The 114,225-nt window shown below is 64.5% G+C and carries 101 protein-coding genes and 1 pseudogene (2 of these 102 running past the window's edge); 62 read left to right on the forward strand and 40 right to left on the reverse strand.

All coding sequences use genetic code 11. The features are described from left to right. The 5 genes from J3A72_RS13010 to J3A72_RS13030 all read left to right on the forward strand — a co-directional run. Positions 1-1,501, forward strand: partial view of a tryptophan halogenase family protein gene (locus tag J3A72_RS13010; RefSeq protein ID WP_075076929.1) — the 3' portion only. 32 nt of this gene lie to the left of the window's left edge; the window shows 1,501 of its 1,533 coding nt (coding positions 33-1,533); the start codon falls outside the window, past its left edge; it ends in the stop codon at positions 1,499-1,501. 163 nt (positions 1,502-1,664) lie between these two features. Continuing rightward, a complete protein-coding gene (xylB, locus tag J3A72_RS13015; RefSeq protein ID WP_075076928.1) occupies positions 1,665-3,158 on the forward strand; it encodes a xylulokinase in 1,494 nt (497 codons plus the stop codon). 43 nt (positions 3,159-3,201) lie between these two features. Further along, complete coding sequence (gene xylA, locus J3A72_RS13020) at positions 3,202-4,536, forward strand: xylose isomerase (protein WP_075076927.1); 1,335 nt, start codon at positions 3,202-3,204, stop codon at positions 4,534-4,536. 31 nt (positions 4,537-4,567) lie between these two features. Next, the gene (locus J3A72_RS13025; RefSeq protein WP_075076926.1) at positions 4,568-5,977 is read left to right on the forward strand and encodes a sugar porter family MFS transporter; all 1,410 of its coding nucleotides are present in this window, start codon (positions 4,568-4,570) and stop codon (positions 5,975-5,977) included. Then, positions 5,974-8,532 carry an exo 1,3/1,4-beta-D-glucan glucohydrolase gene (locus J3A72_RS13030; RefSeq protein WP_140222832.1) on the forward strand — a complete coding sequence of 853 codons (2,559 nt, stop codon included), beginning with the start codon at positions 5,974-5,976 and terminating at the stop codon, positions 8,530-8,532. Before J3A72_RS13025 ends, J3A72_RS13030 begins: the two co-directional genes overlap by 4 nt. A 67-nt stretch (positions 8,533-8,599) precedes the next feature. Here J3A72_RS13030 and J3A72_RS13035 read toward each other — a convergent pair whose 3' ends face one another. After that, positions 8,600-9,658: a LacI family DNA-binding transcriptional regulator gene (locus tag J3A72_RS13035; RefSeq protein WP_014647205.1), complete on the reverse strand. Its 1,059-nt coding sequence runs from the start codon at positions 9,656-9,658 to the stop codon at positions 8,600-8,602. 107 nt (positions 9,659-9,765) lie between these two features. On the opposite strand from J3A72_RS13035, the gene J3A72_RS13040 reads away from it, so the two are divergent. Genes J3A72_RS13040 through J3A72_RS13070 form a run of 7 tightly spaced genes read left to right on the forward strand, consistent with a single transcriptional unit; the run spans position 9,766 to position 21,781 of the window. After that, positions 9,766-11,925: an alpha-glucuronidase family glycosyl hydrolase gene (locus tag J3A72_RS13040; protein WP_075077008.1), complete on the forward strand. Its 2,160-nt coding sequence runs from the start codon at positions 9,766-9,768 to the stop codon at positions 11,923-11,925. Continuing rightward, positions 11,922-13,910: a sialate O-acetylesterase gene (locus J3A72_RS13045; RefSeq protein WP_014647203.1), complete on the forward strand. Its 1,989-nt coding sequence runs from the start codon at positions 11,922-11,924 to the stop codon at positions 13,908-13,910. The genes J3A72_RS13040 and J3A72_RS13045 overlap by 4 nt, the downstream gene beginning before the upstream one ends. A 53-nt stretch (positions 13,911-13,963) precedes the next feature. After that, positions 13,964-15,658, forward strand: coding sequence for a glycoside hydrolase family 43 protein (locus J3A72_RS13050; RefSeq protein ID WP_075076925.1), 1,695 nt, complete (start codon positions 13,964-13,966; stop codon positions 15,656-15,658). Beyond that, the gene (locus J3A72_RS13055) at positions 15,655-18,348 is read left to right on the forward strand and encodes a glycoside hydrolase family 3 protein (protein WP_080469299.1); all 2,694 of its coding nucleotides are present in this window, start codon (positions 15,655-15,657) and stop codon (positions 18,346-18,348) included. The genes J3A72_RS13050 and J3A72_RS13055 overlap by 4 nt, the downstream gene beginning before the upstream one ends. A gap of 59 nt (positions 18,349-18,407) precedes the next feature. After that, the gene (locus J3A72_RS13060) at positions 18,408-19,892 is read left to right on the forward strand and encodes an MFS transporter (protein WP_075076924.1); all 1,485 of its coding nucleotides are present in this window, start codon (positions 18,408-18,410) and stop codon (positions 19,890-19,892) included. A gap of 16 nt (positions 19,893-19,908) precedes the next feature. Next, positions 19,909-20,946 (forward strand): glycoside hydrolase family 43 protein, encoded by a 1,038-nt coding sequence (locus J3A72_RS13065; protein WP_075076923.1) that lies wholly within the window; start codon positions 19,909-19,911, stop codon positions 20,944-20,946. Between the two features lie 4 nt (positions 20,947-20,950). Next, complete coding sequence (locus J3A72_RS13070; protein WP_230374610.1) at positions 20,951-21,781, forward strand: aldose epimerase; 831 nt, start codon at positions 20,951-20,953, stop codon at positions 21,779-21,781. Between the two features lie 113 nt (positions 21,782-21,894). On the opposite strand, the gene J3A72_RS13075 is transcribed toward J3A72_RS13070, so the two are convergent. The 4 genes from J3A72_RS13075 to ptsP form a co-directional block, all read right to left on the reverse strand. Beyond that, positions 21,895-23,148, reverse strand: a complete 1,254-nt coding sequence (locus J3A72_RS13075; protein WP_075076921.1) for a carbohydrate porin — start codon at positions 23,146-23,148, stop codon at positions 21,895-21,897. A 13-nt stretch (positions 23,149-23,161) separates the two neighbouring features. Next, positions 23,162-24,868 carry a fructose-specific PTS transporter subunit EIIC gene (locus J3A72_RS13080; RefSeq protein WP_075076920.1) on the reverse strand — a complete coding sequence of 569 codons (1,707 nt, stop codon included), beginning with the start codon at positions 24,866-24,868 and terminating at the stop codon, positions 23,162-23,164. A gap of 86 nt (positions 24,869-24,954) precedes the next feature. Beyond that, positions 24,955-25,911 (reverse strand): 1-phosphofructokinase family hexose kinase, encoded by a 957-nt coding sequence (locus tag J3A72_RS13085; RefSeq protein WP_032955983.1) that lies wholly within the window; start codon positions 25,909-25,911, stop codon positions 24,955-24,957. Continuing rightward, complete coding sequence (gene ptsP, locus J3A72_RS13090) at positions 25,908-28,418, reverse strand: phosphoenolpyruvate--protein phosphotransferase (RefSeq protein ID WP_075076919.1); 2,511 nt, start codon at positions 28,416-28,418, stop codon at positions 25,908-25,910. The genes J3A72_RS13085 and ptsP overlap by 4 nt, the downstream gene beginning before the upstream one ends. A 157-nt stretch (positions 28,419-28,575) precedes the next feature. Between ptsP and J3A72_RS13095 the strand changes: the two genes are divergently transcribed. The 3 genes from J3A72_RS13095 (at position 28,576) to J3A72_RS13105 (ending at position 30,707) form a co-directional block, all read left to right on the forward strand. Then, positions 28,576-29,559, forward strand: a complete 984-nt coding sequence (locus J3A72_RS13095; RefSeq protein ID WP_014647193.1) for a LacI family DNA-binding transcriptional regulator — start codon at positions 28,576-28,578, stop codon at positions 29,557-29,559. A gap of 345 nt (positions 29,560-29,904) precedes the next feature. Beyond that, positions 29,905-30,351: a Rap1a/Tai family immunity protein gene (locus tag J3A72_RS13100; protein ID WP_230374602.1), complete on the forward strand. Its 447-nt coding sequence runs from the start codon at positions 29,905-29,907 to the stop codon at positions 30,349-30,351. Between the two features lie 122 nt (positions 30,352-30,473). Further along, positions 30,474-30,707: a hypothetical protein gene (locus tag J3A72_RS13105; protein ID WP_014647190.1), complete on the forward strand. Its 234-nt coding sequence runs from the start codon at positions 30,474-30,476 to the stop codon at positions 30,705-30,707. Between the two features lie 7 nt (positions 30,708-30,714). On the opposite strand, the gene J3A72_RS13110 is transcribed toward J3A72_RS13105, so the two are convergent. The 3 genes from J3A72_RS13110 to J3A72_RS13120 all read right to left on the reverse strand — a co-directional run bounded on the left by J3A72_RS13110 (position 30,715) and on the right by J3A72_RS13120 (position 32,215). Beyond that, on the reverse strand, positions 30,715-31,284 hold the full coding sequence (locus tag J3A72_RS13110) for a cysteine hydrolase (RefSeq protein WP_075076917.1): 570 nt from the start codon (positions 31,282-31,284) through the stop codon (positions 30,715-30,717). 3 nt (positions 31,285-31,287) lie between these two features. Further along, positions 31,288-31,926 carry a DUF6766 family protein gene (locus tag J3A72_RS13115; protein ID WP_075076916.1) on the reverse strand — a complete coding sequence of 213 codons (639 nt, stop codon included), beginning with the start codon at positions 31,924-31,926 and terminating at the stop codon, positions 31,288-31,290. 100 nt (positions 31,927-32,026) lie between these two features. Further along, positions 32,027-32,215: a hypothetical protein gene (locus tag J3A72_RS13120; protein WP_075076915.1), complete on the reverse strand. Its 189-nt coding sequence runs from the start codon at positions 32,213-32,215 to the stop codon at positions 32,027-32,029. A 148-nt stretch (positions 32,216-32,363) separates the two neighbouring features. On the opposite strand from J3A72_RS13120, the gene J3A72_RS13125 reads away from it, so the two are divergent. From J3A72_RS13125 to J3A72_RS13160, 8 genes are all read left to right on the forward strand, one after another. After that, on the forward strand, positions 32,364-33,527 hold the full coding sequence (locus J3A72_RS13125) for a zinc-dependent alcohol dehydrogenase (protein WP_075076914.1): 1,164 nt from the start codon (positions 32,364-32,366) through the stop codon (positions 33,525-33,527). 10 nt (positions 33,528-33,537) lie between these two features. Next, positions 33,538-34,041 carry a hypothetical protein gene (locus J3A72_RS13130; protein ID WP_075076913.1) on the forward strand — a complete coding sequence of 168 codons (504 nt, stop codon included), beginning with the start codon at positions 33,538-33,540 and terminating at the stop codon, positions 34,039-34,041. A 102-nt stretch (positions 34,042-34,143) separates the two neighbouring features. After that, positions 34,144-35,085 carry an acyl-CoA dehydrogenase gene (locus J3A72_RS13135; RefSeq protein WP_075076912.1) on the forward strand — a complete coding sequence of 314 codons (942 nt, stop codon included), beginning with the start codon at positions 34,144-34,146 and terminating at the stop codon, positions 35,083-35,085. After that, complete coding sequence (locus tag J3A72_RS13140) at positions 35,073-35,831, forward strand: PIG-L family deacetylase (RefSeq protein ID WP_014647183.1); 759 nt, start codon at positions 35,073-35,075, stop codon at positions 35,829-35,831. Before J3A72_RS13135 ends, J3A72_RS13140 begins: the two co-directional genes overlap by 13 nt. Next, a complete protein-coding gene (locus J3A72_RS13145; protein WP_046430711.1) occupies positions 35,828-36,415 on the forward strand; it encodes an SAM-dependent methyltransferase in 588 nt (195 codons plus the stop codon). The genes J3A72_RS13140 and J3A72_RS13145 overlap by 4 nt, the downstream gene beginning before the upstream one ends. Then, on the forward strand, positions 36,412-37,131 hold the full coding sequence (locus J3A72_RS13150; RefSeq protein ID WP_075076911.1) for a glycosyltransferase: 720 nt from the start codon (positions 36,412-36,414) through the stop codon (positions 37,129-37,131). The genes J3A72_RS13145 and J3A72_RS13150 overlap by 4 nt, the downstream gene beginning before the upstream one ends. An 88-nt stretch (positions 37,132-37,219) precedes the next feature. Next, on the forward strand, positions 37,220-37,648 hold the full coding sequence (locus J3A72_RS13155) for a BLUF domain-containing protein (RefSeq protein WP_075076910.1): 429 nt from the start codon (positions 37,220-37,222) through the stop codon (positions 37,646-37,648). Positions 37,649-37,783: 135 nt separating this feature from the next. Continuing rightward, complete coding sequence (locus tag J3A72_RS13160) at positions 37,784-38,182, forward strand: BLUF domain-containing protein (RefSeq protein WP_075076909.1); 399 nt, start codon at positions 37,784-37,786, stop codon at positions 38,180-38,182. A 16-nt stretch (positions 38,183-38,198) separates the two neighbouring features. Here J3A72_RS13160 and J3A72_RS13165 read toward each other — a convergent pair whose 3' ends face one another. Further along, complete coding sequence (locus tag J3A72_RS13165; protein ID WP_229653767.1) at positions 38,199-38,579, reverse strand: response regulator; 381 nt, start codon at positions 38,577-38,579, stop codon at positions 38,199-38,201. A gap of 219 nt (positions 38,580-38,798) precedes the next feature. On the opposite strand from J3A72_RS13165, the gene J3A72_RS13170 reads away from it, so the two are divergent. The 3 genes from J3A72_RS13170 (at position 38,799) to J3A72_RS13180 (ending at position 40,769) form a co-directional block, all read left to right on the forward strand. After that, on the forward strand, positions 38,799-39,143 hold the full coding sequence (locus tag J3A72_RS13170) for a hypothetical protein (protein ID WP_100450505.1): 345 nt from the start codon (positions 38,799-38,801) through the stop codon (positions 39,141-39,143). A gap of 159 nt (positions 39,144-39,302) precedes the next feature. After that, complete coding sequence (locus tag J3A72_RS13175; protein ID WP_075076908.1) at positions 39,303-39,824, forward strand: ferritin-like domain-containing protein; 522 nt, start codon at positions 39,303-39,305, stop codon at positions 39,822-39,824. 36 nt (positions 39,825-39,860) lie between these two features. After that, positions 39,861-40,769, forward strand: coding sequence for a manganese catalase family protein (locus J3A72_RS13180; protein ID WP_075076907.1), 909 nt, complete (start codon positions 39,861-39,863; stop codon positions 40,767-40,769). 99 nt (positions 40,770-40,868) lie between these two features. Here J3A72_RS13180 and J3A72_RS13185 read toward each other — a convergent pair whose 3' ends face one another. Continuing rightward, a complete protein-coding gene (locus J3A72_RS13185) occupies positions 40,869-41,198 on the reverse strand; it encodes a KGG domain-containing protein (protein WP_075076906.1) in 330 nt (109 codons plus the stop codon). A gap of 303 nt (positions 41,199-41,501) precedes the next feature. Between J3A72_RS13185 and J3A72_RS13190 the strand changes: the two genes are divergently transcribed. From J3A72_RS13190 to J3A72_RS13200, 3 genes are read left to right on the forward strand one after another with little or no spacing between them, the layout of a single operon-like run. Next, positions 41,502-41,969 (forward strand): BLUF domain-containing protein, encoded by a 468-nt coding sequence (locus tag J3A72_RS13190; protein ID WP_075076905.1) that lies wholly within the window; start codon positions 41,502-41,504, stop codon positions 41,967-41,969. Further along, positions 41,966-42,733, forward strand: a complete 768-nt coding sequence (locus tag J3A72_RS13195) for a DUF72 domain-containing protein (RefSeq protein ID WP_046430677.1) — start codon at positions 41,966-41,968, stop codon at positions 42,731-42,733. Before J3A72_RS13190 ends, J3A72_RS13195 begins: the two co-directional genes overlap by 4 nt. After that, on the forward strand, positions 42,726-43,460 hold the full coding sequence (locus tag J3A72_RS13200; protein WP_075076904.1) for a DNA-formamidopyrimidine glycosylase family protein: 735 nt from the start codon (positions 42,726-42,728) through the stop codon (positions 43,458-43,460). Before J3A72_RS13195 ends, J3A72_RS13200 begins: the two co-directional genes overlap by 8 nt. A 39-nt stretch (positions 43,461-43,499) precedes the next feature. On the opposite strand, the gene J3A72_RS13205 is transcribed toward J3A72_RS13200, so the two are convergent. Continuing rightward, complete coding sequence (locus J3A72_RS13205) at positions 43,500-43,997, reverse strand: DUF892 family protein (RefSeq protein ID WP_005416567.1); 498 nt, start codon at positions 43,995-43,997, stop codon at positions 43,500-43,502. A gap of 247 nt (positions 43,998-44,244) precedes the next feature. On the opposite strand from J3A72_RS13205, the gene J3A72_RS13210 reads away from it, so the two are divergent. The 3 genes from J3A72_RS13210 (at position 44,245) to J3A72_RS13220 (ending at position 47,570) form a co-directional block, all read left to right on the forward strand. Beyond that, positions 44,245-44,421: a DUF3606 domain-containing protein gene (locus J3A72_RS13210; protein WP_014647169.1), complete on the forward strand. Its 177-nt coding sequence runs from the start codon at positions 44,245-44,247 to the stop codon at positions 44,419-44,421. A 13-nt stretch (positions 44,422-44,434) separates the two neighbouring features. Then, positions 44,435-46,984, forward strand: a complete 2,550-nt coding sequence (gene ligD / locus J3A72_RS13215) for a DNA ligase D (protein ID WP_075076903.1) — start codon at positions 44,435-44,437, stop codon at positions 46,982-46,984. A gap of 136 nt (positions 46,985-47,120) precedes the next feature. Then, entirely contained in the window at positions 47,121-47,570 is a 450-nt protein-coding gene (locus J3A72_RS13220) for a BLUF domain-containing protein (protein WP_075076902.1), read from the forward strand. A 9-nt stretch (positions 47,571-47,579) separates the two neighbouring features. Here the strand turns inward: J3A72_RS13220 and J3A72_RS13225 are convergent, their stop codons facing one another. Then, on the reverse strand, positions 47,580-47,810 hold the full coding sequence (locus tag J3A72_RS13225) for a hypothetical protein (RefSeq protein ID WP_075077006.1): 231 nt from the start codon (positions 47,808-47,810) through the stop codon (positions 47,580-47,582). Between the two features lie 225 nt (positions 47,811-48,035). Here J3A72_RS13225 and J3A72_RS13230 point away from each other — a divergent pair, with 225 nt between their 5' ends. Further along, entirely contained in the window at positions 48,036-49,529 is a 1,494-nt protein-coding gene (locus J3A72_RS13230) for an FAD-dependent oxidoreductase (RefSeq protein ID WP_075076901.1), read from the forward strand. 21 nt (positions 49,530-49,550) lie between these two features. Here the strand turns inward: J3A72_RS13230 and J3A72_RS13235 are convergent, their stop codons facing one another. Both J3A72_RS13235 and J3A72_RS13240 read right to left on the reverse strand, forming a co-directional pair. Continuing rightward, complete coding sequence (locus tag J3A72_RS13235) at positions 49,551-49,973, reverse strand: low affinity iron permease family protein (protein ID WP_075076900.1); 423 nt, start codon at positions 49,971-49,973, stop codon at positions 49,551-49,553. After that, positions 49,970-50,224 (reverse strand): hypothetical protein, encoded by a 255-nt coding sequence (locus J3A72_RS13240; RefSeq protein ID WP_075076899.1) that lies wholly within the window; start codon positions 50,222-50,224, stop codon positions 49,970-49,972. Before J3A72_RS13240 ends, J3A72_RS13235 begins: the two co-directional genes overlap by 4 nt. Before the next feature lie 275 nt (positions 50,225-50,499). On the opposite strand from J3A72_RS13240, the gene J3A72_RS13245 reads away from it, so the two are divergent. Further along, the gene (locus tag J3A72_RS13245) at positions 50,500-53,145 is read left to right on the forward strand and encodes an excinuclease ABC subunit UvrA (RefSeq protein WP_209572028.1); all 2,646 of its coding nucleotides are present in this window, start codon (positions 50,500-50,502) and stop codon (positions 53,143-53,145) included. 59 nt (positions 53,146-53,204) lie between these two features. On the opposite strand, the gene J3A72_RS13250 is transcribed toward J3A72_RS13245, so the two are convergent. Beyond that, positions 53,205-54,008, reverse strand: coding sequence for an SDR family oxidoreductase (locus J3A72_RS13250; RefSeq protein ID WP_075076897.1), 804 nt, complete (start codon positions 54,006-54,008; stop codon positions 53,205-53,207). 155 nt (positions 54,009-54,163) lie between these two features. Between J3A72_RS13250 and J3A72_RS13255 the strand changes: the two genes are divergently transcribed. Then, positions 54,164-55,063, forward strand: a complete 900-nt coding sequence (locus J3A72_RS13255; RefSeq protein ID WP_229653766.1) for a GlxA family transcriptional regulator — start codon at positions 54,164-54,166, stop codon at positions 55,061-55,063. Positions 55,064-55,117: 54 nt separating this feature from the next. Continuing rightward, on the forward strand, positions 55,118-56,314 hold the full coding sequence (locus J3A72_RS13260; RefSeq protein ID WP_080469302.1) for an ATP-binding protein: 1,197 nt from the start codon (positions 55,118-55,120) through the stop codon (positions 56,312-56,314). 54 nt (positions 56,315-56,368) lie between these two features. Here the strand turns inward: J3A72_RS13260 and J3A72_RS13265 are convergent, their stop codons facing one another. Beyond that, positions 56,369-57,322: an alpha/beta hydrolase gene (locus tag J3A72_RS13265; protein ID WP_049407332.1), complete on the reverse strand. Its 954-nt coding sequence runs from the start codon at positions 57,320-57,322 to the stop codon at positions 56,369-56,371. A gap of 168 nt (positions 57,323-57,490) precedes the next feature. Between J3A72_RS13265 and J3A72_RS13270 the strand changes: the two genes are divergently transcribed. The 8 genes from J3A72_RS13270 (at position 57,491) to J3A72_RS13305 (ending at position 65,111) form a co-directional block, all read left to right on the forward strand. Next, positions 57,491-58,060, forward strand: coding sequence for a TetR family transcriptional regulator (locus J3A72_RS13270; protein WP_075076896.1), 570 nt, complete (start codon positions 57,491-57,493; stop codon positions 58,058-58,060). Positions 58,061-58,122: 62 nt separating this feature from the next. Then, positions 58,123-58,599, forward strand: coding sequence for a nuclear transport factor 2 family protein (locus J3A72_RS13275; RefSeq protein WP_075076895.1), 477 nt, complete (start codon positions 58,123-58,125; stop codon positions 58,597-58,599). Between the two features lie 79 nt (positions 58,600-58,678). After that, positions 58,679-59,407 carry a hypothetical protein gene (locus J3A72_RS13280; protein WP_075076894.1) on the forward strand — a complete coding sequence of 243 codons (729 nt, stop codon included), beginning with the start codon at positions 58,679-58,681 and terminating at the stop codon, positions 59,405-59,407. A 233-nt stretch (positions 59,408-59,640) separates the two neighbouring features. Continuing rightward, on the forward strand, positions 59,641-60,288 hold the full coding sequence (gene paoA, locus J3A72_RS13285) for an aldehyde dehydrogenase iron-sulfur subunit PaoA (protein ID WP_075076893.1): 648 nt from the start codon (positions 59,641-59,643) through the stop codon (positions 60,286-60,288). Continuing rightward, the gene (locus J3A72_RS13290) at positions 60,285-61,235 is read left to right on the forward strand and encodes a xanthine dehydrogenase family protein subunit M (RefSeq protein ID WP_075076892.1); all 951 of its coding nucleotides are present in this window, start codon (positions 60,285-60,287) and stop codon (positions 61,233-61,235) included. The genes paoA and J3A72_RS13290 overlap by 4 nt, the downstream gene beginning before the upstream one ends. After that, positions 61,235-63,439, forward strand: coding sequence for an aldehyde oxidoreductase molybdenum-binding subunit PaoC (gene paoC / locus J3A72_RS13295; RefSeq protein WP_075076891.1), 2,205 nt, complete (start codon positions 61,235-61,237; stop codon positions 63,437-63,439). Before J3A72_RS13290 ends, paoC begins: the two co-directional genes overlap by 1 nt. An 8-nt stretch (positions 63,440-63,447) precedes the next feature. After that, positions 63,448-64,509, forward strand: a complete 1,062-nt coding sequence (locus J3A72_RS13300; protein ID WP_075076890.1) for an XdhC/CoxI family protein — start codon at positions 63,448-63,450, stop codon at positions 64,507-64,509. Continuing rightward, positions 64,485-65,111, forward strand: a complete 627-nt coding sequence (locus J3A72_RS13305) for a nucleotidyltransferase family protein (protein ID WP_075076889.1) — start codon at positions 64,485-64,487, stop codon at positions 65,109-65,111. The genes J3A72_RS13300 and J3A72_RS13305 overlap by 25 nt, the downstream gene beginning before the upstream one ends. 104 nt (positions 65,112-65,215) lie before the next feature. Here J3A72_RS13305 and J3A72_RS13310 read toward each other — a convergent pair whose 3' ends face one another. From J3A72_RS13310 to J3A72_RS13320, 3 genes are all read right to left on the reverse strand, one after another. After that, positions 65,216-65,686 (reverse strand): hypothetical protein, encoded by a 471-nt coding sequence (locus J3A72_RS13310; protein WP_075076888.1) that lies wholly within the window; start codon positions 65,684-65,686, stop codon positions 65,216-65,218. Continuing rightward, complete coding sequence (locus J3A72_RS13315; RefSeq protein ID WP_075076887.1) at positions 65,687-66,043, reverse strand: hypothetical protein; 357 nt, start codon at positions 66,041-66,043, stop codon at positions 65,687-65,689. Between the two features lie 455 nt (positions 66,044-66,498). Further along, the gene (locus J3A72_RS13320; protein ID WP_075076886.1) at positions 66,499-67,254 is read right to left on the reverse strand and encodes a tetratricopeptide repeat protein; all 756 of its coding nucleotides are present in this window, start codon (positions 67,252-67,254) and stop codon (positions 66,499-66,501) included. 372 nt (positions 67,255-67,626) lie between these two features. On the opposite strand from J3A72_RS13320, the gene J3A72_RS13325 reads away from it, so the two are divergent. From J3A72_RS13325 to J3A72_RS23045, 4 genes and pseudogenes are all read left to right on the forward strand, one after another. Further along, the gene (locus J3A72_RS13325; RefSeq protein ID WP_075076885.1) at positions 67,627-71,769 is read left to right on the forward strand and encodes an RHS repeat-associated core domain-containing protein; all 4,143 of its coding nucleotides are present in this window, start codon (positions 67,627-67,629) and stop codon (positions 71,767-71,769) included. A gap of 4 nt (positions 71,770-71,773) precedes the next feature. Next, on the forward strand, positions 71,774-72,334 hold the full coding sequence (locus J3A72_RS13330; protein ID WP_140222830.1) for a hypothetical protein: 561 nt from the start codon (positions 71,774-71,776) through the stop codon (positions 72,332-72,334). A 200-nt stretch (positions 72,335-72,534) separates the two neighbouring features. Then, on the forward strand, positions 72,535-72,846 hold the full coding sequence (locus J3A72_RS13335) for a hypothetical protein (RefSeq protein ID WP_140222829.1): 312 nt from the start codon (positions 72,535-72,537) through the stop codon (positions 72,844-72,846). 214 nt (positions 72,847-73,060) lie between these two features. Further along, positions 73,061-73,219: pseudogene (locus J3A72_RS23045) on the forward strand (conjugal transfer protein); the annotation flags it as partial. Positions 73,220-74,224: 1,005 nt separating this feature from the next. On the opposite strand, the gene J3A72_RS13345 reads toward J3A72_RS23045, so the two are convergent. From J3A72_RS13345 to J3A72_RS13380, 8 genes are all read right to left on the reverse strand, one after another. Further along, positions 74,225-74,770, reverse strand: coding sequence for a hypothetical protein (locus J3A72_RS13345; protein ID WP_126412179.1), 546 nt, complete (start codon positions 74,768-74,770; stop codon positions 74,225-74,227). An 826-nt stretch (positions 74,771-75,596) separates the two neighbouring features. Continuing rightward, positions 75,597-76,643, reverse strand: a complete 1,047-nt coding sequence (locus tag J3A72_RS13350; protein ID WP_072167141.1) for an ATP-binding protein — start codon at positions 76,641-76,643, stop codon at positions 75,597-75,599. A 22-nt stretch (positions 76,644-76,665) separates the two neighbouring features. Continuing rightward, positions 76,666-78,516, reverse strand: a complete 1,851-nt coding sequence (locus J3A72_RS13355; RefSeq protein WP_024956856.1) for a hypothetical protein — start codon at positions 78,514-78,516, stop codon at positions 76,666-76,668. After that, a complete protein-coding gene (locus J3A72_RS13360; RefSeq protein ID WP_049401583.1) occupies positions 78,509-79,225 on the reverse strand; it encodes a hypothetical protein in 717 nt (238 codons plus the stop codon). The genes J3A72_RS13355 and J3A72_RS13360 overlap by 8 nt, the downstream gene beginning before the upstream one ends. A 375-nt stretch (positions 79,226-79,600) precedes the next feature. Then, positions 79,601-79,924, reverse strand: a complete 324-nt coding sequence (locus tag J3A72_RS13365; protein WP_024956858.1) for a hypothetical protein — start codon at positions 79,922-79,924, stop codon at positions 79,601-79,603. A gap of 720 nt (positions 79,925-80,644) precedes the next feature. After that, on the reverse strand, positions 80,645-80,884 hold the full coding sequence (locus tag J3A72_RS13370; RefSeq protein WP_126412177.1) for a hypothetical protein: 240 nt from the start codon (positions 80,882-80,884) through the stop codon (positions 80,645-80,647). Positions 80,885-81,796: 912 nt separating this feature from the next. After that, entirely contained in the window at positions 81,797-82,543 is a 747-nt protein-coding gene (locus J3A72_RS23240; protein WP_126412175.1) for a Pycsar system effector family protein, read from the reverse strand. A 597-nt stretch (positions 82,544-83,140) separates the two neighbouring features. Beyond that, entirely contained in the window at positions 83,141-84,673 is a 1,533-nt protein-coding gene (locus J3A72_RS13380) for an adenylate/guanylate cyclase domain-containing protein (RefSeq protein ID WP_064238533.1), read from the reverse strand. A 133-nt stretch (positions 84,674-84,806) separates the two neighbouring features. Here J3A72_RS13380 and J3A72_RS13385 point away from each other — a divergent pair, with 133 nt between their 5' ends. After that, the gene (locus J3A72_RS13385) at positions 84,807-85,727 is read left to right on the forward strand and encodes a TIR domain-containing protein (RefSeq protein WP_088428977.1); all 921 of its coding nucleotides are present in this window, start codon (positions 84,807-84,809) and stop codon (positions 85,725-85,727) included. 2 nt (positions 85,728-85,729) lie between these two features. Continuing rightward, positions 85,730-86,431 (forward strand): adenylate/guanylate cyclase domain-containing protein, encoded by a 702-nt coding sequence (locus J3A72_RS13390; protein WP_024956864.1) that lies wholly within the window; start codon positions 85,730-85,732, stop codon positions 86,429-86,431. A gap of 168 nt (positions 86,432-86,599) precedes the next feature. Here J3A72_RS13390 and J3A72_RS13395 read toward each other — a convergent pair whose 3' ends face one another. After that, positions 86,600-88,564 carry an AAA family ATPase gene (locus J3A72_RS13395; protein ID WP_049402765.1) on the reverse strand — a complete coding sequence of 655 codons (1,965 nt, stop codon included), beginning with the start codon at positions 88,562-88,564 and terminating at the stop codon, positions 86,600-86,602. 101 nt (positions 88,565-88,665) lie between these two features. Next, entirely contained in the window at positions 88,666-89,742 is a 1,077-nt protein-coding gene (locus J3A72_RS13400) for a site-specific integrase (protein WP_049401586.1), read from the reverse strand. Between the two features lie 104 nt (positions 89,743-89,846). Here J3A72_RS13400 and J3A72_RS13405 point away from each other — a divergent pair, with 104 nt between their 5' ends. The 3 genes from J3A72_RS13405 (at position 89,847) to J3A72_RS13415 (ending at position 92,837) form a co-directional block, all read left to right on the forward strand. Continuing rightward, complete coding sequence (locus J3A72_RS13405; RefSeq protein WP_049402764.1) at positions 89,847-90,821, forward strand: DNA-binding protein; 975 nt, start codon at positions 89,847-89,849, stop codon at positions 90,819-90,821. 147 nt (positions 90,822-90,968) lie between these two features. Continuing rightward, positions 90,969-91,574: a hypothetical protein gene (locus J3A72_RS13410; protein WP_033836002.1), complete on the forward strand. Its 606-nt coding sequence runs from the start codon at positions 90,969-90,971 to the stop codon at positions 91,572-91,574. A 234-nt stretch (positions 91,575-91,808) separates the two neighbouring features. Further along, the gene (locus J3A72_RS13415; protein WP_049402763.1) at positions 91,809-92,837 is read left to right on the forward strand and encodes a hypothetical protein; all 1,029 of its coding nucleotides are present in this window, start codon (positions 91,809-91,811) and stop codon (positions 92,835-92,837) included. Positions 92,838-93,426: 589 nt separating this feature from the next. Here the strand turns inward: J3A72_RS13415 and J3A72_RS13420 are convergent. Both J3A72_RS13420 and J3A72_RS13425 read right to left on the reverse strand, forming a co-directional pair. Beyond that, positions 93,427-94,050 carry a TetR/AcrR family transcriptional regulator gene (locus tag J3A72_RS13420; protein WP_209572153.1) on the reverse strand — a complete coding sequence of 208 codons (624 nt, stop codon included), beginning with the start codon at positions 94,048-94,050 and terminating at the stop codon, positions 93,427-93,429. Positions 94,051-94,055: 5 nt separating this feature from the next. Further along, complete coding sequence (locus tag J3A72_RS13425) at positions 94,056-94,391, reverse strand: hypothetical protein (RefSeq protein ID WP_043033500.1); 336 nt, start codon at positions 94,389-94,391, stop codon at positions 94,056-94,058. A 26-nt stretch (positions 94,392-94,417) separates the two neighbouring features. Between J3A72_RS13425 and J3A72_RS13430 the strand changes: the two genes are divergently transcribed. Continuing rightward, positions 94,418-94,771 (forward strand): hypothetical protein, encoded by a 354-nt coding sequence (locus J3A72_RS13430; RefSeq protein WP_043033501.1) that lies wholly within the window; start codon positions 94,418-94,420, stop codon positions 94,769-94,771. Between the two features lie 215 nt (positions 94,772-94,986). Here J3A72_RS13430 and J3A72_RS13435 read toward each other — a convergent pair whose 3' ends face one another. From J3A72_RS13435 to J3A72_RS13455, 5 genes are all read right to left on the reverse strand, one after another. Then, on the reverse strand, positions 94,987-96,105 hold the full coding sequence (locus tag J3A72_RS13435; RefSeq protein ID WP_049402762.1) for an NADH:flavin oxidoreductase/NADH oxidase: 1,119 nt from the start codon (positions 96,103-96,105) through the stop codon (positions 94,987-94,989). A 52-nt stretch (positions 96,106-96,157) separates the two neighbouring features. Then, positions 96,158-96,685, reverse strand: coding sequence for an SRPBCC domain-containing protein (locus tag J3A72_RS13440; protein WP_223224789.1), 528 nt, complete (start codon positions 96,683-96,685; stop codon positions 96,158-96,160). 177 nt (positions 96,686-96,862) lie between these two features. Beyond that, complete coding sequence (locus tag J3A72_RS13445) at positions 96,863-97,372, reverse strand: lactoylglutathione lyase family protein (RefSeq protein WP_033836000.1); 510 nt, start codon at positions 97,370-97,372, stop codon at positions 96,863-96,865. A gap of 519 nt (positions 97,373-97,891) precedes the next feature. Then, positions 97,892-98,182, reverse strand: coding sequence for a hypothetical protein (locus J3A72_RS23055; protein WP_049402761.1), 291 nt, complete (start codon positions 98,180-98,182; stop codon positions 97,892-97,894). A 151-nt stretch (positions 98,183-98,333) separates the two neighbouring features. Then, a complete protein-coding gene (locus J3A72_RS13455) occupies positions 98,334-99,137 on the reverse strand; it encodes a helix-turn-helix transcriptional regulator (protein WP_043033503.1) in 804 nt (267 codons plus the stop codon). A gap of 97 nt (positions 99,138-99,234) precedes the next feature. On the opposite strand from J3A72_RS13455, the gene J3A72_RS13460 reads away from it, so the two are divergent. Further along, entirely contained in the window at positions 99,235-100,143 is a 909-nt protein-coding gene (locus J3A72_RS13460) for a DMT family transporter (protein WP_064238531.1), read from the forward strand. A gap of 968 nt (positions 100,144-101,111) precedes the next feature. On the opposite strand, the gene J3A72_RS23060 is transcribed toward J3A72_RS13460, so the two are convergent. Beyond that, on the reverse strand, positions 101,112-101,357 hold the full coding sequence (locus tag J3A72_RS23060) for a helix-turn-helix transcriptional regulator (protein WP_043033505.1): 246 nt from the start codon (positions 101,355-101,357) through the stop codon (positions 101,112-101,114). A 94-nt stretch (positions 101,358-101,451) separates the two neighbouring features. Here J3A72_RS23060 and J3A72_RS13475 point away from each other — a divergent pair, with 94 nt between their 5' ends. Continuing rightward, positions 101,452-101,730 (forward strand): hypothetical protein, encoded by a 279-nt coding sequence (locus J3A72_RS13475; protein WP_033835997.1) that lies wholly within the window; start codon positions 101,452-101,454, stop codon positions 101,728-101,730. A gap of 43 nt (positions 101,731-101,773) precedes the next feature. On the opposite strand, the gene J3A72_RS13480 is transcribed toward J3A72_RS13475, so the two are convergent. From J3A72_RS13480 to J3A72_RS13490, 3 genes are read right to left on the reverse strand one after another with little or no spacing between them, the layout of a single operon-like run. Beyond that, positions 101,774-104,767 carry a Tn3 family transposase gene (locus J3A72_RS13480; RefSeq protein WP_043033507.1) on the reverse strand — a complete coding sequence of 998 codons (2,994 nt, stop codon included), beginning with the start codon at positions 104,765-104,767 and terminating at the stop codon, positions 101,774-101,776. Between the two features lie 24 nt (positions 104,768-104,791). Next, positions 104,792-106,063, reverse strand: coding sequence for a site-specific integrase (locus J3A72_RS13485; protein ID WP_005413373.1), 1,272 nt, complete (start codon positions 106,061-106,063; stop codon positions 104,792-104,794). Then, a complete protein-coding gene (locus J3A72_RS13490; RefSeq protein WP_012480230.1) occupies positions 106,060-106,473 on the reverse strand; it encodes a helix-turn-helix domain-containing protein in 414 nt (137 codons plus the stop codon). The genes J3A72_RS13485 and J3A72_RS13490 overlap by 4 nt, the downstream gene beginning before the upstream one ends. Positions 106,474-106,563: 90 nt before the next feature. Between J3A72_RS13490 and J3A72_RS13495 the strand changes: the two genes are divergently transcribed. The 6 genes in view from J3A72_RS13495 to J3A72_RS13520 are tightly spaced (at most 55 nt apart) and all read left to right on the forward strand, a layout consistent with a single transcriptional unit that may run on beyond the window. Continuing rightward, a complete protein-coding gene (locus tag J3A72_RS13495) occupies positions 106,564-108,522 on the forward strand; it encodes a cytochrome c/FTR1 family iron permease (RefSeq protein ID WP_075077248.1) in 1,959 nt (652 codons plus the stop codon). Between the two features lie 24 nt (positions 108,523-108,546). Continuing rightward, positions 108,547-109,164, forward strand: coding sequence for a cation transporter (locus J3A72_RS13500; RefSeq protein ID WP_005413376.1), 618 nt, complete (start codon positions 108,547-108,549; stop codon positions 109,162-109,164). After that, on the forward strand, positions 109,161-109,517 hold the full coding sequence (locus tag J3A72_RS13505; protein ID WP_075077247.1) for a hypothetical protein: 357 nt from the start codon (positions 109,161-109,163) through the stop codon (positions 109,515-109,517). The genes J3A72_RS13500 and J3A72_RS13505 overlap by 4 nt, the downstream gene beginning before the upstream one ends. A 55-nt stretch (positions 109,518-109,572) precedes the next feature. Further along, on the forward strand, positions 109,573-110,850 hold the full coding sequence (locus tag J3A72_RS13510; RefSeq protein WP_043033510.1) for a TolC family protein: 1,278 nt from the start codon (positions 109,573-109,575) through the stop codon (positions 110,848-110,850). Continuing rightward, positions 110,847-111,797 (forward strand): efflux RND transporter periplasmic adaptor subunit, encoded by a 951-nt coding sequence (locus tag J3A72_RS13515; RefSeq protein ID WP_021201906.1) that lies wholly within the window; start codon positions 110,847-110,849, stop codon positions 111,795-111,797. The genes J3A72_RS13510 and J3A72_RS13515 overlap by 4 nt, the downstream gene beginning before the upstream one ends. A gap of 8 nt (positions 111,798-111,805) precedes the next feature. Next, positions 111,806-114,225 carry the 5' portion of a CusA/CzcA family heavy metal efflux RND transporter gene (locus tag J3A72_RS13520; protein WP_049402758.1) on the forward strand. It continues 772 nt past the right edge of the window, so only the first 2,420 of its 3,192 coding nucleotides appear in the window; its start codon is at positions 111,806-111,808; its stop codon lies beyond the right edge, outside the window.

Here is a 114,225-nt window from a genome sequence, read left to right on the forward strand (position 1 = left end):
CATCCGCAAGGTGGTCATTGCCGGTGGCGGTACGGCGGGATGGCTGGCCGGCTGCGCGCTGGCGCATCAGTTCCGTGACCAGCTGCAGATCACGCTGGTCGAGTCCGAGCAGATCGGCACGGTCGGCGTCGGTGAGTCCACCGTGCCGCCGATCCGCACCTTCCATCGCTTCCTGCAGATTGACGAGCAGGAGTTCCTGCGCGCGGTGGCCGGCACCTTCAAGCTGTCGATCTCGTTCGAGAACTGGCGCCTGCCGGGGGATCGCTTCTTCCATCCGTTCGGCACCATCGGCCACGGCACCTGGGCGGCACCCTTCCATCACTTCTGGCTGGACAGCCTGCGCCGCGGCATGCCCTCGGAGCTGGGCGACTTCAGCCTGGAGAGCATCGCATCGCATGGCGACCGCTTCTCGCTGCACACCCAGCCGCAGGCCAGCTATGCGTATCATTTCGATGCCAGCCTGTATGCGCGGTTCCTGCGCCGCAGGGCTGAGGCCCACGGCCTGCGCCGGATCGAAGGCAGGATCGCCCAGGTCAGGCAGCACGCGCACGACGGTTCGGTGCAGGCGCTGGTACTGGACGACGGCCAGGTGATCGAGGGTGACCTGTTCATCGACTGCACCGGCTTCCGTGGCCTGCTGATCGAGCAGACGCTGGGCACCGGCTACGAGGACTGGCACGAATGGCTGCCGTGCGACCGCGCCGTGGCGGTGCAGACCGAAGCGGTGGCGCCGCCGGTGCCCTATACCCGGGCGATCGCCCACGAAGCGGGGTGGCGCTGGCACATCGCGCTGCAGCACCGCGTTGGCTGCGGGCTGGTGTATGACAGCCGCCACCTGTCCGATGACGAGGCCGCAGCGAAGCTGCTGCGCGATGCCGGGGCTCCACCTTTGCGCGATCCATGGAAGGTGCCGTTCCGCAGCGGGCGCCGGCTGAAGGCCTGGAACAGGAACGTGGTGTCGCTCGGGCTGGCCAGCGGCTTCATCGAACCGCTGGAGTCGACCAGCATCCATCTGACGATCAGCGCGGTAGTGCGCCTGATCCAGCTGTTCCCGTTCGACGGCATCAGTGCGTCGCTGGTGAAGCTGTACAACGATGTCAGCCGCCAGGAAATGGAGCACGTGCGCGACTTCATCATCCTGCACTACCACGCAACCCAGCGCCCCGAACCGATGTGGAAGGCGTGTCGCGAAATGCGCGTGCCCGAATCGCTGCAGCAGCGGCTGAGCGCGTGGCGCGAGCGTGCACATGCGTGGCAGGACCCCGGCGAGGTTTTCCGCGTGGAATCCTGGACCAGCGTGCTGCTCGGGCAGGGCATCGCGCCGGGTCCCGCCCACCCGCTGGCGCGGGCCGTGAGCGACGCCGATCTGCGCACCCTGTTGAAGGGCATCCAACAGCCCGTGCAGCAGGCTGCCGCGCAGATGCCGGCGCAGGCGGAGTTCATCGCGCAGTACTGCAGGTCCGGCGTGGACGTGTGGCGTTCGACGGCAGCAAGCGCGTAGCAGGGTTTTGCGTTGCAGCACGCTTTTTCCGCTGCAGCTGGTTACAGTGCGGCAACACCGCTGGCGATGACGCGCGCGGTGGCAACGAGGGGGCCGGACACCACGCCCCCTTTTTGAGTCCACGGAATGTTAGCGCTACCTTTTTTGATCGGAGGCGGTTTCGATGGGTCTGGTTGCAGGGATCGATGCAGGGACGCAGAGCCTGAAGGTGCTGGTCTATGACCCGCGGACGCAGGTGGTGGTGGCCTCGGCCAGCGTGCCGCTCGCGCTGGACAGCGGTGCCGACGGCAGCCGTGAACAGGCGCCTGCCGGCTGGGTGTCGGCCCTGCGCGACTGCTTTGCCAGGATCGACCCCTCGCTGCGCGCTCGCATCGTCGCACTGGCGGTATCGGGGCAGCAGCATGGGTTCGTGCCGGTTGATGATGCCGGCGAGGTGCTGGCGCCGGCCAAGCTGTGGTGCGACACCAGCACCTCGGCCGAATGCATCCAGATCATGGACGCCGTGGGCGGGTTCCAACGGACCATCGCGCTGGCGGGCAACCCGATCCTGGCCGGCTACACAGCGTCCAAGCTGCCCTGGACCCGGATCCGCCGTGCCGACGCCTATGCGCGGCTGGCGACCATCCTGCTGCCACACGACTACCTGAATTTCGTGTTGACCGGACAGCGGTTCTGCGAGCTTGGCGATGCGTCCGGAACCGGCTGGCTGGACGTGCGCACACGCACCTGGTCGCAGGAACTGCTGCGCGCCACCGATCCTGATCGTGATCTTGCCGCCTGCCTGCCGCCGATCGCAGCACCCGATGCCCTGTTCGATATCGCGCCGAAGGCAGCGGCCGAGTTGGGGCTGCCGGCGGCCGTGAAGATTGCCGTTGGTGGCGGCGACAACATGATGGCGGCAATCGGCACCGGCTGCGTCACGGAAGGGCGGCTGGCGATGAGCCTGGGAACCTCCGGAACGCTGTTTGCGTATTCCGGCTCGCCAATGATCGATCCGGACGGCGCGTGGGCGGCGTTCTGCTCGTCCACCGGTGGCTGGCTGCCGCTGATCTGCACCATGAACTGCACCGTAGCCACCGAACGCGTGGCCAGCGCCTTCGGTTTCAGCACCCGCGACGGCGATGCGCACCTCCACGCGACGCCGCCGGGCGCAGGGGGGCTGGTGATGCTGCCGTTCCTCAATGGCGAACGTACCCCCGACCTGCCGCTCGGCAAGGGCGTGCTGGCAGGCCTGGACATCGCCAATTTCACCCCGGCGCACCTCTACCGCGCCGCCATGGAGGGCGCGACCTACAGCCTGAAGTACGGCTACGACGCCTTCGTCCGCGCGGGCATGCAGTTCGATCGCATCGTGCTCACCGGCGGTGGCAGCAACAGCGCGGCCTGGCGTCAGCTGGTGGCTGATGTGTTCGGCCTGCCGGTGGACGTCCCGGTCCAGGCCGAAGGCGCGGCGTTTGGTGCGGCACTGCAGGCGCTGTGGGCGCTCGCCCGGGCGCAGGGAGACGCCGCCTCGATCAGCGACATCACCGCGCGCCACGTCACCGTCGATCCGGCGCTGTCTGCACGGCCGGATCCGGCCCGCAGCGATGCCTATGCACGGGCCTACGCACGCTTCCTCAGTCATCTCGATGCCATCACGCCGCTGCAGCGCGGCTGATGGCTCCTCCACGACACCCCGTACAACGACAGGAGCACGCACCATGAGCACGCAGCCCTTCATCGGCGCCAAGGAATACTTCCCCGGCGTCGGCCGCATTCCGTTCGAGGGCAAGGGCTCGGACAATGCGCTTGCCTTCAAGGTCTACGATGCGAACCGGGTCATCGGTGGCAAGACCATGCAGGAGCATCTGCGCTTCGCCGTGTGCTACTGGCACACCTTCTGCAATGCCGGGCACGATCCGTTCGGCCCGGGTACCCGGCAGTTCCCGTGGGAGGCAGCCTCGCCACTGGCCACGGCCGAAGCGAAGGTGGACGCGGCGTTCGAGTTCTTCACCAAGCTGGGCGTGCCGTACTGGTGCTTCCACGATATCGACCTGGCGCCGGATGCCGACGACATCGGCCAGTACCAGAAGAACCTCTCGCACATGGTGGCCCTGGCCAAGGCGCGCCAGGAGGCCACCGGCGTCAAGCTGCTGTGGGGCACGGCCAACCTGTTCTCGCACCCGCGTTACATGAACGGCGCATCGACCAACCCCGACTTCGCGGTGGTCGCGCGCGCAGCGGTGCAGGTCAAGGCCGCGCTGGAGGCCACGGTCGAACTCGGCGGCGAGCACTACGTTTTCTGGGGCGGACGCGAAGGTTATGCGTCGTTGGCCAATACCCAGATGAAGCGCGAGATCGAACATTTCGCGCGCTTCCTCACCATGGCCCGCGACTACGGCCGCAGCATCGGCCTGAAGGGCAACTTCCTGATCGAGCCCAAGCCGATGGAGCCGATGAAGCACCAGTACGACTTCGACAGTGCCACGGTGGTGGGCTTCCTGAAGGAGCATGGGCTGGACAAGGACTTCAAGCTCAACATCGAAGCCAACCACGCCACGTTGTCCGGGCACACCTTCGAGCACGACCTGCAGGTTGCGTCCGACCATGGCCTGCTCGGCAGCATCGATGCCAACCGCGGCAACGCGCAGAACGGCTGGGACACCGACCAGTTCCCCAGCGATCTGTACGACACGGTGGGTGCGATGCTGGTCGTGCTGCGCCAGGGCGGGCTGGAGGGCGGGTTGAACTTCGATGCCAAAGTGCGCCGTGAGTCGACCGACCTTGAGGATCTGTTCATTGCCCATATCGGCGGCATGGATGCGTTCGCACGCGGGCTGGAGGTTGCCCATGCACTGCTGACCGAGTCGCCCTGGGAGCAATGGCGCAAGGAGCGCTACGCGAGTTTCGACAGCGGCGCCGGCCAGGAGTTCGAGCGTGGCGCGCTCAGCCTGCCGGACCTGGCGGGCCTGGCCGCCCGCCTCGGCGAACCGCACCAGGCCAGCGGCAAGCAGGAGCGTTACGAAAACCTGCTCAACCAGTACCTGCTGCGCTGAGCGCGGCAACGGTGCACGCAAGGGGACGGGAATGAACCAGGCAGCAGGCAGCGGTGAGAACACCCGGCTGATCGTACTGATCAGCGTGGTAGCGACGATTGGCGGTTTTCTGTTCGGCTTCGACAGCGGCGTGATCAACGGCACCCAGGACGGCCTGCACCAGGCGTTCCGGTCCGGTGAATGGATGCAGGGGTTCGAGATCGCGTCGATGCTGCTGGGCTGTGCGGTGGGCGCGTTCAGTGCCGGCCGCCTGGCCGACCGCCTCGGCCGTCGCAACGTGCTGATCCTGTCGGCGGTGATGTTCCTGCTGTCGGCACTCGGTGCCGGGGCGGCGGCCTCGTCGGGCTGGTTCATTGCGGCGCGGGTGGTGGGTGGGTTCGCGGTAGGCGCGGCGAGCGTGATCTCGCCGGCCTACATTGCCGAGGTCGCTCCGGCCCGCTATCGCGGCCGCCTGGCCACGGTGCAGCAGATCGCGATCATCACCGGGCTCACCGCTGCCTTCCTGTCCAACTACCTGCTGGCGGCCGCAGCGGGCGCGTCGACCGAGCCGCTGTGGGCCGGGCAGGCTGCCTGGCGCTGGATGTTCTGGATGCAGGCCGCGCCATCGCTGGTGTTCCTGCTGCTGTTGCTGACCATTCCTGAGAGCCCGCGCTACCTGGTGGTGAAGCGGCGCAAGGACGACGCGCTGCGCGTGCTCACCCGGCTGCTCGGCAACGACAAGGCCCGCGCCACGCTCGAAGAGATCGATGCCTCGCTGTCCAACGACCACCATCGCCCGCGCCTGTCCGATCTGAAGAGCCTGGCGACCGGGCGGATCCGCCCGATTGTGTGGGTCGGCGTCGGGCTGGCCTGCTTCCAGCAGCTGGTCGGCATCAACGTGGTGTTCTACTACGGCGCCGTGCTGTGGCAGGCGGTCGGCTTTTCCGAAAACGACGCGCTGCTGATCAACGTGCTGTCCGGCGCGCTGAGCATCGGCGCCTGCGTGGTCACGGTGCTGCTGATCGACCGGATCGGCCGCAAGCCCCTGCTGTGGTTCGGCTCGGCCGGGATGTCGCTGTCGCTTGCACTGGTGGTGGTCGCGTTTGCAAGTGGTTCACTGGCCGACGGGCATCTGCAGCTACCCGGGCGCATGGGCACGCTGGCGCTGGTGGCGGCCAATGCCTATGTCGTGTTCTTCAACCTGTCGTGGGGGCCGGTGATGTGGGTGATGCTGGGCGAGATGTTTCCGAACCAGATCCGCGGTTCGGCACTGGCGGTCGCCGGCGCAGCGCAATGGACCTCCAACTTCGTGGTCACGGTGACGTTCCCGATGCTGCTGGCCGCGGCCGGGCTGGCGGCCACCTACGGCATCTACCTGGTGGCGGCGATCATCTCGGTGATTTTCGTGGTCCGGCATGTGCACGAGACCAAGGGCAAGGAACTGGAGCAGATGGAAGGATGAGCGCCATGACATCGCAGACCTCCGTATCCCGCAGCGGCGTGCTGGTCGCCGTGCTGACGCTGGCGTTGCTGGGCTGCCACGGCCAGGACCGGCCCGCCGCCACTGCGGGAGCCGCCAGCGACCCGTGGCCGCAGGTCACCTGGCCACTGGCCGCGGATCCTGCTCTGGAGAAGCGGATCACCGACCTGATGGCCGGCATGACGGTGGAGGAAAAGGTCGGCCAGCTCGTGCAGGGCGACATTGCCAGCCTCACCCCCGATGACGTGCGGCGCTACCGCCTTGGTTCGATCCTGGCCGGTGGCAATTCCGACCCCGGTGGCCGCTACGATGCGTCGCCAGCCGAGTGGCTGGCGCTGGCAGACGCCTTCTACGACGCGTCCATGGACACGTCGAAAGGCGGCAAGGCCATCCCGCTGCTGTTCGGCATCGATGCCGTGCATGGGCAGAGCAACATCATTGGCGCCACGTTGTTCCCGCACAACATCGGGCTGGGCGCCACACGCAATCCGGAGCTGCTGCGGCAGATCGGTGGCATCACCGCGCTGGAAACCCGCGTCACCGGCATGGAGTGGACGTTCGCGCCGACCGTTGCGGTACCCCAGGATGATCGCTGGGGCCGCAGCTACGAGGGCTACTCGGAATCGCCCGAGGTGGTGGCCAGCTATGCCGGCGCCATGGTGGAGGGATTGCAGGGCAGGGTGGGAACACCGGAGTTCCTCGATGGCCGCCATGTGATCGCCTCGGTGAAGCACTTTCTCGGTGATGGCGGCACCACCGACGGCAAGGACCAGGGCGACACCCGCATCAGTGAGCCGGACCTGGTACGCATCCACGCCGCCGGATACCCGCCGGCCATCGCCGCCGGCGCGCAGACCGCGATGGCATCGTTCAACAGCGTCAACGGTGAAAAGATGCACGGGCACCGGCACTACCTCACCGATGTGCTCAAGGGACGCATGAACTTCGGTGGCTTCGTGGTGGGCGACTGGAATGGTCATGGCCAGGTCAAGGGCTGCACCACCACGGACTGCCCGGCCACGATCAACGCGGGCCTGGACATGGCGATGGCCTCGGACAGCTGGAAAGGCTTCTACGAGACGACGCTGGCTGCGGTGAAGGACGGCCGGATAACGCCGCAGCGCCTGGACGATGCGGTGCGCCGGATACTGCGGGTCAAGTTCCGCCTGGGGTTGTTCGAGGCCGGCAGGCCGTCCACGCGGGCCGTTGGCGGCCAGTTCGCACTGATCGGCGCGCCGGCACATCGCGCGGTGGCCCGGCAGGCCGTGCGCGAATCGCTGGTCCTGCTGAAGAACCAGAACGGCGTCCTGCCGCTGTCGCCGAAGCAGCGGATCCTCGTGGCCGGCGACGGTGCCAACGATGTCGGCAAGCAGGCCGGGGGCTGGACGCTCAACTGGCAGGGCACCGGCACCACCCGCAAGGACTTCCCCAATGCGGACTCCATCTATGAGGGCATCGCGCACCAGGCCAGGGCGGCCGGTGGTGAAGCCGTGCTTGCCGTTGACGGTCGCTATGCAGTGAAACCCGACGTGGCGGTGGTGGTGTTTGGCGAAGACCCCTATGCCGAGTTCCAGGGAGACCGGCCGACGCTGGCCTACAAGCCCGGCAACGAAACGGATCTGGCGCTGCTCAAGCGGCTCAAGGCCGATGGCATACCGGTCGTCGCGGTCTTCCTGAGCGGGCGGCCGCTCTGGGTGAACCGGGAAATCAATGCCGCCGATGCCTTCGTGGCCGCGTGGCTGCCGGGCTCGGAAGGCGCCGGCATTGCCGATGTACTGCTGCGCGGAAGCGATGGCCGGGTGCAGCACGATTTCAAGGGCAAGCTCAGTTTCAGCTGGCCGCGCACCGCCACCCAGTACGCCAACAACGTCGGCCAGAAGGACTACGATCCGTTGTTTGCGTTCGGCTTCGGCCTGACCTACGCCGACAACGGCGACCTGGCCGCGCTGCCGGAGGCATCGGGTGTGACCGGCAACGAGGGTGCGACCGGCGTGTTCTTCGCGCGCGGTGATGCAGGCCCCGGCATGGCGCTGCGCCTTGAGCAGGCCGCAGGCCAGGGCCTGACCGTGACCCGCGTGCCGGACGCATTGCCCGATGATCGGCTGAAGATCACCGGCGTGGATCATCTGGCGCAGGAGGATGGGCGCCGCCTGGCCTGGTCGGGCAAGGGCGAGGCCGTTGCTGCACTGCACTCGCACACGGCGCTGGACCTGCAGCGCGAATCCAACGGTGACCTGATGCTGCTGACCACGCTGCGCGTGGACGCTGCGCCGGAGGGTGAGGCATGGCTGTCGGTCGGTTGCGGCGTGGGCTGCTCGGCACGCATCGCCATCGGGCCGTCGCTGGCGGCGCTTCCACAAGGCCAGTGGAAGCGCGTTGGCGTGCCGCTGAAGTGCCTGGCCAAGGCGGGTGCAAAGCTGGACGCGATCGACCGACCGTGGTCGGTGGTGACGGCCGATGCGATGACGATCTCCGTGTCACGCGTCGCGCTGGGCGCACTGAACGAAGCCGAGGTCGCCCTTGGATGCGGCGCATGATTGCTGCCGGCCTGACCGGCACCCTGCCGCCTACTGCGCAGGCGCAGGCATGAGGGCGGGGCCTTCGCTACCGGCGCGTGGGCGGTGCGGCTACCGAACCGCGTGCGATCAGCCGATGCGGCATCACATGTTCGCGCAGCACCGTTGCGTCCCCCGCAGGCCGGCGGATGGTGCGCAGCAGGATGTCGATGGCCGCGTTGGCCATCGAGGCGATGGGCTGGTGGATCGTGGTCAGTTCCGGCCACACGGTGGTGGCGGCCGAGGTGTCATCGAAACCCACCACCGACAGGTCGCGTGGCACTTCCAGCCCGCGCCGATGCGCCACGGAGATGGCGGCGGCGCCCATGTCGTCGTTGCTGGCGAAAATCGCGGTCGGTGGCCGGCGCTGGGACAGCAGCTTCTCGGCCGCGGCCAGGCCGGACCGGTAGGTGTAGTCACCGTGCTGGACCAGGCCGGGCTCCACCGCCAGCCCGGCCTCGCGCAGGGCGGTGACGAAGCCGTCGTAGCGGAGCGCACTTGCGCTCAGGTCATCGCGCCCACGGATGAAACCGATGCGGGTGTGTCCCTGCCGGAGCAGGTGATCGGTCATTTCCCTGCCCGCACTGAAATCGTCGATGCGGACGCAGGACAGGGCCTCGCTCAGGCGACCCGATGCGATGGCCACCACCGGAATGCCAGCCTTGACCAGTTCGCTTACGGCGGCCTGCGATTCGCACAGCGGCGGCGGCAGGATCACCCCGTCGACGCGTCCGGCGAGCGCACGCGCCGCCCTGCGTTCGGATTCGGCATCCAGGTTGTCCCAGTAGTCGATGACCAGCTGGATGGCGGAACTGGAGGCAACGCGCAGCAGGCCCACCAGCAGTTCGCGCAGGTAGGCGCCGCTGGGGTTGGTGTAGATCAGCGCAATGCGCGTGTGCTGTGCAGCGGCCAGCGAACTGGCGGCAAGATTGGGCGTATAGCCCAGCTCACGCACGGCGCGCAGCACGCGCTCGCGGGTGACGTCGCGCACCTTGCCCTGGTTGATTACCCGCGACACGGTCATCGGCGAAACGCCGGCAAGGGCCGCAACCTCGTCGATCGTCACGCCTGCGGTTCTGCGGCGAACCGATTTCTTCGGCTTGTCCAATGCACGATCCCTTTGTTCTTGGTGGCGCTGCCGCGCGGGTGCGAAGGACGATGATGCGCTGCCCCGGGCCCGGACGTAGTCTACAAAGGCGCATGTTAACGCCGTTGTTGCGCGCTGTCGGCACGCACCTGTGGGCCCTGCCCGTGCTGCTGGCCTGTGTTGGCGGGGCACGGGCGGAGGATGGCTATGCGCTGTGGATGCGCTACCAGCCGGTTGCCGCAACGGTCGCTGCCGATTACCGGCGGCAACTGGCCGAAGTGGTGGCCCCGGATCGCACGCCAATGCAGCGCGCCACCCGCGACGAGCTTGCGCGCAGCCTCCCTGGATTGCTGGGAGCGTCGCCGCCAATGCGAACGGCAATCAGTACCGAGCGTGCCCTGGTGCTGGGCACGCCGCAATCTTCGACACTCGTCGCCGCGTACGGCAACGAGATCGCCACGTTGGGCAACGAGGGGTTCCTGATCCGGCGGGTCCGGATCGAGGGGCGCGACGTGCTGCTTGTGGCGGCACGCCAGGATGTCGGCGTGCTGTATGGCATGTTCCATCTGCTGCGGCTGATGCAGCGTGGCACCCCACTGCAGGCGCTGGATGTGCATGAGTCGCCGCAGGTCGCACTGCGTGTGCTCAACCATTGGGACAACCTGAATCGTTACGTCGAGCGTGGCTATGCAGGCAGCTCGCTGTGGGACTGGCAGACGTTGCCGCAGTGGCGTGACCCGCGCTACACCGACTACGCCCGTGCCAACGCCTCGCTCGGCATCAACGGCACCGTCCTCAACAACGTCAATGCCAGTGCGCTGAGCCTGTCGCCGGCCTATCTGGCCAAGGCCGCCGCGCTGGCCGACCTGTTCCGGCCCTATGGCATCCGGGTCTACCTGAGCGCGCGCCTCAGTGCGCCCATCGAGCTTGGCGGCCTGGCAACGGCTGATCCGCTGGATCCGGCTGTGCGGCGCTGGTGGCGCGACAAGGTCGATGAGATCCATGCGCGCATTCCGGATTTTGGGGGTTTCCTGGTCAAGGCGAACTCGGAGGGGCAACCCGGGCCGCAGGATTACGGTCGTTCCCATGCCGACGGCGCCAACCTGCTGGCCGAGGCACTGGCGCCCTACAACGGCGTAGTGATGTGGCGCGCCTTCGTGTACTCGCACCAGGTCCCCGAAGATCGCGCCAAGCAGGCGTACAGCGAGTTTGTCGGGCTGGACGGTGCCTTCCGCCCCAACGTGATCGTGCAGGTGAAGAACGGCCCCATCGACTTCCAGCCGCGCGAGCCGTTCCATCCGCTGTTCGGCGCCATGCCGCGCACGCCGCTGATGATGGAACTGCAGATCACCAAGGAGTACCTGGGTTTTGCGACGCACCTGGTGTACCTGGGAACGCTTTACGAAGAAGTGCTGCAGGCCGACACCCATGCACGCGGCGAGGGCTCCACGGTCGCCCGCGTGGTCGATGGCTCGTTGGAAGGTCATGCACTGACCGGCATCGCCGGCGTTGCGAACATCGGCGTAGACCGCACCTGGAGCGGCTCGCATTTCGACCAGGCCAACTGGTACGCGTTCGGGCGACTGGCATGGAATCCGCAGCAGTCCGCGCGCGGCATTGCCGAGGACTGGGCCGCGCTGACCTTCTCGCCCGACCCGCAGGTGACCGGCCCGATCGTGCGGATGATGATGGACTCGCGCGAGGCGGCAGTGGACTACATGACGCCGCTTGGGTTGCATCACCTCATGGCACGCGGCCATCACTACGGGCCCGGCCCCTGGGTGGACGGCGGCCCGCGTGCGGACTGGACGTCGGTCTACTACCACCGTGCAGACCGCAACGGCATCGGTTTTGACCGCGGCGCAAGCGGAAGCAACGCCGTGGGGCAGTACTTCCCGCCGGTTGCCGGGGTTTATGGCGATCCGGCGCGGGTGCCCGAGTCGCTGCTGCTGTGGTTCCATCACGTGCCGTGGGACCGCCGCATGCGCTCGGGAAGGACGCTGTGGGACGAACTGGTCGGGCGCTATTCGCGGGGTGTGCGCCAGGTGCAGTCGATGCAGGCGACCTGGGCGGGCCTGCGCGATCGGATCGATCCGCAGCGGCACCAGCAGGTGGCGGCGTTCCTGCAGATCCAGCGCGAGGAAGCGCAGTGGTGGCGCGATGCCAGTGTGGCGTACTTCCAGTCAGTCAGCGGCCGACCGCTGCCGGCGGGAGAACGGCCACCGCCACAGCCGTTGTCGTACTACCAGGCGTTGCAGTTTCCTTTCGCACCCGGAGATGGGCGATGAACCGGTTCGGATGGTCCGCGCGCGCGGCGGCGTTGATGGTGCTGGCGTGGCTTGCCGCACCGGTGGCGGCCGGCGAAACGACGGGTTTGCTGCACCCGCTGTTCCAGGACCATGCGGTCCTGCAGCGCGACCGGCCGATCACCGTCTGGGGCCAGGCAAGCCCTGGGCAGGCGGTATCGGCCACCTTCGCGGGCCAGGCGGTGGCCACACAGGCCGATAGGGCAGGCCGCTGGCAGGCCATGTTCCCCGCCATCGCCGCAGGCGGCCCGTACACCCTCGAGGCAACCGCCGGGACCCGGCGTGAGACGGCGCGGGATCTTCTGGTCGGCGACGTCTGGTTGTGCGCGGGGCAGTCGAACATGGAGCTGCCGGTCTGGCGCTCGCTCAACGCAGCCAGCGAGATCGCCTCGGCCACGCTGCCACGGATCCGGCTGTTCAGCGTGCCGAAGGACGCGGCCGTGCAGGCGCAGGAGAGCTTCAAGGGTGACCCTGGATGGACGCGGGCAACGCCCGATTCGGTGCGCGGTTTCTCTGCAGCCTGCTTCTATTTCGCCCGCGAACTGCAGCGCACGGTTACCGTACCGATGGGGCTGATCCAGGCAGCGTGGGGCGGCTCGCGGATCGAGGCCTGGACCAGTACCGATGCCCTGCGCGGGCAAGGTGGCATGGACGAGGCCCTCGATATTCTCGCGCGCTCTGCCCGTGATCCGCTGGAGGCACGCGCAGCCTGGGGCCGCCACTGGCAGCACTGGTGGGAGACGCGCGAAGGGGCGCTGCCGGGCGACGCACCTTGGCGCGCGGATACCGATGACCGCGCATGGTCGCACGCACCGGCCACACTGGGCGCATGGGAGCGGTGGAACGAGCCCGCGCTTGCCGATTACAACGGCATGGTCTGGTATCGCACGCAGGTGGTGCTGAGCGCTGAACAGGCTGCACGCGGCGCGACCCTGGAGCTGGCATCGGCCGACGAGGTGGACGTGACCTGGGTGAACGGGGTCGCCGTCGGCAGCCAGTACGGCGCCGGCCAGAGGCGCTATCCGTTGCCGAGTGGCCTGTTGAAGGCGGGATCCAACAGCATTGCGGTCAACGTGCTGGACACCTACGGCGAAGGCGGCCTGGCCGGCCCCTCAACGGCATACGGCCTGCAGTTCGACAACGGCGAGCGCGTGGCACTGCAGGGCCTCTGGAAATACCGGGTGGCGGCGGGCCAGCAGGCGCCGCCTTTCGCGCCATGGCAGGCCGCCACCGGGCTGTCGACGCTGTACAACGGGATGATCGCACCGCTCGGGGGCTTCGGGCTGCGCGGCATGCTCTGGTATCAAGGTGAATCGAACACCAGCGATGGTGCGGCGTATGCGATGCGGTTGCGTGCGCTGCGCGAGGACTGGCGGCGGCAGTTCGGTGCGCGCACGCCACTGCTGCTGGTGCAGCTGGCCGGCTACGGCCAGCCGCCGGTTGTGCCCGCCGCCAGCGGTTGGGCGCAGGTGCGTGAGGCGCAGCGGCGCGTCGCCGCCGAGGATGCGCGGAGCGGGCTCGCCATTGCCATCGACATCGGCGACGCCTACGACATCCATCCGCCGAACAAGCAGGAGCTCGGGCGCCGCCTGGCGCGCGTGGCGCGCCACGTGGTGTACGGCAAGCAGGACGTGGCGCCGTCGGGTCCGCGAGCGGTAACGGCCGTGCGGACGCCCGCTGGCGTGGCCATTGCGTTCGAGGATGTCGAAGGCGTGCTCACCGCGACCGGCGCGCTGCGTCCGATTGGTTTTGAACTGTGCGGGACCAGGGGTGATACCCGCCACTGCGACTACGGCGACGCCGAACTGGATGGGCGCCGGATCCTGCTGCGCGGCCCGCTGTCGACGCACGCAACGCATGTCCGCTATTGCTGGGCCGATGGCCCGGTGTGCACGCTACGCGACCGCAGCGGGGCACCGGCAGGCCCGTTCGAACTTCCCATTGCCGAAGCCGAGACGCGACGATGATGACGTTGTCCAAGCAGTCCCCTCCGGTCCGCGACAGGGCCGGCCTGAGGTCGATGGCGCGCCACCTGCTGGCGGCGGCACTCCTGCTGTCGGCCGCAACCAGCCCGGCCAGCGCGCCGCCGGACGCACCGCCGGTGTACTTTGACTGGTTCGAATACCGCGGCCACGACGCGGCCTTCGACACGCCGCTGCCGGCCGGCCACTACCGCAATCCGGTGCTGGCCGGCTTCCATGCCGATCCCAGCATCGTGAGCGCGAACGGCCGGTTCTACCTGGTCAATTCCAGCTTCACCTATTTCCCGGGCATTCCGGTGTTCGAGAGTGCCGACCTGGTTCACTGGAAGCAGATCGGCAACGTGATCGACCGCGCCACGCAGCTGGATTTCGACGGGCTGAGCGTCTCGCGCGGCATCTTCGCGCCCACCATCGAATACCACGATGGGGTCTTCTACGTGGTGACCACGGCCACCGACAGTGGCGGCAACTTCATTGCCACCGCGCGCGACCCGGCCGGTCCGTGGTCCGATCCGCACTGGCTGCCCGGCATCGATGGCATCGATCCATCACTGTTCTTCGATGACGACGGCAAGGTGTACCTGGTCAACAACGATGCACCGCCCGGCCCGCCGCGCTACGACGGGCACCGCGCCATCTGGATGCAGCAGATCGATCTGGCTGCCTTCAAGCCGGTCGGGCCGCGCCGGGTGCTGGTCGACGCGGGCGTGGAGCCGGCGAAGAACCCGATCTGGATCGAAGGACCCCACATCTACAAGCGCCAGGGCTGGTATTACCTGTCCGATGCCGAAGGGGGCACCGGGCCGCAGCACTCCCAGGTGGTGCTGCGCAGCCGCGCCGTGTGGGGCCCGTATGACCCCTACGCGGGCAATCCGATCCTGACCCAGCGCGAGCTGCCCGACGACCGACCGCTACCGATCACCAATGCCGGCCATGCCGACCTGGTCGAAGGCCCGGACGGTTCGTGGTGGGCGGTGTTCCTGGCCAGCCGCAACTATCAGACGCGGCACTACAACACCGGGCGCGAGACCTATCTGCTGCCGGTGCGCTGGCAGGACGGCTGGCCACGGATCCTGCCGGCCGACCAGCCCATCCCCTACGTGGTCAAGGCGCCGTCGTGGATGCAGGGCGAGGCATCCCAGGCCCCCTCGACCGGCAACTTCGTCGAGCGCGACAACTTCGATGGACCGAGGCTCGATCGCCAGTGGCTGCGCGTGCGGGTGCCCAAGCACGCCTGGGCCGACCTGGCCACGCGCCCGGGAATGCTGGCCGTGCACCCGCTTGCCGAGGATCTGGACACGCTGCGCAATCCCGCGTTCCTTGGCCGACGCCAGCAGCACCTGCGCTTCGAGGCGAGCGCCGCGATGAGCCGGCCGGGGCCTGGCGTGGCGGCCGGCCTGGCGGCGTTCCAGAGCGAGGCGTACTGGTACTTCCTTGGCGTTCGCAGCCTTCCGGACGAGCGACTTTCGCTCTTCCTGGAAGTTCGTGATGGCGGTGGCAGTACGCGCATCGTGGCGACCCGCGAGGTGCGGGCACCGGACGCGTTGCGCCTGAAGATCGACGGCAACGAGGGCGACTACGCGTTCTCGTTCGATACCGGCGACGGGCAGGGCTGGCAACTGCTTGCAGGCAAGGTGGATGGCACCGTTCTGAGCACGGACCGGGCGGGCGGCTTCGTAGGCGCACTGCTGGGTCCCTTCGCGCGCGATGAGCGCACCGGGAGAAGCAAATGAGGCTGTCGCTGTCGTCCAACGCCCGTCGCCGCACGTTGCGCCGCGGGCTCACTGTGTTCGTTCTGACCTGCATCGCGGCGGCCGCATCCGCAGCCGCGCCGCGGCCCTGGCTGGACGTTTCGGCCAGCTTCGAGCAACGGGCTGCCTCACTCGTCGCGCAGATGACGCTGGAAGAGAAAGCCGCGCAGATGCAGAACGCCGCGCCGGCAATCGAACGCCTGGGTGTGCCCGCCTACGACTGGTGGAATGAGGGACTGCATGGCGTGGCACGGGCAGGGCAGGCCACGGTCTTTCCGCAGGCGATCGGCCTGGCCGCGACCTTCGATGTGCCGTTGATGGGGCAGGTGGCCACGACGATCAGCGATGAGGCCCGCGCAAAGCACCACCAGTTCCTCCGCGAAGGCGCGCACGGCCGTTACCAGGGGCTGACCTTCTGGTCGCCGAACGTCAACATCTTCCGCGACCCGCGCTGGGGCCGCGGACAGGAAACCTATGGCGAGGACCCGTACCTCACCGCGCGCATGGGCGTGGCCTTCGTACGTGGCCTGCAGGGCGACGACCCCGTCTACCGCAAGCTGGACGCCACCGCCAAGCATCTGGCCGTGCACAGCGGGCCGGAGGCCGACCGCCATCACTTCGATGCACGGCCCAGCCGGCGCGACCTGTATGACACCTACCTGCCGGCATTCGAGGCGCTGGTCAAGGAGGGCGACGTCGATGCTGTGATGGGCGCCTACAACCGCGTGTACGGCGAGTCCGCCAGTGCCAGCCGTTTCCTGCTGCGCGATGTGCTGCGACGCGACTGGGGCTTCAAGGGCTACGTGGTCTCGGACTGCTGGGCCATCGTCGACATCTGGAAGCACCACCATATCGTGACCACGCGCGAAGCCGCTGCGGCGCTGGCGGTCAGGAATGGCACCGAGCTGGAATGCGGCCAGGAGTACGCCACGCTTCCGTCGGCCGTGCGTCAGGGTTTGATCAGCGAAGCGGAGATCGACGATGCGGTGACCCGTCTGTTCACCGCACGGATGCGCCTGGGCATGTTCGACCCGCCGGAGCGGGTGCGCTGGGCGCGCATTCCGGCCTCGGTGAACCAGGCCCCGGCACATGATGCGCTGGCGCTCAAGGCCGCGCAGGCGTCGCTGGTGCTGCTGAAGAACGACGGCATCCTGCCGCTGTCACGCGACATCAAGCGCATTGCCGTGGTCGGACCCACTGCCGACGACACCATGGCGCTGCTCGGCAACTACTTCGGCACACCGGCCGCGCCGGTCACGATCCTGCAGGGCATACGCGAGGCGGCCAAGGGCGTCGAGGTTCGCTATGCCCGCGGCGTGGACCTGGTGGAGGGCCGCGACGATCCCGGTGCCACGCCGTTGATCGAGCCGACCTTCCTGCGGCCTTCGGCGGACTCGCCCGAGCGTGGCCTGCGTGGCGAGTACTTCCGCACGCCCGACCTGTCCGGTACGCCGGCCCTGGTGCGTACCGACGCGCAGATCGGCTTCCGCTGGGACCGCGGCTCGCCGACCGACAACCTGCTGGCACGCGGCGAAGCGGCACCGGGGCAGGGGATCCCGAACGACCGCTTCAGCATCCGCTGGAGCGGCCAACTGCTGCCACCCGTGTCCGGCCGCTACCGGCTGGAGGTGGCCGGCGACGATGGCTACCGCCTGTACCTGGACGGGAAGCGCGTGATCGATCACTGGGTGAACACAGATCGCCTGCATGCCGAGGGCATCGAACTGGAGCTGCAGGCCGGGCGTGCCTACGCGATGACGCTGGAGTACTACGACGACGAGCGCGATGCCGGCGTGCGCCTGGGCTGGCGCATGCCCGGCGCCAAGGCGCCGTTCGATGAAGCGCTCGATGCCGCACGCGAAGCCGATGTGGTGGTGTTCGTCGGTGGCCTTACCGGCGATGTCGAAGGCGAGGAAATGACGGTCAACTATCCAGGCTTTGCCGGTGGCGACCGTACCGACCTGCGGTTGCCCGCGCCGCAGCGCACCCTGCTGGAGGCCCTGCACGCTACCGGCAAGCCGGTGGTGATGGTGCTCACCGGCGGCTCGGCCATTGCCGTGGACTGGGCGCAGTCGCATCTGCCGGCGATCCTGATGAGCTGGTACCCCGGGCAGCGCGGCGGCACCGCCGTCGGCCAGGCGCTGTTCGGCGACATCAATCCCGCCGGCCGGTTGCCAGTGACGTTCTACAAGGCCAGCGAAGCGTTGCCGGCATTCGACGACTACGCCATGGAGGGCCGCACCTATCGCTACTTCCGCGGCACGCCACTTTATCCGTTCGGTCACGGCCTGTCGTATACGCGGTTCGACTATGGAACGCTCCGCCTCGATGCAGCCAGGCTCCGGGCCGATGGCCGCCTGGGCGTTGCGGTCGATGTGACCAACGCAGGCACGCGCAGCGGTGACGAAGTGGTGCAGCTGTACGTGCGGCGCGAGCACGCTGGCAGCGGCGATGCCGTGCAGGAGCTGCGTGGCTTCCAGCGGATCCATCTGGCCCCGGGCGAACACCGCACGGTGACGTTCACCCTGGAGGCAGCGCAGGCCCTGCGCCACTATGACGAAGCGCGCGCCGCGTATGAGGTGCGGCCCGGTGCCTACGAGGTCAGGGTGGGGGCGTCCAGTGCCGATGCACGCGCGCAGGGCAGGTTCACGGTGGTGTCCGCGCATGACTGATCGCTCTCGCCGGCATCGATTTCCCTCCGCCCAGATCCCTTTTCCAGGACGTCCGCTGCATGGCAAGCACTGAACACGCGCTATCGGTACGCGAGAAGCTCGGCTCCAGCCTGGGCGATCTCGCCGCCAACCTGATCTTCCAGACCCTGATCACCTACCTGGCGTTCTTCTACACCGACGTCTACCGCCTGCCAGCTGCGACCGCGGCCACGATCATCTTCGTGGTGGGCCTGCTGGGTGCGTTCGTGTTCACGCCGTTGATCGGCATCGCGGCTGACCGGACGACCACCCGTTGGGGCCGCTTCCGGCCGTGGATCCTGTGGACGGCCATTCCTTTTGGCGTACTGTCCCTGCTGGCGTTCAGCACGCCGGACCTGGGCGAGCGCGGAAAGGTGATCTATGCACTGGCCACCTACGCGCTGCTGGTGTGCGTGTACGCAGCGAACAACCTGCCGTACTCGGCGCTGAGCGGCGTGCTGACCGGCAGCATGGCCCAGCGCAACAGCCTTTCGGCCTACCGCTTCGTGGCCGTGATGATCGCGCAGTTCATCATCCAGGTGCTGCTGATGCCGCTGGTGCTGATCCTGGGTGACGGCGACCGGGTGCGCGGCTTCGAGCAGGTCATGACCGCATTCGCCATCATCGGCACGGCGTTCTTCCTGATCACGTTCGCCACCACCCGCGAACGCATCGTGCCGACGCGTGAACAGACCGGCGGCATAGTGCAGGACCTGTCGGACCTGCTGCACAACCGCCCGTGGCAGGTGATGCTGGCCCTGACCGTGCTGGTGTTCATCAACCTGGCATTGAAAGGCGGTACCTACATCTACTACTTCCAGTACTACATGAGTGAAGCGGCGCTGGCCGGCTTCCTTGAAAACTCGGGGTTCAACGGCCTGGTCAGCGCGTTGAATGCTGCGCTGGCCAGCGCCGGCTTCGCGGCGTTCACCTGGCCGAAGGACGCGGCCACCTCGGCGTTCAGCCTGTTCAACGCGTGCGGCATCCTCTGCATGATCCTGGGTATCGGCGCATCGCGACGGTTGGCGGACCGCTTCGGCAAGCGCGACGTCTTCGGTGGCGCCCTATTTGTCTCGACCCTGTTCCTGCTTGCCTTCTACCTGTTTCCACCCACGGCGGTGGCGGTGGCGTTCGGCGCCTTCATGCTGCATGGCTTCTGCTACGGCATCACCATCCCGTTGCTGTGGGCGATGATCGCCGACGTCGCGGACTACTCGGAGTGGAAGAACCATCGGCGGGCAACCGCGATCATCTTCTCGGCGATGCTGTGCGGGCTGAAGATCGGCCTCAGCGTGGGCGGCGCGCTGGTCGCCGCGATCCTCGCCCACTACGGCTACCAGGCCGGCCTGGCGCAGCAGCCTGAGGCCGTGGTGCAGGGCATCCGCCTGACCGTAAGCGTCTACTGCTCCCTTCCTTTCCTGCTCGCCGTGGCGCTGCTGGTCTTCTACAGGATCGACAAGCGCACCGAAACCCGCATCGAGCAGGACCTCCACCTGCGTCGCCGTTCCGCCGACGCCTCCGTGTAACTCCAAGATGACGACCATGATCGACCTCTCTGCCGGCGAAGACGGCCAGGCCAGCGAAGCCCGTCTTGCGCAGCTCACCGCGCACGCCATTTCGCAACCGCTGGTGACCCACATCTATACCGCCGACCCTTCGGCGCATGTGTTCGAGGGGCGCCTGTACATCTATCCGTCGCACGACATCGACGGCGGCCAGCCATTCGACGACGAAGGTGGCCACTTCGGCATGCAGGATTATCATGTGCTGAAGATGGATACGCCCGACGGCACGGCCGTCGATTGCGGCATGGCGTTGCATGTGCGCGATGTGCCCTGGGCCCGGAAACAGATGTGGGCCCCCGATGCCGCCTGCCGTGATGGCCGCTACTACCTCTACTTCCCGGCCAAGGATGCCGAGGGCCGGTTCCGCATCGGCGTGGCGATCGGTACGCGGCCGGAGGGCCCGTTCGTGCCCCAGCCGGAGCCGATCAAGGGTGCGTACTCGATCGACCCGGCCGTGTTCGAAGACGAGGATGGCAGCCACTACCTGTACTTCGGCGGCATATGGGGCGGGCAGCTGCAGAAGTATCGTGACAACCAGTACAGCGAGGCCCACGAGGAGCCCGAGGGCAGCGCACCGGCGCTGGGCCCGCGCGTGGGCCGCCTGGATGCCGGCATGACCGAGCTGGCCGAACCCACCCGCGAAGTGCAGATCCTGGATGAGCATGGCCAGCCGCTGCGCGCGGACGACCATGCGCGCCGCTTCTTCGAAGGTCCGTGGCTGCACAGGTACCAGGGTCGCTACTACCTGTCGTACTCCACTGGCAACACCCACCAGCTGTGCTACGCCATCGGCGACAGCCCGTATGGACCGTTCACCTACGCTGGCGTGATCCTCACCCCCGTGGTCGGTTGGACCACCCACCACTCCATCTGCCAGTTCGAAGGACAGTGGTACCTGTTCTATCACGATGCACTGATGTCCGGCGGCATCACCCACCTGCGCTCGGCCAAGTGCACGCCGCTGCACATGGAGCCGGACGGAAGCATCCGCACGATCAACCCGTATGGGGCCTGAGCGGATGCTGCCGGTGGATGATGCGCTGGCTCCGCTGCCAGCCGGCGAGCTGCACTGGCTGAGGTGCGGCGAACTGGAGGTTGCGTTCGCCGCAGGGGCGGGCGGGCGCGTGGCGCACCTGCGCTACCAGGGCGTGGAATGGCTGGTGGATGCGCAGCAGGCAGGCCCGGCGGCGATCGCGTGGGGCTGCTACCCGATGGTGCCGTGGGCCGGGCGCATCCGCCGTGGACAGTTCCATTTTGACGGCAGGCCGCATCGGCTGCCGCTCAACTTCGACGGGCACGCCATCCATGGGGTGGGTTTCTCGCGACCCTGGCGGATCGACCGCTTGGACGCGGCGGCAGCCCGGTTGTCGCTGGAGCTGCCGAGCGACGGCTACTGGCCTTTCGGTGGCGCTGCCGTGCTGGACCTGCAGTTGCAGGCTCACAGCCTGCAGATGGACCTCTCGGTCCAGGCCGGCGGCCAGGCGATGCCGGCGGTGCTGGGCTGGCACCCCTGGTTCCGGAAGCCGGAACGACTGCTGTTCAGTCCTCGCTCGATGTATCCGCGGGACAGGGAAGGTATTGCCACGCTGCCCCGCGTGGAGCCCACCACCGGCCCCTGGGATGACTGCTTCATCGCCGACGGTGACGTCACGCTGATACGCGAAGGCCAGCACCTGCGGCTGAGGTCGGACCACGACCACTGGGTGGTCTACGATGGTTCGCCGCACGCCACCTGTGTCGAACCGCAGAGCGGCCCGCCAGATGGCTACACCCTGGCACCGCACCGGCTGGAGCCCGGCCAGCGCCTCGCGTTGACATTCGAACTGGCGTGGGCGGCGGACAGCACCTGAAACCCCGGCCAGGGCAGGCGATCACCCGGGTGCCGGGCGGTCGGTACGCCGCCTGGACCGGCCGTGGACCCGGTGCCTGACACGGGCGGCGCCCCAGGACCACCTGACATTTCCTACAGGTTCCAGTCGATCCGCATGCCCGCGATCAGCGCATCCGGCAGGTCGTGCTGGCGTGCGGGCTCATTGAACTGGTCGGGGTGCACGATGTAGTGCAGGTTCGGTGCAACACGAAGCTGCGGGGTGAGCTGGATGCCATAGCTCAGCTCCATCATCACCTGGCTCCCGTGCGGGGTGCCGCTGCCACCGGCTGCGGCGCGGGCGAGGCGCAGGTCTTCCAGCGCGATGCTGCTGTACTTCTGCTGGGTCACGACGAAAGCGATGCTGTCCTGCGGCCGCCGGGCGAACGTGCCTTTCTGCACCAGCCCGGCCTGCAGGAAATGATCCTCGATCAACTGGCCGGAGGTGCCCGTGAGCGCCGCACCGAAAAGGGTCAGGCCGCGGCCGGCACCATCACTGGTGAGTTGCTGCTCGAAGCGGGCGAACGCACCGGAGCGACCGTGACGCGTCGCGTACTCCTGGCCACTGAGCAGCGCGGGAATGCCGTTGGCATCGCGCAGCGGATCGCGATAGGTCGAGTTGTCCTGCCAACCACCGAGTTCGTAGCGGGCTTTCAGTCGTGCCGAAGCAGGGCTGCGCCAGCCGATCGTGTAGGGCACGATCCAGCCGGTGGCCTGGTTCGTATTCCACTTCAGGCCATGCTGGCCATCCTCAGCCTGGCTGGGATCAACCTGGTAGGCGCCGACGCGGACATAGACATCGGGCGTCACCCAGGCCGTGGCATCGGCCATCCAGCTCGATACCGGCCACCAGGTGAAACTGCTGGTGCGGAATACGTAGGTCGGGTTGCCACAGGCCGAGTTGCCCTGGAAGTACTGGCACAGGTCCGAACCCAGGTGGTGGATGTTGGCGACGCTGCGCCCTGCTTCCAGTACCAACCGGTCGTTGAACAGCTTCTGTTCGAGGGTCAGGTTGGCCAGGCGCGTGCCCTGGCCGCCGTAGATTTCCTGCACCGAGGTGCTGTTGCCTGTACTGCTGTTGGCGAGATTGGTGCCATGGCGGTTGATGCCGTAGGCCTTGACCGTCGCACCTCGCCAGCCAAACGCCGCGTCCAGGTCCACGTCGGCACCGAACATCAGCTGGCCGGCATAGGCCGTGCCGCTGCGCTTGCCACCGTCGAGCGTGGCGGCCGCTTCGCCGGTGTAGGCGAGCTTCGGAGCGAAGACGTCGCTCGCGTCGGCGGCTGCGGCCAGTGATGGCAGGGCCAGCAGGATCACTGTCGGCAGCAGGCGGCGGGAAGGGGAGGTCATGGGCGGGTTCCTTTTACAGGGTGGGAGCCGTGACCGGCTTCTTGAGCACGCGCAGCGCGACCGCGGTGACGGCCACGCCGGCCACGAGTGCAAGCAGGTAGATGCCAAGATGGGTGACTGCGTTCGGGATCGGCAGCACGAACACGCCGCCATGCGGCACCTTCAGTTCGACGCCTGCGGCCATCGAGATCGCACCGGCCACGGCAGAACCAAGGATCAGCGCCGGAATGGTGCGCAGCGGATCACGCGCGGCATAGGGGATCGCGCCTTCGGTCACGAAACTGAGGCCAAGCACGCCAGCGGCACCGGCCGTGCCACGCTCCTCGGCAGTGAAGCGGTTGCTGAACAGCCATGTCGCCAGTGCGATACCCAGCGGCGGCGTCATGCCGCCGATCATCGTCGCCGCCATCGGCGTGTAGACCTGGCTGGAAATCAATGCGGTGGAGAAGGCGTAGGACGCCTTGTTGACGGGTCCGCCCATGTCCACCGCCATCATGCCGCCCAGCAGCAGGCCAAGCAGGATCGCGCTGCTGCCTTGCATGCCGCGCAGCCAGTCGGTCAGCCAGGCCAGCAGCCCAGCCACCGGCGTACCGATTACATACATCATCAACAGGCCGACCAGCAGCGTGCCCAGCACCGGCAGGATCAGCACCGGCTTGAGGCCTTCCAGGCTGCGCGGCAGGCGCAGCGCACGGTTGATCCAATGCACGCCGTAGCCGGCGATGAAACCGGCCAGGATGCCGCCGATGAAGCCCGCATCCATGTTGACTGCCACCAATCCCCCGATCATGCCCGGGGCGATGCCCGGGCGATCGGCGATGGAGTAGGCGATGTAGCCGGCCAGTGCCGGCACCATCAGCATGAAGCCGGACTTGGCGCCGATCTGGAACAGCGACCAGGCCAGCGTGCCCTTGTGTGCATCGTCGAAGGCATAGATGCCGCCGAGCGCGAACGCCAGTGCGATCAGCAGGCCGCCGGCAGTGACGAACGGCAGCATGAACGACACGCCGGTCATCAGGTGCTTGTAGGGGCCGGCGACCCTGGCCTTCTCGGTGGTGCGACCTGAAGCCACCGTGCCGGTCTGCACGCCAGCCTCGGCCAGCGCCTTGCGGATCAGGTTCTGGCCGTCATTGATCGCCGGCTTGGTGCCGCTCTTGAACAGGCGTTTGCCAGCAAAGCGCGACAGATCGACTTCGCGGTCGGCGGCGATCAGCACCAGGTCGGCGGCAGCGATTTCGCCGTCGCTCAACGCATCCTGCGCGCCGACCGAGCCCTGGGTTTCCACCCGGATCGCGTGGCCCAGTGCCTTGGCCGCCTGCTGCAGGCCTTCGGCCGCCATGAACGTGTGGGCGATGCCGGTCGGGCAGGAGGTGACGGCGACGATGCGCTTGCCCGCGTCATCCCTGGAAGGGGGTGCCGATGCTGCGGCGAGCTGCGCCAGCACGGCGAGCGGGTCGTCCAGCACTTCACCGAGGCCGGCGCGCACGATCTGGGCATTGCCGAAGCGGGCGCTGTCCGCCTCGCCGTCACCCACCAGCAGCAGCTGCGTTGCGGCGGCAGCCTGCGCGTCGGGCAATGCCCCGGTCACGCCCTGATCGCTGCGGATTTCGATCGCCAATTCGACCCTTTGCTGGCGTGCGGCGCGGCGCAGCGCTTCGGCGGCAAGAACGGCCTCGATGCTGCGTTCGCCAGCGGCGATGACTACGGTGGAAGCTTGCATGGCAACTCCTGGAATTGTTCGGGTTCGTCCTTGCAGCAGGGGCCATCGGTGGCCCAAGGCCAGCCGCAGCCCCCTCTGCAGGGGTTTCAATCCAACCGCTCGATCAGTACATCGCCGGTCCACGCGCGCACCTGCGCCGGGTCCAGCCGTCGCGCGTCGCCACTCTCCAGCCGGCTCATCGAGAACGCCGTGGCCAGTCGCGCACAACCGGCCAGGTCGGGGGAGGGCTCCAACAAGGCGGCGGCGATGCCGGCGACCATGGCGTCGCCGGCACCGACCGTACTGCCCTGCGCCAGTCGCGCCGGTCGTGCGACCAGGGCGCCGCTGCGATCAATGAACAGCGCGCCGTCGGCGCCCATCGAGATCGCTACGAGTGCAACTCCGCGTTCGACCAGGGCCCGGCCCGCGGCGCGCAGGGCGCTGCGATCCAGCAGCGGCGTGCCGGCCCAGGCCTCCAGTTCATGGCGGTTGGGCTTGACCGCGTAGGGCAGTGCACCCTGTGCACCACTCAACGCGGCGGCAAGCGCGTCGCCACTGGTATCCAGCAGTACGCGCGCGCCGGCGGCGCGCACCTGCGCCTGCAGTCGGGCCCATGCATCGGCTTGCAGCCCGGACGGAAGGCTGCCGGACAGCACCACCGGCAGCTGCGGCTGGAGCAGTGCGTCGAGTCGGCGCGATACCGCGTCCAGATCGGCGTCACACAGTGACAGGCCGGGCAGGTTGATGTCGGTGGTCTCGCCGTTGGCGTCTTCCACCAGCTTGATGTTGGTGCGGGTACGGCCCGGAATGCGCAGACACGCGTCTGCGATGCCCCGATCGGAAAACAGTGCGCTGAACACGCCGTCGTTGCCATCGCCGAGCACGCCCAGCGCAGTGGTCGGCACGCCCCAGTCTGCCAGGCAGGCGGCCACGTTGATGCCTTTGCCGCCGGCATCGTCGCGGGAACTGCGGGCGCGATGCACGTGACCCGGTTGCAGGTTCGCCAGCCGCACGGTCTGGTCGATTGCCGGGTTCAGGGTAATGGTGACGGCGCGGGAACTCATGCGCGCGCTCCATCGAGCGCACGCACCTGCTCGGCGGTTTCGCAGTCCAGCGCCGTCGCAGCCAGCGTTCGCAGATCGGCCAGCGCGCTGCCACGCAGGCGTGCTTTCACGGCTGGGATGTCGTTCGGGGTCATCGACAGTTCGTCCACGCCCAGGCCGGCCAACAGCAGTGCGCCGAACGGATCGCCGGCCAGCCCGCCACAGACGCCCACCCAGCGCCCATGCAGTCGTGCGCCTTCCACCGTGGCGCGGATCGCGCGCAGCACGGCCGGATGCAGGCTGTCGGCCTCGGCGGCCAGTTCCGGATTCTGGCGGTCGATCGCCAGCACGTACTGGGTCAGGTCGTTGGTACCGATCGAGAAGAAGTCGGCGTGGCGGGCCAGCACATCGCTCTGCGCCGCAGCGGCCGGCACTTCGATCATGATGCCGATCGGTACCCCGGGCGCCTGCAGTGCTGCGCGCTGGCGCTCGCAGATGGCGCGCAGTGCGACCAGCTCGCTCACCGAGGTGATCATCGGGAACATGATGGACAGGCGCGCGCCGTCTTTCGCCGCGCGGTACAGCGCACGCAGCTGCGGTTCCAGCAGGTCCGGCCGGCGCAGCAGCAGGCGCGCGCCGCGCACGCCCAGGAACGGGTTTTCTTCATGCGGCAGCTCCAGGTGCGCCACCTGCTTGTCGCCACCGATATCGAGCGCACGCACGATCAGTGGGCGGCCGCCGAGTGCCTTGGCCATCGCCACATACGTGGTGTACTGCTCATCCTCGCTGGGCGTACTGCCACGTTCAAGGAACAGGAATTCGGTGCGCATCAGGCCGACGCCTTCCGCGCCTTGCTCCAGTGCCAGCGGCACCTGCTCGGGCAGGTTGACGTTGGCGCCGATGTCGATGCGGTGGCCGTCCGGCGTCTGTGCCGGCTGCGCGCGTTGCGCCGCTTCACGCTCGCGGATCTGCTGCTGTTCGGCGATCCACGCGCGCGCCGAGGCGAGGTCGGCCTCGGACGGAGACAGGTAGAGCCGCCCACTGCTGCCGTCGATGATCGCCTCGCGACCGGCGCTGATCGCGAGCAGCTCGCCCCCCCCGGCGACCAGCGCCGGCAGGCCGAGGGTGCGCGAGAGGATGGCGGTGTGCGAGGTCGGCCCGCCCTGCGCGGTGGCCAGGCCAATCACGCGGGTAGTGTCGAGGTTGGCCGTGTCGGACGGCGACAGGTCCGCCGCGATCAGGATGCACGGGTGCGCGGGCAGGTCGGCCAGGCCGCCACCGGCGGCCGACGGATCAAGCTGCGCCAGCACTCGGCGGCCAACGTCACGCAGGTCGGCGGCGCGCCCGGCCAGCACCGGGTTGCCCAGCGCGGCCAGGCCCGAGGCGATGTGTTCGATGGCCTGGTGCCAGGACCATGCGACGCCATGGCCTTCGACCATCAGCTGGCAGGTACGGGTAATCAGGTCGGTGTCGTCCAACAGCGCGGCATGGGCCTTGAAGATGGCGGCGTCCGAGGCGCCGAGCCGGCGCTGGGTGTCATCCTGCAGCGCGGCCAACTGCTGGCGGGTACGTGCGAGCGCCTCCTGCAGACGCGCCCCGCCTTCGCCGAGCGGGGCCGGGCGATCGGCGACCTCGGCCTGCGTGCTGGCCAATACATGCACCGGGCCGATTGCCAGCCCAGGGCTGGCACCGATGCCGACGATGGCAGCCTGTGCCTCGGGCGGATTCCAGCCTGCCACCGGCGTGGCCTTGCGTTGTGCTGCGCGTTCGGCGTCGGCCTTTTCCTGTGCCACCAGGTCCTCCATGACCCTGCGCAGCGCGGTCAGCAGGGCAGGGGCATCCGCCCCCTCGGCAGACACGCTGACGGCATCGCCATGACGCAGGCCAAGTTGCAGCAGCGCGACCAGACTCTTGGCGTCCGCTGCCTGGTCGCCGGCACGCACCTGGGCGCGGGCCGCAAAGCGGCGCGCCGTCTCTGCCCAGCGCGTGGCCGGGCGCGCGTGCAGGCCGCTGGGGTAGGCAATGGTCCAGTCAAAGCGCTCGGCCAGATCGGTGGCCGGTACCTGGGCGGTCGTGATCGCAATGTCGCCGGTCAGCGCGTTGACGATCTCACCCGCATCGGTGGTCGCAAACAGGCGCTGCAGCGTTGCCTCATCCTGGATCAGCCGGGTCAGGCGGCGCAGCAGGGTAATGTGGGTATCGGACTGGGCAGCGATGCCAACCACCAGGCGGGTGACCTGCCCCGGATTCCATTCCACGCCTTCCGGCAACTGCAGCACGGCAATGCCATCGCGGCGCACCAGATGGCGGTCCTCGCCAAGCCCGTGCGGGATTGCCACGCCATGGCCAAGGAAGGTGTTGGCCAGCGCTTCGCGCCGTCCCATGCTGGCCTCGTACCCCGGCGCCACGCAGCCGGCCGCGACCAGCATCTGCGCGACCTGGGCGATCGCATCGGTCTTGTCCTGCGCCCGCGCGTCCAGGCGGATCAGTTCCCGGCTGACGGGGGAGGGGAAGTTCTGGGGCGACAAAGGGCGGCTCCGGCAAAAGGATGGCTGGGCATATTGGGAACGTTCCCACCGCCTATTTCAATGTGCACTGCACAAAATGCCAATAGTTCTTTGGCGTTAGCATTCTCCTGAACAGCCGCCGGGCCATGGCAGGCGCACTTTTCCGGGAACGTTTCCAATGAGTATCAGCATCAATGACGTCGCGCGTGTAGCGGGGGTATCCAAGTCCACCGTGTCGCGGGTGCTCGGGGGCGGCCCGGTCAGCGAAGAGGTTCGCGGCCGGGTCGAGGTGGCGATCCGCCAGACCGGCTATCGGCCGAACCTGCAGGCAAGGCGGCTGCGCTCCCGGCACACCGGCATCATCGGGTTGATCGTTGCGGATATCCGCAACCCGTTCTTCACTGCGCTTATCCGTGCGGTGGAGGAGGTCGCCTATCGCGAAGGCCTGCGCGTCACGCTCTGCAACACCGACGAAGACCCCGAGCGCGAGGCGCTGTACCTGCAGTTGATGCACGAGGAGCGCATCAGTGGACTGATCTTTGCGCCCACACGGACCACGGTGGGGCGGCTGGAACGGCTCACGCTGGACTTCCCGACGGTACTGGTGGACCGCGCCGCGGCCAGCGGGTCGATCGACAGCGTGGTGCTGGACAATCCCGCGGCGATGGGCGCCCTGGTCGAGCATCTCGTCGAGCGTGGCTATCGCCGCATCGGCGGCCTGTTCGGCAGCACCAGCACCACGGCGGCCGAGCGCCGCGACGGCTATCTTGCTGCGATGCGCACGCACGGATTGGAGCCGGATTACCGTGAAGTCGAGCCAACGGCCGAGGCCGCCATCGCAACGGTCGACCAATGGCTGGCCGGCCCTTCGCGTCCCGACGCGCTGGTCACCAGCAACAGCCTGCTGCTCATGGGTGCATTGAAGGCGGCACGCAGCGCCGGTCTCGCCATTCCAGGAGAGCTGGCGCTGGCAGGGTTCGACAACGAGCGCTGGACCGAGCTGGTCGAACCTGGCATTACCGTGGTCGAGCAGCCGGTTGAAGACATGGGGCGCGCTGCGATGTCGCTGTTGCTGGAACGCCTGCGCATGCCGGAGCTGCCCGTGCGCAGGCTGGTGATGACGGGAAGGTGCGTGGTGAGAGGGTCGACGGCTGGGCGATAGTCCGGCACCGGCCTGCGGCAGCCGCCAGATGTTGGCGGGTCATGCGTTGTCTGCTACAAGCCAACTGTACGCAGACACAGTGGAGGATCGCCTTGTCAGAGCCCTATTCAGCACTGCTCCGCCTGAAGATTTCCCACCACGATCTTTCCAGATGGCTGGCAGCGCCCGTGCCTTCATCATCCCGTTGGTCCGACTGGCGAGGCATCTCCGGGCAGTGGCGCATGGAAAACGGCCAATACGACGTATTCTGGAAGCCTCTACGATCTCATCGCGTTTCTCGGCCAGCTTGATCGGCTTTGACCTCTGCCGCGTGGCATCCATGAAAGCAACAGCCAGGGCCCCGAAATGAAAGGACATCACACTCCCAACGCGCGCCACCGCATGCCTCGGCTCCTCGCACTTGGCCTCTGTGCGCTGGCTGGGTCCGCCGTGGCCGGAACAACGCAGCCGGCACGGACCTGGCTTGTCAGCGGCACGGAACTCATCACCCTCCTGCAGGGGAAAGGCGATGACGGGTTCTGCGACGGTGAACAGTGCCGGATCCTGTCCAGCGCTCGCGCCAGCGGCTATATCCTGGGCGTCGCCGATGCCAGCCGCGGACAGTGGTGCGGGCAGGGCCAGATCCTTCCGCATGAACTGGTCGACCATGTGTCTTCCCATCTCCGGCAACTGCCCCGCGAGCGATTGCAGCAGGATGCGTCGCCACTGGTTGTCGAAGGGCTGCGCACGGCGTTTCCCTGTGGTCGCGGCACACCACGTGGCAACAGTGCCGAGCCCGGCAATGACCAATGAAGCACGCCGCGCCCGCTTGGCGACGATGCGGACGTCCTACACCCTCGCAACACGGTGCATTCACGGCCACCGACATTCGCGCTCGCCACACTGCATGTTCCTTCCACAGCACAAGGTGCCCCATGGCTACCTGTGATGTCTGCGGCAACAACTACGACAAGAGCTTTACCCTGCAGCAGGGCGGGCGCAGCGGCACGTTCGATTCGTTCGAGTGCGCGATCCACGCATTCGCACCCCGCTGCGCACACTGCAAATGCGCCGTCATTGGGCATGGCGTTGAAGGAAATGGCCAGATCTTCTGCTGTGCACATTGCGCCGGTCATGCCGGCGTACAGGGGATAGCCGACCGGGCCTGAGCTGCCTTCAGCGCCCTCCTGCTTCCTGCCCAGAGACAAGCGAAGAATGCCGCGCGATCCGGGCTGCACCCGAATCAGCCAGCAGCGCCAGTGCGCGCCGCTTCCGGGATGGCAGCCCCGCCACGACCTCCGGTGCCAGCACGACGTCGAACTCTCTGGCGTTGGCATCCAGCGCGGTGGCCAGAACGCACGAATCGGCCGTCATGCCACTCAGGCACAGGCGGCGCACGCCCAATTTGGCCAGCAGAATCGGCAAGGGACTGGCCAGGAACGCCGAGTGCTTGGGCTTGAGCACGAAGTAATGACCGGGCAAGGGCGAGAGAAGGCTGGCAATTCGCCCCGCCGGACCGCCGTCGCGCCGGCACTGTTCCACCTGCTGGCGGAAATCGCGCTTCCAATCCGAGAAATTGTCATTGGCGTAGATGACCGGCCACCCGCGTTCGTCGAAGTGATCCCTCAGGCGCCGGATCTGCCGGGCCGCCCGCTCTGCCGCGGGCGCCAGCTCCTGCGCGCCCGGGAAATCGAAACGGCTGAACATGTCGATGATCAGCAAGGCCGTCGACCGATCATCTGCCATGGTTCAATCTCCTGTCTGGGTATGCGGCGCCTCGACCGGCTTGGACTGCGGCGAATCTTTCTGGCGCAGGAAGATCGTCAGCACCACCAGAGACAGCACGGCCAGGAACTCGCTTTGCCAGTTCTGCATGGATTCGAACCAGAATGTGCTGCTGGCGAGGTGCTCCACAAAGCCTGGCGGCGGCAATCCCTTCAACAGCTGTTCGGCCTCCTCGGCGCGCCAGCTCCCCAATGCATGCAGCGTAAAACTGCACAGGAACAACAGCCCGAACGCAATCGCCAGCGAGTGACCGTAAAGAACCTTCCACAGGCCACCGCGCCTGAATGGCCAGGGCGTGCGGCCGGGTTCGATGCGATTCTGTTCCTGCCCAGGGTCCAGCGGCCGCGATTCGGCCGAACCGCGCTGGCGCAGGCTGACCGTCAGCAGAACGTACATCCCCATCTGCAGGAACTCGCTCTCCCAGTTCTCGAACGTAGCGCTGACGAAGTGCCCGGTAGCCAGGTAGTGGCAGAAATCGATCGGCACGCGTCCGTGCTCGACCAGTTCCTGGTTGTGCACGTGATGCCCCGCAACTGCCTGCCCCACAATGAACACCAACGTGAGCGCAAGCAGCACCAGTGAGAGACCGTTGTGTCTCCACATGCAAGACCTCGTTGAGGCTGCTCCAAAGACCGTCCATGAAGCTTGCGTGGGCAAAGGGCCATGCCTCGTGATTGCTGCGCATCCGGGATGTGAGGCGGACTCAACGCTTTCCCGTCGGATCGGGATCAGGGCGCTCGTAGTCCTCCGGTACCGCCTTGGGGCCGTCGCCGTCGTCGGGCATGTCGTGCTCCTTCCATCTGGCTCGGTCGTTGCGCCGTTTGTCCGGCGTGTGCGCCTTTGACTGATCGTCCACATGCGTCGTTGGATTGAAGGGCAGTTTGTCGTTCATGGGCAGCTCCTGCGGCGAGAGAGTGAAGCCTGCACCGCGCCGGGTTAACGCCACGACGCTGCAGAATGAACGCCGCGCACACCGGGATGTCACTGCAGCCGGATGGCGGCCTTGCGATGCTGAAGGCCCGAGCTCCTGGAGCAGCACGATGCAGGCATTGACCTATCACGGCCGCAGGGATGTGCGCGTCGAGACTGTGCCCGACCCGGTACTGGCGGCGGATGACGATCTGATACTGCGGGTGACCGCCACCGCCATCTGCGGTTCGGACCTGCACCTCTACCGCGGCAAGATTCCTGATCTGCACGATGGCGATGTACTGGGCCACGAATTCATGGGCGTGGTGGAAGAGGTCGGCAGCGGCGTGACCCAGGTGAAGCCGGGCGATCGCGTGGTGATTCCCTTCGTGATCGCCTGTGGTGAGTGTTTCCACTGCAGGCTGGCCGAATATGCCGCATGCGAGACCACCAATCCTGGCAAGGGCGCCGCGCTGAACCAGAAAGGGCTGCTGCCTCCAGCTGCTTTGTTCGGATACAGCCATCTGTATGGCGGCGTAGCCGGTGGCCAAGCCGAATTCGTACGCGTGCCGAAGGCCAACGTGGGCCCGTTGCGCATTCCGGAAGGCGTGGCCGATGAGCAGGTGCTGTTCCTGTCTGACATTCTCCCGACCGGCTATCAGGCCGCGCTGAACGCGGGTGTGAAGCCCGGCTCGACGGTGGCCATCTTCGGCGCCGGTCCGGTTGGGCTGATGAGCGCGGCCTGTTGCCGGCTGCTGGGAGCAGAGACCATCTTCATGGTCGACCACCTTCGTTACCGCCTGGACTATGCACGCCGTGCTTACGGCGTGACCCCCATCGACTTCAAGGAGATCGAAGACCCGGCCGATTACATCCTTGCCCAGACCAGTGGGCGGGGCGTAGACGCCTGCATCGAGGCCGTAGGCTTCGAGGCCGAGGGCAGTGCGCTGGAGTCAGCGTTGACCGCTGTAAAGCTGGAAGGCAGCAGTGGCGTGGCGATACGGCAATGCATCGCGGCAACGCGCCGTGGCGGCGTGGTCAGCATTCCAGGCGTCTATGCCGGCTTCATCCATGGTTTTCTGCTGGGTGATGCGTTCGACAAAGGTCTGACATTCAAGATGGGCCAGACCCATGTGCAGGGACTGATGCCGGAACTGCTCGACGCAATCATGGAAGGAAAGCTGGATCCGGGTGACATCATCTCGCACCGGATGCGCCTGGCTGACGCTGCGCAGGGCTACGCGATATTCGATGCCAAGGATGACGACTGCCGCAAGATCGTGCTGACACCCTGAGCATGCTGCCATGAGCGCGATTGCCGCCGGTGTCTACGCACTGTGGCTGGCTGCCGGCTGGCTGGACTTCCATTTTCACCGGCGGACCGACCTTCCACACACCTCTGCGATGCGCGAAAGCCTGTTGCATGGGGTGCAGTTGCTGCTGATCGGAAGCGGGGTGCTCGCATGGCTCCTGCTGGAAAACACGCTGTCGCTCGTCACGTTTCTGGCACTTCTGGTCCTCGCGCACGCAATCGCCGGCTACTTCGACACCGTCAGCGCGGACGGCAGACGACGCATCAGCCCGGCAGAGCAGCATGTGCACAGCGTGCTCGATGCCGCGCCGTGGGTCCTGCTGGGCTGGGTGGGCTGGCAGGTCCACCCCCGGTGGTCGCTCGAAGTGAAGCCTGCAGCACCGGGCGTCTGGTGGCTGGTCCTGCTGCCGGCGCTGGGCGTGGTCGTGCTGGCATGGTTGTGGGAGCTGCTGCAGTGCCTGCGCGCACGACGGCAGCGCCGGCAAGCGAGCGCGTGAGGATCATCGCGCAGAGAATTCATGCGCCGGCTACGCCTCCCAGACAGTGATGTGACCGCTTGCCGCCTACGTTCGACATGTCTCTCCATTTCAGGCCCCTTCATGCAGCATGTGACGCCGCCATCCCCGCTGGAGAGCCGCGCTCGCGAGGTAGTGGTCCAGCGGCCCGACCTGCCATTGCCCGGAAGCGGCCTCACGCTGCGGCGGTGGCAGGCGCTGGCGGCATGGGGGGCGGAAGACCTGTGCCTGGCCAAAGTGCTTGAGGCGCACTACGACGCCCAAGCGATCATTGCCGAACTGAACGCGCCCGCCCTGGCTGAAGGCCAGCTACTGGCGGTCTGGGCCGCGGAAGGTCCAGCCAACACACTCCGCTTCGATGTTCACGGTCAGCTCCATGGTGACAAGCCCTGGTGTTCCGGCAGCGCGTGGGTGGATGCGGCATTGGTAACCGTCCGCAACGCGCAGGGCGTGTGGCTGTGCCAGGTCGCGGCGAAACACTGGCGCACGCTTGCAGATGAGCCCTGGCCGGCCGTTGGCATGGCCGGCGTTCCGTCCACCACGGTGCGGTTCGACGGCGCACCGATGGCGCTTCTGGGAACGCGCGATGAGTACCTGCAGCGACCGGGTTTCTGGCACGGCGGTGCGGGCATCGCGGCAGTCTGGTTCGGCGCGGCGGCCGCCTTGGCCGAGCGCATGCGGCCAGCCTGCAGCGAGGGGAATCGCGCGCGATTACTGGGTGAAGTGGACCTCGCCTTGGGCCCGGCGGCGGCGCTGCTTCGCGAAGTGGCGGCGCGCATCGACGCCGCGCCGGAATCGGCGCATCGCGAAGAGGTCGTGCGCCTGCGCTGCGTGGTCGAGCGCGCGGCGACGCGTGTCCTGGATCTGGCGGGGCGCGCACTGGGCCCGGCGCCGATGTGCCTGGAGGATGCCCACGCCCGTCGCTGCGCGGACCTGACCGTGTTCCTTCGGCAGAACCACGCAGATCGCGATTGGGAATGGCTGGGCGGCCAGCGGGCGAGCCAGGAGGCGACATGGGCGCTGTAGCCAGGACACCCCTGCAGGGGGAAGGAACGCAGGAGCAGGCATGGCTGCGCTGCGATTGGCTGTGGCAGCGGCCGGCAACATCGGCCAATGCCCTGTGCGCCGGCCATGATCGCGTCGTGGTGGTCGCACCCCATCCAGACGACGAGATCCTCGGCTGTGGTGGACTGCTCCGTCACGCTGCGGAGCAGGGCATGGAGGTACGCGTCGTCGCCGTGACCGATGGCGAAGCGTGCTATCCGGACGAGCACTGGTGGACGCCAGAACGCCTGCGCTCGGCGCGACGCGCCGAGCTTGCCGCAGCGCTGGGCGAACTCGGTATCCGGCCTGGATCCGCGTTTCATCTCGGCATCGCCGACGGCGCGGTCAGTGCGCACGAACAGGGCCTGGAAGACTGGCTGCAGCAGCACCTCCAGCCGAGCGACCTGGTCCTGGCACCCTGGCGCTTTGATGGGCATCCCGATCATGAAGCCGCAGGGCGTGCTGCCTGCAGGGCGGTGCGGGCAGTGGGCTGCCGACGCCTGGAGTACCCGGTGTGGGGCTGGCACTGGCTTGACCCCGCCTGCGCACATATGGCGTGGGAGGTTCCCAGGCTGATCGACATTTCAGCAGTGGCTGCCGCAAAACGAAACGCCATCGCGCACTTCCGGACCCAGACCGGCGAGGTGCCGGAACTGAACAGCCCGCCGGTGCTGCCCGCACATGTACTGACCCGATTCTTCCGGAACTACGAGGTATTCCTGGCATGAGCGCGCAACCGTACTTCGATGAACTGCATGAGCAGGAGGATCCCTTCGGCTATCGCAGCCGGTGGTATGAAGAACGCAAGCGTGCGCTGCTGCTGGCCAGCCTGAGCCAGCGCCAGTTCACTCGGGGCTGGGAGCTGGGATGCTCCAACGGCGTGCTGACCGAGGCCTTGGCCGCCCGCTGCGAGCGCCTGCTGGCCACCGACATCAGCCCACGCGCAGCGTTCCGGGCCCGCCGCAATCTGGCCCACCTGCCGCATGTGCAGGTCCATTGCGCCAGCCATCCCGAGCAATGGCCGCCGGGCCGCTTCGACCTGATCGTCTGCGGGGAAATGGGCTACTACCTGGGTGCAGCAGCGCTGCACGAGCTGCGCGCCGGCATCGATTCGGCCCTTCGCGACGACGGACTGCTGGTCGCCTGCCATTGGTTGCCTTCGTTCCATGGGCGCGCAAGTCGCACCGACGTCGTGCATCGGTGCCTTGGCCAAGGCCTGCACGAAGCCTTCCACTATCGTGATGCGGACTTCGTGCTGCAGGGCTGGACGCGCAGCGCACTATCGCTGGCCCGCAACGAGGGCCTGCGATGATCGGCATCCTGGTTCCGGCCCATGACGAGGCAGCCAGCGTGGAGCGCTGCCTGCAATCGATCCGAAGGGCAGCCCTGCATCCCGGGCTGCACGGCGAAGCAGTGCAGGTGGTGGTTGCACTGGACAGCTGCTCGGATGCCACCGCGTCCATCTGCCAGCAGCAGCGGGTCGATACGGTGCGCCTGGAAGCACGCTGCGTCGGCGTTGCCAGGGCAGCGGCCGCCGCTGAGCTGCTCGGACGCGGTGCGAGATGGCTGGCGAGCACCGATGCCGACAGCGAGGTACCTCCCGAATGGCTGGTTGCCCAGCTTGAGGGCCGGTGCGACGCCTTCTGCGGACTGGTGGACATAGCAACCACCTCCAGGACGGAGAAGCGCCTGCGACGCGCGTTCCAGAAACGGCAGCAGTGGGGCGACGATCATGGGCGCATCCACGGTGCCAATTTCGGCGTCTCCGCCCAGGCCTATCTGGCGGCAGGGGGATTTGCTCCCCTGCGCTGTGGAGAGGATGTTGCACTGGTGAGGAGGCTGCAACGCCTCGGCGCTGACGTAAGGTGGGCCGGCGCTCCCATCGTCATGACCAGTGCCCGCCTGGTGGGACGCGCGACCGGAGGGTTCTCGGCCTACCTGGCCGGAATGGAGGGTGCGCGCCCCGCCACGGCGGCAGATCGGCGGATGGCGGTACCTGGAAGCGCCTCGGAAACCACGCTGAATTGAGCATGATGTGATGTTTTCCCGGCTGGCGTTTACGGTTTCGCCACGATGCCCGTCCTAGAGTGAAGCGCTGGGAAGCAGGAGTGGCACCATGCCGAATCGAGCCATCGTCTACGTCAGCGAGGCCGTCAGTGGATTCTCGCCGGGACGTCTGAAAGCGCTGATGGACGATGCCGCGCGCTTCAATCGGGGCGCAGGGGTGACCGGGGTGCTGCTGTTCGACGGCGAACGCTTCCTGCAGTACATGGAGGGCCCTGCCGATGGACTGGATGTGGCCTTCTCCCGTGTCGCCGGCGCCAGCAGTCACATCCACCTGATCGAACTTGCGCGGGGGCGTGTCGGCCAGCGGCGGCTGCCGTTCTGGGCCATGCGTTGCCTGTCCGTCACTGCAGATGAGCTGCGCGAGATCGCCTGTGCCGACTGGACCAGCTTCATCCAGCGGGCAGCGACCGGACAGGCCGATGCCACGGCGATGGACAAGCTGCTGCTGATTGTCGAGCCCTACGCAAAGGCCGCCTGAGCCGGATACCTGTTACTGCAGTGTGCCGCAGGGGAGAGGATGGAGCGAGGCAGGTTGTGAACCGCCTCATTTGGCTCTACGGCAAGGGCAGCATCATGGAAGGGCAGGACACTTCCTGCGTCAGAAGGAATCAACGTGCCCCTCCGCGCAATCGCTTACGCAAGTGAGGCGATACCGGGGCTTTCCATGGACCAATTGGACGACCTCGCCAGGGCCGCTGCCCACTTCAACTTCGAAGCAGGCGTGACGGGTGTGCTTCTTTACGATGGGCACCGCTTCCTCCAGTACATCGAGGGACCGGAAGACAGCATCAACGTGGTGTACAGCCGCATCCTCGGTGCCCGCAGCCATTGCGAACTGCTTGAGCTGGGCCGGGGCAGGGTGTCCGGCCGGTTCTTTCCCTATTGGTCGATGCGGCTGCTCTGGACCGACCCTGCCGACATCCGCAGCGTCGCTCGTGGCAACTGGAGCGGGCTCTCCCGCGGTGCTGCGCTGCGCCAGCTGGGGCAGGTGGTAGCCCCACACCTGCCGTAATCCCGGCGTCTGCCGCTCAATGCGTGGCAGGGGGCGCGCAGGCGTCTCCCACGACCTGCTGGACGGCTTCCTGCAACTGGTCGATGTGGAACGGCTTGGCCACGAAGGTTGCGCGGCGGTGGCGCAGCGGCACCAGCTGGTCATAGACGGCAGACACGAACAGGTAGGGAATGCCGAGTTCCGCCAGCCGATCGGCCACCGGGAACACCACGCCATCGCGGAGCTCCACATCCAGAACCGCGCCATCGAAACGTTGCGTATCCAGCAGCCCCAGCGCATCGAACACGCTGTAGGCGTGGGTCACCCGGCCGCCGCCGTCTTCCAGCGCCTGTTCCATCAGTGCAGCCAGGTCGAGCTGGTCTTCAACCAGCAGCAGGTTGCACCTGCGCTGGTCCATTTCCGATTGCATGCGCGCATGCCTGTGTTGCCTTGGGAACTGCAGTGTGTGCTGTATTGCATCAACGGCGCGCGTGGGCCGTGTCAGCCCAGCGCGAAGCCGCCCCGCGCAGGTGGTCCATGCCGTCGATGCGGCGTGGAAGGCGGTGCGCCTTTTTTGACGGCGCGTTGGCGGCGGCCATGGATACTGCCGCCGTCCCCCAGCACTGGAGCCATGACCATGCCTCGATCCGCCACCGACCCCACCGCCCCCTGCGCATTGCGCGTGGAGTGCATGTCCCTGGATTGCGGCGGCGCTGCGATCGTCGTGGAGCTGGATCGCACCCCCGAACGGGCATGGATGAAGTCGCTCAAGCGCGCCCTGCAGGAGGATGACGTGCTGGAGGGTGCCCAGGCCAAGTTCGATGGCCGCTTTGTCTACGTCGTGGGCGTGGAAGGGGGCGCGCACCGTGCGCAGCACCGGGTGATCCAGGCGTTGAAGGCGTCCGCAGGCGCGCGCGCACCCGCAGCAAGCCCCCGTCGCGACGCCGGCAGCGCTGTAGTGTCCGGCGCAATGCCCGCCTGAGTTCGCGGCAGGCGTTGCCACGCAACAGCGGATGTTATGACCGCATCAGCGCCAGGTGCAGCGCGCACGCCCGCCGGCTCACGCCGGCCGACGGGGCAGTGATTGCTGCCTCGCCACCATGGTCTCCGGAGGCATGTCGCCCCACTACCGGAGACCATGATGGCAAACCAGAACACCGTCCGCAGCGAGCGCCTGCTGAAATGGCTGCAGGATGCCTACGCCATGGAGCAGGAGGCGGAGACCATGATGAAGGCCATGGCTTCGCGCATCCAGAACTATCCCCATCTTGCCGCACGCATCGGCCAGCACGTGCTGGAGACGCAGCAGCAGGCCGCCTCCGTGCGCGAGTGCATTGAAGCGCTCGGCGGAAGCGTGCCCACCGCCAAGGGGCTGTTCGCGAGCATGACCGCAGCGATCCACGCTGCCGGCAACACCCTGATGGAGGACGAGGTCGTCAAGAGCATCGGCATCTCCTTTGGCTTCGAGAACACCGAAATCGCCACCTACCGGGCGCTGGTGATCGCGGCCGAGCGGGCCGCCGCGCCGGATATCGCGGCCGTGTGCGGCCAGATCCTGCAGGAAGAGATCGCCATGGCGCGCTGGCTGGAAGAGCACCAGGACAGCCTGGTCGGCGCCTTCCTCAACCGTGACGAAACGCCTGGCGCCCAAGCCAAGCGTTGATCCCGGTCCCGCCTGCCATACCCAGGAGACAGTCCCATGTTCTTTCACCACAAGAAGCTGATGTACACCGTGCGCGTGCGCGAATCCAACCCGCAGCTTGCCAGCCTCATGCTGGAACAGTTTGGCGGCCCCCAAGGCGAACTGGCGGCTGCAATGCGTTACTTCACCCAGGGACTCGGTGAATGCGATCCGGGCCGCAAGGACCTGCTGATGGACATTGCCACCGAAGAGATCAGCCACCTGGAGATCATCGGCACCATCATCGCCATGCTCAACCGCGGCCCGAAGGCCGTCCAGTCCGAGGGTCTTGCCGAAGCCGAGGACATGCGGCTGCTGGGCCAGAACAGCACCAGCCATACCGAACAGATCCTGTATGGGGGCGGCCCGGCGCTGGTCAATTCCAGCGGGGTGCCGTGGACGGCGGCCTACGTCGATTCGATCGGGGAGCCCACCGCCGACCTGCGCTCGAACATCGCCGCCGAAGCCCGCGCCAAGCTGGTCTACGAACGACTGATCACGGTGACCGATGATCCAGGCATCAAGGACGCACTGCGCTTCCTGATGACGCGCGAAATCGCCCACCAGAAGTCCTTCGAAAAGGCATTGCACAGCATCCAGCCCAACTTCCCGCCGGGCAAGCAGCCGGGTGACCCCGCCTTTACCGACCTGTACATGGACATGTCGCAGGGCGACGGCGCCGATGACCTGCTGGGCAGCTGGAACAGCGGCGAGCTGTGGGAGCGGGTCAGCGACCGCGAGGCCCAGGCCGCTGTGGACGGCGGTGACGGCAGCGCCACGGTGGGCCTGGACCCACGCGAGCAGGCGGCGGTGCAGGCCATGACCCTGCGAACGCTTTCCGATCCCGAAGCACGGCCGACAACCGCTGCCGAACTGGGCGCCGGGCCGGGCGCCGGTGCGCTCGACCTGCCGCCACGGGAGCCTTGACGCGGGACAGGCCGGGCGGGCGTCCGCCCCACGTTTCGCGTGAAAAAAAGTGGGCGGACACGCTGTCCGCCCACATGGGGTGCAACCGGTCAGTCTCGATCAACGCTGCTGGCCACCGCGGTTGTTGTTGCCGCCACGCTCCTGCTGTTGCTGACGAGCGCCCTGGTTGCCACCCTGGTTGCCGCCGCCATGGCTGTTCTGGCCGCCTTCGCGGCCGATGTCGGCCATGTGCTGGCGATCCTGGCTCACCGCTTCGCCGCCCTTGCGACCGGCTTCGCGCGCTTCTTCAGAGCTGAATTCATGGGCGTTGCCCGACTCATGCGCGGCGCGGCCGCCCTTGGCGGCGATCTCGCGCTGCTTGTCTTCGTCCATCGAAGCGAAGCCGCGGTTGCTGCTGCCCTGGTTCTGGTTCTGGTTCTGGTTGGCCATGGAAAGTCTCCTTGGAGTGAGCCGCCCGATTGGCGGCAGCGACCATCTTCCAGATCCGCCGCTAGACGGCGGTGGCACCACCGCCAACGTGATGTCATGCGCAGGCACGCGCTTCCTCATGCATTCTCCACGAAAGCAAATCCATCGGCGGAAGACACGGCATGCCGGTCGTGGTGCTCGAGCCGGGTGTCAACGCAGCGCGGCGTTGGCACGTACAGGTTCAACGCCGCCTCCACGCCGGTGTCACCGCGCGTTTGATCCGCACCGCTAAGGTAGAGCCATCTGCAACAACCCGGTGCTGTCATGCCTCTTCGTGCCATTGCATATGTAAGTGAAGCCACCCGAAACCTGACTGCAGAACGGCTGCAGCAGCTTGTCGCGGACGCGATGCTGTTCAACGAGTCGGTTGATGTGACCGGCGTCCTCCTGTTCGACGGCACGCGCTTCCTGCAATATCTCGAAGGCCCGGAGTCCGGTGTCAGCGCGGCGTACACCCGCATCCTGGCGGCCGGCAGCCACAACGGTCTGGTCGAACTCAACCGGGGCAGGGTGGGGCGGCGGCAGTTCCCGCACTGGCGCATGCACAGCGTGCGCGTGGATGAGCTGGCGCTGGGAAAGATCGCGATCTCCGACTGGACCGGCTTCGTGCGCAGCGCCTCCGCGCTCGCTCCTGGCACCAGTGCGCTTGATCGACTGCAATCGGTGGCGCAGGCGCCGCCAAGCGCCGGCGATGGCCGGTTGCTGGAGCCGGACGGACCGGTAGCACGATGAGCGCAGGCGCCGCCCCGGGCACGCCAGGACATGTACGGATCGGCTGCGCAGGCTGGTCGCTGTCGCGCGCGGCGCAGGCGGCGTTCGGCGCAGGCGACAGCGTACTGCAGCGCTATGCCACCCGCCTGCCGATGGTCGAGATCAATTCCTCGTTCTACCGCCCCCACCAGGCGGCGACCTACGCCCGGTGGGCGGCGAGCGTGCCTGCGGGTTTCCGCTTCGCGGTGAAACTGCCGCGCGTGATCAGCCATGAACGCCGGCTGCGCGACGCGATGCAGCCGCTGGCGCTGTTCCTTGATGGCGTGATCGCGCTGGGGGACAGGCTGGGGCCGCTGCTGCTCCAGCTGCCGCCCAGCCTGGCGTATGAGCCGGCAACCGTAAAGGCATTCCTGCACGGACTGCGCGCACGCACCTCGGTTGATGTCGCCTGCGAACCGCGCCACCCCAGTTGGTTCACTGCAGACGTCGATACGCTGCTGAGCGACCATGGCATCGCACGGGTCGCGGCTGACCCGGCCCGGGTACCGGCAGCAGCTGTCCCGGGCGGTGACCGCACGTGGAGCTACTGGCGCTGGCACGGGCAGCCGCAGATCTATCGCAGCCCCTACAGCGAACAGGCGCTGGCGGGGCTGGCCCAGCACCTGCAGCGTGAAGCCGCTGCGCAGCGCCGCGCCTGGTGCGTACTGGACAACACCGCGCTGGGCCACGCGACCGGCAACGCCCTGCACCTGCAGGCACTGCTGCAGGAGAACGCGCATGCCTGAGGGCCCGTCCATTGTCCTGCTGCGCGAAGCCGCCAGCCGCTTCAAGGGTCACGTCGTGCGCGGCGTCTCCGGCAACAGCCGCATCGACCTGTCACCGCTGCAGGGACGCAGGGTCAAGGCCGTTCGCAGCTGGGGCAAGCACGTCCTGCTGGAGTTCAGCCACCACACGCTGCGCATCCATCTGATGATGTTCGGCAGCTGGCGCATCGACGAACGGAAGCCAGCTCCTGCACGGGTGTCGCTGGCATTCGACAACGGGGAACTGAATTTCTATGCGTGTTCCGTCCGGCTGATCGACCAGCCGTTGGACGACGTCTACGACTGGCGGGCGGACGTGATGAACGACGCCTGGGATCCAAAGCTGGCCCGGCGCAAGCTGAAGGCACTGCCGGACACCCTGGTCTGTGATGCGCTTCTGGACCAGACGATCTTCGCCGGCGTCGGCAATATCATCAAGAATGAGGTGCTGTTCCGCATCCGCGTGCATCCAGCCACGCGACTGGGCGACCTGCCACCGCGCAAGCTCACCGCCCTGATCAACCAGGCCCGTGCCTACAGCTTCGACTTCCTGGAATGGAAACGGCGCTTCGAATTGAAGAAGCACTGGCAGGTGCATACGCGCAAGGTGTGCCCGCTCTGCGGTGGCCCGGTCAGCAAGCTATACATGGGTACGACGCGGCGACGCACGTTCTTCTGCCCAAACGATCAGGTGCTCTACCCACCCTGAGGCCGCCTTCCATGGCGGCCGAGGGGCATGCGATTCGACTCAGGCGGCCTGCGCGGCCTTGGCATTGCCGCCGCCCTTGGCCAGCAGGGTCAGCTTCTCATCGGTCGCCTTTTCTTCCTCCAGCGTCTCCAGCAGCAACGGCAGGGCATCCTTGTAGCCCAGCTGCTTGGCCAGCGCGGCGATGGTGCCGTAGGAGGCTATTTCATAATGCTCGACCTTCTGCGCGCCACCGATCAGGGCAGCATCGCGCACCGGCCCCTTGTCGATGCTGTCGATCACCTCCTTGCCTTCCTCGACCAGGCCTTCCATCGCCGCGCACTTGATGCGCTTCAGGCGGATGCCGAGCACCTCGACCACCTGGTCGATGCGCTCGATCTGCCCCTGGGTTTCTTCCAGGTGCGTTTCGAACGCTGCGGCCAGATCCGGATTCTCGGCCGCACGGGCCAGGCGCGGAAGCGCCTTGGTCAGCTGCTTCTCGGCGCTGTAGATGTCCGAGAGCTCGTGGATGAACAGATCTTCCGCCGTCTTGATAGCCATGCTGGGCTCCGCTGTGAATGGAGTGCTCAGAGTAGGTCCCGTCCGGTTGCGATCAGGCGGGGAAGGAGTGAAGGCGGCATGTGAATTCCCACGCGGACCCTGCGCGCTGCCTTCACGAAGCAGCGTCTTTCGCGCATCGGCAGGACGCCGTGCCGGCGGCCTTCGCCATGGCTTCACAGTGGCATCGCTCCGTGCCCATGGAGTGGCCGGTACGGTCAGTTCACCCCCGATCACGCTGGAGACTCCCATGAGCGATGACAAGAACAACGCCGGCAGCCCGGACCGGGACCGCATCAACGTCAATGAGGATTACGAACTGCGGTACTGGACCACGACGCTGGGCGTGTCCGCCGACGAACTTCGCGCGGCCGTCGCGGCAGTCGGGCCCACGGCGGTTGCTGTCCGGAAGCACCTGGGCAAATAGCGCGGAGCTGGCCATGTCCCTGGTCGAGTATCGCCGCAAGCGTCGTTTTGACCAGACCAAGGAGCCCGAGCCGGGCAAGGCGCTGCCGAAAGGCCAGCGCGCCATTTTCGTGGTGCAGCTGCATCATGCCAGCCGCAGGCACTATGACTTCCGCCTGCAGGTTGGCGATGCGCTGAAGAGCTGGGCGGTGCCCAAAGGCCCCAGTTACGACCCGAAGGTCAAGCGCATGGCGGTGGAAGTGGAAGACCACCCGGTGGACTACGCGGCGTTCGAGGGTGATATTCCCAAGGGCCAGTACGGCGGCGGCCATGTCGCCCAGTTTGACCACGGTGTATGGGCCACGCAGGGCGATCCGGAAGCCCAGCTCGCCAAGGGCCATCTGCGCTTCGAGCTGTTCGGTACCAAGTTGAAAGGCGGCTGGCATCTGGTCCGGTCGGGAAAGCCCGCGCGCCAGCCACAGTGGCTGCTGTTCAAGGACGACGACGAATTTGCCAGCGATATCGAGGCAGACGATCTGCTGGGGGACGTCGCTGAAGCGCCACCGGAGGATCTGAAGCGAGCCGGCGCCGGCAAGACCGGGAAGAAGCGGCTGACGGCGGTACCTGCCAGACGCGCCCGGCGAAAGAACTGGTCGAACAAGGCCCTGGCGCTCAGCAAGGCGAAAAAGGCGGCAGCGCCGTCCGGGCCGTTTGAGCCGCAGTTGGCCAAGCTGGGTGAAGCACCGCCCCAGGGCGAGCAGTGGGTGCATGAGATCAAATGGGACGGGTACCGCATCCTTGCTACGGTGGCTGAGGGCAACGTGCAGCTGTGGTCACGGAACGCGCTGGAATGGACCGCCAAACTTCCCGAAATACGTGACGCGATCGCGGCCCTGGGCCTGACTTCGGCGGCACTGGACGGCGAGCTGATCGCCGGCGCCGGCACCAAGGAAGACTTCAACCTGCTGCAGGCCACGCTTTCCGGCGAGAAGCAAGGCGTCCTGACGTATGCGCTGTTCGATCTGCTGCATCTTGATGGCGTGGATGTGGCCGATGCGCCCCTGCTTGAGCGCAAGACCCTGCTGCAATCGGTGCTGGAGGGGCAGGGCAGCCCACTGGCCTTCAGTTCGCATGTACAGGGGGATGGCGACCAGGCCTATCGTCTGGCCGGTGAGCGGCACTTCGAGGGCATCATTTCCAAGCGCGCCGATCGCAGCTACCACAGCGGCCGCAGCGAGGACTGGCGCAAGACGAAGCAGCTGGCCAGCGACGAGTTCGCGGTGGTGGGCTACACCGCACCCAAAGGCAGCCGCACCGGCTTTGGTTCGCTGCTGCTGGCCCGGCCAGACGCAACGCATGGCTGGCTCTACGCAGGGCGCGTCGGGTCCGGGTTCTCGGATGAACTGATTGGCGACATCAGCAAGCGCATCAAGGGCGGCGGCGGCCGCAAGCCAACCGCGTACGTGCCCACGCAGGACACCGATCTGCGCGCTGCGACCTGGTTCGAACCGCGTTTCGTGGTGGAGGTCTTCTACCGCGGAATCGTTGGGCAGCAACTTTTGCGCCAGGCGTCGCTGAAGGCGGTGCGGGCGGACAAGGATATCGCCGACCTCGCCGATTCCGATCGCGCCGGAGCGGCCCCGGCCGCAGCGCGGTCGCAAGCGCCCGCGCGGCGTGGGCGCCGGGTGGAAAGGGCGCCGGCAACGGATCGCGCGCCCCCCGTGCTGTCGTCCCCAGGCAAGATCCTGTTTCCCGGCGACGGCTACACCAAGCAGGACGTGTGGGATTACTACGCAGCAGTGATGGAGCACCTCCTGCCCGAGGTGGTGGATCGTCCGCTGTCGATCATCCGCTGCCCCAGTGGCACCGCAAAGCCCTGCTTCTTCCAGAAACACCATACGGCCGGGCTGGCGCTGGTCGATCCGGTAAGGCTGAAGGAGGAAAGCGGCATCAACGCCCATTACCTGGTGGTGCGGGACGCAGCCAGCCTGCTGGAACTGGTGCAGTTCAACGCGTTGGAGTTCCACCCTTGGGGCAGCCATGCCGAGGCGCCCGACAAGGCCGACCGGGTCGTGTTCGATCTGGATCCCGGGCCGGATGTGCCCTTTGCCGAAGTCAAGAAAGCGGCAACCGACATCCGAGAACTGCTGGCGCAGCTGGAGCTGGAATCGTTCCTGCGCGTCTCCGGCGGCAAGGGCCTGCACGTGGTCGTGCCGCTCAACCCAGGGTGCGATTGGGACCTGACCAAGCGTTTTGCGAAGGGTTTCGCCGATGCATTGGCACAGTCCGAACCGCAGCGGTTCCTGGCAACCGCCACCAAGAGCCTGCGCAACAAGCGGATCTTCGTGGACTATCTGCGCAATGGGCGCGGCGCAACGGCGGTCGCGTCCTATTCGTTGCGCGCCCGGCCGGGCGCGCCGGTGGCGCTGCCGATCGCCTGGGGCGATCTGTCGAAACTCCAGCGCGCCGATGCGTTCACGATCAAGGACGTACCCGCAAAGCTCAGGCGGCGACGCAAGGATCCTTGGGCCGGCATCGCGGAAGTGAAGCAGAATCTCGCGCGATGGGCACAGGCCGACCCGTAGCCGGGCCGCGCTGCATACCGTTTGTCTGCCAGAAGCCGACCCATCCGCAGAATACACAGGGCCGGAACCTATCGTCGGCGTGGTTGGCCTATGCTTGCGATACGGAATCTGGGGGGATTCGCTACCGGAGCAGCCGATGCCTATCAGGGCAGTCGCATACGTAAGTGAAGCGGGCCCAGCCGTGGCCGGTGACCCGTTGGACCTGCGCAGCGGGAAGCTGGACGACCTGGTCGATGATGCCGCGCGCTTCAACCGGAATGCCGGCGTTACCGGCGTACTGCTGTTTGATGGCGCCCGCTTCCTGCAGTACATGGAAGGACCCGAAGATGGCTTGAATGTGGCGTACTCGCGGGTACTCGGTGCTGCAAGCCACACGGGACTGATCGAACTGCAGCGCGGCAGGGTAGGCAACCGGCGTCTCCCGTTCTGGCCGATGCGCTGGCTGCCGACGCAACCCGAGCAGTTGAAGAGTCTTGCCCGCGCGGACTGGTCAGGGTTCGCCCAGCGGACCGGTGACGATGCGCCAACCGAGACGGCCATGGATGTCCTGGCCAGGTTGGTGGATCCCTATGCCGTCGCGGCGTGATCGATCGGCCTAGCGGCCTCCATAGCGCGCTTCCCAGGGGATCTCGCCGCTGCACGAATCGAGGTGCGCGGTGCGCATCACGCAGTACAGGCGGGCATCCGGGTCCGCACTGGCAGCGATGTAGTCCAGCGCCTCGGCGAGCATGCGGATGAACTGCGGCTCGGGATAGAACGCCGCCCAGGTGGGCAGCATTTCCTCCAGTTGCGCGATCATCAGGTCGATTTCCAGATGCGTGCTCACTGCCTGGCCCTCCATGCAGCCACGTTAGCAATCACGCTGCAAGCAGAGGGTCGCGGTTCGCACAGGCGACGCTGGCATCGTGTCCATGCGGCACTCACCCCGTCTTGATCCTCACCGCGGCAGTGCCACGCACGTGAGCATTTCCTGCACGGGCACGCCACCGTCGTTTCACCCGGCAGGGCGTATCAGGGAAGGCTCTCCGATGAACCTGCAAGGATCCTTTTCATGGCCGACCCGTCCCCGCGCGCCAGCTTATGGTCAGCTGATTCCGATCCGCACGGCTTCCGCCCGCTCGCCGGGACCACGCGCGCGGACGTGCTCGTGGTCGGTGCAGGCATGACGGGCCTGTTGACCGCCGCCCGCTTGGCCGACAGCGGCCTGGATGTGGTGGTGGTGGATGCCGGCCCCATCGGCGGGCGCAACACGGTGATGTCAACCGGCAATCTTTACGCTCCCGTGTCCCGGCTGGCAGACCTGATCGCGCGTTGGGGCGGTGACACGGCACGTCGTGTGGTGCAGTGGCGGCAACACGCGGTGCGTTCCATCGAAACACTGGTCCACCGCTACGATCTGCACTGTGGCTTCGAGCGCGTGGCCATGCAGTACGGCGTGCAGGAGCGTTCGCGCGAGGCCACGGCGCAGTTCGAACGCGAGCTGCAGGCCTACCAACGCGTTGGCCTGCATTGCGAGCACCGCCAATCCGGGCTGCCGTTCACCTTGGCCCACGCTTTCCGCGTTCCCGACCAGGCGCAGTTGCGTCCGGCGGCGTTCTGCAGGGAACTGGCCCGGCATCTGGTGGGCCGCGTGCGCATCCACGACTGGACCCGGATCACCCGCATCGAGGCTTCAGCCGGAGTGGCGACGGCCCCTGGTGCCCGCATCCATGCCAGGCACTTTGTGCTGGCCACCCACTCGCCAGCAGGATTCAACCTGGTGCAGGCCGAGATGGAGGTGTACCGCGAATACGGCGTAGCGGTACCGGTGGCCAATCCGCCAGCGGCAGGCATTCACTGGATCGCCGACCGGCACCGCTCGCTGCGCGGGGTGCATGGCGCTGATGGCCGCGACTGGCTGGTGCTGGTCGGTGAGACACATCGCACTGGCGAAACCCCGGCGATGGATCCGGCCCAGCATCTGGTCGCCGACGCGCGTCGCAACTTCAGCGTGCAGGGCGAGCCGCTGTGCTGGTCCGCGCAGCAGTTCCGGGCCGCGGATCAGCTGCCCTACATCGGCAGCAGCGCGCACGACAATGTATGGGTCGCTACCGGCTATGGGCCGGACGGATTGACCTGGGCGGGCGTGGCCGCGCGCGCGATCACGGAGGGAATCACGGGAACGACCAGCGAGATCGAGCAGCTGCTCAGCCCCATGCGCTTTACTCCGCTGCGCTCGGCTGCAGGCTGGGCCCGCACCAACGCCACGGTTGCGCGGCACATGGTGGGCGATCGCCTTGGAACCGCGTCGTCGCGCGCTCCCAGCGAGCTGGGCCGCGGGTGCGGTGCGCTGCTGGACGTGGGCGGAGAGCGCACCGCGATCTACCGCGATGATGATGGCCAGCTGCACGCAATGTCGGCGCTGTGCCCGCACCTCAAGTGCGTCGTCCAATGGAATGGCCATGAACGCACATGGGACTGCCCGTGCCACGGCAGCCGCTTTTCCGCCACCGGGGCCCTGCTGGAGGGCCCCGCCAGGCAGGGCCTCACACCGGCGGCGCTGTAGGCCGCCGCCGCAGCGGTGACCTCAGGCTTCGGCGGTTGCATCCGCTTCGCAGGGCATGCAGCGCTCCTTCTTGGACTTGATGTCCGCTGCGGTCTTCGCCAGTGCCTCGTAGCGCTGGCGTATCTCTTCAAGATGGGCCGGCTCCATCGATTCCAGGTTCAGCAGCTCCTGGTTGGCGTCCTTGCTGACCCGGATCAGCTCGTCCAGCTTGATGTGCAGCGCAGCGGTGTCAGCGTTCGGGGTATGCTGGATCAGGAATACCATCAGGAACGTCACGATGGTGGTGCCGGTGTTCACCACCAGCTGCCAGGTGTCATTGAAGTGGAAGGCCGGGCCGCTGGCGGCCCAGGCGATGATCACCCCCAGTGCCGCGACGAATGCCCCAAGACTGCCGGACAACCGCGCCGTGGCCGCCGCGACGCGTGCAAAGCCGCGCCGGATCACTGCTCACCTCCGCCGGCCTCCTCATCCGTCCGGCGGTCTGGCAGTTTGACCCGCTCACCCAGGCGCGCGGCCTGCTCGTCGGGCGTCGGGGCTGCGACGAAGGGCGAGATCGGGTCACTGGCCGGGAACGTCTCCTGCAACGCCTCTTCATGATTGCGATGGTTATGCAGCCTGGCCTGAAGCGGGCTGACCGGATCGGTGCGCTGTGCTTCCGGGTCCGGTTGGGGCAGGTCTTTCTGATCGCGTTGCATGGTGAATCTCCAGGTTGGGTCCCACTGCCGTAGTGGCGGGCCCAGCATAGGAGCCGCACTGTGAGCGGCTGCATCAAGGGTGCGGCAACGTGGCGTCAAGCCTTCAGCCAATGCAGGTTAACAATCAGCCGCGTGGCGCGGTTGGCGTCGGCCACCTGGTGTTCCGACGCTGCACGCAATCACACATCCCCTCACTCCATTCACCCTGCAACAGCGACAATAACCGCCCGTGTGCGCATGCACGTATTCCACTGATTGGCAGCAGGATCGCGAAGATGTCCAACACCCCCTTTGGCGAGTCGTCATGCGCAGCCGCGGCCAGCGGCTGCATCGAGGTCCGCGGCGCACGCGAGCACAACCTGAAGAACGTCGACGTCACCATTCCACGCAATGCGCTGGTGGTGTTCTCCGGGGTATCGGGTTCGGGCAAATCCTCGCTGGCGTTCGGCACGGTCTTCGCCGAGGCCCAGCGGCGCTACTTCGAATCCGTCGCACCGTATGCGCGCCGCCTGATCGACCAGGCGGGCGTGCCCGACGTGGATGCCATCGACGGCCTGCCGCCGGCGGTGGCCCTGCAGCAGCAGCGCGGTGCCAGCAACGCACGTTCATCGGTGGGCAGCGTGACCACGCTGTCCAGCCTGGTACGCATGATGTATTCGCGTGCAGGCGCGTACCCGGCCCACCAGCCCATGCTGTACGCCGAGGACTTCTCGCCCAATACGCCGCAGGGGGCCTGCAGCACCTGCCATGGGTTGGGCCACGTCTACGAAGTGACCGAAGCGCTGATGGTGCCGGACCCGTCGCTGAGCATCCGCGAGCGCGCCATCGCCTCCTGGCCGCCGGCCTGGCATGGCCAGAACCTGCGCGACATCCTGGTCACCCTGGGCTACGACATCGACGTGCCGTGGAAGAAGCTGCCGAAGAAGGACCGGGAGTGGATCCTGTTCACCGAGGACACGCCGACCGTGCCCGTCTATGCCGGCTTCACGCCTGCCGAGACGCGTGCCGCACTCAAGCGCAAGCTGGAGCCCAGTTACATGGGCAGCTACACCGGCGCCCGCCGCTACGTGCTGCACACCTTCGCCAACACCCAGAGCGCGCTGATGCGCAAGCGTGTCTCGCGCTACATGGAAGACAAGCTGTGCCCCGCCTGCCAGGGCAAGCGACTGAAGCCCGAAGCGCTTTCGGTCACCTTTGCCGGTGTGGACATCGGTGAATTCATGCGGCTGCCGCTGGATCAGCTGGCCGGGCTGCTCGAGCCCATCGCGCAGGGCGACTTCAGTGCACACAGCCACGGCGCACGCACCCGCAGGAGTGCGACGCCCCGCGATCGCGCCAAGCGCGCAGCAAGTGGCCACGCGACCCACGAAGGCGCGCCCGATGTGCGGCTGACCTCGGCCCTGTCGGAGGAGAAACGCCTGGCCGCGCAGCGACTGGCGGGTGGGGTCATGGCGCGGGTACGGCAGCTGCGCGAGCTGGGCCTGGGGTATCTCTCGCTGGATCGCGCCACGCCCACCCTGTCGGCCGGCGAACTGCAGCGCCTGCGGCTGGCCACACAGCTCAGCTCGTTGCTGTTTGGTGTGCTGTACGTGCTCGATGAGCCCTCGGCCGGCCTGCATCCGGCCGACAGCCAGGCGCTGTACGACGCGCTGGACCGGCTGCGCGATGGCGGCAACTCGGTGTTCGTCGTTGAACACGATCTGGAACTGATGCGACGTGCACAGTGGCTGGTGGACGTGGGACCGCAAGCGGGCGAGCACGGCGGGCGCGTTCTCTACAGTGGCGAGCCCGACGGCCTGCGCCGCATCGAGGACTCGCGCACCGCGCGGTACCTGTTCGACCAGGTGCCTGCGCCTGCCAGCCGGGAACGCAGCACCGACCGCTGGCTGGAGCTGAAGGGCGTCCACCGCCACAACCTGCAGGGCGTGGACGCGCAGCTGCCGCTGGGAGTGCTGACCGCAGTGACCGGCATTTCCGGATCGGGCAAGTCCAGCCTGATGGCGCAGGCGCTGCCCGAGCTGATGCTGCTGCACCTGGGGCACGAGCCCGTGGACGACAGCGCCGACAGCACGCCCGAGGACGGGCCAACCGTGATCGAAGCGACGCGGGGCCAGCTTGCCGGAGCCGTGGACGCCATCCAGCGCGTGGTGCAGGTGGACCAGAAACCGATCGGCCGCACGCCACGCTCCAACCTGGCCACCTACACCGGCCTGTTCGATCACGTGCGCAAGCTGTTCGCTGCGACCCCCGACGCGCGACGCCGCCGCTTTGACGCCGGCCGCTTTTCGTTCAACGTGGCCAAGGGCCGGTGCGAGACCTGCGAAGGCGAGGGTTTCGTAAGCGTCGAACTGCTGTTCATGCCCAGTGTCTATGCGCCATGCCCCGCCTGCCATGGCGCCCGCTACAACGAGGCCACGCTGAAGGTGTTGTGGAACGGCCGCAACATTGCCGAAGTCCTGCAGATGACGGTCGACCAGGCACAGGCATTTTTCGCCGGTGAGGAAGCCATCGCGCGGCCGCTGCAGCTGCTGCAGGAGATCGGCCTGGGCTATCTCAGGCTCGGCCAGCCGGCCACGGAGCTTTCAGGGGGCGAGGCGCAACGCATCAAGCTGGCGACCGAGCTGCAGCGCAGCCAACGCGGCCGCACGCTCTATGTACTGGACGAACTCACCACCGGCCTGCATGCGTTGGACGCAGACAGGCTGCTGGTGCAGTTGCAGCGGCTGGTGGACGCGGGAAACACCGTGGTGATGATCGAGCACGACATGCGTTCTGTCGCACAGGCCGACTGGGTGATTGACGTCGGCCCGGGCGCAGGCGGCGCAGGTGGAACCATCGTGGCGAAGGGTACGCCACGCCAGGTGGCCCGCGCCAAGGACAGCAGGACGGCGCCGTTCCTTGCAAGGGAACTGGCGCTGTAGCGACGTCATCCCCGGCTATCGCACTCCACCACGCCGGGCAGCTGCACGCCGTTCGCCGATCAGGCGCCGCTCACATAGCGCGGCGCCGGCTGCGCGAGCGAAAGGCCCGGTGCCATCGCCTTGCGTGCGTGCTCGAAGGCGTCCCACTCAGCGATGTCCGGAAGCGCGGGAATGGTCACAAGTTCACCCTGCGCCAGCCCGGCCAGGGACGCATCCACCATGTCTTCGGCGCTCATCACGATGCCCTGTGGCAGGTGCTCCACCGGCAGGCCGGAAAGGTGCCAGAAGTCGGTTGCGGTGGCGCCCGGCAGGACGACCTGGACACGCACGCCCTTGTCGGCCAGCTCATGGTGGAGCGACTGCGAGAACGCCAGCACGAACGCCTTGCTTCCCGCGTAGACCCCGTTGAGCAGCTCCGGTGCCAGCGCGACGATGGAGGCGATGTTGATGATCGTGCCCCGGCCACGTGCCACAAACACCGGCGCTGCAGCATAGGCCAGGCGCATCGCGGCGTTCACGTTGAGCGTGATCATGCGCTCCATCTCGCCGATGTCCGACTGCAGCAGGGGCGCCGTAGCGCCGATACCGGCATTGTTGACCAGCACCTGGATATCCGCTCGGCCTTGAATGACCTTTTCAACTTCGGCACGCCCGTCGGGGATGGTCAGGTCCGCGGCGACGATGTCCACCGTGCGGCCGGTGCTGCGGGCCAGCGCTTCGGCCAGTTGGCGCAGGCGGTCGGCGCGTCGCGCGACCAGGATCAGGTCATGGCCGGCGTGGGCCAGGCGATCGGCATAGATCGCCCCGATGCCGGACGATGCGCCAGTGATGAGTGCGGTGCCGTGATGGGTAGGGTCGTTCACAGAGGTCAGTCCGAACCGGCGAACGTCGCCGGGGTCAGGGGAAATCTAGGCCGGCTTGTACGTGTCGTAAATGTCGTATATACCTCGTTTACGGCCACCCCTGAAAAACCGTCATGCCCAGTGTTGGATTTGTCCTGCCCGCCGGATTCCAGACCATGGCGATCGCCGCGGCGTCCGCCTTCGAACTGGCCAATGCCACCGAAGGCGCGCGCCTTTACGATCTGCACATGCTGTCCGAACAGGGCGGGCTGGTGCCCAGCTCGCTTGGCATGGCCATGCAGACAGCGCCGCTTGCGCAGCAGCCGCTGGATACCATGATCGTGGCCGGCCTGCTGGAGCCAGCCCCGTCCAGCGGCGCGCTGATCGATCCGATCCGTCACGCGGCCGCCCGCACGCGCAGGACCGCGTCGGTGTGCACCGGCGCGTTCCTTCTCGGCGAAGCGGGGTTGCTGGACGGGCGCCGCGCCACCACGCACTGGTTCCACGCACGTGCGCTCAGGCAGCGCTTTCCCGCCGCGCAGGTGGAGGAAGACCGCATCTTCATCACCGATGGCCCGATCTGGACCTCCGCCGGCATGAGCGCGGGGCTGGACCTGGCGCTTGGCATGATCGAGCAGGACTTCGGTGCGGATCTGTGCAGGGCGGTGGCCCGGAAGCTGGTGATCTACCATCGGCGCGGAGGCGGGCAGTCCCAGCATTCGGTGCTGCTCGAGCTGGATGCCCGGTCTGATCGCATCCAGAACGCGCTGACCTTTGCACGCCGCAATCTGCGCGCCACCTTGTCGGTTGAAGAACTGGCGCAGGCCGCGCATCTGAGCACCCGCCAGTTCAGTCGCGCGTTCCGCGAGGAAACCGGGCAATCCCCCGCCAAGGCAGTGGAGGGCCTGCGGGTGGAGGCCGCTCGCGTGTTGATCGAGCAGAGCCGCTACACGATGGATGAAGTGGCGACTGAAACGGGCTTCGGTGATACCGAACGCATGCGACGTGCCTTCCTGCGCGCCTTCGGCCAGCCGCCGCAATCGCTGCGGCGCAACGCACGGGGCGGGGCGGACTGAGTGTTCATGGCTGGATTCATGGGAAGATGCACCACTGCGCCCGACTGCCACTACATGCACACACTGACCGATCCCCACCTGCTGAATGACATCGCTGAGATCGGCCGTATTAAAGCGGTGCCGCGCATCCTTGAAACCGTCGCCCATATCACAGGCTCAAGATTCACCGCGATTGCCCGGGTGACAGAAACCACGTGGACCGCCTGCGCCACCCTGGACACCCTGGGGTTCGGGCTCGTTCCGGGCGGGCAGCTGGTCCTCGAAACCACCCTCTGTGACGAGATCAGGCAGTCATCGACCTCGGTGGTGTTCGCGCACGCCAGTGCACATCCGCTGTATTCCAAACACCATACGCCCAGGATCTATGGGCTGGAGAGTTACGCCTCCGTGCCGATCCATCGGCCGGATGGCAGTTTCTTCGGCACCCTGTGTGCCATTGATTCGTCGCCGGGCAACTTCGATGAGGCGCATGTCCAACGATCCATGGAGCTGCTTGCCGACCTCGTTGGCAACTACCTCGACAAAGAGGATCAGCTGCTGGAGGCAGAGACAGCCCTTTCAACGGCACAGCGTGTTTCCGATCTGCGCGATCAGTTCATCGCGGTGCTGGGCCATGACCTCCGCAGCCCGCTGCAGGCCATCAGCGTGGCCGCCGATTCACTGGAACGTGAGGCAACTTCCGAGCGCCAGCAGCGGATGCTCGCGCACATCGCCGCCGGCGTCACCCGGATGGATGGCCTCATCGGTGATGTGCTTGATTTCGCCAGGGGGCGGCTGGGAGGAGGCATTCCGGTTTCGCTCCAGGAAAGCCACACCTTGCAGGCGGCGCTTGAACAGGTTGCAGAAGAAGTGGCGATCGCTACCGGTCGGCAGGACATCAACGTCCAGATGCGGATCGAAGGTGGCGTGGTCTGCGACACCGGCAGGCTGTCGCAGCTGCTGGCCAACCTGCTGACCAACGCAGCCCAGCACGGCGAGCGCTCCGCCCCAGTCACGCTGAGGGTTCAGGCCGCATCCCATCGCCTCACGCTGGATGTGCATAACGCCGGCTGCATTGCGCCTGAGCGGCTGGGGACGATTTTCAGCCCGTTTTCGCGTGAGCAGGGCGAGCTGCCCAGGCCAGGGCTTGGCCTGGGCATCTACATTGCATCGGAAATTGCCAAGTCCCACGGCGGCACACTGGACGTGCAGTCGAGTGAGAGCGACGGCACCGTGTTCACATTCCAGATGCCGACTGCGGCGCGTCCATGAAGGTGGGCGCCAGGCAACAGAAGGGCTCCGGCACCGCGCCGGAGCCCTGGCCACTCACTTTTCCTGCAGGAACGTCAGCAGGTCCTGGTTGACCTTGTCCTTGTGGGTGTCGGTCAGGCCATGCGGCGCACCCGGGTAGACAATCAGCCTGGCGCCCTTGATCAGTTTCGCTGACTGGCGGCCAGAGATATCGATCGGCACGATCTGGTCGTCGTCACCGTGGATCACCAGGGTGGGGACATCGAACTTCTTCAGGTCGGCGCGGAAATCGGTGGCCGAGAACGCGGCGATCGAATCGTAGGTGTTCTTGTGGCCGCCCTGCATGCCCTGCGCCCACCACGCATCGATCAGCCCCTGCGACACCTTCGCACCGGGGCGGTTGAAGCCATAGAACGGGCCCGACGGAATGTCCCGGTACAGCTGCGCGCGGTTATCCATCTGTGCCTTGCGGATGCCATCGAACACTTCGATCGGCAGGCCGTTGGGGTTGTCGGCGGTCTTCAGCATGAACGGCGGCACCGAGCTGATCAGCACGGCCTTCTTGACCCGGCCGGTGCCATGCCGGCCGATGTAGCGCGCCACTTCGCCACCACCGGTGGAGAAGCCCACCAGGGTCACATCGTGCAGGTCCAGTGTGTTGATCACCGTGGCCAGGTCATCGGCGTAGTGATCCATGTCGTTGCCGTCCCACGGCTGGCTGGAGCGCCCGTGGCCGCGACGGTCATGCGCGATGACGCGGTAGCCATGGTTGGCCAGGAAGATCATCTGCGACTCCCAGCTGTCCGAATTCAACGGCCAGCCGTGGCTGAAGGTCACGACCGGGCCGTCCTTCGGGCCCCAGTCCTTGTAGTACAGCTGCACGCCGTCGGCGGTGGTGATGTAGCTGGCAGTGCGCGCGATGGCGGTGACCGGAGCCGGCTTGGCCGGTTCGGCGGCCTGCGCGGACAGGCCGGCCTGGACCGAGAGGGCGAGGGCGGCAACGGCCAGGGTACGGGCGAAGGTGTTCATGCGGAAACTCTCATGGGTGGGTGGTGAGACGTACTTTGCGCCTGCAATCAGGCGTCCGGGTGATGAAGTGTCCGGATTTCTTGATAGATCGTCTTGCATGGATGTGCGCACACCAATCGATCGCGATCGCCTGTTGACAGGGTAGAACGCCCGTTCTACCATGCAGCCATGAGCATGGTCACCACCGACACCCAACAGAAGATCCTGGCCACGGCGGAGGCCCTGATCTACCAGAACGGGATCCACGCCACCGGCATGGACCTGCTGGTGAAGACCTCGGGCGTGGCGCGGAAGAGCATCTACCGCCACTTCGAGAACAAGGACGACGTGGCCGCCGCTGCATTGAAGGCGCGCGACGTGCGCTGGCTCGCCTGGTTTCGGCATGAGTGCGAGAAGGCGGACAGCCCGGAAGCACGCATCCTCGGCATGTTCACCGTGCTCAAGAACTGGTTCCAGTCCGAGGGCTATCGCGGTTGCGCCTTCATCAATACCGCAGGGGAGGTCGGCGACCCTGCCGATCCGATCCGGGAAATCGCGCGGAATCACAAGCAGAAGCTGCTCGATTACACGCGGGAACTTACCGAACAACTGGATGTGGAGCAGCCGGCCGACCTGGCCCGTCAGCTGCTGGTCCTGATGGAAGGCGCCATCACCCTGTCGCGCGTGATGGGTGATTACGGCGCCGCAGACACCGCGAAGGACGTTGCAAAGCTGTTGTTGGAACAGGCCAAGCGTTAGCGCCTGGGCACGCCAGATCCTTTGAAGCAACCCGTATATCCATTTCGATTGGAGGTCTCCCCGTGTCCGCAGAACAGCCCCGTCCGCCGCTTCCTCCGTTCACCCTTGAATCGGCCATGCAGAAGGTGCGTCTTGCCGAGGATGGCTGGAATTCCCGCGATGCCGACAAGGTGGCGCTTGCCTATTCGCTCGACACCCAGTGGCGTAACCGTGCCGAATTCACCAATGGCCGGGAGGAAGCCCGGCAGTTCCTGGCACGCAAATGGAACAAGGAACTTGAGTACCGCCTGATCAAGGAGCTCTGGGCCTTTACCGAAAACCGCATTGCGGTCCGCTACGCGTACGAATGGCACGACGACTCCGGCAACTGGTTCCGTTCCTATGGCAACGAAAACTGGGAATTCGGAGAGGATGGCCTGATGCAGCGCCGCTTCTCCTGCATCAACGACCTGCCGATCAAGGAAAGCGACCGCAAGTTCCATTGGCCGTTGGGGCGTCGCCCGGACGATCATCCGGGGTTGTCGGAGCTGGGTATGTGATTCCCGCTGAGGCGCCTTCCGAAGCTCGCTCAGGTACGATGGGGCGACCGGCATCTGCGCCGGCCGGGGCAGGGGCGCAATGGACATGCACGCAAGGGGCGGCGTCGATCCGCCGGCAACGACCGATTCGCAGGAACTGACATTCCACTGGCTCTATCAGCGGGTGCAGGGGCTGGTTGAGCACAGCATCTACCCGAAGGCGGGCAGGGTGGAGACGTGGGCGTTCCGCATCGGCATGGGTGCGGCGATCGTCGGCATTCTCACAGGCCAGCTTCCGGATCGATGGCTGCCTGTTGGCGTAGTGCTCCAGGTGGTTGTTGCCTGCCTGGCAATCGAAATTGGAGGGTTCATTGCCGGGGGCGTCCTGGCCGCCCGCAGGGGCATTCGCCAGTTCAGCCAGCCTCGGCTCTCGCACGCGCGGGAGATGGATGGCGATTTCGCGCACTGGCAAGCGGTGGTGACCGAGCTTCGCGGATTCCCGCGCGTCCAGCGCGAGCGGCGCCTCAAGTACGTCAGTCACCTGCGCACAAACATGATTGAGCGCATGGGCATGATGTATGGCGGGCTGCAGCGGCTTGGACCATTCCCGCTGTTGATTGCCCTCTACCTGCAGTTCCGCGGATGGAAATGGGGCGACTGGGCGGGCGCTTTCGACGTTGGCCTGCTGGGCGCACTGCTTATCTTCGCCATGGTGCTGCTGTACCTGCTGGGCTGGATGCTGATCGGCCTTCGCACCAGGCTGGATACCTACGTGGCATTGTTGGAGGGCTCTATCCACGAGCCCGAACCCTCGAAGCCAGCGCCTTGAGGGACAAACAGAACTATGAGCCATCCGGTGAGGCATGCGCATGGCTCAAGAGTGCCGCGCTGAAGAGTAAAAGTCGCGGTTGCCTGCCTTGGCAGGGTCGTACATTTCGCCGACTTCACAGGCCTGTACCCCGCAGATGGGCATAGTGCCCCTTGGGTAGTGTGAGCGCGTCCATCCAGCCACGGGATTTTCCCGAACGCCAGGAGGTCACTGTGCCAAGTTGTGATGAAGGAATGAAGTTGACGCGTCGCCAGGTGATCGCCGGCGGCGTCACGACCGTGGCAATGTCCGCCGCACCGGGGGCGTCATCGCTCGCCGCCGAACTGGCGACGCCCCCGCCGCCCAGGCCGCCGGTCATCAGCACGGTGGCGTTGACCGTCAACGGCAAGCGGCGGGAGCTTGAGCTCGACACGCGGACTACGCTGCTCGATGCCCTGCGCGAACACCTGAAGCTGAGCGGGACCAAGAAGGGCTGCGATCACGGTCAATGCGGTGCCTGTACCGTGCTGGTCAACGGTGAGCGCATCAATGCCTGCCTCAGCCTGGCGGTGCAGCACCAGGGCGATGCCATCACCACCATCGAAGGACTCGGAACCCCCGATGACCTGCATCCGATGCAGGCCGCCTTCATCAAGCATGACGGCTACCAGTGCGGGTACTGCACGCCGGGGCAGATCTGCTCGGCGGTGGCGGTACTGGACGAGATCAAGCGGGGTGTCCCCAGCCATGTGCAGGCAGACGTCAGCGCACGGCCCCGGGCCACCAACATGGAGATGCGCGAACGCATGAGCGGCAACCTCTGCCGCTGCGGGGCCTATTCCAACATTGCCGAGGCGATGGAAGAGGTTGCTGGCGTGACCTCTGCGGGGAGGCGCGCATGAGGGCCTTCAGTTACGAACGCGCCAAATCCCCGGCCGAGGCCGCCAGGGCCGTCGCCGGTATCGAGGGCGCGAAGTTCCTGGCTGGAGGGACCAATCTGCTCGACCTGATGAAGCTGGAGGTCGAGACGCCAGCGCACCTGGTCGATGTGCAGGACATCGGCCTGGACAGGATCGAACCCACCGACGAGGGCGGCCTGCGCATCGGCACGCTGGTCACCAATACCGCGCTGGCCTCGCATGAGCGCGTGCGCCGCGACTACGCGGTGCTGACCCGCGCGATCGTGGCAGGCGCCTCCGGGCAGCTGCGCAACAAAGCCACCACCGGCGGCAACCTGCTGCAGCGCACGCGCTGCCCGTATTTCTACGATCCCCATCTGCCCTGCAACAAGCGCCTGCCCGGATCAGGGTGCGGCGCACTCGAGGGGTTCTCCCGGCAGATGGGCGTGATCGGCACCTCGGACAGCTGCATCGCGACCTATCCGGGCGACATGGCGGTGGCCCTGCGGGTGCTGGACGCCTCGATCCAGACCGTCAGCGGTGACGGCAGTACGCGCAGCATCCCGATTGCCGATTTCCATCGTTCCCCCGGCGACAGGCCGCAGCAGGACAACGTGCTGCAGCGCGGTGAGCTGATCACCCACGTCACGCTGCCGGAGCCCCTGGGCGGTCGGCACGTGTACCACAAGGTACGTGACCGCGCGTCCTATGCGTTCGCACTGGTGTCGGTCGCTGCGGTCGTGCAGCGAGACGGTTCGGCGCGGTTCGCCTTCGGTGGAGTTGCGCCGAAGCCGTGGCGCGTCGAGGCAGCCGAACCGCTGCTGCGCGACGGCGTAAAGGCCGCGACCGGGCAGGTGTTCGCCGGCGCCCGTCCGACGCCGGAGAACGCGTTCAAGATCGCGCTCGCCGAGCGCACCCTCGCGGCCGTGCTGGTGGAAGGAGAGCGCTGATGCCCCTTCAATTCAACGCCCCCGCCGGCGACAACCTGTTCGACAAGGCCAAGGTCGTCGGCAAACCGACGCCGCGCATCGAGGGTCCGCGCAAGACCACCGGCACCGCCCCCTATGCCTACGAGCGCCATGACGTGGCGCCGAACCAGGCCTACGGCTACATCGTCGGTGCGGGTATCGGCAAGGGGCGCATCATTTCGATGGATGCCTCCCGCGCACGTGCCGCGCCCGGCGTACTGGCGGTCATCACCGCACCGGAAACCAAGCCGGTCGGCAAATCGAACTGGAACAACGCGCCGTTGTTCGGCGGACCCGAAGTGGCCCACTACCACCAGGCCATCGCCTGCGTGGTGGCAGAGACTTTCGAGCAGGCCCGCGCCGCCGCGGCGCTGATCCGCACCCGCTACGAGCGCAGCAAGGGCCGCTTCGATTTCCCGGCCCTGGCACCGACCGCGCCGCTGGCAAAGGGGCGTGACGGCAAGCCCGACCGGCAGGCGCTGGGCGATTTCGACACCGCCTACGCGAGCGCCGCGGTCAAGCTCGACGAGACTTATCACACCTCCGACGAAAGTCATTCGATGATGGAGCCGCACGCCACCATCGCCGCCTGGGAGGGTGACACGCTCACGCTGTGGACGGCGAACCAGATGATCGACTGGGCCAGGCAGGGCATGGCGGCGATCCTCGGCATCGATCCTGCCAAGGTGCGCGTGGACTCGCCCTATATCGGCGGCGGCTTCGGCGGCAAGCTGTTCATCCGCGCCGACGCGGTGCTGGCCGCGTTGGCGGCCAAGCAGGTGGGGCGACCGGTGAAGATCGCGCTGCAACGCCCGTTGATGCCCAACAACACCACGCACCGGCACGCCACCCTCCAGCGCGTGCGGATCGGCTGCGGAAAGGATGGCCGGATCTCCGCCATCGCCCATGAGAACTGGTCGGGCAACATCAACGGCGAGGATGGCGAAAACGGCACCCTGCAGACGCCCAAGCTCTATGCAGGCGCCAACCGCCTGGTGGCCAACTACATCGCCACGCTCGACATGCCCGAAGGCAATGCGATGCGCGCACCGGGTGAAGCACCGGGCCACATGGCGCTGGAAGTGGCGATGGACGAAATGGCCGAGAAGCTGGGCCTTGATCCGATCGCGTTCCGCATCCTCAACGAGCCCGAGGTCGTGCCCGGCGATCCGTCCAAGAAGTTCTCCGACCGCAACCTGGTGCGCTGCCTGCGCGAAGGCGCGGAGCGCTTCAACTGGAACAAGCGCAACGCCAGGCCGGCGCAGGTCAGGGAAGGGCATTGGCTGGTCGGCATGGGCGTGTCCGCGGGCTACCGCGGCGCACCGACGATGAAGTCGGCGGCGCGGGTCCGGCTTGACGGCCAGGGCGGGGTGATTGTCGAGACCGACATGACCGACATCGGCACCGGCTCCTACACGATCATCGCGCAGACGGCAGCCGAGACCATGGGCGTGCCGCTGGACCAGGTCCAGGTCACCCTCGGTGACTCCCGTCATCCCGCCTCCGCCGGTTCCGGCGGCCAGTGGGGCGCGGCAAGCTCCACCGCGGGCGTGTACGCGGCGTGCGTCAGCCTGCGCCGCAAGGTGGGCGAGAAACTCGGCTTCGACGGCGACACCGCAAACTTCGCCAATGGCCGCATCCAGGCGGATGGGCGGACCATCACGCTGGCGGAGGCGGGAACCCTGTCGGCGGAGGACGGCATTGCCTTCGGCGACTTCAAACAAGGCTACGACGTCGGCACCTATGCAGGACATTTCTGCGAGGTCGCCGTGCATGCCTACACTGGAGAAACGCGCATTCGCCGCATGCTTGCCGTATGCGATGGCGGCCGGATCCTCAATCCGCTGTCAGCACGCAGCCAGGTCATCGGCGGGATGGTGATGGGTGCGGGTGCGACCCTGATGGAGGAGCTGGTGGTCGACAAACGGCTTGGCTTGTTCATCAACCACGACCTGGCCGGCTACGAGGTTCCCGTGCACGCCGACATCCCGTACCAGGAGGTGGTCTTCCTCGACACGCTGGATCCGGTGATCTCGCCGATGAAGGCCAAGGGTGTGGGTGAACTGGGCATCTGCGGGGTTGGCGCCGCGATCGCCAATGCGATCTACAACGCAACCGGCGTGCGCGTGCGCAGCTATCCCATCACCCTGGACAAGCTGTTGCCCGGCTTGCCCGACATAGGCTGACGGTGCGCATGGACCGACCCGTAGCCTCGCCCACTCTGGAGGTCTCCGCCGCAGGCGGAGGGGAGCCCGGCGATCTTGCCGAGGACCTGTCCGCAGCGCCGGGCTTCCTCGCCGAAGGCAGCCCGCGCGGCGTACTCGAGACGGCCTTGACGCGCGTGCGCGCGGGGGAGCACGCCGTGCTCGCGCTGGTGCTGGAAACCGATGGCTCCACCTACGCCGGTGCCGGCGACATGGTGCTGTTCTGCAGCGGCAGCCAGGTCGGCTGGCTGAGCGGCGGATGCCTGGAGCCCGAGCTCGCGCGACGCGCGGAGCAGGTGAGCGCGGCAGGGCGGGTCGACTGGATCGAGATCGACACCCGCAGTGACGACGACCTGTTGAGCGGGTCCGCGCTCGGCTGCCGCGGCCGGCTTCGGATTGCGCTGCTGCCGTTGCGTGCCATGGCCGGCCTCGACGACGTCATCGAGGTCTGGTTGCGAGAGGGCGTGTCACTCCAGCGCGACCTTCGCACGTCGGGGCAGGTCATTTTCCGTGCCGGCCATCGCGAGCAGGCGTGGCCGCTGCATCCGATGGAGGGTACACAGCCCTTTGGCGAGGGCACGTGGTGTTTGCCGTTGCCTCGGCTTCCGCGGGCCCTGGTGTTGGGGGGCGGTCCCGAAACGCCCTTCCTGGTTCCGCTGCTGCGCGGCCTGGGGTGGCGGGTCAGCGTGGCCGAACGTCGAGCGCGCTGGGCCTCAGCCGGGCAGTGCGCGGATGCGCATCTTCAGACCAGCCCGGCCGAGGCCCTTCATGGCGACCCGTGCGACGCGGCACTGGTGATGCATCACGATTTCGAACTGGACCGGGAGGCGCTGGTGGCCCTGGCTGATACCAACGTCGCGTTCATTGGACTGCTGGGTCCGCGGCGAAGGCGCGAGGACCTGTTCAAGCTGCTGACACCGGATCAGCGCCACTACCTTTCCCCGAGACTTCAATCACCGGTCGGCCTGAACATCGGCGGCCGAGGGCCAGAGGCGATTTCGCTCAGCATCGCCGCACAGCTGCAGCAATGGCGAAGCGCGCACGGCAGGTGACTGACGCGCATGCGATCGTCGTGCTTGCTGCCGGCGGGAGCACCCGACTTGGCCAGCCCAAGCAGCTCCTCACCCGGCAGGGCGAGACCCTGGTACATCGCGTAGTGCGGCTAGCGCTGGAGCTCGCGCCAGCGCAAGTCCTGGTCGTGGTGGGCGCGAACGCACAGGCCGTGACATCCAGCGTTGCCGGGCTGGATGCCACCCCGGTAACCAATCACCACTGGGAGCGTGGCCTGGCGAGCAGTCTGCAGGTTGCCGGCGCACACCTGCTGCCCACGGTGACCGCGGTGATGATCGTGGCATGCGACCAGCCCGCAATCGAGCGCTCCCATCTGCAGGCGCTGCTTTCCGGTGCCCGCGCCGCAGCGTCAACGTGCGCGGGCACCCGCCACGGAAATGCGCTTGGCGTTCCCGCAGTCGTGCCGCGCGCCTGGTTCACCCCTGTCGGTGCATCCGGTGACCGCGGCTTCGGAGCGCGCCTGCGGCAACTTCCTGTCGATACGGTGCATGTCCTGCAGGCACCGGAACTGGGCCTGGATATCGATACGCCAGAAGATCTCGCGCGTGCGCGCGATGCGGGCTGGATCGATGCCGGGAGGTGACCCGCATGGTCACTGGGCCAATGCCTGTCGCGCAGGTGACGAGCGGCAGGGCTGGAGCCCTAACCCTTGCTGCCCGCAGCCCTGTAGAGTCGAGCCATGCTCGACTACGGCACGCCACATCGCGCCCCATCAGGCACATCACTAGCAAGAATCTGCAGCACACGATCCAACAGAACAGGCTCCGGCACGCCAGCCAGTACCTGCTCCAGGTAATCCAACGGCTCCAACTGCCATTGAAGCAACGCACCAAGCTGCACAATGGCGGGCGCCCGCTGCTCCGCGTCCAGTGAGACCTGCAACAGCAGATGGTGCGAGCGCCTCTCCAGCCACAGCACGGGTATGCCCCGGCAAAGAACCTGGAACTCGGCATCTCGGTGCCGCTCTACGAACTGGAAGCCCTGTCGTGGCCGAGAGTCCACGAACTGCATCGCCTGGCGGCGCAGTTGTGAGAATCGATCGTCGTTGATGTTTTGGAACGCGACAGGCGAGGGCACTAGCGTCGCCGGCCACTGCGCCTGTGCCGCAACCACCACCACAAGACAGAGCGCGTTGGCCGCCCAGCGGCACCACGCCACTCACCCCTCCGGATGCAGGCGCGTACTGGCGTGTGCGGTAAGGCCGATGCCAGCCATGATCAGGCCCTCCATGACGCGAGGGCCGACGTACTGCTCCAGTTCGCCATTTTCGCGGGCGCGCTGTGCGGCCAGCAGGATCTCCAGCACCACCCGAAGACCCGCCAGCGAGCAGTCGGTATCCGCCAAGGCGATGCGCCGGCCCGGCATCTGATGGCGCTCAGGCCAGGGCTGGCCATCGGAGGCGGCGCCGGCGCCGATACTGTGCAGCAGGGCGATGAGGGTGTTCGGGTCCAGCGCAGGGCCATTCGCAGGCGTGTCGCGAATCGGGTGCGGGGCAGGGGAGTGGGGCTGGGTCATGGCGGGGCTCCTTGCGTGCATGCAGAAGCCGCCACCGATAAAGGTGGCGGACGGTGCGAGGTTCGAAACCCGGTGTTCGCTAAACCGGCAGGCACAAGGCCTCCACGCACCGCCCGCCATAGCCGGCCGACGGATTGCCAGCCGGCACCACACAGGGTGATGCCGGCTGGCAAGCGTTTACTTCAGCGAACTACCGGGGTTTCGAATCCCGGCCACCTGTTTTCGGTGGCACGGAGAGGAATACGCCCGGCTGTGCGCGATGCCAATGCAGTAAGGCCGATGCCGTCACCACATTCAACATTTTCAGAATCGTTGCATATGGCGCAACGGGCCTGGAGCCTTGCGCCGCAAGGCTGTTGTCGATGTCGGCGGTGCACGCCTGACGAGTGTCGGCATCCGCCCGGCGGGGCCGTGAACGAGGCGGATGCGACAGGGTTGCCAAAGGCCGCCAGGCGTCAGTAGCCCTTCAACGCGACCTTGGTCCGTTCCAGCCATGCGGCATTGTGGCTGCGTGCGTGACGCGACCAGTGCTGGGCATCATCGATGATGCTGGCGAACAGGCTGCGGGCCTGCTCACGATCGTCGGGCTGCGGCTGTGCCATCAACCACTCGGCGTACAGGCAGCGGGCGGCGGCATCGTTTCCGCATTCCACGGCGCGCTCGAACGCGGTACGGGTGCCGGGCGCTTGGGCAGCCGCCAGTGCCTGCGCGTAAAGCAGGGTCTGTTCCGGCTTGCGGCGCACATCCGGATGGCGGGCGAACAGGCCGTCCAGCGTCTCCGCCGCACGCGCGGGCTGCCCGGAATCGAGGCGGGCACGCGCCAGGCCGGTCAGAATGTAGGGATCGTCGCCCAGCGGCGAGCTGGCTGCCTGCTCAAGCAGGGTTCTGGCTTCCTCCGCCTGGCCAGCATCCAGCAGTGTCATGCCCAGGCGAACCCGATTCTGCACGGTGGGCGTACGCGCCAGTTCGGCACGCGCGTTGCGCAGGTCCTGGCCCGGGTCCATGAGCTGCTTGGCGGAGCGGATTGCCTGCCGCGCGCCGCGCGAGTTGCGGGCTTCCGGGAAGTAGATCGCCAGGAAGTAGACGATGCTGCCTAGCAGTGGGAAGGAGAAGAGCAGGATGAGCCAATAGAGGCTCTGGCCCGAGCGGATGGCGTGCACCGCGAAGTAGATGGCTGCCAGTACGTGGAGTCCGATTCCGATATAGGGCATGTGTGCCGCCTCGTCCTTGTGAGGGGTGGAACTATAGTGGGGGAGGGGTACGGTGGAAACGGGTAATTACCAGAATGACCCTCACATGGCCATAACGTATGGCCGCCCCGGAGCAAATTAGACTCTGCTGCACTCACTGGCTGCTGTTGCGGCGGTGAACGACGCCGGAAGGATGCCGCGTTAATGCGGGTTCTGCCGCTTAATGGATTGCCGGGAGACCACAGGATGGGTCGAATTGCATGGATGGGTGTCTTCGCTTGCTTGGCTGCAGGACCGGCGTGGGCTGAAGTCCCTCCCGAATGTGTGGAGCTGTACCAGGAGGCGGGCGCGAGCCCTGGGTCACAATCGTGCCGGGATAATGCGTCAAACGCCTTGTTCGGTCTCGGGACCTACCACTGCGAAAACCCGCGAATCATCGACGAGTACTGCGGCGGCGTGGTGCTGCTGCCTTGGGATCCTGGCAAGAACAACCAGTGCGACGTGACCACCGGCGCCAAGCAGGTGGGTAATCCGATCAATGCGCTGCTGGGCATCAAGGTTCAGACCGAGACGGATGCGTCGGACGCGTCTGGCCACCTATCGTTGCAACGTCATTACAACAGCCTGTCCATCGACAGCAATCCCGGCATCGAGCTGGGGCCGCGCTGGCGTCACAGCTTCCAGATTTCGCTGGCCACTGCCGACGAGGGGGCAGTACTGGTGCGCCGGCTGAACCTGCCCAGCGGCGACAGCTATCGCTTTGTCGGCCAAGACCAGGATGTCTGGCTACCCGACGCGGACGTGCGTGAGCGCTTGAAGGTGGTCAAACAGAATGGCACGCAAACCGGATGGGAGGTCGCCGGTGACGACGATACCCGCTACCAGTTCAACCTCGATGGCAAGTTGGTACGGATAAGCTACGTTGACGGCGATGTGTTGAGCTTGCGCTACACCTCGAGCGGGGCGTTAAGGGACGTCACCGACAGGCGAGGGCGCCGCTTGAGCATGAGTTATTCCTCCGGTCGCCTCAGCACGGTGACGCGCCCAGATGGGCGCACCGTCAAGTACGTCTACACCCAGCAGAACCTCAGCCGGGTGCGGTATGACACCACGGAAGGAGCAAGCGCGACGTTCTCCACCGTCGGCTATGCCTACACCGACAGCGACGACCCGCTGCTGTTGACAGGAATCGTGGATGAAACCGGCCAGGCCTTTGCGAATTGGGAGTACGACACCCAGGGTCGCGCCGTTGCAAGCTGGCATGGCGGCTTGGACAGCCCGATTGATCGGGTGTCGGTGTCCTATGGTTCACAACAATCACAGGTCACCAATGCGCTGGGCAACACCACCACCTATGCCTATACCCTTGCCCTGGGTCGCGCCAAGCAAACGTCGATTGACCAGCTATGCAGTCAGTGCGGCGGCTCGCAGATCAGCCAGCGCAGCTACGACGCAAATGGCTATCCCGACGTCCTCACGGACTTCAACGGGGTTACTACCGACGAGGACTATGATGCCCGGGGCCTGCTGACCCAGCAGATCAGCGCCTCCAACGACACCCAAGGCTACAGGCGCACCATACAGACTGACTGGCACCCCCAGTTCCGGGTACCGATCGAGCGCCGCATCTACGATGCAGCGGACGTACCGGTCTCACGCTGGACCTGGGCATACAACGCACGCGGGCAAGCAGTAGGCGCAACGTCGCACGATCCGGCTTCCAGCTTGGCTCGGACCACCGCCACGACCTACTGCGAGCAGGCCGACGTCAACGCGGGGAACTGCCCATTCGTAGGCCTGTTGACTTCGATCAAAGGTCCCCGCAGCGATGTTGCGGAGCTTACGACCTATCAGTATTACGCCTCCGATGACGCGGCCTGTGCCGGTACCCCGACCACTTGCCCGCACCGGAAGGGGGATCTGTGGAAGGTCAGCAATGCACTGGGGCACATCACCGAGTACTTGGCCTACGACGGTGCAGGCCGAGTACTCTCGATGCGAGACGCCAACGGCGTAGTCACCGATTACGGTTATCACCCACGTGGCTGGCTCTCTACCCGCATCGTTCGTGGACCTGATGATTCGAGCCAGGCCGATGATCAGATCACGCGCTTTGACTATTGGCCCAACGGCCTGGTCAAGCAGGCGACCCAGCCAGACGGCGCCTTTGTTGTGTTCACCTATGATGCGGCCAAGCGGCTGACAAGCATTGCCGACAATGCCGGCAACACGCGGCAGTACACCCTCGACAATGCGGGCAATCGGGTGACAGAGGACACGCTGGATGCCAGCGGCGCACTCACACACACACTTTCGCGCATCTACGACCAGCTCGGCCAGCTGACAACACTGGCCACCTCCAGCGGTGACCCCACCGACATTGGCTACGATGCCAATGGCAACGCCACCCAGGTTACCGATGCCCTCGGGCGGAGAACCCAGCTCGGATACGATCCGCTCAATCGCCTGGCCAGCACATTGCAGGATGTCGATGGCGTGGCGGCGGAGATCCGCAGCCAGTACAACGCGCTGGATCAGGTCACCCAGGTCACCGACCCGAAGGGCCTGCATACCACGTACGCCTATAACGGGTTCGGCGATCTGACTGGACAGGTCAGCCCAGACAGTGGCGCTAGCAGCTTTACCGTGGATGCGGCAGGCAACCGCAAGACGGCCACCGATGCTCGTAGCGTCACCGCCACCTATCACTACGATGCACTCAACCGCCTGATCGGCGTCGCCTACCCGGACCCCAATCTCGACCTGGGCTACAACTACGACGTCGCACCAGCGGTCTGTGCTGCCGACGAGCGCTTTGCCAAGGGACGCCTGGGGCAGGTGCTGCACGCCAATGGCAGCACCCAGTACTGCCACGACCGCTTCGGCCAGGTCACCCGCAAGGTGCAGACCGTCAACGACGTTGCCAGCACGCTGCGCTATGCCTACAGCAAGTCGGGCCGCCTGACGGCGTTGACGTACCCCGATGGCAGTGTGGCCGACTACGTGCGAGATACCCAGGGGCGCATCAGCCAGATCGGCCTGAGCCGACCCGGCCAGGCGCGCCAGATCGTGGTGAACAACGTGACCTATGCGGCCCTCGGCCCGGCGACTGGCTGGACCTATGGCAATGGTCGCCAGCTACAACGCCCATTGGATCTGGATTACCGCCCGCAGGCGGTACATGACCCGGCCGCGGGCGGCCTGTCGCTGGGCTATGGCTACGATCCCGTCGGTTCAATCACCGAATTGAAGAACGGCGCAGGCTCGACGGTGCTGGCCCAGTACGCCTACGACACGCTGGGTCGCCTGACCCAGACCCAGGACGGTACGACCGGTACACCGATTGAAACCTATACCTACGACGCCACCGGCAATCGCACCGCGCTGACCACCTCGGCAGGCACCGCCAGCTATACCTATCCAGCAACCAGCCACCGGCTGACGGCCGTGGATGGCGAGGTACGCAGCCATGACGCGGCGGGCAACACCACCGGCATCGGCGGCAAGACCTTCACCTACAACGATGCCAACCGCATGAACGCGGTGAAGCAGGGCGATGCTGTACTGGAAAGCTACGCCTACAACCATCGCGGTGAACGCGTACTGCGTACCCCGGCCGGTGGCGCTGCGCAGATCACGTTGTACGACGAGGCGGGGCAGTGGCTGGGCAACTACTCGGCCACGGGTCAGGCGCAGCAGCAGGCGATCTGGCTGGACAACTATCCGGTGGCGCTGATCAATGTGCCGGCTACCGGCGTGCCAGAGCTGGCCTACGTGCAACCGGATCATCTGGGCACACCGCGCGTGGTGATCGATCCGGTGCGCGATGTGGCGATCTGGGAGTGGAGCAACAAGAGCGAGGTATTTGGCAACCAGATTCCGAGTGCCGACCCGGATAGTGATGGTGTGGCGTTCGAGCTGGCGCTGCGCTTCCCGGGCCAGCAGGCGACGGCTGCAAGTGGGCTGTTCTATAACTACCAGCGGGAATACGACCCGGCTGTGGGGCGGTATTCGCAGAGTGATCCGATTGGGTTGATGGGGGGGATTAGCACTTATGGCTATTCGGCCGCCCGGCCAACGGATCGAATTGACGAACTCGGTTTGAAGGCCTCATGTAAATGCACGAAGGAAGGAGCAAAGATCACTGTAAAGCTCAAGTTCAAGGGGGAGGCGGCTTCAGATAGTGCTCGCATTACATCACTCCTCTCCAGCGTTGAAAGAAGTTGGTCAGCCCCAGGATTCGATGTAAAAACTAAAATAGGGGGGATTGGCGCGACTGAAGTTAACCTATTGCCCGGCAAGGGGCGATCCAATAGGATAAACTGGTATACTGGCGAAGACACATGGGTCGCAAGCCACGAAGTTGGTCACATCATGAAACTGGGAGATAGATACATAGAAGATCGACCAGGTCACACCACTCCCCAACCGGGCTGGGAGGGCACGGTGATGGCAGAGCACCTCGGCGAGGTGACGCCCGCCGATCGCCAGGGAGTGCTGAACGCCCTAGGATGCAACTGCGACTGTGGAGGCTGATATCATGCGTTCGATCCTTAAGTTGCTTGCCATGTCGATAGGCCTGTTTATTTCTTTCTCGGCCTGCACGACGGATTTTTCTGGGCGAGACCTAGATCCAATAGTATCCGACCTTGTCAAAAGATTGGCAGGGACGCAGAAGCAGCGCCAGGCCGCTGTTGATCAGATCGAGTTACTGGGGGGAGGTGCAATCCCTTATCTTGTTGGGCATCTTGAAGATAATCGACCGCTCGCCTCCCCAGGCCTCGTAATGACGAATAGAGATCCTTCTGGATTTGAAAGTCGCCGCGAATACACCCCGGAGACTGTTCACGATGTAATTTCAGCAATACTCAATGAGGCTACTGGCCAGAGTTTTGTATTTGTATATAACGGCGGCACAGCAATAGAGCGGAAGAATAACGCATCTCAGTGGGTGCTTTGGTGTCAAAAATCCTTTCCAGATATGCGAGATATTTGCGCAAAAAACGAGCCACTCCCGAAAAATCCGAGCCAGGGCAAAGTCGAGACTTCGCCTCGCAAGGGCTCCGTGGATCGCAAGGAATCAGGCCTCGACATTCACTAGCGGGTTGCTCGATGGAAGGGATGCACGGGTCGTAGCCCATGCAGTCGCGACAAGGGTTTTTTTATCGAGGGGGGGGGGCACACAGCCACCTCACAACTGGGATGCGGATAGTCGAGCCGATATCGACGCAGGTGCAATCGAAGCGATGCATGAGACGCTGGGCAACCGGCCTACAGGCTGCGGCTGCGGGGGATAGAATGATGACCTGGACGCTGCTTGCCTTCTACGCTGTTCTCGCGGTGCTTACGTATTTCGCAATGACCGGCAGAACTCCTACCAGACGGCTGTTATCCGCGATTGGAATAGCTGCCGTTCAGATTGCTGCGCTTGTGTGGATTCAGATCATTGCCAGAGCGCTGGGGTCGCAGTCCACTCATGGATCTTATTCCATCGGAGTCGGTGAAATCTATCTCGCCATACGCCCCATTCTCTTGTTCAACGTGGCAGTTTGCATTGCGCTTGTTCTGATATTTTTGACTGCACTATCGGGAAAAAAGACAGCTGGCAAGTAGGTTCCCGCGCTTCAACTTGCGAGGGCAGGCTTGTCTTTGGAACAGACAGTGGCGGCGAGAAATGCTCTGAAGTCCTACTATCGTGGTCGCCCACTGGATACTCTTTTGCCGAAGATCAGTAACAGGTTCGGCTATCCCGTAGCACAGGAAATACTGGCAAAGAATGGGGGCGACGCTGCCCGGGCCATTGCGCGATCTGGGAGCACAAGTCTCCCGTGGACGCTCGGCTTGGTTGGTACTGGTCTCGGCCTTCGCCGCGATCTGCTGGTTCAACGGCAACCTGTGGGCGCTGGCAGCGATTCCGGTCGCATTGGGCATGTCTCGGGTGGCTTGGCCGGTGCCGCGTGGCCGGTGGGCCTTCTACGGCTACTAAGTTGGGCATCTGGCGTGTCTTGGGCTGGTGGCGCTTATACTGCCGCCGTGAGCGCCAGCCATTTCCTTGGCGCTCAAGCATCAGGGGGATGCCATGTTCACAAGGATTGCAGCTGGATTGCTGCTGTGTGCACTCGCCGCGCCTGCGGTCGCCCAGCAGATTTACAAATGCGTCACCAAGGCCGGGACCAAATACCAGTCAGCGCCGTGCGCCAACGGCGAGGCGGCCAAGACGTGGGCCGTGGAGGTCGCGCCTCGATCTGAGGGCGTCATTGAGAGTGAGCGCCGCCTGGACGCAATTCGACAGCAGAATTCAGCGTCTATCGCGCCCCGACCTGCACCAACGCAGCCTGTCTATCGGAACGGCGGTGGTGGCGCACGCCTCCACAACATTTCTCAGTACAGGGACCCGGAAGCATGCGAAGCCGCCAAGGCCGAGCGAGAGCGTGTTTTCCGCATGTACGGTTCTAACCGGCCTTACATGGTCGGCCGCCGCATGGATGACATGGTTTGGTCGGCTTGCAAGTAGGCCGCTTGCATATATCACTGGCCTCGCCAGATCCTATCCAGAAGACAAATAGACGCCATGCCAATATCCATCGACGCCAGGCTAAAGGTGCGTGTCTGCCGCACCGAAAACGCCCGGCCTCTAACGCATTGATTTTAGAAGATATGGATGGGGTGAGCTTAGCCTCTTCCTGGCAGCTTCCGTCCACCAAAGATGCCCGATATTTCCGGAAGTCCACCAAAGATGCCCGATATTCCCGGAAGTTCACCAAAGACGCCCGGCATTTCCAGAAGTACATAAATAACGCCCAACAGTTCCGGAAGCCCATAAAACACGCCCACGACTGCCGGGGGTTCATTAGAATTGCCAATTAGCCCACGCGGCGGCAAAGCCTCCCCTTGTGTTGCGTACTCGCATGAAGGCTACTGCCGTTCGCAGTCCGGCACGAGACAGTGCCGTTGCCCCAATGATGGCAAAAATTGCTAAGAACTGCCTGCCTTAGGATTTCTGCTGGATTCTAGCTGTTTTTCGAGGTGTCACCCAGGCGACCCGGACTTCTCTCAAGGAACGGGCGGAACCCTGAAGCTCGATGACCGGATACCCACCTGAAGGCAGTACATCCTTCGGATTCAGCTTGAACACCCTTGCAAGCGTCAACGCCAAGCCTTCCTCATAAGCGGTTGCCAGAACCCACACAAGCGCGTCGACCAAGGCGGATCTTCCCTTAATGCTGTCCAATACCGAAGCGACGATTACGGAAGGGGACCTATCCGGCTTGTCGTTCGCGATACCAAAGGCCGCAGCGGCCAGCTCCAGCGCTGTGCCGCACGCTAACGTTACCATCGGGTCGACAACCGAGAGATTGAGCCAAGTCGCGCCGCTGGCAGAAACACCATAGGGAGCTAGGAACGACTCGTGCCGCTCTACCTCAGTGGGTCCTTGGGTGTCGTAGTGCGTTGAGCGGAAGCTCAGGACAGATAGGCCTTCAAGTCCGACCCTGGCGCATGCCGCTGCAGTGGCCCGCGTCAAAGCATCGTAGGCCATCAATGGGAGCGGAGCGCACATGAGGCCCGAGTTGCCGCCAATCATTGCCCAGCCCCAGAACGCCCCTGGCTCCGGATCGTCAGCGGATGGCTGGAAAGCCTCATACCTTACGTGAGCATTGCCATCGTCCTGGTGGACGGGCGGCATAGGAGTCGTTCTATCAATCAGGCGCGCCAGAGCTGAAGGCCAGCTTTGCGCATCACTGGGGAAGTGAATCACTCGGCCTGCCCGCTGGCGTGATGCCCAATGAAGGTAGTCATCCACCCACTGCGACACTTCACGAGCGGGAAATTGCCTGACGTCCAGTAGCGCTGTGTGGGCGTCGATTGGCTGAAATCCACAAGTACAAGTCCCGAGACCACCGGAGTGGTCAAAACTGGTGCCCAGCGTCCTTCCGCATGCCTCGCAGTGGCTGATGAGCTTCTCGCCATGCCAAGGGCACGCAGAGATGGAAGGAAGGAGAAATAGTGAACAATGGTAGCCGTGAAGTGCGCATGCGGGGCACCGCATATATGGAAGCTCACTACCCGCGAGAAGTCGAAGTGATTGAACTGGAAGCCACGCGGCCGGATTCCATAGATTCTTCGTTGTGACGTCACGGACTTCGATGGCTGACGCAAAAGTATCCTGCACCCGGCCCGGCAGAAGCAAAGGGCGGAGCATGGAGCGCCCAGTCTTACGCCTCACCCCCATGATCATGAGTTGCTCACTTGTTGGCATGCCCAGTGCAACGATCCGCTGCAGCACGCCGTAGCCCGATATGTATGGATAGAACTCATGCTCTGCGCCGACAATCCGAGGCGTAGAAGGATTTACGGCGCGAGAGCTATTCATTGCTTCCCCCTACCTGGTTTGCCGTATTCTGTATCTTCTCAATGATGGCGATTGCCTTGTCGGACATCTTCTCGCGCATGCGAATGAACTCGGTTCGCAGGTACCCGACATGCACAAGCGCAGCACGGACGTCAGATGGAGTGAAGCGTTCGAAACTCTGCTGAAACCAAGCGTTCGTTAGCAGATTCCGCACGGTCGATGTGAAGGAGCACATCGGCCAGCCACTATGTTCGGGAAGTCCCACCTCCCTCCGGAGGGCGGACACAGCATCGCAAATCATCTCCGTTTCAGATTCCAGCCGCCATCCGCGATCAAATGCGTCGGTGGCGAAGTATCTAGAAAATGGCATGTCCTCTGTCGGCCACCATGCTGCGCCGTCGTAGCGCGACAGGGCATGCCTGACCTCATCTCGCGCCGCAAGAGGAAGAAATGGGGCTGAGTCCAGAAACCACCGGCGAACAACATGTGACGGATGGTGCTGCCACATGTCGCCAAGCTCGATGCCCTGCTGGTCACTTTGGTACACAAAGACCAAAAAGAGAGTAAGCCTGTCCTTGCTCATCAAGTTATCAAGATCTTCTAAGCACTGAAACTCAAGATTGGTGAGCCGTTGAGCACTGTCGATGAACAATACGTACCTGCGTACGTCGGCGTGCCCACACGCGGCGCGCATGTGATTGTGTATTCGTGCCCTCAGCTCGTGAGGCCTGGCCGATGACCAGCGCGGCATTCCCAGTTGATGTGAAAGCGCGTGCCAGAAGCTCAGCGGGCTCCTGCATGCATCTGAGGTTGCGACGATTGCCCTGGCCACACCTGCGCGGCGTCCGTCCTCCACGAGCCAGCGCCAGTCGGTTTCGACTAGATAGTCTTGCGCCGTGGATTTGCCAACCCCGCTCTCTGAATAAAGAGAGCACCCATGATGACCCTGCTGAATGTTGTACAGAACGAAATCCGCCATGCGTTCGACAGGCTTCGTGTTGATACGGTAGCCAGACTCAATGAAAAGTGGATGGTCGGGGTCAAGGCGACGGACGGCCATGATGGCCTCCGCAAGGTCCGATCTAGTCATCAAGATTCACCTTGCCTCCCCGGGGGACTCTTACCGGGATGTGAGCTGGCTGGGACCGAATGTCGGGCAGACGGCCGAAGTGCAACTGCTGCAAGCGCGCAAGTTGGTCGACTGCGGGTTGGGACGTGTCTGCAGTAGATCGAAGATGCGCTATGAAGGCTTCAATTGCACACTCCACGCCAGCGATTGAGAAATCACTGCGCTGTTTGGACCAACGACAGATGATCCTTCGCGTCCTCTCGTCATGCGGCGCGCGCGACCAAGGCGCTCGCGCGGTAGCCACTCCGAATGGCACGGTGGCACTTTGAAGTAGCACGATTGAACGAAGATCGCGCCTATTCACGCGCGCAAGAATCCTGGTGCCAATCAGTCCCCATTTATCGTTAAGGGAAGGGGATCGGTAGTCCGCATACAAGTAGGTGACATGGGGCAACTCCCCATTATCCTTGTTGCCTTTTACGGGCAGGCTTACGATTGTCGAAGCCATATCTGCAGCATCCAGGCCACAGGTTTCCGGCGCAAACGCAAACGCTGACTCTTTGCGATTCGTGAGATACGCTAGCGGCGTCATCTGTCCGAGTGCGGAGTGAGGCGTCGCGTTGTAGTTGGCTATGATGACGTCCAGGAGCTCCTCGAGAAGGTGCATCTGGATGGGATGGGCATCCGGAGAGAAGTTGCTGATCCTGATCTTGTTTTCCCCCAGCCGTTTGGCGGGCTCAAAACCGCCGGGGATCTTACGCAGCGCACCACGTTCCAAGCGCGAGAAGAATTGCTCTACAATGGGTCGTGAGCGCGGTGTGTGCGACTTTCCGAAGATCATCACACCTCCCCGAGCCCTGCAGAATGCTGCTTCGAGTGCATGGGCCGAGTGCGCAAGGAAGTTGTCCAGTGCGACAGCGGCCGAGCGCGTGACTATCGGCGTTGCTGCCTGATAGACGGGCATTCCAGCGCCAGGTGCGTAGAAGAGGTCCGGGATCGTCAGGTCCCTGGGAGCCCAGGGTTCCATTGACTTGGACAAGCAGAGCGCTACATCAAGATTGTCATAGCTCTGGCCGACACAGAGAAGCCATCCCGTTACCGCCCTGGATTCAGTCTCTATTTCGATGAGAAGCCATAGCCGTGACACTTTGCGCGTAACACGCGCGCCATTGGGCATATCGATGGAGATCTTGCATTCAACATCGATTTGGTGCGCGTCAAACTCCGTTCTGGCGAACAGGCCCATCCGTACTGCTTGCTCCAAAGCGACAGGAGCGTTCGATGCCGATTGAGGTTCATAAAGGTCCACGTCGGCTACTGCCGACTGCCGCCGCTTGAGCAAAGCAAGCAGCGAGCGCTTCCCCTTGCCAGGATCGTTCAGGGGGAATTTGTCCTCCAGGTTGTGCTGCTTCAGCTCCGCAAGGACTCGTTGGTGCAATTTTACGAACGCGCTTGGAGGGCGGCCCGGCGGCAGATGGGTTGCAAAGCCATCGATCAAGGCTTTAACACTCGGCACAGCTTCGGAGACTTTGTGCCACGCAAATCTTCCTGGAACCAGCGGCAATTCCGCGGGTTCGAAGGAAAGCTCAGTCGAGTAACTGCCCCATGGAATGCATACGCGAAATCCGTGCGGCATGCCATCGTGGGCTATCGTGGGCGCTTTCATTGCCATGCGCTTCAGGCGTTTGTGGCAGATTCCATATCTCCGGGATATAGCGGTGATGGTGGAACGGCCCAGAAGCAAGGCGGTGAGTGCTTCCTTGGCCACGCGGAACTTGGAGAGATGATCTGGTGCAATATCAACCGGATGTGGGGAGTACCACTCGTCGAGTGTCGCCTGATCATAGATTTCGTACCTAGCCATGACGCACCTCCACGAGGGCATCCGGATCCCCTGGGCGATAGTCCACGAGTTGTACGCGGCCGGTGTAGACGAGGCTTGCCACTGCGCAAGCCACTGCGAACCGGGCCTGGCCCGTCTGCAGTTGTAATGCGCTCATGGTGAGGCGCTCAACGTTCTGGAGCATGTCCTCAATCCTCACTTCCAACTGCCTGGCCCCCGCGATCTTTGCATTGGCCCAGACAAGCGGAAGTAGTTCGTAGGCAACAGCGACCTCGCTGGCGCGAGATGCCAGAGAGTTTTCGTGGACAAGTCGCAATACGAGCCCTTGATTCAAGGCCATGTGGATGAGCTCGTCATCTGCGGGAAGCTTGACTAAGCCAACGCTCAGTGAAGCCACCCGTTTTGTAGGGATTACAAACTGGTAGTGCTGGGTGCCATCCCTCCGCCCGACCCAGAAGCTCAACTCAAGGTCGCGCTTCTCGCCTACCGTGATTCGACGCGGCCTCTCAACATACATCTCCACCTGGGGGTCAAATTCGAGCATCAGCGCCTGGCAAAAGTTGACCAGGTCGGCCACCGTTACGGTCCGCCCATTCTTCGGGGACTGAAATACAAAGATTTCGCGGCGGTCGCGCTTGCCGCGTGCTAGCTCGAGAGGGGAATGGGGCAGATGCCCCTCACGGCGGTCTTCGTCCGTCGGTTTGGCGGTCGCGCTTTTTCCTGCGGTCATCATCCTGCTCCTCAGCCGTCGGCTTGCGAACGTCTGCCCGGTCTCGAGATTGGAACAAGGTGCCCATTCAGGTTCGCCTCCGCCATATGAGATGGGGAGGAAATGGGCGCACCCCTCCGCGCGAACGGGAAGTCGCTTGACTTTGTCAAGGAAAAGGGTGAGCCTCAGGGTACAGGCTGAGTTTCACCACCATCTGCTCCAACAGATGTCACTTGCCCCCGCGCCAACGGGGGCAAGTCATTTCCAGGGTTCGGAGATGTTAGTTTCCGGCTCTTGGTACTCTCCTCGGCGCTCGGCGAGCGCATCTTCGGGGACGTCTTGAGTCTGTTCTTGAAACGCTACAAGCCCGGCCCCTTGAGTTTGGGTTGTGGGGCGTCATTCCTGGTTGGGCTTCAGAGCAGCCGCTTCATCTTGCGGGGTGCCAGATACTGCCGGCGGACTGATTGCGGCCCTCAGCCCAACCATCCAGTCGGCGATGTCCATCGCAAAGGCAAATTTGCCGCGGCGGCCGGGCACTTTGAATATCTTCACGGGCAAGGTTCCGCGTGCCTCTGCTTGGCGGAGCGCGTGGCTGGAGCGATAGCCAAGAGCTCGCGGCAAGTTTTCATAGCCGATGAGAGGCCCGAAATGAAAGGTCAATTCTCTTTCGATCTCACGGCGTTCCGGGGCCAGGATTGATTCGTTGGTCCGCTCCGTCATGGCGTGGTCACACCCCGTCGCTTGTGTCCTCCTGATTCTGCCCCTCTAATACGGATGGTGGAAGGAGTAACAAACTCGCGTTTCGTTACCCATCAAAGGTGAATGGGGAGGGGCACGGCCATGGCGCTCAAAGAGATACCCTTTTACGGCGAGGCGCGACTTGCCCGCATGCGTGCAAGCACGAGCATACTTCCCGCCAACCGAGCCGTGCCGTACTGCCTGCGATCACTCAGTGTCGGATTGTGGTTTGAATGCTTGCGAAGCCGAATGGGCCTATCCAGCGCATACGCGCTCGGACAGTCGATATCCCCGGAGCGTCCCGGCTGCCACTCCAATGTGTGGGTGAAATATGCCCATGCGGAACACGTCCCGTCCCAGGCGACGCAGGCAGCAGCCGAGGCGCGCTATCCCGGCTCCCGCATGGTTCTATGTTCACCGGTCTGGGCCGCTCTGAATGTCCACGAGGCACTTGGCGGTTGTGGAGAATCAATACTCATGTCGCTCAGTGCACCTGTGCAACTGGAAGTGTTCAGCGGAGCGAGCTTGCGAGCCGGCATGTTTGTCCGCCGAGACCGTCGGTTACGAGAGATCACCGAGGGCTTGTGCGGGCTGGGCACTCTGGATAGCCTGGCGGCACTAGTGGTGATGTTGAGGGTCGCCCATGAGCAGGGCAGACGGCATGACTGCTTTGCCTTGGGGCGTGCACTGCACGATTGCCTGCTACTGGTGGGGCAGGATAGTCCCATCCAGCTTATTGCCGAAGAGCTGTTCTGGTACTTCAGCCATTTCGTGCTTCCTTTCACAGGGTGCCGGGGTGTTCGGATTGCATCGTCGCGACGCCGCTTGCTCCTGCAGCATGAGGTTCTCTCCCGCCTCGTACTTGAGCTTGAAGACAGCGGGTTCGACTATCTCCCAGGCATGCGTCACCCGCTCTTGCGGGTAGTCCGCAATCAGCAGCATGCTCCGTCTTCGCGCTTCTTCTCGCCCGGCGTCGGACCCTGCAGCGCAACATCGCGGCAGATGGCGCGGTAGCGCTATCAATACAGAGTCTTGTTGAGACGAGGAGGCATCCAGGATGGTGAGCGCAGAGACTAAAGGCTCGACCGATTACGAAATGAGCCGCTTGTGGTGGGCGGCACGGCTGTCGCAGTCGAGTAGAGGCTCAAGATGATTGCCTATCTTGGTTGGGGGTCGCTGGTATGGCAACCCGACGGTCTACCGGTTCGTGGTGGCTGGCAGACGGGCCAACGGTTTGCGTAGAGTTTTTAAGGCAATCCGGCAATGGACGGCTTACGTTGGTCATGCATGCGGCCGCGTCTGCTGTCACCTCCTTCTGGGTTGAGGCTGGTACCGACGACGAGGGCGACGCCAAGCGAGCCTTGCGTGAGCGGGAAGCCATTCCCTCAAAGAACATGGAGCGACACTTGGGGGTCTGGACACATGGCTGTCCAGCACCGGCGAGTATTCCTGGGCTCGCTGACTGGGCCGCTGCTCGCGGGATTACCACTGTGCTATGGACGGCGCTGCCACCGAAGTTCAACGGGGAAAATCAACGCGTCCCATCAGTGGAAGAAGCAGTTGCCTACCTCGCAAGCCTCTCAGGGCAAACTGCGACGCTCGCAGAAGAGTACGTCCGGCGAGCCCCGCCCCAGATTGACACCGTCTATCGTCGTGAGTTTGCTGCACGTCTAGGCTGGCATCCCCTTCCGAAAGGGAGCTAACTGCGACGTGCGTGTGATAGCCGATGGCCAAACTCCGGCAATGGCCAGCACCGTTTCTCACCTTGGGCCGACTTGGGCCGGAAGGCCCGGCCCTGTCAGCGCTGCCCGGGGCTCCGGCTCAACAACTGGATGAGCAGAAGCCACTTGTGTGTCACTTTGCCGGCGGAGGCAGCACAACGATGAGTGCCATCCATGGGGCGATTGCCAGAACAGTGGCAATGTACGCGTACTTCAAACAGCTGAATTTTGACGAGAGAATCTTGGAATTGCGCCAACATTGACCCAGGAGGTCTTCCTCGAACTCCATCAGCGTACGCTCCGCGCACTTCTGCAAGAACTCGTGCTCGGCCATGCTCGACACCCGTTCAAAGAAGATGAGCGAATTTGACCCGCCTCGCAGTTCCGGAAAATATCCGTACCACAGGTGCCAGAAGCTAACAGTAAGCGGTGTAAGGAACAAAACGCCCGCAACCGAGATCAGGGCCGTTAGTTCATCAAGTTTCGGCAGCCGCGTCGCGATCATGGCAAGCATGCCCAGGTTGATACCCAGGCCGACCGAGAGTTTTGTGTCTACACGGGAGAAGAAGCCCAAGACCAAATTCAGCTGCTGCCAAGCGGCACTAACGCGGTCGCTTTGATTTGGCGGGTGGCCGCCAGAATTTTGAGGTTCTTGCACGGGGTGAGTTCTCTGTCTTGAGGGATACGGTTTGTGTTCGTTTGATGGCAGATCGAAGACCGCAGATGTCCAGCGTTCCGCAGCAGCGCGCTCCTGCAGCCGCACAATCCTCAAGGAAAGCTGTGTCGGCCAGCGCACATCGGTGCTGTTCCAAGATGAAAGTGACCAGGGCCGCAGCGTGGTCGCCACATGCAGTGATCGCACCGTCAGGATCGCGGCCACATGGGCAGACTGGGGGTCTCCCGACCAAGGTTTCAGTGCGCGTCGACACCCGAGCAAGGAGTAGTTTGCCGTGCCAGAGCTCGAGCCTCCGCTTCTGAGGGCGCGAATCCTTGCGGACCATGAACTGCCCCGCGAGCACATCTGCCTTGAATGCCGGACCCAGTCGTTCGGCTGCCTGCTCAGCATTGGCCTGATGCTGCGCAGCACGACCGTGCGCGCGGCCGTTCTCCGCTCCAGGAAAGACCCGGCGGGCGTTCGCGCCGATCTGGTAGGTCAGGTACTGGTAGACCGTGGCCCACCAATGCCTCGCTGCTGCTTCGTCTTGGATCCGGCTCGGATTGTCTTCTCCCCAGCCGAGGCAGAAGCTACGGTCACCGTTGATATGCCGATCGGGACAGAACCCCGGCAGCATGCCGGGGTCGGCGATCTCGCGCACTGAGACGTGCTCGCCTGCAACGGAGACGAGCAATCTAAATGCGTACTCGGCTCCGCCGGCCCGAACCACTGTGATCCCAACCAGCCCCCCGACAGGGTCTACGATCAACGTGGCACCGTAGTCCGGTGCCACGCGCTGCAGCAGCTCCAAAGGCCTTGGCGTCACGTCGCGGCCACATGAGGACGGATCGGCTGCGCGAGCGCAGGAGCCACTGCGGGTGCCACTTCAGCGTAGTGTGCCTCCAGTGTTGCCTTCGCCACGCGGTCCCCGGATGCGGCGAGTTCCTCCACCGCTGCGGCATAGTCTAGGTTCGCCGCCTTTCGCTTGTCGGTAAAGACGGTCCGTATCGCGGCGCTGGCGGCCTTGTAGGCATTTTCACCAATGGCCGTCTCCACACCGTCGCAGAGTCGTTGTTGGGCTTCAGATTCCAACACCGCTCGCCCCGTGGCACACCGCAGAAGGCTCCCCTTCATGCCCAGGCGGGAAATGGCAAGGGGGCCAAGTTCGAAGCCAATGGCCAATCCCAGCTCTGCCACTTCCGCGCCTTCGGCGCTCAGTTGCTCCAGGGCAGTGGAGAAACTGCTGCGCAATGCACCCGCGCACTGGGCAGCGGTGCTGACCGTGTCCTGCGCATCTGTCGTCTGTGACGTGCCCTCCAGCAGCACCCCATGAAGGCAGTCGCCAATAAAACGGACACGACGCCCTCCAAAATCCTCGTGTACGACCGCATCCAGCTCAGAGCGCAATACGTGCAGTGTTCGAACCAGATGTTCGGGATCCTCCTCTAAGTGCTTGTCCACGAAGTCGGTGAATCCGTCAATGTCGGCATAGATCGAAACGCCATCAAATCGCCTTGAGTTCGCCGCGCTGAGCAGGGAGAAGTCCAGATCAGAAAGCGGAGGCGTCGGTCGACTGAACTTGAATTCGCCGATAGGGAGCTCGGCCTGTTCATCTTTCCAGAGTTCGATGATGCGCGACTTGGAAATGCCGAGTGCAGCGGCCTCGACGCATGCGGAAATCTGAGCATCGGTCAGCGAAGTGGTGCGGTCCTTGTTGCCGGTCAAGGTAGGCAGTTCAAGCACGGCACGTGCGCCGTGCGTCAGGTAGATGCCTTCAGCCCCTCCATGCCCGGCACACTTGGCCGCCTGATTGGCTGGGGAGCCTAAGAAAAGAGGTTCTCGGCTGGCGCGACGACCATTGTTGACGGCCAACGCCATCCCGCTGTCAATGCCGACACGAACCTGGGCATTGGGGATGTGCGCGTCCGAGTCGCCCGTTTCAGCCAGCACATCGATGGCGAGCTGGGCGATCGCAACCGCGCGCTCGATCCGGGCGCGTTCGTTGGCATCGCCGTACGGCTTGGTCACAACCGCATGCAGCCGCTGGTTGTGAAAGTCCACACGGATGGCATCACTTTCAACGAGGATGCGATGGACGGCGCGGCAGTGCTGATTCAGGAATCGAAGGGCCCGCTTGTGGCAGGTTTCGCCTTCGATGTCAGTGCAGCTAAGCATGTCCGCCAGATTGACGATGTCGATGTAGACATGCGCCCCTTGGACGCGATAGGCGCGATTGACTGGAATATCCACCAGCGAGGTTTCCCGCTTGTAATCGCGGATGTCCACGTCGCGGACTTCGGCGTAACGGGTGGCAATGCGCTTCTTGGTGCGATCTTTTTTCCAGCTGTGTCCCATCGTGCTACTCCCTGCGCCCAAGAGGAGGCCAGGCCGGGCGGGTCGCGTCGCCTACGGCGTGGCTGGCAGCCGGATTCATTCCAGCTCCTTTGGGCGTATATTGGGACCCAGTTCACACTTTCAAGGGGGCAGTATGGGGACTGGGATCGTCGAGCGCCTCGCGGCGGATGATGGCAGGCGACTGATCGCCGCCTTGGCTGAGTTCCGCCTGCTGGCCGGCTTGGACGCGGCCGCAGCCCAGCTGGCACAGGCCGGGGAATTGCTCGACGTGGGGACAGGGCAGGCCTTTATCACTCAGGGCGCCCCAGAGACCGACGTTTTCTTCATTGTCTCCGGCTCCGTGGACGTGCTGGTCAACGGCAAAGTGGTTAATACCCGAAGGGCTGGGGACCACGTCGGCGAAATGGCAGCCATCGAACCGGCGCAACTGCGGGCGGCAACTGTTACTGCACGCGAGCCGACCGTAGTGCTAAAGGTGCCGGAAATCGATTTCAGCAGGATTGCGGATTCACACCCCGTCATCTGGCGGCGGCTGGCCGCGACCCTTTCGCGCCGTCTAAAAGAGCGCAATCACATGATTACCCAACCTCGCGGACAGGTCCGGGTCTTTGTGATGTCGTCGGTGGAGGCGCTCCCTGTCACGCGGTTGCTGGTACAGCACTTCGAGCACGACCCGTTCCTGACGGTGGTATGGGACCACGGGGTGTTCCGCGCCGCCAACTACACACTTGACGAGCTCGAGCGCCAGCTGGAACAGGCAGACTTTGCCATTGCCGTGGCCCACGCGGATGACATGGTCATCAGCCGCGGTGACGAGTGGCCTGTCATGCGCGACAACGTCGTCTTTGAACTGGGTATGTTCATTGGATTCCTGGGGCGTCGGCGCGCCTTCTTGATGGAGCCGCGCGAAGACAAGCTGAAGCTTCCCAGTGATCTCACGGGGCTCACGACCGTCCCCTACCGATACACCCCTGGCCCGGACGCCCGGGCTTTGATTGCACCGGCATGCGAACAAATTCGCTCCCGCATTCTCGAAGCTGGGCCGAGGGACTGACGGTGGCACTGCTGGAAGAGATGACGGCCGCCGTGCAGGCGATAGCACAAACCCGATGGTCTACACGGAGAGGTCAAGTTGTACCCGATCCAGAAGATCTGCGATTGGGCAATGACGCAGTGGAGTTTGATCGTGCCACTGTTTTGTACGCGGACCTGAACGGCTCAACGAATATGGTCGACACCGAAGCCTGGCAGTTGAGTGCAGAGATCTACAAAGCGTTCCTGCACTGTGCAGCGACGATCATCAGGAAAGAGGGCGGCAAGATCACCTCCTACGACGGAGATCGTGTCATGGGCATCTGGGTGGGTGACCGGCAAGCCACGCCGGCGGCTAAGGCCGGGTTGAAAATCAACTATGCGGTCAAGATGATCGTCATGCCAGCGTTGAAACAGCAGTACCCCGACTGGACAGGTACCGTGAGGCATGTCGTCGGAATCGACAGCAGCCCAATCCGAGCTGCTCGCACGGGTATTCGAGGCGGCAACGACATCGTCTGGGTTGGACGCGCGGCCAATCATGCGGCCAAGCTCACGGACCTGGACCTTGCCCCGTCAACCTGGATTACCGATGAGGTGTTCATCCGGTTGGCTGATGAGTTGAAGTACGGTGGAACGCCGCCGACTCTGATGTGGGAGGCGTTCCGCTGGAACCGGCAGGGTGGTCGCCGCATTCACGGATCAGACTGGGCTTGGCGCGTCTAAAGCGCCCTCTGCGGACCCGGCATTCGCAGGGCCAGCATGGCAGGGAAAGGGCGCACTGTTAGAGGCCGATTTCATGGCGCGGGAGTCAGGCAGCCGAGTCCTGCCCTCCGATGAGTGCGCGCCGGGAGAGGAACCCGCTGCCATTGCGGAGCTCTGGCAGAGGTTCATCTACGCACCGGCCCCTAGCGCCGCATTGATCTCAGCGAAGGCCTTCTCAAAGCGCTCCAGCGTTTCATTGATGGCCGTAGTTTCCGCGGCCAGCACGTGCTGATTCTGGATGAGCCAGTTGGCGGGAGTGAAATGATCCAGGGGCGGAACGGAAGCCCCCATGACATTAAACAGTGCTTCGGCCTGTTTGACCTGGCGCGTCAGGGCACCGTCTTGGCTGAACTGCCGGGCGGAAATTTGCCCTTTTCCCTTCAGACCGTAGGCACCGTTGAGGATGTCGGCGAAGACGGCGGGTGCGAAGAAGTCCTCAATGTCGCTCTCCGCCTTTCCGGTGAAATCCGTGGCTACCAAGACGCCGGAAGTCTTCATGATCTGAGACTCCCTCAGCCGCTGCACCTTGCCTTTATCGCCATTGCCGTAGTCACACAAGGCGACCATGTGGATGCCCTTGCCAGAGAAGAGCGAGGCGAACGATTGCACTTTGTCTATGCCGCCTGTGGGGCAGATCACCCACCGGCTGTCCAAGCCTTGGCGCTTGCGTTGCTTGAGCGCGTGCGATGCCGCCTGAAGATAGAGCACATCCGAAGGTCCTTCGACCAACAGGGTATGCGCTCCCACAAACAGGCTTTGGGTAACCTCGTAACCGAGATGGGCCTGAAGGGGGAACAGCGTGTCCTGATCGACGCTCAGGACGTCCGCGGAGACCTGTGTGCCCTTAACGGTGGGGCGGCGACGCTGGTCGTAGGTGACAACGTCCTCGACGACGCGAACGTCCGCAAGACGATCGGCCGGCACCATAAAGGGCGAGTGGGTGCTGTAGATGACCTGGGGGTCGGGGAGTAGACGCTCAATGATGTAGCGGAGCAGATCAGCTTGCGCCTTTCCATGTAGCGTCAATCCAGGCTCATCCAGAAGGATGATCGCACCGGGGTTCCTCTTTCGCATCTGCTTGAACTGCGACAGGAAGGAGAAGAACCAGACGAATCCGGCGCTGCGCTCAGACAGGGGCACCGAAACCTTGTGGTTGTCATTCCGAATGCGGATTTTGGCAACAGTCCCGCTATTGAAGGGGGCGGGATCCTCGGAGAGGCCTTGGGCAAGCGCTATCTCTACACTGAGCGCGTCGTTCTGACTCCAAAACTCGAAGATCTCATCGGTAATTTCATTGGAGGCGGCTTGGCAACGTGCGTTGAGCTCTTCCAGGCGTGTGCTGGACTGCAATTCGCTGACCGACGTCCCGGCGTACTCGAGGAAGTCGAGGAAAATCTGGTCACCCGGGGAGATCGTCGCGCCGCTTTGGGTGTCACGAGACAGCTTGTCCAGCGATATCTCCCCGGACATGCGATCAAAGTGAGAGGTATAGAAGAACGCCGGCATCCTTTTCTGCAGGATATCGATGGCCGCCAGCACTGGTTTCCCCTTGCGGAAGCCGCTGATGGACCGCTTGACCGCCTGCAATTGGTCAGACGGCTCGGGGTGCGCATCTATCTCGACCACGAGTCGATCCAGCAATATCTTGGAAAACTTCTCCCGCTCCTCGCCTGCCACACCGTGCTGGTCGAGCAGAAACGCGCGCACCACGTTGGGATCGACGTGAATGCTCCAAGTGCTGTGGCCACTGTAATCTGTCGTTACGTCAACGGTCGTACTACTTAACGCGCCGGCACCCAGGACGTCGGCGACCGCCTTTTGGTCTTCGTGGCTGAGCTCCCAGGTCAGGGTGGCAACCGGTGCGGGTTCGTCGTCGTGGCGTTCCTCATACCGCGTGAGGAAGCGGCGGGGGTAATCGTGCACCGTGTCGTAAGCAAACTGGTCGGCGATGGGACGGGTACCAAACAACGCCGTCAGAATTGCAGTCTTGCCCGCCTCGTTCTTACCGACCAAGCAGGTCAGCTCTCCGACATCGAACGTTCCGGAATCCTCTGCAGAACGGAAGTTTCGGATCCGTGCCTTGACTAGCTTCATGCTGCCCCCTGATTCCTGCCGTGGATGGTGCGCGTCTTGTGCAGGATAGGGCCCGAGCGGGGCACATTCAACGCGCACTGCTGGCCGCTCGGGCCGGAGGCTCAGTCCTCATCCATCAGGCGCGCGGCGGGGTTGCTGCCGACGCCGCCCTGCTGGAAATATCCGATCACGCTGGCCACGGAGCGGTGATCGGTCATCGCCATCAGCGCCGGCAGGGCCACCCCACGCCGCGCACCTTCGGTAACAAAGCCCGAGCGCAGGCTGTGGCCGGCAAAGTCCCCGTCCAGACCGGCCAACCGCGCCCGGTCCTTAACGATGGCGGCGACCGCCTTGCCGCTGAGCGCGCCGCCCAATGACCGTGGCCAGACGCGCCGGAACAGGGGGCCGTCGGTAATCTCGGCCATGTCCAGCCAGTCCTGCAGTGCGGTGGCTGCCTCTCCCAGGATGGGCTTGTCGGGGCTGCTGCCAACCACTGGCCCGGACTGCAAGGTTTTTCCGTGATCCAAGCGATAGGTGTAGCCGCCTTCGGGCAGTCGGGTGAGGTGATTCACCGTCGCCTCGGCGACTTCGCTGCGGCGGCGCCCGCCGCTAGCAAAGGCAAAGTAGAGCAGGGCGCGATCGCGCTTCCCCTTGAGCGAGGTGTCGCAGGTGGCCGCCATTGCGCGCAGATCTGCGGCTGACAGCGCGGTCTTCTTGGCCGGGCGCTCGCCTCGTTTGTGAGAAGCCCTGCGCCCCTTGGACAGTAGGGTCCTCACGGCGCGATCCTCGCAAGGGTTGTCTTGGCGGGCCTGCTTGTGGGCCGCCGACAAGACCGCCACCCGGTGGACCAGGCTGGAGAACGCCAGCGGCCCAGGCTTCTTCTTCAGGCCCGCATGCACCAAGGCACTATCCAAGTCTGCAGGCAGATCCCAACGAAGCCCCAAATCGCCTGAGCGCCCCATGTGATCCACGATGAACTGAACCACTGCCGCCGGGGGGACGGGTAGGGCGATGGGCCTGCCATAGCGCCCTTCGAACCAGCCCGCCCAATAGCGCAGGGCGCCGGCGTAGCTGCGAATGGTGTTAGGCGCTTCGGCCTCCTGCAGGATGTCTCGCACCGCTTCTGCGGCGGAAGTGGCCAGCCGCTCCGGAACCAGCCCCGAAACGAGTTCCCCTGACGCAGCAGTGATATTATTCATATGTACTATGTATTGTGCACTATGATTAGGTTGAGCTACATCTGATAAATATGCCTTATCAGACATGGCCTGCCAATTCTCACCGTTCCGCAGAAGGACACCCAATGGCCAAGGGCATCAGCGAACTGGATGTGCACCAGGCAGCGGACGACATCATCGCCGCCGGCGAACGTCCCACCGTCGAGCGAATCCGAGCCCACTTGGGCACCGGCTCGCCCAACACCGTCACGCGTTGGCTGGAGACCTGGTGGCAGACCGTAGGCTTTCGCCTGCGCCAGCGCGCCATTGAGGCGGCGGTTCCAGGCATCCCAGAGCGGGTAGCTCACCTGAGCCAGCGTTTGTGGCAGGCCGCGCTGCAGGATGCCGGCGAGCTCGCTCAGACCCAGCTGGAGTCGACCAGGCACGCACTGGAGGAACGCGAGCGCCTGCTGGAGGAGGACCGGGTGGCCCTGACGCTGGCGATTGAGGCCAGCCAGAAGCGCGAAAGGGAGGCTCAGGTCCAGACTCAGGCCGCCGCCACCACCGCGGAGCAGTTGGCGGCACAGGTCTCCCAGATGACGGCACAAGTACAAGACCTGCTGCGCCAACGCGATGGAGCCTATGGACGGGCGGAGCGACTCGAGCAGGAACTGGATGCCGTACGCCGCAGTCTGGGCGAGGCCGCGGCCGCTCACGAAGAAGAGAGGAGGGCGCTCCAGGCGCACGTCAGGGCAGTGGAGGATCGTGCCCATACGGAGGTTGACCGGCATCGCCAGGCGTTGCGGTCAGCCGAGCAGGAGTGGGGGCGGGAGCGCATGGCCTTGGCCACCTCATTGCGAGAGAGCGAGCAACAAGCCATTGCTGCTGCCAACCGCGAGCAACAGGCATTGCGCCGACTGGAAGGCGTGAACGCGCGGGCTGATGGCTTGGAGGCGCAGCTGACGTCACTGAAGGAAACCACTCGGCAAGTTACCGAGGCACTCCGACAAGGGAGAGCGAACACGGCAACGCCAAGCAGGCAAAGCAAGCCACGCCGCACCGCGCCCAGAAGAGTGGGCGAGCCGACACAAGAACCCAATAGCAGGAAATCTAAGACTTGAGGCCATCCATTCGATCAAGGCTTCTTTCCCGAAAGACTTGGAGGACGTACACGCCCCCCCCAAAGTTCATCCTCGACCGCGCCCGAGAGCACGGCGCGACAGGCCCCGTACGAACGGTAGAAACCAGCACGCCGGAGGAGGAACGCCATGAAGCAGGGAAGAACTGACAGAGATTGGGCGGTGGTCGCTGTGATGACCTTTGCCGCAGGAGCCGTCTTGACTTGGGCACTCATGAGCAAGCCGAGTCCCAAATCCGCCACGTTAGCGCTTGACTGGCCGGCGTGGGTGCAAGCGATCGGCAGCATCGCAGCCATCATCGCCGCGGGACTGATCCCCCTTTGGCACGCCAGAGTCAGGAGACGGGAGGTCACACAGTCCCTCATAGAGCTGATTTCCTATGCGCGATTTCCAGCGACACTGATGCTGGCGCAGTTCGAGGGCGGATTCGGCGGCCCCCGGCTGATCTTGGCGCATCTGACCCAGCTTCATAAGGCTTTCGATTCAGTCAACTATGTTGACGTGCCGAACCGATCCTTGGCGATTGCGCTGCAGCAATCAGCAACGGCTGTGAGTGCACTTAAGGAGATCCAGGAACTCTTTCTGAGAAAAGAAGAGATGAAAAAGGGGCGGGGGAGCGAGATCGTTAAAAAGTACCTGCTCATGCTCGATAGAGCCGTCGAAGAAGCAATCAAGGCAACCGGTCAGCGGCCTCGAGACTTCAACTACGACACAATCGTGCTGCCTAATGAATAGCCCATGCAAATGCTGTTCGTTACAACTACGCGGTAATAGTCACAAACCTCTCTCTAGTAATCCACTGCCGAGGGCTATCCGGCAAATCGTGCGGAGTCGGAGGGAGTAGCTGGCGTCTGAACGGGGGAACTCGCCTGGCGATGTAGCAGGGGCCTGGTGCACTGGACTGTAACAGAGCAGTTTCACTGTCACCGCGCCTTGTTACGGTAAAGAACCTCCGTTACATTCGCTGCTATGAACGACCTCGACGCCGCAGCCCGCTATCTTCAGGGTCTACTACCCGACATGGTCGGTGAGCTCGAGCCCTGGCCCAGCTCCAAGACGCGCGGCTTACCCCACTTCCTCGCCACCCTATTCGGCCTGGCCGAGCTTGACCTGCTCGGCCACAGGGTGCTGCTGGCCACCGTCCCGGCGCAGACGGAACCGTTGCCACCTTTGCGGCTGATCGCGCAGGTGCATCGATTGGCGGAAAAGGCCGGCTTGAGGGTCATTCTCGTGCTCTCCGGCGTTTCGCCCTACATTCGCTCCAAGCTCATCGAGTCTCGGGTGGATTTCGTTGTGCCTGGTAGCCAACTGTTCGCTCCGAGCTTCCTGATGAGCTTACGCGAGCGCGATTCGTCTCCAAGGGTGCTCACATCCGCTGGGGAGCGGTTGAGCCATCCGGCACAAGCGGTTCTGATCGCGGCCCTGTTGCGGCCCGACTTGGAGGAGCGCGGCATCCCTGGCAGCGTCCCGTGGGTGCCGCTCGACCTGGCGCGCGAGGCAGGCTACTCACGCATGACTGCCTCGCGGGTCGCCCGTGAACTGGTGGCGGCTAACCTCGTCAGCGCCCAGCGCGAGGGGCGGGAGACGAAGCTACGGTTCTTGAAAGCGCGCCGCTCCTTGTGGGCGGTCGCGCTGCCGCGGCTGCGCTCGCCGGTGCTGCGCACCACTTGCATCGGCAAAAGTGGCTTGGACATGCTGCTGGCCGATCATTGTCGTGCTGCGGGAGAAACCGGCCTGTCCGTTCTCACCGAACTGGCGGCGCCATCGCGTCCGATCGCTGCGATCGGACGAGACTGCTTCCGTCGGCATCCGGAGCCGGAATGGTTTCCCGTGGCCGGCGAGGGCTATGCAGACGTGCAGCATTGGGCGTACTCCACCCGCCTGGGTGGCGCGGGCACCGTCGTGGACCCGTTGTCGCTGTACCTGTCCTTGCAGGGACAGGGCGACCCGAGGCTGAACGGCGCGCTGCGGGACCTGCTCGATGAGGTCTTCGTCTGATCGCAGGCGCGCGGGAGCTCGGCGAGTGGTGCCTGAACTCCGGTACCAGTCCGCGGTCATCGGGGCCGTTGCGCTGGCCGTCGTAACGCAGGAAGCGAAGCGGCAAGTGGGGCCACGAAGGATCTGGAACGTGGTGCTGAGCGTGGAGGCGCTGACGCTTGCGTTCGGCCAGCGGTTCTCGGGGGGATATCGAGGCAGCGGCTACGAGGTGCGCCAGCCCTCGGACCGACACTCAACGTTCTATCGCTTCCGGCGGCCTGCGCCCAGAAACTGCAGGAGTGGCCGACGGGTCGTTTCGACCTGATCGTCTGCAGCGGGATGGACGACTAACCCGGGCCGGATGCCCTGCTCGAACTGCGTGACGGTGCGCATGGGGCGACGAAGGACGGTAGCCTGCTGGTGGCTTGCCAATGGCTGCCCATCCCTCAAGTAGCAATGCCTTGGGCGCATGCGCTGGCTAGGATTGTGCCGCGCTGAATCTGCTTCTGGCCGGCAGACGATCACCCTCGAAGTCGCAGGGCTAGGACAACTGATCTCAATCATGGAGGGATAGATGTGGCCTAACCCTTAACAACTCCGTGAGGGCGGCTTACATCGCATCCACAGTGATGCCATGAAGGATCATTGAAGCATGCTGGGACGCAAGTTTGTCCAGCGCAGGTGCATGCGGACTCGAGGTCCCGAACAGCTCGTGGAACAGCACACCCATTACGATCGGAGCCATGATTGAAAAGGCCATGAGATTTGAGTCGCCGGCGCGGACGGTCCCCTTGGCCTGCGCCCGCTCGACAGCGCTTGCCACCAGCCGGATCATGCGAGATGCAACTTCGTCATGCCAGATCCTCGCAAGCTCAGGAAACATTCGGCTCTCCGATAGCACCATTCGCAATGCTGCAGACAAGCGGGCATCGCCACCTGATGAGACCGCTCGCTGGAAGAGCGTCGGGATTAGCTCCTCAATCGACCCGTCGAAGGTCGCCTGTGCCGTCTCAAGGCCTTCCAGATTTGTGGAGATCAACTGGCGCGCTGCGGCTCGAAACAGCTCTTCCTTGGTTTCAAAGTAGAGGTAGATCGTGCCCTTCGCGACTCGTGCGCGCTTCGCGATATCAGAGAGCTTTGCGGCAGCAAAGCCGTTCTCAAGGAAAACATCTACCGCAGCGTCTACAATCTCGAGCGGCCGCGCCTCCTTGCGACGACTCCACTTAGGTTGCATCTCGCTCACGTGCTCAATCTCTTGCCCATGCGGGAATCCCAATAGCGCTGCAGCTCGTCTAGGGACTGCGTTGGCTGTGCCAATCCCACCCAAGTGTCAGGCCGCAGAACGTAGACAGCGTCCTGCTGACGTCCAGCGCGGCCATGTTCTTCGTGCCAGGTAAACTCGCGAAGAGCCATGCCGCGGCTGTCGCACCAGCCCTTTAGTTCAGTACTGGCTCGTCCATAGACATGGACCTGCCAGCCGATTTGCTCTGAGATCGCGTAGTTGTCCTCACCACGCGTCTTCACCCAGGGCAGGCGATCGCCGCCTTCAATCTTTCCAGCCTTGCCCTGGCTCAAGGGGCTATGCGATCTACAGCATCATCATGATCAACGTTGTCTTCCACGTGATCCCGCTGATTCTCGGGGTCGGCTACGGCGCGGGAACGCTAACTGCGATCATCATCTTCATCCCCCTCTGCGCTTGGATGATCTACACATCCTTTGGCGCGGGTCGTATGAGCTATCGAGCACTAGCCCTTTTGGTTGGTGCGGGAGTGTTGTTCCATGCCCTACTCACTATTCCGATGATTCTCCTGCTGCAAGGTGCAATCTCAGAGACGTCCGTAGTCATGATTCAGGTAGCCAACCCCTTTGTGCTGATGGTCATCTTGTCGGCGGCGGAGCGCTCGCGCTTGAGCATGCCGGCAAGGCAGCGTCGGCCAAGTGCCTCTCGCTAGCTCGAGTCTTCTTCGGCGCCTAGTCAGACCTCCCATCCCGTCTCGCTCACGCAGCCGCTTCGGTGACCCCTGGCGGACAAGGCGGAGCAACTTTAATGGTGCCTGTCCCCGCCTGTGTTGAGGCGGGGTAGCAGCTTGCAATGGCGTTAGGGATTCTCGATGGGAGCCAGATCATTTGCCCCTATTGCTCGATGGAGGAGGGGGCTGGCTCGCTCCTATTGAGCCGACGCCTTGCCCGGGCCTTTGTATCTGCTCAGCCAATAGCTGTAAGGCGTGGGTAGCACGCTGGCTGGGAGCTCCTGGCCAAGCGCAATGGCCATTTGGTACGGATAGTGCGGATTGGATAGGTGGGCCCGCCCGATCATCACTAGGTCAACCTGACAGTCCGCTACAACGCGCTCGGCAGTCTGTGGATCATCGATGCACCAACCTGTGGCCACCGGAAGCCCAGTTTCATTAGCAAATCGCTCAGCAAGGGGTGCCAGGAACGCCTGTGTACCCCATGGGACGCGGCCACCAAGAGCACTGAAGCCAATGCTCACGTTGAGCAGATCAAGCCCCAACTCTCGCATTTCTTTGCCAATCTCAATGGAGTCGACCAGTGCTTGGCCATCGCGCGAGTTGTACTCCACAACTCCAAAGCGCGCGGTCAGCGGCAGATGCTCGGGCCAAACCTTACGGACGGCCGCCAATGTCTCCAGCAGGAAGCGTGCTCTGTTCTCCGCACTGCCACCGTAGCGATCCTCCCGCTTGTTGCTGTCGGGGCTGAAGAAGCTCTGCGCCAGATAGCCATGAGCGAAGTGAAGCTCCAGCCATTCAAATCCTGCAGCAAGCGCACGCTTGGCTGCAGCGACGAAATCCGCTTGAACGCGATGAATGTCCTCAACCGTCATCTCGTTGGGAACTCTATCGAGCGAGCCGCCAAAGGCGATCGGCGAGGGACCAAGGATCGCCCATCCTGCGGGATCATCGGCTGCGATGTGGTCATCGCCTTGCCATGGCCGATTTGCACTAGCCTTGCGCCCTGCGTGGCCGATCTGGATGCCAGCTACGGCACCGCCTTGCTTGATGGCAGAAGCGATGGCTGCCATTCCTGGAATTTGCTCATCACCCCACAGGCCAGCACATCCCGGGGTGATGCGTCCTTCCGGAGACACGGCGGTAGCCTCGACAATCACGAGCCCAGCGCCTCCGCGCGCAAGCGCGGCATAGTGGCTGAGATGCCAATCGTTGATACGGCCGTCCTCCGCACTGTACTGGCACATGGGCGGCACCGCGATACGATTCTTAAGAGTGACACCTTTGAGCTCGAATGGGCTAAACAGGGCAGACATAAACGGGGCTTTGGGGAGAGCAAGAGGAGCAAGCACGGGGATTTACTCCGGCTTAGGACGTTGACTTGGCGGCTCGAGCTGCTTCCACCAGGCCGTCCAGCCAATCCTGGTGACCATTGATCATTGGATTCGGCTTGGCCAGACGCAGGGCTTCTGCAGGCTGTCCCTTCTGCGTCTCCTGCGTGAGGATCCGCACTCGGCCACCATCAAGGTCTTCGACAATCCACGCATGATGAACGTCAAGTCGATCGGCAGACCCGGGCTCACCGGCCCAGCCATGCCAAGCGATCCGGCCCGGACCCTCGGAGGTAGGAGCCTCATGCTCGACGCATTGAGCCTCCACGGGGAAGCCAAAGGTTTCAAAGTAGAATCGATCCCCGTTTCGCAACAGAGGGCCGGCGCCATCGTGGAAGCGCACATTGGCTGAATTTCCGTAGTAGGTCGGCCACAGACGTGGCTCTTCAAGCAACGGCCAAACATCAGCTGCGGCAAGGCCGAGGACGATCAGCTCATTCGAGACAAAGTTTTCGGTGTAACCAGGAAGGTAGCCTTCCGGCCAACGAATGCCGTTCATTTTCATCATATGCTCCTTAGGGCTAGCGGCGCGGCTCGCCGATGAATCGTTAAAATTACGTTCGCCAGCTTCTAACTTGCAGACCTCTGACTTCTACAGCCGAGACACTTGCTCCGTACCGTCGTGTCTCAGTTTGGCGAGGACTGCCTGGCAGTCGAAAGCTGGCTGAGGGTGTGCGTGGAGCTAGACGTACGCGCCAGCTGAATACGTAAGCTCGTAGCTGTGGCTGTAGATCTCCAGGATGTTGCCCAGCGGATCCTCCATGTAAACCATCCGATAGGGCTTCTCCCCTGGGAAGTACTCTCGAACCGGCATTCGCTGCTTTCCACCAGCTGCCACAATCCGAGCGGCCAGGCCTTCAACGTCCGGATCCTGAATACAGAAGTGGAAGACGCCCGACTTCCAGTACTCGAAGTTGTTCGCGGGACGCTCGGCGTTATTGAACTGGAAGATTTCGACTCCAACCCGGTCACCAGTGGATAGATGTGCAATGCGGAAGCTGCCCCATCCAGGCCCAAACACATCCGTGCACATCACGCCAATTGCGCTTTCGTCTTCAGCAATCCTGGTCGGCGGCATGACGAGGTACCAGCCCAAGACTTCTGTATAGAAGGAAACCGCGGCATCGAGATCGGTAACAGACAGGCCGATGTGGGAGAAGGCGCGAGGGTAGGGAGGGGGTAGGGCAGGCACGGCACACCACTGAAGAGAGGGGTAGCCGCAAGATTAGACCCTGCAACTCAACCATGATCTGATCCATTTTTATCAGATTGATAAAATATTCTTATGCTGAATGAGCATTGGCTCCGATCCTTTCGGGCTATCGCAGAGGTCGGGAGCTTTACCAGGGCCGCAGGCCAGCTGCAGCTCACCCAGGCTGCGGTCAGTCAGCATGTACGTCATCTTGAGCAACAGCTGGGTGCCCTGTTTCTGCGCAGACCACGATTTATTGAGCTGACGCCGGCGGGAATGGCTCTATTGCAGTACTGCCAAGAGATGGATTCGGCCGATCGCCGGCTTCAAGCCAAGCTCGCGAGCGCGGACAGCGATCAGGGGGAGTTTGCGCTGATAACCCCCGGGAGTGTTGGCCTTGCTCTTTACCCGGTGTTGCTGGACTTCCAGCGCACCCATCCCGGCTTGATCATTCGTCATCGCTTCTCGCCGGACCCAGAAATCCTATCGGCGGTACTGGAGAAGAAGTACGAGGTGGGTCTACTTGCACTTCGGCCGGATGACCCTCGGCTGCGGGCTGAGCCCTTCACCGAGGAGGCGCTTGAGCTGGTAGTTCCGAGAGGTGCCTGCGCGGACAGCTGGGCGGATCTTCAAAAGTTGGGTTTCGTTGATCATCCAGATGGCCAGGCTATGGCCACCCGCCTTCTCGCCCGCAAGTTCCCAGGAAATCCAGGCGTACGCGCGCTTCCTATACACGGCTTCACCAATCAGGTTGCGCTCATCCTTGAGCCGGTATCGCTCGGGCTGGGATTCACTGTCATTCCGCGACACGCCCGTGAATCCTTCGCTCGGCAAGACGCAATTGAGGTGGTTGACTGTGGATCTCCGGTGGTTGACACCCTCTGGATGATCCATCGATCCGAATGGCCACTGTCTGGGCCAGCTAAATGGTTGACCCAACAGCTTCGAGGCCTGCCTCGATTCAGCGGGAGGAGGGCTCCACCTCTCGCTGGAGCGGACTGAGGCCCCTTCTATACTGGTCTGGGGTCCGGCCAGAGTGTCGCTTGAACATCTCACTGAAAGACGTTGAGTTTGCATAGCCCAGATCGTCTGCAATCTGCGTAATTGATCGGTCTGAACCCAAGGCATCAATTGCCCTCAGAAAACGAAGCCGACTGCGCCACTCTCCGAACCCCATCCCTAGCTCGCGCTTTGCCAAGCGCTCAAGTGATCGAACACTAATGTGGTGGCGCTCTGCGACCTCAAGTGCCGACGGAGAGTCCTGAAGGGAGGTCTCGGCATAGCTCAGAATCCGCTTTAGCACGTCACCGCTGGCCAGCGGCAGGAAGCTCGACATCACCGGCGCGGCCAGAATCAGGTCAAGGGCGACCGCGGAGAGTCGCCGGTCTTCTGGCTTAACGGCCTCGCCGATGTCACGACGGGCCAGTTCGTCCAAGATCTCCCTAAGCAACGAGCTAACCGCTAACGCAGTCGGAATGCTGGGCATCTGCGCCGACGCGCCGACCGAAAGGTATGCGGATCGATAAGCAACCGCACCACGGTTTCGGGATGAGTGGTGAACACCAGGCGGAATCCATATCGCATAGTGGGTAGGGGACACCATCCAGTCCTCGCCTACCTGTAACTCCATGACACCCTGCGCAACATAGTTGAACTGCCCCCACGGATGCACACGAGCATCCCAGTCGGAGGGAGGCAAAGTCCCTTGCCGAACGTAGATGTCTCCAGGGATGGAGCTGAACGAGGGGACGGGGTCCATTGCCATGTCGCATTCAAGATGAAGATTGGCGCAAATTATGGATGTAACGAAATTCCGCCAAGTCTACGCTACTGGCTGTTGATATCCAGTATCTGAGGATGCCATGTACTACCTGCTCCCCCTCCTGGCCTGCCTTCTCTGGGGCGCCAACACCATCGTTACAAAGCTCGCTGCAGGGACCGTCGGCCCGGTCGATATTAGCTTCTGGCGATGGCTTGCTGCGGCCATCATCTTGCTCCCATTCGCCCTGCCGCGCCTGAAGTCGAACCTAGCGGTCCTGAAAGCCAATTGGGCACGCTTCCTCGTGCTCGGTGCTTTGGGCGGTGTCATGTTCCAATGCCTGGCGTACTACGCCGCACATTTCACTTCTGCGACCAACATGGGCGTTATCCAGGCACTCATCCCGTTGATCGCTCTTGCCTTGTCGCGCATCTTCATGGGTCACGCAGTCCGCGGTGGCGCAGTGATTGGTTCGATCATCTCCTTGGTTGGGGTGATAGCGGTAGTGTCCCATGGTGACTTTGAAGCCTTGGTTTCCCATGGAATCAACAAAGGTGACGCCCTGATGCTGCTGGGCGCTTTGGCTTTTGCCACCTACAATTTGCTGATGCACAAGTGGCGCATTCCCGTAACGCTGATCGAATCCCTGTTTCTTCAAGCCATGTCTGCAACGATCCTGCTGCTACCTCTTTTCCTTGTCGCAGGCACTGGCGTCCAGGGTGGCGCAGCCAGCGGCTGCATTGCATTCGCAGCAATCGGCGCTTCGATCATGGCACCGTTGGCATGGATGACCGGCCTGCATCGGCTGGGCTCTGCTCGCGTGGCCGGGTTCTTCAATCTCGTCCCGATCGTCACTGCATTGCTTGCGGTGGTGGTCCTCAAAGAGTCTCTGAGCACCTGGGTCGTGGGTGGCGGTTTGATGGCAGTATTTGGTGTGGTACTGGCGGAGTACGCAGCTCGCAAGAAGCCTGACGAGGTCATGGTCGTGGATGACACCTCGACCAAGCGCTGAAAGACAATTGCATAGCTGCAGTTCAAATGAAAACGGGCCGCTTGAGGCCCGTTCTCCTTGTTCGGGGAACGCTTCTTCGGCTAGCCAGGTTCAAAGGGCCCTCTCCTCAAGGTGAAGTTGCATCTAGACAGCGCTCTTCAGCTGAGTTGGGCACATGCCGGTTAGTCGGCGAAACATTGCAATAAAAGGGGAGGGGCCGCTATAGCCCAGCCGCTTGGCAACATCACCAACTTTGCAGTCGCTCTGGAGGAGAGGGAGGGACGCAGCAAGCTTCAGCCTCTGGCGCCACTCACAACATCCCAGGCCAGTAGCGGCAACCCAGCGTCTTGCAGGAGTCCGAGAGGATACGCCAGCAACTTCTGCCCATTGAACTAGTGACTGGCCACTTCCTGGATCGGCTTGTAGCGCATCGATGATGGGGGCTAACAAGCGCGAAAACGCCAAGAATGCGCGGCCAAAGCTTCTGTTCCGGTAACTCAGCGAATGACCGGGGATCACCCCAAAGCGGAAAGGCTAACAGTAGGAACCGGGGATGCTTCGCGGCCCAGCTGCGCATCTTGCGCTGCCGCCGCCAAGCGATAGCCTTTGCGTCTCGAAGCTTGTGTAGGGCGCAATCCTCCACGTCAGACAGTCGCGCCGAAAGGGTATAGGCCCCGCGACAAGCCCATCGGAGGCATTTAGGGGTTCGCTTTAGCGACCTGTGGAGCTGCTGTGGAGTGGGCCGGAGAAATGTCTTCACATCAACAACTGTAAAGACGTCGCTTCACCCGGATCTACACGAGGGTTCAGACCCCACGGTTCCACAAAACAGCCTAAAGTTTCGACCCGGCACGCCGAGGCCGATCTACGTCACGGATTTCCGGCAGGGCGTGCCCCTTCCATCCGGTTGGCCGTCTGTCACTGGCGTGTGCGCCTGGTCCCGACCGGCCGGCAAGAAGCGCGAACCTACCGCTACACCCTAAGGGGCTTTAGTCTTTGATTCGCTTCTCAAAGTTTGTGATCAACTTGCCCAGCGAAAGGCCTGTCAGGCGGGCGATATCTCTCAGCTCCACCACATCAACCCTTCTCTTGCCTGTTTCGACGTCGCTGATGAATGACTGGCTGCGGCCCAGCATGCTGGACACCTGGGCCTGGGTCAGACCGGCAGCTAGCCGCGCCTCGCGAACAGCCTCAATGAGGGCAGCGTACTCTTTTCGATGGATGGACTTCGACACGACCGCGCCTTGGCTGAGCGGCCTAGAAAGCTATATCCAGTTCTCCGATATCTAAAAACCAGATATTCTGTCTTCTTCATTGACAGGGGGACGCATGAGCGAACAGCCATACCGCTTCATCACCGCGGCCAGAAGCAGAGCAACACTGATCCTGGCAGCATCAGCACTGCTAGCTGCCTGCAGCGGTCCGACAGACAAGAAGATGGTTACGAATGGAACCCAGCAGCAATACCGGCAGTCAATTGACGCTATCGACGCGGAACTCAATGCCCACGAAAGAGCGGCCTTCAACTGGGCAGTCGCTGGGATGAACCTTGAAGAGGGTCGGCAGGGAATCATTACGTACAGGGCCAAAAGCTGCCTAAGCGACTGAATTTCAAAGTTGATTGCTCGTCTCTCGATCAGGTTCTCCCCATCTATGGGGTCTGTTCAAGCACCTTGGCTGTGTAGCTCAGCGGCGCCACTTCCCTTTCAAGATCCAGGTGGTAGTCGCCGAAGCGATTGATGTGGCTGGTCCGATAAGGCGACAGGCCGGCCAGGATCTCGGGCGTCAGTTCAATCCCCTCCTTCCTCATCTCGGCCAAGGTCCGGCTCATGCCTTCCACGTTGTGGAGGATGATCATGTTGGCCACCAGCTGGCTGTACTTGATGATCTTGCGCTGCTCGTGTTGGACGTTCTCAGCAATGATCCCCTGGCTGCCAAAGAACACCCATTTCACGAAGCCGTTGTATTCCTCGCTCTTGTTGGTGGCAGCATGGATCGTTTTGCGGATCTCATTGTCATCAATGTAGCGCAGCAAGAACAGCGTTCGAACGGCCTTGCCAAGTTCCCGGAAGGCGAAGTACAGCTTGTTCTTCCGGCTGTAGGTGCCCAGCCGGCGCAGGATCGAGGACGCGGTGATCTTGCCCAATCGGATTGAGATCACCACCCGCAGCATGTCGTGGAGATGGGTGGCGATCAGTTGCCAGTCGATGCTGTCCCCGAACAGTGCCTGGATGTTCTTATAAGCCCTACCCGGTTCGGGCCGAAAGAATGTCAGGTCCTTGATGTTCCGGATCCGGGGCATCAGCTGGATGCCCAGCATGTGGGCCAGGCCGAAGACCGGATAGCTTTGGGCCTGCGTGTCGCCATGGACGATCTCAGGCTGGATGTCGGAAGTGTTGGCCAACAGACCGTCGAGGATGTAGATGCCCTCGTGCACGCCACAGGGAATGAAGTGGCTGAACGGCGCTACGTATTTGTCGGACACGTGGCAGTAGCCGATGCCACCGTAGCCGCCGTAGCGGATGTGATACTCCGACAGCAGGTTGTCCTCGTAGACGCTCCACTTCGTGCCATCAGCTGATGCGCTCTTGCCGCTGCCCCAATAGCCAGGCAGGTCGAATCTGTTGTAGGTATTGATGACCTCCACGATGGCCTTCTCAAGCACATCCTCGGTCACGTATTTCAGGTTGAGCCAAGCGACTTGGCGCCGGCTGAAGCCCTTGATCGACCGCGCCGTCTGCGTCGGCCCCAGGTTGCAGCCATAGCAGAATAGCGTGGTGATCACACGTCGGGGCAGATCTTCGACCTGGCTCTCGGTGCCGGCGATCGGGCGGAAGAAACGGTGCAGATCCAGCCATTGGCTGGCATCGATCAGGACATCGACGATGCTGGATTCTGGAAGCCGTTCGGCGATGAGGCGATCCACCGTGGTAATCGCGCTGGAGACTTCGGCGCGTTGCCCCTTCCGCAGCACCAGGCGCCCATCCAGGATGTCCGCATGTACGTTCTCCGGGAAACGCGCGTCGACCTCATCGGCCAGGGAGGTCAGTTGTGCACGTAATCCCGCCACGAAAGACTCGGCGTCGGTGGGCAGGCCTGACACCTGGCCGTAGGCTTCCAGTTCCTGGGCCAAGGTGGCTTCATCGACCAGCTGCTCACGGTAGTCATCAAACCGTTCGCTGCTGGGAATGAAGAGATCTCCGGACTTCAGTTCGTCCTTGACCTGCACCAGCACGGCCAGCTCGAAGTACTTACGGTGCATCCAGCCGGCGCCGGCTGCACTGGCCCGCTTGCCGAACACGTGCTGACACCAGAGCTTGGACATCCAGTCAAAGTCCTTTTCCGGGTCCAAACCGAGGGAGGCGACCTCGATCAGCTCACGGCGCTGGTTGCGCAGCGAGAGCACCGCTGCGATCAGCGGCTCCATGCCGGCGTCGTGGCTGGTCGCCCGAAGTTTCATCAGCTCCAGCCCATTGAACAGCAGCGGCCTGACCGCGCCATAGGGCTGCAGCATGAAAGGCAGGTAGTTCTTCCCGGCGTAGGCCATATGTTCTTCGCATTCGGCCAGCAAGGTCGACACTTCCGCTTCCAGGCTGTTGTCGATGGCATCCACGCGCTGACTATCGCTGCCGTCTAGCTGATAGGCCTGCAGGATTTCCTTGAGCTGGCCGATGAGGAAGTCGGCCCGTTTGGCATGTTCGAGCTGGTAGGCCAGCAATTTCTGCTGGGCCGTGTTCTCCAGCCCGCGCACCTGCTTGATGAACAACTCGGCTGCATCATCCAGTGTCTTGGCATGCTGGGCGCGAATGAAGATGGTGGCCAGCGCATAGCGCTTGTCCGGAGCCAGTTCGGCCAGCTCGCTGGCGTCATAGGCCCGAGCCATTGCACGGAACTGCTTGAGCTTGGGCACCGGCACATCGATGGGAGGCAGCTGGTCGGCCAACTGCTGCAGCATGCGGATGTGCTGCAGGTAGAACCGAACTTCCTTGTTGGTGGGCCGGCCGGGCTCGCGCTTGAGTGATTGCCAGCCGGTGAACCTGGACCCTTCCGGTGCGCGCAGCAGTTCGTCGATGAGCGTGCGCGTGGCAGGCGTCAGCGCGTGGCTGATGCTGCGGTAGTAGCCCAGATTGACCCGCTCACGGGCGCCGATGGCGGCCAGCTCCAGAGTGCGGAAACCGGGCAGTTCGTAGCGATGGTGCACCAGCTCTTCGAGCAGGACGTTCACGATGTCCGGGATGGTGTGCTTGGTCTGGGCTGCTCCGGTGGCCACTGTGTCCAGCCAAGCCAAGCCCGATTTATCCAGGGGACGTACCCCGATGAATTGCCGAAGCTGCGGCATATGCCGGCGCTGGCTGCCGGAAGCGTCGTAGCGTTCGAGCTGGTCGGTGTCCAATACGCGCCCGAGTCGGGCGGCCTTGGCGATGTGCTTCCGGATCCGCTCGGGTACGTCGGCCAACAGCGTGAAGTAGCCCAAGCGTTGGAAGAGCTTGAGATGAATCAGTACCGCCAGCTGCGGACCCGGCTGGGTGGTCAGCTGCTTGGCGAATGCAATCTCAGCGGCGGTCGGGGTATAGATCTCCTCCAGTTCCTTGGCGGTGGGATCAGGCTTCAGTCGCGGGTAGGCGGTCTCGTGAAGGGTAGCCATTGGATCCGGAGGGTGTGAGGGGGATCAGTCCCAGTGCCGGCCGTCGTCTGTACTGAGCGACGCTTCCAGGAAGCACTGGTGCGTATCGGCCATGCGGTGCATGTCATCGAGCAACGTGGCCAGGATTTCATCCAGATCCCTTTCGGGATCGGTGGGAGCAGTCAACTGGTACTCGCTGCTGGCGGTGTTCAGGCGCACAGCCTGGAACGGGGCCAAGCAGATCTCTTCAATTCGGCCTCGGGCCTTGGCCGCGCCGCGGCCCGTGCGGGCAAACGGGGTCAGCACCATGCGCAGGCGCAGCTGCAGGGCCGATTTGCCCTCCGGCGCCGGCAGTGCCATCGCCGGTACCGGCACGGTTGGACTGGGCAGGCTTGCTTCAATGCGGTCCCGGGCAAACGGGTCACGCCCGTCCAGGTAACGCATGGCCGACTGCACATCGCGCCAGCCCACGTACTCCATCAAGGCCTTCATGTCCCAGCCTTGGTCGTTGGCCCAGCTGGCAAAGCCGCGGCGCAACGAATGGCTGCTGTGGAGCCCCGCATCGGCAAAGCCTGCACTGGTCAGCAACTCGCGCAGCAGGCGCACCAAGCTGTTGGGATGCAGGCCTTCGGCGCTCACCTGGCCCCATTGGTTGACTGCCCGAAACACCGGCCCTTCTTGCAGGTCGGCCGCCTGCAGCCACGCCTGGGTCGCCTCCACCGGACATAACCGCGACAGCGCCGGCACCTTGTAGGTGACGCCGGCTGCTTGGCGATCACCCTTGCTGCGTGGCAAGAAGCAGGTCATCCCCTGTCCCGGCACCAGCGTGAGATGGGCCACGTCCAGACGCAGCAGTTCATCGCCACGGAATCCCCGCCAGAACCCGAGCAGCACCAGCGCTCGGTCTCGTTGATGGCGCAGCGCCGCCGGCCCATCGCCCCGGGCATGTGCCGCAGCGATCGCCGCGGCCAGCCAGTCATCGAGCTCGACCAGCCGCCGAATCTGGAGCGGCGCGGCTTGCTTGACCTGGCCCGGGTGCAGGGTCTGGATGCCTTTGAGCACCTTGCGCACAAGCGGCGATCGGGTCGGGTCGACAAAGCCGTGGTCGCGGTGCCAAGAGGCGATGGCCGCCAGACGTTGGCGGAGGGTGCTGGTCGCCAAGGTCTGCGCATAAGCGGCCAGGTACCGGGCCACGCTGTCAGGTGTCGCTGGGAGGTGGCCTTGCCATTCAACCTCGAAGTGCCGCAGCGCCGACGCATAGCTGCGCACCGTGTTCTGGCGCGTGGCCGCATCGAGGTAGCGGTCCAGTTCGGTCACTGGCGCGTGGCCTCCACCGAGGTCGTCTGGCGCAGCGTCGACAGGATGGTGCATTCCGCCCGCTGCCCGCCATGGCAACTGGCAATCACCCGTTCCAGCTCGCTGGCCATGCGCTGCAGGTCGGCCATGCGGGCGCGCACGTCGGCCAGATGGCTGCGGGCCAACCGGTCCACGTCCCCGCACGAAAGCTCCTCATCGCCGGCCAGCTGCAGCAGGCTGCGGACCTCCTCCAGGCTGAAGCCCAGGTCCCGGCCACGCGCAATGAAGCGCAGCCGCTCGATGTCGGCCGGGCCATAGACCCGGTAGCCGTTGCCCGTGCGCCCCGGGCGCGGCAGCAACCCGATCCGCTCGTAATAGCGAATCGTCTCCAAGTGGCATCCGCTGGCGTCGGCAGCCTCACTGATTTTCATTCGTAGTACGCTTGACTCCGTAGTAGCTACGGACTTTACGCTGAACCCGTATCCGCCGCCACTCCGGCCGCGGCGCTGCATGTGACGACCATGCCACTGCCCATCGCCTTGATTCGCTACTGCCTGATTGCCTTGCTGATCGGCTGGGTTCTGCCCGCTTCTGCTCAGGCGGAGCCTGCCGCAGCAGACCTGCGCCAAACCTGGCAGATGCTCGATTACATCGCGGTCGACTACCCCGGCGCGGTCCAGGCCGGTCGCGTAATTGCCCCCAACGAATACGCCGAAATGAGCGAGTTTGCCGGCGCCGTGCGCAGTCAGCTGGCAGCATTGCCCAGTGGCCAGAACCAGCAGGAGCTGACGGCCCAGGCCGACCGCCTGGTCCAGGCGGTGGCAGAGAAGGCCGACCCGGCGCAAGTGGCAACGTTGGCGCGCGGGCTCGGCACGACGCTGTTGGCCCGCTACCCGATCGGCGCTGTTCCGGCGAGCGCGCCGAAGACCTCCCAGGCCGCGTCCATCTACAGCCAGCAGTGCGCGGCCTGTCACGGCCCCACAGGTCACGGTGATGGCCCCGCCGCGCAAGCGTTAAGTCCGCCGCCGATCGCGTTCACCGATGCCACTCGCGCCGCGCAGCGAACGCCGCTGTCGTTGTACGAGGTCATTTCCCAGGGTGTGCCGGGTACCGGCATGGTCAGCTTCTCTGGGCTGTCAGAAAGTGATCGCTGGGCGTTGGCATTCTATGTGGGCAGCTTGGGGTACTCCTCGCAAGCCAAGGCTCAAGGTGAGGCGTTATGGCGCACCAGTGCCGAGGCCCATACGCACATTCCCTCGCTCGAAGCGCTGACACGCACGCGAGAGGCCGATCTTGCCACCACGATGCCCGCCGATCAGGCAAACGCGATCATCGCCTACCTGCGTTCGCAGCCACAGGTAGTAAACGAAGCGGTACCAGGAGCCGATCGCTTTGCGGTGGCGCGGCAGCGACTGGCCGCCAGCCAGCGCGCTTACGCTGATGAGGACCTGGCTCAAGCCAAAAAGCTTGCGCTCTCGTCCTATCTGGATGGTGTAGAGCCGCTTGAACCCACGCTGGCCACGCGCAATCCGTCATTGCTGCGAGAGATCGAGACGGCCATGGCAGGCTACCGCGCGCAGCTGGATCAGCATGCGCCCGCGGCTGACGTTGCCGGGCAGGCAGCGCAAATTGCCCAGCTGTTTGATCGCGCGGACGTGGCGCTGCAGGACACCCGAATAGGCGCCAGCACCGCGTTTCTAGGCAGCTTTACCATCTTGGTACGCGAAGGACTGGAAGCGCTGCTGATCGTGATTGGTATCGTGGCGTTCTTGCGTAAAGCCGAGCGGTCTGATGTGTTGCCGTATGTGCATGCGGGTTGGATCTGCGCGTTGTTGGCAGGCGCAGCTACCTGGGCGGTGGCCACTTACTTTGTTGATATCAGCGGTGCGAACCGGGAAGTCACTGAGGGCGTCTCGGCCTTGTTCGCTGCCGCTGTCCTGCTCAGCGTAGGCATCTGGATGCACCAAAAGAGCCTTGCAGGGCGGTGGCAGGAGTACCTGCACGCCAAGCTGACGACTGCGCTGACACGGCGCTCGGCTGTTTTCCTGTTCATGCTGGCCTTTGTCGCGGTGTTCCGCGAGGTGTTTGAGACGATCTTGTTCTACATCGCGATGTGGAGCGATCAGGCGTCCACCGCCATCCTCGCAGGCCTGGCGGCGGGAATCGCGGTGTTGGCTGCGGTGGCGTACTGGATGCTGCGCATGAGCAGGCGGCTGCCGATTGGCCGGTTCTTTTCGATCAGCTCGATTCTCATCGCGGTGATGGCGGTCATCCTGATCGGTAAAGGCGTGGCCGCGTTGCAGGAAGCGGGCTGGATCTCTCAAACACCGCTCGCGTTGCCGCGCATCGAGTGGATCGGCCTGTATCCCACCTGGCAGTCGCTGCTGGCGCAGGTATTGGTAGGCACCGCCGCCATCGTGGGGTTCCTCGCCAATGCCCGTTCCGGTGTGCGTAGACAGCCAGGCGCAAACAAGCAATGAAACAACACAGCAGAGGACCAAGACATGAGTGATTGCGGGTGCCACCACGAAGCCAAGAACAAGGAGGAGCGACGCATCCTCTGGATCGCCTTGGTCCTGAATGCAGCGATGGCCGTGATCGGCGGCATTGCCGGCTGGATTGCCCATTCCACCGGGCTGCTGGCTGACGCGCTGGACATGCTGTCTGACGCCACCGCCTATGCCATTGGCCTGGTCGCTATCGGGCGCACGGCGCGCTTCAAGGCCAACGCCGCGTGGGTCAGTGGCAGCGTGCTGCTGGTGCTGGGCGTAGGCGTGCTGGTCGAAGTCGGCCGCCGGGTGATGTACGGCGCCGAGCCGGTCAGCGGTTGGATGATCGGTACCGCTCTGGTCTCGCTGGCCGTGAACCTGAAGGTGCTCCGTATGCTCGCCCCCTTGAAGTCTGGCGAAGTGCATCTGCGAGCGACCTGGCTGTTTACCCGCGCCGATGTGGTGGCCAACGTTGGGGTGATTCTGGCCGGCCTGTTGGTGTGGTGGCTGGCCAGCCCCTACCCGGATTTCGTGATCGGCGCCCTGATCGGCCTGTATGTGATCAAGGAGGCTTTCGAGATCTTGGGTGATGCTCGCCGGGCGCGTGCCGACGCGCGCAAAACGCCTGCATGACAGCGCTTGGCCGGCTGAGCTGTGGCCTGCGCTGGCTGCTGCTGGCGCACTTGGCCGTGGGCCTTGTGACGCAGCCGGTGCTGGCAGTGGTTGGCGAGCTCCATGTTCAAACCCATCTGGCCGCGGCCGACCATGACCCGGCAGTGGCATCACCAGCTTCCGAGCGTGGCGTAGACGCCGCGCTGCACCGGCTACAGCAGCTGGTGCTGTGCTGTAGCCAGGCCGCGCCGGCTCCAGAAATAGTGTTGGCCATTGCTCATATCGGCCGGCATTGGCCGTCGGCGACAGCCCATGCGGACAGATATCGGCATGAGCACCTGCTCGCGCCGTTCCGGCCGCCGACCGCAGGGTGATGCGCGCCGGCGTGCGCCGGATCCCTGTTGGCTATCGAAAATTCTGGAGTACTTCATGCATGTGCGATTGGCGGCCCTGGCCGCGTGGCTACTGTTGAGCGCGGCGGCAACGCCGGCGACAGCAGAAGAGCTGATGACCTTGGACGACGCGTTTGCACGCGTGGCCCAAACCCACCCCGAGCTGCGCCTGGTCGATGCGCGAGCCACGGTGCTCGCTGCCGAGCGCGACCAGGCCGTGCAGCGGCCACCGTGGACGTTGGGGGCGGAGGTTGAAAATGCGCTGGGCACGGGCGCGGCCCGTGGCCTGGACAGCGCGGAGTTGACCTTGAGCCTGAGCTCGGTCCTGGAGCGCGGCGGCAAGCTCGACGCCCGCCGCACCTTGGCCCAAAGCCGGATTGATGCACTGGCCGTGCAGCGCGAGACCAGGCGGCTGGACCTGCTCGCCGAGACGGCGCAGCGCTATTTGGCCGTTGTCGGTGCCGACCGGCAACGCAGCCTGACGAACATGGATGTCGGCCAGCGCCAGCGGACCGTCGCCGCTGCCCGGCAGCGCCTGCAGGCTGGCGCGTCTCCCGAATCGGTGATGCTCACCGCACAAGCAGCACTGGCGAGAGCAGAGTTGACCCGTGATCGGGCCGAGCAGCAGCGCATTGCCGCCCGGCAGCACCTTGCTGCCCTCTGGGGCGAACGTGCTCCGAGCTTCGAGGTGGCCGCGGCGGATCCCATGACCCTGCCGGCGATCGCGTCCATGCAGTCGCTGGCCGAGGAATTGGAGCGCACTCCCGAGTTGGCGCAGTTTGCCGATGCCCGCCGGATCGCGCAGGCACGACTGCAGCTGGCGCGTTCGGCGGCCTCGCCGGACTTGTCGTGGCAGCTGGGCGTGCGCCGCCTGCAGGAGACTGACGACACCGCGCTGGTGGCCAGCCTGTCCATGCCACTGGGCAGCCGCAGCCGCGCGCAGCCGGAGATCCGCGCCGGCGAAGCCGAGCTGGAGGTTCTGACGATCGAGCGCGAGGCCAAGGGCCTGTCGCTGTATTCCACGCTGGTCGAAGCCCATGGTCGCTACACCGTGGCGCAGGCCGAGGTGGCACGGCTGCAAGGCGAGGTGCTGCCGAAGTTGGCCCGGGCTGAGAAGGCCGCCGAGCGCGCCTATCGCGCCGGCGCGATCAGCTACCTGGAATGGGCACAGCTGCAGTCCGAACGCACGGCCATGGCCCAGCAGCAGCTGGACGTGGCGCTCGATGCGCAGCGCGCCCTGATCGAAATTCAACGCCTGACCGGCCAAGCGCTTGTCGCGCCGCCGGCGGCTGCTTCCACCGGAGAGACCCCATGAATCGCTTTTCTTGGACCGCACTGGGCATGGCCCTGATGATGCTGGCCGCCTGCAACGCGTCGGCCCCCAACGAAGCGTCCGAAGGCGGCGCCGCCGCTGAGGGCGAAGAGCACGGCGAGCACGAGGAAGCGCCGCTGGAAACCAAGATTGCCGCCAAAGCTGCGCAGGCAGCGGGTATCCAGGTCGCACCGGCAGGCCCCGGTGAGATTGCTGACGAGCATGAGGTGCAAGGGCTGTTGACCCCGATTGACGGTCGCATCGCGCAGGTCACGGCACGCTTCCCCGGACCGGTCCGCTCCGTGCGTGCGGGCGTGGGTGATCAGGTACGGGCCGGCCAGGCACTGGCCACGGTAGAGAGCAACCTGAGCCTGACCACCTATACCGTCACCGCGCCGATCAGTGGCGTGGTCATGGCGCGCACGGCCGCCGTAGGCATGGCCGCCGCTGAGGGCGCGCCGCTGTTTGAGGTCGCCGACCTGTCCACGCTGTGGGTGGACCTGCACATCTTCGGCGCCGACGCCCAGCACATCGGTGCTGGCGTGCCGGTGACGGTTACCCGCTTGAGCGATGGCGTCACCGCACAGACCACCTTGGAGCGCGTCCTGCCCGGCACCGCCACCGCCAGCCAAAGCACCATTGCGCGCGGCACGGTGGCCAACACCGATGGCCTGTGGCGGCCGGGGTCGGCGGTCAAGGCGCGGGTCACCGTGGATCGCCAATCGGCAGCGTTGGTGGTGCCGATCACGGCGCTGCAGACCGCAGAAGACCAGGACGTGGTCTACGTGCAGCAGGGCGAAACCTACCACACCCGGCCGGTGAAGCTGGGGCGCCGCGACGCCGAACGCGCCGAAGTGCTGGAAGGCCTCAAGGCCGGTGAACAGGTGGTGGTGGCCCAAAGCTTCCTGATCAAGGCCGACATCGAAAAGTCCACCGTGGAAGAAGAATGAGGCCCGCCATGCTCGAACGCCTCATTGGGCTGTCTATCCGCCATCGCTGGCTGACGCTAGTGCTCACCGCTGCGCTGGTTGCGCTGGGCGTGTGGAGCTACCGTCACCTTTCCATTGACGCCACACCCGACATCACCAACGTCCAGGTCCAGATCAACACCCAGGCCCCGGGTTACTCGCCGCTGGAGGCCGAACAACGGGTCACCTTTGCCATCGAAACGGCCATGGCCGGTCTGCCCAAGCTGGACTACAGCCGCTCGCTGTCGCGCTACGGGCTTTCGCAGGTCACCGTCGTCTTCAAGGACGGCACCGACCTGTACTTTGCCCGCCAGCAGGTCGCCGAGCGCCTGCAGCAGATCGCCTCCCAGCTTCCCGAAGGGTTGGACCCGGAAATGGGGCCGATCTCCACCGGGTTGGGCGAGATCTTCATGTACACCGTGGAGGCCGAGCCCAACGCTCGCAAGCCCGACGGCACCCCGTACACGGCCACGGACCTGCGCACCCTGCAGGACTGGGTGATCCGGCCGCAGCTGCGCACCACGCCCGGCGTCACCGAGGTCAACACCATCGGCGGCTTCGAGCGGCAGATCCACATCACTCCCGATCCAGCTCAGTTGGTGGCGCTGGGCTTCACGTTGAACGACGTGGTCGCCGCGGTCATGCGCAACAACCAGAACATCGGCGCCGGCTACATCGAGCGCAACGGACAGCAGTTCCTGGTGCGCGTGCCGGGCCAGCTAGCCAATCTGGAGGCAATCGGCAACATCGTGCTGGACCGGCGCGATGGCGTGCCCATTCGGGTGCGCGACGTCGCTAGCGTGGGCGAAGGCAAGGAGCTGCGCACGGGCGCGGCCACCCAGAATGGCCACGAGGTCGTGGTCGGTACCGCCTTCATGTTGTTCGGCGCCAACAGCCGGGAAGTCTCCCAGGCGGCCGCGGCCAAGCTGGATGCCGCCAACGCCAGCCTGCCTGCCGGCGTCCATGCCAAGGCCGTCTATGACCGCACCGCGCTGGTGGATCGCACCATCGGCACGGTGTCCAAGAACCTGATCGAGGGCGCGCTGCTGGTGGTGGTGGTGCTGTTCCTGCTGCTGGGCAATGTGCGCGCCTCGTTGATCACCGCGGCGGTGATCCCGTTGGCGATGCTGTTCACCATCATCGGCATGGTGCGTGGCGGCGTGTCGGGCAACCTGATGAGCCTGGGCGCGCTGGACTTCGGCCTGATCGTGGACGGGGCGGTGATCATCATCGAGAACTGTCTGCGCCGGTTCGGCGAGGCGCAGCACGCGCTAGGCCGCCAGCTCAACGATGAAGAGCGCTATGACCTGACCGCCTCGGCCACCGCCGAGGTGATCCGTCCCAGCCTGTTTGGCCTGGGCATCATCGCCGCGGTCTACCTGCCGATCTTCTCGCTGTCCGGGGTAGAAGGAAAAATGTTCCACCCGATGGCGATCACGGTGGTGCTGGCCCTGACCGGCGCCATGGTGTTGTCGCTGACCTTCGTGCCGGCGGCGATCGCCAGCTTCCTGCGCGGCCGTGTGGCTGAGCACGACAACCGCCTGATGCGCTGGTCGCGTGCCCGTTATACGCCGCTGCTGGATTGGGCCCTGCGTCGGCGCGTGGTGGTGCTGGCCGGCGCGGCCGTGCTGGTGGTGGGCTGTGGCGTGCTGGCCACCCGCTTGGGTTCGGAGTTCGTGCCGAGCCTGGATGAGGGCGACATCACCTTGCAGCCCATGCGTATTCCCGGCACCAGCTTGGAGCAGTCGGTGGCCATGCAGGAAACGCTGGAGAAGCGCCTGGCCCAGTTCCCGGAGGTGGCCAACATCTTCTCAAAGATCGGCACCGCCGAGGTGGCCACCGATCCTATGCCGCCGTCGATGGCCGACACCTTCCTGATGCTCAAGCCCCGCGACCAGTGGCCCGACCCGCGCAAGCCCAAGGCCGAGCTGGTGGAAGAGCTGGAGGCGGCGGCCAAGGAAATCCCGGGCAGCAACTACGAGTTCACCCAGCCCATCCAGATGCGCACCAACGAGTTGATCTCCGGCGTCCGTTCGGACGTGGCGGTCAAGGTCTACGGCGACAACCTTGACCAGTTGACGCGCCTGGCCAGCCGGGTCGAGCGGGTCATGCGTAGCGTCCCCGGCGCCGAAGACGTCAAGGCCGAGCAGGTCTCCGGCCTGCCGCTGCTGACCATCACGCCAGATCCGGCGGCATTGGCACGGTATGGCCTGAACCCGGGCGATGTGCAGGAAACGGTGGCCACCGCCATTGGGGGCAGTGTTGCCGGCCAGTTGATCGAGGGCGACCGCCGCTTCGACCTGGTCGTGCGCCTGCCCGAAGCGCAGCGCCAAGACCCCGCTGTGCTGGCAGATCTGCCCATTCCGCTGCCGGCAAGCACCAGTGTCGATGAGTCCAGCCGTCTGGCCGC

Source organism: Stenotrophomonas sp. PvP093, assembly GCF_017876915.1.
In the GTDB taxonomy this organism is placed as follows: Bacteria; Pseudomonadota; Gammaproteobacteria; order Xanthomonadales; family Xanthomonadaceae; genus Stenotrophomonas; species Stenotrophomonas muris.

What these genes read in the sequence shown, in the direction of transcription:
- xylB (WP_075076928.1), top strand. Translation starts at nt 1,665, where the DNA reads ATGGGTCTGGTTGCAGGGATCGATGCAGGGACGCAGAGCCTGAAGGTG.
- xylA (WP_075076927.1), top strand. Translation starts at nt 3,202, where the DNA reads ATGAGCACGCAGCCCTTCATCGGCGCCAAGGAATACTTCCCCGGCGTC.
- J3A72_RS13025 (WP_075076926.1), top strand. Translation starts at nt 4,568, where the DNA reads ATGAACCAGGCAGCAGGCAGCGGTGAGAACACCCGGCTGATCGTACTG.
- J3A72_RS13030 (WP_140222832.1), top strand. Translation starts at nt 5,974, where the DNA reads ATGAGCGCCATGACATCGCAGACCTCCGTATCCCGCAGCGGCGTGCTG.
- J3A72_RS13045 (WP_014647203.1), top strand. Translation starts at nt 11,922, where the DNA reads ATGAACCGGTTCGGATGGTCCGCGCGCGCGGCGGCGTTGATGGTGCTG.
- J3A72_RS13050 (WP_075076925.1), top strand. Translation starts at nt 13,964, where the DNA reads ATGGCGCGCCACCTGCTGGCGGCGGCACTCCTGCTGTCGGCCGCAACC.
- J3A72_RS13055 (WP_080469299.1), top strand. Translation starts at nt 15,655, where the DNA reads ATGAGGCTGTCGCTGTCGTCCAACGCCCGTCGCCGCACGTTGCGCCGC.
- J3A72_RS13060 (WP_075076924.1), top strand. Translation starts at nt 18,408, where the DNA reads ATGGCAAGCACTGAACACGCGCTATCGGTACGCGAGAAGCTCGGCTCC.
- J3A72_RS13065 (WP_075076923.1), top strand. Translation starts at nt 19,909, where the DNA reads ATGATCGACCTCTCTGCCGGCGAAGACGGCCAGGCCAGCGAAGCCCGT.
- J3A72_RS13070 (WP_230374610.1), top strand. Translation starts at nt 20,951, where the DNA reads ATGCTGCCGGTGGATGATGCGCTGGCTCCGCTGCCAGCCGGCGAGCTG.
- J3A72_RS13075 (WP_075076921.1), bottom strand. Translation starts at nt 23,148, where the DNA reads ATGACCTCCCCTTCCCGCCGCCTGCTGCCGACAGTGATCCTGCTGGCC.
- J3A72_RS13080 (WP_075076920.1), bottom strand. Translation starts at nt 24,868, where the DNA reads ATGCAAGCTTCCACCGTAGTCATCGCCGCTGGCGAACGCAGCATCGAG.
- J3A72_RS13085 (WP_032955983.1), bottom strand. Translation starts at nt 25,911, where the DNA reads ATGAGTTCCCGCGCCGTCACCATTACCCTGAACCCGGCAATCGACCAG.
- J3A72_RS13095 (WP_014647193.1), top strand. Translation starts at nt 28,576, where the DNA reads ATGAGTATCAGCATCAATGACGTCGCGCGTGTAGCGGGGGTATCCAAG.
- J3A72_RS13100 (WP_230374602.1), top strand. Translation starts at nt 29,905, where the DNA reads ATGAAAGGACATCACACTCCCAACGCGCGCCACCGCATGCCTCGGCTC.
- J3A72_RS13105 (WP_014647190.1), top strand. Translation starts at nt 30,474, where the DNA reads ATGGCTACCTGTGATGTCTGCGGCAACAACTACGACAAGAGCTTTACC.
- J3A72_RS13110 (WP_075076917.1), bottom strand. Translation starts at nt 31,284, where the DNA reads ATGGCAGATGATCGGTCGACGGCCTTGCTGATCATCGACATGTTCAGC.
- J3A72_RS13115 (WP_075076916.1), bottom strand. Translation starts at nt 31,926, where the DNA reads ATGTGGAGACACAACGGTCTCTCACTGGTGCTGCTTGCGCTCACGTTG.
- J3A72_RS13120 (WP_075076915.1), bottom strand. Translation starts at nt 32,215, where the DNA reads ATGAACGACAAACTGCCCTTCAATCCAACGACGCATGTGGACGATCAG.
- J3A72_RS13125 (WP_075076914.1), top strand. Translation starts at nt 32,364, where the DNA reads ATGCAGGCATTGACCTATCACGGCCGCAGGGATGTGCGCGTCGAGACT.
- J3A72_RS13130 (WP_075076913.1), top strand. Translation starts at nt 33,538, where the DNA reads ATGAGCGCGATTGCCGCCGGTGTCTACGCACTGTGGCTGGCTGCCGGC.
- J3A72_RS13135 (WP_075076912.1), top strand. Translation starts at nt 34,144, where the DNA reads ATGCAGCATGTGACGCCGCCATCCCCGCTGGAGAGCCGCGCTCGCGAG.
- J3A72_RS13140 (WP_014647183.1), top strand. Translation starts at nt 35,073, where the DNA reads ATGGGCGCTGTAGCCAGGACACCCCTGCAGGGGGAAGGAACGCAGGAG.
- J3A72_RS13145 (WP_046430711.1), top strand. Translation starts at nt 35,828, where the DNA reads ATGAGCGCGCAACCGTACTTCGATGAACTGCATGAGCAGGAGGATCCC.
- J3A72_RS13150 (WP_075076911.1), top strand. Translation starts at nt 36,412, where the DNA reads ATGATCGGCATCCTGGTTCCGGCCCATGACGAGGCAGCCAGCGTGGAG.
- J3A72_RS13155 (WP_075076910.1), top strand. Translation starts at nt 37,220, where the DNA reads ATGCCGAATCGAGCCATCGTCTACGTCAGCGAGGCCGTCAGTGGATTC.
- J3A72_RS13165 (WP_229653767.1), bottom strand. Translation starts at nt 38,579, where the DNA reads ATGGACCAGCGCAGGTGCAACCTGCTGCTGGTTGAAGACCAGCTCGAC.
- J3A72_RS13170 (WP_100450505.1), top strand. Translation starts at nt 38,799, where the DNA reads ATGCCTCGATCCGCCACCGACCCCACCGCCCCCTGCGCATTGCGCGTG.
- J3A72_RS13175 (WP_075076908.1), top strand. Translation starts at nt 39,303, where the DNA reads ATGGCAAACCAGAACACCGTCCGCAGCGAGCGCCTGCTGAAATGGCTG.
- J3A72_RS13180 (WP_075076907.1), top strand. Translation starts at nt 39,861, where the DNA reads ATGTTCTTTCACCACAAGAAGCTGATGTACACCGTGCGCGTGCGCGAA.
- J3A72_RS13185 (WP_075076906.1), bottom strand. Translation starts at nt 41,198, where the DNA reads ATGGCCAACCAGAACCAGAACCAGAACCAGGGCAGCAGCAACCGCGGC.
- J3A72_RS13190 (WP_075076905.1), top strand. Translation starts at nt 41,502, where the DNA reads ATGCCTCTTCGTGCCATTGCATATGTAAGTGAAGCCACCCGAAACCTG.
- J3A72_RS13195 (WP_046430677.1), top strand. Translation starts at nt 41,966, where the DNA reads ATGAGCGCAGGCGCCGCCCCGGGCACGCCAGGACATGTACGGATCGGC.
- J3A72_RS13200 (WP_075076904.1), top strand. Translation starts at nt 42,726, where the DNA reads ATGCCTGAGGGCCCGTCCATTGTCCTGCTGCGCGAAGCCGCCAGCCGC.
- J3A72_RS13205 (WP_005416567.1), bottom strand. Translation starts at nt 43,997, where the DNA reads ATGGCTATCAAGACGGCGGAAGATCTGTTCATCCACGAGCTCTCGGAC.
- J3A72_RS13210 (WP_014647169.1), top strand. Translation starts at nt 44,245, where the DNA reads ATGAGCGATGACAAGAACAACGCCGGCAGCCCGGACCGGGACCGCATC.
- ligD (WP_075076903.1), top strand. Translation starts at nt 44,435, where the DNA reads ATGTCCCTGGTCGAGTATCGCCGCAAGCGTCGTTTTGACCAGACCAAG.
- J3A72_RS13220 (WP_075076902.1), top strand. Translation starts at nt 47,121, where the DNA reads ATGCCTATCAGGGCAGTCGCATACGTAAGTGAAGCGGGCCCAGCCGTG.
- J3A72_RS13230 (WP_075076901.1), top strand. Translation starts at nt 48,036, where the DNA reads ATGGCCGACCCGTCCCCGCGCGCCAGCTTATGGTCAGCTGATTCCGAT.
- J3A72_RS13240 (WP_075076899.1), bottom strand. Translation starts at nt 50,224, where the DNA reads ATGCAACGCGATCAGAAAGACCTGCCCCAACCGGACCCGGAAGCACAG.
- J3A72_RS13245 (WP_209572028.1), top strand. Translation starts at nt 50,500, where the DNA reads ATGTCCAACACCCCCTTTGGCGAGTCGTCATGCGCAGCCGCGGCCAGC.
- J3A72_RS13255 (WP_229653766.1), top strand. Translation starts at nt 54,164, where the DNA reads ATGGCGATCGCCGCGGCGTCCGCCTTCGAACTGGCCAATGCCACCGAA.
- J3A72_RS13260 (WP_080469302.1), top strand. Translation starts at nt 55,118, where the DNA reads ATGCACACACTGACCGATCCCCACCTGCTGAATGACATCGCTGAGATC.
- J3A72_RS13265 (WP_049407332.1), bottom strand. Translation starts at nt 57,322, where the DNA reads ATGAACACCTTCGCCCGTACCCTGGCCGTTGCCGCCCTCGCCCTCTCG.
- J3A72_RS13270 (WP_075076896.1), top strand. Translation starts at nt 57,491, where the DNA reads ATGAGCATGGTCACCACCGACACCCAACAGAAGATCCTGGCCACGGCG.
- J3A72_RS13280 (WP_075076894.1), top strand. Translation starts at nt 58,679, where the DNA reads ATGGACATGCACGCAAGGGGCGGCGTCGATCCGCCGGCAACGACCGAT.
- paoA (WP_075076893.1), top strand. Translation starts at nt 59,641, where the DNA reads ATGAAGTTGACGCGTCGCCAGGTGATCGCCGGCGGCGTCACGACCGTG.
- J3A72_RS13290 (WP_075076892.1), top strand. Translation starts at nt 60,285, where the DNA reads ATGAGGGCCTTCAGTTACGAACGCGCCAAATCCCCGGCCGAGGCCGCC.
- paoC (WP_075076891.1), top strand. Translation starts at nt 61,235, where the DNA reads ATGCCCCTTCAATTCAACGCCCCCGCCGGCGACAACCTGTTCGACAAG.
- J3A72_RS13300 (WP_075076890.1), top strand. Translation starts at nt 63,448, where the DNA reads ATGGACCGACCCGTAGCCTCGCCCACTCTGGAGGTCTCCGCCGCAGGC.
- J3A72_RS13305 (WP_075076889.1), top strand. Translation starts at nt 64,485, where the DNA reads ATGGCGAAGCGCGCACGGCAGGTGACTGACGCGCATGCGATCGTCGTG.
- J3A72_RS13315 (WP_075076887.1), bottom strand. Translation starts at nt 66,043, where the DNA reads ATGACCCAGCCCCACTCCCCTGCCCCGCACCCGATTCGCGACACGCCT.
- J3A72_RS13320 (WP_075076886.1), bottom strand. Translation starts at nt 67,254, where the DNA reads ATGCCCTATATCGGAATCGGACTCCACGTACTGGCAGCCATCTACTTC.
- J3A72_RS13330 (WP_140222830.1), top strand. Translation starts at nt 71,774, where the DNA reads ATGCGTTCGATCCTTAAGTTGCTTGCCATGTCGATAGGCCTGTTTATT.
- J3A72_RS13335 (WP_140222829.1), top strand. Translation starts at nt 72,535, where the DNA reads ATGACCTGGACGCTGCTTGCCTTCTACGCTGTTCTCGCGGTGCTTACG.
- J3A72_RS13345 (WP_126412179.1), bottom strand. Translation starts at nt 74,770, where the DNA reads ATGGCCTACGATGCTTTGACGCGGGCCACTGCAGCGGCATGCGCCAGG.
- J3A72_RS13350 (WP_072167141.1), bottom strand. Translation starts at nt 76,643, where the DNA reads ATGGCCGTCCGTCGCCTTGACCCCGACCATCCACTTTTCATTGAGTCT.
- J3A72_RS13355 (WP_024956856.1), bottom strand. Translation starts at nt 78,516, where the DNA reads ATGGCTAGGTACGAAATCTATGATCAGGCGACACTCGACGAGTGGTAC.
- J3A72_RS13360 (WP_049401583.1), bottom strand. Translation starts at nt 79,225, where the DNA reads ATGACCGCAGGAAAAAGCGCGACCGCCAAACCGACGGACGAAGACCGC.
- J3A72_RS13365 (WP_024956858.1), bottom strand. Translation starts at nt 79,924, where the DNA reads ATGACGGAGCGGACCAACGAATCAATCCTGGCCCCGGAACGCCGTGAG.
- J3A72_RS13370 (WP_126412177.1), bottom strand. Translation starts at nt 80,884, where the DNA reads ATGCTGCTGATTGCGGACTACCCGCAAGAGCGGGTGACGCATGCCTGG.
- J3A72_RS13380 (WP_064238533.1), bottom strand. Translation starts at nt 84,673, where the DNA reads ATGGGACACAGCTGGAAAAAAGATCGCACCAAGAAGCGCATTGCCACC.
- J3A72_RS13385 (WP_088428977.1), top strand. Translation starts at nt 84,807, where the DNA reads ATGGGGACTGGGATCGTCGAGCGCCTCGCGGCGGATGATGGCAGGCGA.
- J3A72_RS13395 (WP_049402765.1), bottom strand. Translation starts at nt 88,564, where the DNA reads ATGAAGCTAGTCAAGGCACGGATCCGAAACTTCCGTTCTGCAGAGGAT.
- J3A72_RS13400 (WP_049401586.1), bottom strand. Translation starts at nt 89,742, where the DNA reads ATGAATAATATCACTGCTGCGTCAGGGGAACTCGTTTCGGGGCTGGTT.
- J3A72_RS13405 (WP_049402764.1), top strand. Translation starts at nt 89,847, where the DNA reads ATGGCCAAGGGCATCAGCGAACTGGATGTGCACCAGGCAGCGGACGAC.
- J3A72_RS13410 (WP_033836002.1), top strand. Translation starts at nt 90,969, where the DNA reads ATGAAGCAGGGAAGAACTGACAGAGATTGGGCGGTGGTCGCTGTGATG.
- J3A72_RS13415 (WP_049402763.1), top strand. Translation starts at nt 91,809, where the DNA reads ATGAACGACCTCGACGCCGCAGCCCGCTATCTTCAGGGTCTACTACCC.
- J3A72_RS13420 (WP_209572153.1), bottom strand. Translation starts at nt 94,050, where the DNA reads ATGCAACCTAAGTGGAGTCGTCGCAAGGAGGCGCGGCCGCTCGAGATT.
- J3A72_RS13430 (WP_043033501.1), top strand. Translation starts at nt 94,418, where the DNA reads ATGATCAACGTTGTCTTCCACGTGATCCCGCTGATTCTCGGGGTCGGC.
- J3A72_RS13435 (WP_049402762.1), bottom strand. Translation starts at nt 96,105, where the DNA reads ATGTCTGCCCTGTTTAGCCCATTCGAGCTCAAAGGTGTCACTCTTAAG.
- J3A72_RS13440 (WP_223224789.1), bottom strand. Translation starts at nt 96,685, where the DNA reads ATGAAAATGAACGGCATTCGTTGGCCGGAAGGCTACCTTCCTGGTTAC.
- J3A72_RS13455 (WP_043033503.1), bottom strand. Translation starts at nt 99,137, where the DNA reads ATGGCAATGGACCCCGTCCCCTCGTTCAGCTCCATCCCTGGAGACATC.
- J3A72_RS13460 (WP_064238531.1), top strand. Translation starts at nt 99,235, where the DNA reads ATGTACTACCTGCTCCCCCTCCTGGCCTGCCTTCTCTGGGGCGCCAAC.
- J3A72_RS13475 (WP_033835997.1), top strand. Translation starts at nt 101,452, where the DNA reads ATGAGCGAACAGCCATACCGCTTCATCACCGCGGCCAGAAGCAGAGCA.
- J3A72_RS13480 (WP_043033507.1), bottom strand. Translation starts at nt 104,767, where the DNA reads ATGGCTACCCTTCACGAGACCGCCTACCCGCGACTGAAGCCTGATCCC.
- J3A72_RS13490 (WP_012480230.1), bottom strand. Translation starts at nt 106,473, where the DNA reads ATGAAAATCAGTGAGGCTGCCGACGCCAGCGGATGCCACTTGGAGACG.
- J3A72_RS13495 (WP_075077248.1), top strand. Translation starts at nt 106,564, where the DNA reads ATGCCACTGCCCATCGCCTTGATTCGCTACTGCCTGATTGCCTTGCTG.
- J3A72_RS13500 (WP_005413376.1), top strand. Translation starts at nt 108,547, where the DNA reads ATGAGTGATTGCGGGTGCCACCACGAAGCCAAGAACAAGGAGGAGCGA.
- J3A72_RS13505 (WP_075077247.1), top strand. Translation starts at nt 109,161, where the DNA reads ATGACAGCGCTTGGCCGGCTGAGCTGTGGCCTGCGCTGGCTGCTGCTG.
- J3A72_RS13510 (WP_043033510.1), top strand. Translation starts at nt 109,573, where the DNA reads ATGCATGTGCGATTGGCGGCCCTGGCCGCGTGGCTACTGTTGAGCGCG.
- J3A72_RS13515 (WP_021201906.1), top strand. Translation starts at nt 110,847, where the DNA reads ATGAATCGCTTTTCTTGGACCGCACTGGGCATGGCCCTGATGATGCTG.